Annotated in this window: 94 protein-coding genes and 1 pseudogene (1 of these 95 running past the window's edge); 41 read left to right on the forward strand and 54 right to left on the reverse strand. The window is 58.8% G+C overall.

Features of this window, described 5'->3' with window-relative positions; all coding sequences use genetic code 11:
• Together AACH73_RS18060 and AACH73_RS18065 are read right to left on the reverse strand one after the other, a co-directional pair.
• On the reverse strand, positions 1-433 hold the start of the coding sequence (locus AACH73_RS18060; protein WP_338736404.1) for a TonB-dependent receptor. 695 nt of this gene lie to the left of the window's left edge; only the first 433 of its 1128 coding nucleotides appear in the window; the start codon lies at positions 431-433; the stop codon falls past the left edge of the window.
• Positions 434-650: 217 nt separating this feature from the next.
• The gene (locus tag AACH73_RS18065; RefSeq protein ID WP_338736405.1) at positions 651-860 is read right to left on the reverse strand and encodes a hypothetical protein; all 210 of its coding nucleotides are present in this window, start codon (positions 858-860) and stop codon (positions 651-653) included.
• A gap of 460 nt (positions 861-1320) precedes the next feature.
• On the opposite strand from AACH73_RS18065, the gene AACH73_RS18070 reads away from it, so the two are divergent.
• A complete protein-coding gene (locus AACH73_RS18070) occupies positions 1321-2739 on the forward strand; it encodes an alkaline phosphatase (protein WP_338736406.1) in 1419 nt (472 codons plus the stop codon).
• A gap of 74 nt (positions 2740-2813) precedes the next feature.
• Here AACH73_RS18070 and AACH73_RS18075 read toward each other — a convergent pair whose 3' ends face one another.
• The 3 genes from AACH73_RS18075 to AACH73_RS18085 form a co-directional block, all read right to left on the reverse strand.
• Positions 2814-3140 carry a hypothetical protein gene (locus AACH73_RS18075; protein WP_338736407.1) on the reverse strand — a complete coding sequence of 109 codons (327 nt, stop codon included), beginning with the start codon at positions 3138-3140 and terminating at the stop codon, positions 2814-2816.
• Positions 3137-4837, reverse strand: a complete 1701-nt coding sequence (locus tag AACH73_RS18080; protein ID WP_338736408.1) for a methyl-accepting chemotaxis protein — start codon at positions 4835-4837, stop codon at positions 3137-3139. The genes AACH73_RS18075 and AACH73_RS18080 overlap by 4 nt, the downstream gene beginning before the upstream one ends.
• Positions 4838-5148: 311 nt before the next feature.
• A complete protein-coding gene (locus AACH73_RS18085; RefSeq protein WP_338736409.1) occupies positions 5149-6180 on the reverse strand; it encodes a hypothetical protein in 1032 nt (343 codons plus the stop codon).
• Positions 6181-6374: 194 nt separating this feature from the next.
• Here AACH73_RS18085 and AACH73_RS18090 point away from each other — a divergent pair, with 194 nt between their 5' ends.
• Genes AACH73_RS18090 through AACH73_RS18100 form a run of 3 tightly spaced genes read left to right on the forward strand, consistent with a single transcriptional unit; the run spans position 6375 to position 8950 of the window.
• On the forward strand, positions 6375-7319 hold the full coding sequence (locus tag AACH73_RS18090; RefSeq protein ID WP_338736410.1) for an FAD-dependent oxidoreductase: 945 nt from the start codon (positions 6375-6377) through the stop codon (positions 7317-7319).
• Entirely contained in the window at positions 7309-8481 is a 1173-nt protein-coding gene (locus AACH73_RS18095) for an FAD-binding domain-containing protein (RefSeq protein ID WP_338736411.1), read from the forward strand. The genes AACH73_RS18090 and AACH73_RS18095 overlap by 11 nt, the downstream gene beginning before the upstream one ends.
• 13 nt (positions 8482-8494) lie before the next feature.
• Entirely contained in the window at positions 8495-8950 is a 456-nt protein-coding gene (locus AACH73_RS18100; protein WP_338736412.1) for a DUF3429 domain-containing protein, read from the forward strand.
• 2 nt (positions 8951-8952) lie between these two features.
• On the opposite strand, the gene AACH73_RS18105 is transcribed toward AACH73_RS18100, so the two are convergent.
• Positions 8953-10005: a pyridoxine 5'-phosphate synthase gene (locus tag AACH73_RS18105; protein WP_338736413.1), complete on the reverse strand. Its 1053-nt coding sequence runs from the start codon at positions 10003-10005 to the stop codon at positions 8953-8955.
• A gap of 174 nt (positions 10006-10179) precedes the next feature.
• Between AACH73_RS18105 and AACH73_RS18110 the strand changes: the two genes are divergently transcribed.
• Together AACH73_RS18110 and AACH73_RS18115 are read left to right on the forward strand one after the other, a co-directional pair.
• Positions 10180-11502 carry an AarF/ABC1/UbiB kinase family protein gene (locus AACH73_RS18110; protein ID WP_338736414.1) on the forward strand — a complete coding sequence of 441 codons (1323 nt, stop codon included), beginning with the start codon at positions 10180-10182 and terminating at the stop codon, positions 11500-11502.
• Between the two features lie 166 nt (positions 11503-11668).
• On the forward strand, positions 11669-13321 hold the full coding sequence (locus AACH73_RS18115; RefSeq protein ID WP_338736415.1) for an alkaline phosphatase family protein: 1653 nt from the start codon (positions 11669-11671) through the stop codon (positions 13319-13321).
• A gap of 32 nt (positions 13322-13353) precedes the next feature.
• Here AACH73_RS18115 and AACH73_RS18120 read toward each other — a convergent pair whose 3' ends face one another.
• The 9 genes and pseudogenes from AACH73_RS18120 to AACH73_RS18160 form a co-directional block, all read right to left on the reverse strand.
• Positions 13354-14229 (reverse strand): sulfotransferase, encoded by an 876-nt coding sequence (locus AACH73_RS18120; RefSeq protein WP_338736578.1) that lies wholly within the window; start codon positions 14227-14229, stop codon positions 13354-13356.
• Positions 14218-15144: pseudogene (locus AACH73_RS18125) on the reverse strand (aspartyl/asparaginyl beta-hydroxylase domain-containing protein); the annotation flags it as partial. The gene AACH73_RS18120 and the pseudogene AACH73_RS18125, both read right to left, overlap by 12 nt.
• Before the next feature lie 3 nt (positions 15145-15147).
• Entirely contained in the window at positions 15148-17058 is a 1911-nt protein-coding gene (locus AACH73_RS18130; RefSeq protein ID WP_338736416.1) for a sulfotransferase, read from the reverse strand.
• Positions 17055-17669 (reverse strand): aspartyl/asparaginyl beta-hydroxylase domain-containing protein, encoded by a 615-nt coding sequence (locus tag AACH73_RS18135; RefSeq protein WP_338736417.1) that lies wholly within the window; start codon positions 17667-17669, stop codon positions 17055-17057. The genes AACH73_RS18130 and AACH73_RS18135 overlap by 4 nt, the downstream gene beginning before the upstream one ends.
• Entirely contained in the window at positions 17666-18304 is a 639-nt protein-coding gene (locus AACH73_RS18140) for a sulfotransferase family 2 domain-containing protein (RefSeq protein WP_338736418.1), read from the reverse strand. The genes AACH73_RS18135 and AACH73_RS18140 overlap by 4 nt, the downstream gene beginning before the upstream one ends.
• Before the next feature lie 128 nt (positions 18305-18432).
• Positions 18433-21222: a TonB-dependent receptor gene (locus AACH73_RS18145; RefSeq protein ID WP_338736419.1), complete on the reverse strand. Its 2790-nt coding sequence runs from the start codon at positions 21220-21222 to the stop codon at positions 18433-18435.
• Positions 21223-21466: 244 nt separating this feature from the next.
• Positions 21467-22243 carry a DeoR/GlpR family DNA-binding transcription regulator gene (locus AACH73_RS18150; RefSeq protein ID WP_338736420.1) on the reverse strand — a complete coding sequence of 259 codons (777 nt, stop codon included), beginning with the start codon at positions 22241-22243 and terminating at the stop codon, positions 21467-21469.
• 154 nt (positions 22244-22397) lie between these two features.
• A complete protein-coding gene (gene phnX, locus AACH73_RS18155; RefSeq protein WP_272741101.1) occupies positions 22398-23180 on the reverse strand; it encodes a phosphonoacetaldehyde hydrolase in 783 nt (260 codons plus the stop codon).
• Complete coding sequence (locus tag AACH73_RS18160; RefSeq protein WP_338736421.1) at positions 23170-24294, reverse strand: TIGR03364 family FAD-dependent oxidoreductase; 1125 nt, start codon at positions 24292-24294, stop codon at positions 23170-23172. Before AACH73_RS18160 ends, phnX begins: the two co-directional genes overlap by 11 nt.
• A gap of 259 nt (positions 24295-24553) precedes the next feature.
• Here AACH73_RS18160 and AACH73_RS18165 point away from each other — a divergent pair, with 259 nt between their 5' ends.
• The 4 genes from AACH73_RS18165 to AACH73_RS18180 all read left to right on the forward strand — a co-directional run bounded on the left by AACH73_RS18165 (position 24554) and on the right by AACH73_RS18180 (position 29501).
• On the forward strand, positions 24554-25135 hold the full coding sequence (locus AACH73_RS18165; RefSeq protein ID WP_338736422.1) for an HD domain-containing protein: 582 nt from the start codon (positions 24554-24556) through the stop codon (positions 25133-25135).
• A 107-nt stretch (positions 25136-25242) separates the two neighbouring features.
• On the forward strand, positions 25243-27663 hold the full coding sequence (locus AACH73_RS18170; RefSeq protein ID WP_338736423.1) for a TonB-dependent receptor: 2421 nt from the start codon (positions 25243-25245) through the stop codon (positions 27661-27663).
• A 70-nt stretch (positions 27664-27733) separates the two neighbouring features.
• Complete coding sequence (locus AACH73_RS18175; RefSeq protein ID WP_338736424.1) at positions 27734-28993, forward strand: aminotransferase class V-fold PLP-dependent enzyme; 1260 nt, start codon at positions 27734-27736, stop codon at positions 28991-28993.
• Between the two features lie 97 nt (positions 28994-29090).
• A complete protein-coding gene (locus AACH73_RS18180; protein WP_338736425.1) occupies positions 29091-29501 on the forward strand; it encodes a hypothetical protein in 411 nt (136 codons plus the stop codon).
• A gap of 3 nt (positions 29502-29504) precedes the next feature.
• Here AACH73_RS18180 and AACH73_RS18185 read toward each other — a convergent pair whose 3' ends face one another.
• The 5 genes from AACH73_RS18185 to AACH73_RS18205 form a co-directional block, all read right to left on the reverse strand.
• Positions 29505-30707 (reverse strand): glutathionylspermidine synthase family protein, encoded by a 1203-nt coding sequence (locus AACH73_RS18185; RefSeq protein WP_338736426.1) that lies wholly within the window; start codon positions 30705-30707, stop codon positions 29505-29507.
• Positions 30708-30723: 16 nt separating this feature from the next.
• Positions 30724-31440 carry a DUF1190 domain-containing protein gene (locus AACH73_RS18190; protein WP_272741109.1) on the reverse strand — a complete coding sequence of 239 codons (717 nt, stop codon included), beginning with the start codon at positions 31438-31440 and terminating at the stop codon, positions 30724-30726.
• Positions 31441-31456: 16 nt separating this feature from the next.
• On the reverse strand, positions 31457-31879 hold the full coding sequence (locus AACH73_RS18195; protein WP_338736427.1) for a DUF350 domain-containing protein: 423 nt from the start codon (positions 31877-31879) through the stop codon (positions 31457-31459).
• 207 nt (positions 31880-32086) lie between these two features.
• Complete coding sequence (locus AACH73_RS18200) at positions 32087-34315, reverse strand: DUF2309 domain-containing protein (RefSeq protein WP_338736428.1); 2229 nt, start codon at positions 34313-34315, stop codon at positions 32087-32089.
• The gene (locus AACH73_RS18205; RefSeq protein WP_338736429.1) at positions 34312-35778 is read right to left on the reverse strand and encodes a proton-conducting transporter membrane subunit; all 1467 of its coding nucleotides are present in this window, start codon (positions 35776-35778) and stop codon (positions 34312-34314) included. Before AACH73_RS18205 ends, AACH73_RS18200 begins: the two co-directional genes overlap by 4 nt.
• Positions 35779-35873: 95 nt before the next feature.
• Here AACH73_RS18205 and AACH73_RS18210 point away from each other — a divergent pair, with 95 nt between their 5' ends.
• A complete protein-coding gene (locus AACH73_RS18210) occupies positions 35874-36737 on the forward strand; it encodes a LysR family transcriptional regulator (RefSeq protein WP_338736430.1) in 864 nt (287 codons plus the stop codon).
• A gap of 218 nt (positions 36738-36955) precedes the next feature.
• On the forward strand, positions 36956-37810 hold the full coding sequence (locus tag AACH73_RS18215; RefSeq protein ID WP_338736431.1) for a hypothetical protein: 855 nt from the start codon (positions 36956-36958) through the stop codon (positions 37808-37810).
• 84 nt (positions 37811-37894) lie between these two features.
• On the opposite strand, the gene AACH73_RS18220 is transcribed toward AACH73_RS18215, so the two are convergent.
• From AACH73_RS18220 to AACH73_RS18230, 3 genes are all read right to left on the reverse strand, one after another.
• Positions 37895-38515 carry a hypothetical protein gene (locus AACH73_RS18220; RefSeq protein ID WP_338736432.1) on the reverse strand — a complete coding sequence of 207 codons (621 nt, stop codon included), beginning with the start codon at positions 38513-38515 and terminating at the stop codon, positions 37895-37897.
• An 11-nt stretch (positions 38516-38526) separates the two neighbouring features.
• Positions 38527-39201, reverse strand: coding sequence for a DUF2490 domain-containing protein (locus AACH73_RS18225; RefSeq protein WP_338736433.1), 675 nt, complete (start codon positions 39199-39201; stop codon positions 38527-38529).
• 98 nt (positions 39202-39299) lie between these two features.
• Positions 39300-39890, reverse strand: a complete 591-nt coding sequence (locus AACH73_RS18230; protein ID WP_272741117.1) for a phosphoribosyl-AMP cyclohydrolase — start codon at positions 39888-39890, stop codon at positions 39300-39302.
• 161 nt (positions 39891-40051) lie between these two features.
• Here AACH73_RS18230 and AACH73_RS18235 point away from each other — a divergent pair, with 161 nt between their 5' ends.
• From AACH73_RS18235 to AACH73_RS18250, 4 genes are read left to right on the forward strand one after another with little or no spacing between them, the layout of a single operon-like run.
• Positions 40052-41173 (forward strand): histidine kinase, encoded by a 1122-nt coding sequence (locus AACH73_RS18235; protein ID WP_338736434.1) that lies wholly within the window; start codon positions 40052-40054, stop codon positions 41171-41173.
• A gap of 8 nt (positions 41174-41181) precedes the next feature.
• Complete coding sequence (locus tag AACH73_RS18240; RefSeq protein WP_338736435.1) at positions 41182-41838, forward strand: response regulator transcription factor; 657 nt, start codon at positions 41182-41184, stop codon at positions 41836-41838.
• Positions 41835-43769 carry an ATP-binding protein gene (locus AACH73_RS18245; RefSeq protein WP_338736436.1) on the forward strand — a complete coding sequence of 645 codons (1935 nt, stop codon included), beginning with the start codon at positions 41835-41837 and terminating at the stop codon, positions 43767-43769. The genes AACH73_RS18240 and AACH73_RS18245 overlap by 4 nt, the downstream gene beginning before the upstream one ends.
• Positions 43770-43774: 5 nt before the next feature.
• Complete coding sequence (locus AACH73_RS18250; protein WP_272741121.1) at positions 43775-44218, forward strand: response regulator; 444 nt, start codon at positions 43775-43777, stop codon at positions 44216-44218.
• Positions 44219-44232: 14 nt separating this feature from the next.
• Here AACH73_RS18250 and AACH73_RS18255 read toward each other — a convergent pair whose 3' ends face one another.
• Positions 44233-45456, reverse strand: a complete 1224-nt coding sequence (locus tag AACH73_RS18255; RefSeq protein ID WP_272741122.1) for a glycoside hydrolase family 88 protein — start codon at positions 45454-45456, stop codon at positions 44233-44235.
• 209 nt (positions 45457-45665) lie between these two features.
• On the opposite strand from AACH73_RS18255, the gene AACH73_RS18260 reads away from it, so the two are divergent.
• Together AACH73_RS18260 and AACH73_RS18265 are read left to right on the forward strand one after the other, a co-directional pair.
• Entirely contained in the window at positions 45666-47573 is a 1908-nt protein-coding gene (locus AACH73_RS18260) for a glycoside hydrolase family 2 TIM barrel-domain containing protein (protein ID WP_338736437.1), read from the forward strand.
• Positions 47574-48760: 1187 nt separating this feature from the next.
• Positions 48761-49138 carry a hypothetical protein gene (locus tag AACH73_RS18265; RefSeq protein ID WP_338736438.1) on the forward strand — a complete coding sequence of 126 codons (378 nt, stop codon included), beginning with the start codon at positions 48761-48763 and terminating at the stop codon, positions 49136-49138.
• 161 nt (positions 49139-49299) lie between these two features.
• On the opposite strand, the gene AACH73_RS18270 is transcribed toward AACH73_RS18265, so the two are convergent.
• From AACH73_RS18270 to traA, 7 genes are all read right to left on the reverse strand, one after another.
• Entirely contained in the window at positions 49300-49746 is a 447-nt protein-coding gene (locus AACH73_RS18270; RefSeq protein ID WP_338736439.1) for a hypothetical protein, read from the reverse strand.
• A gap of 168 nt (positions 49747-49914) precedes the next feature.
• Positions 49915-50361 (reverse strand): Imm26 family immunity protein, encoded by a 447-nt coding sequence (locus AACH73_RS18275; RefSeq protein ID WP_338736440.1) that lies wholly within the window; start codon positions 50359-50361, stop codon positions 49915-49917.
• A 1265-nt stretch (positions 50362-51626) separates the two neighbouring features.
• Positions 51627-51929 carry a hypothetical protein gene (locus AACH73_RS18280; protein ID WP_272741126.1) on the reverse strand — a complete coding sequence of 101 codons (303 nt, stop codon included), beginning with the start codon at positions 51927-51929 and terminating at the stop codon, positions 51627-51629.
• Positions 51930-53296: 1367 nt separating this feature from the next.
• Positions 53297-53572 carry a hypothetical protein gene (locus AACH73_RS18285; RefSeq protein WP_272741128.1) on the reverse strand — a complete coding sequence of 92 codons (276 nt, stop codon included), beginning with the start codon at positions 53570-53572 and terminating at the stop codon, positions 53297-53299.
• Entirely contained in the window at positions 53565-54086 is a 522-nt protein-coding gene (locus tag AACH73_RS18290; protein ID WP_338736441.1) for a hypothetical protein, read from the reverse strand. The genes AACH73_RS18285 and AACH73_RS18290 overlap by 8 nt, the downstream gene beginning before the upstream one ends.
• A 1133-nt stretch (positions 54087-55219) precedes the next feature.
• Positions 55220-55936, reverse strand: coding sequence for a DUF6118 family protein (locus AACH73_RS18295; RefSeq protein WP_338736442.1), 717 nt, complete (start codon positions 55934-55936; stop codon positions 55220-55222).
• Positions 55937-55947: 11 nt separating this feature from the next.
• On the reverse strand, positions 55948-59235 hold the full coding sequence (gene traA / locus AACH73_RS18300; RefSeq protein ID WP_338736443.1) for a Ti-type conjugative transfer relaxase TraA: 3288 nt from the start codon (positions 59233-59235) through the stop codon (positions 55948-55950).
• Between the two features lie 504 nt (positions 59236-59739).
• On the opposite strand from traA, the gene AACH73_RS18305 reads away from it, so the two are divergent.
• The 6 genes from AACH73_RS18305 (at position 59740) to AACH73_RS18330 (ending at position 64485) form a co-directional block, all read left to right on the forward strand.
• Entirely contained in the window at positions 59740-60009 is a 270-nt protein-coding gene (locus tag AACH73_RS18305) for a mobilization protein (protein ID WP_338736444.1), read from the forward strand.
• A gap of 23 nt (positions 60010-60032) precedes the next feature.
• Positions 60033-61709, forward strand: coding sequence for a type IV secretory system conjugative DNA transfer family protein (locus tag AACH73_RS18310; RefSeq protein ID WP_338736445.1), 1677 nt, complete (start codon positions 60033-60035; stop codon positions 61707-61709).
• Positions 61669-62595, forward strand: coding sequence for a HEPN domain-containing protein (locus tag AACH73_RS18315; RefSeq protein ID WP_338736446.1), 927 nt, complete (start codon positions 61669-61671; stop codon positions 62593-62595). The genes AACH73_RS18310 and AACH73_RS18315 overlap by 41 nt, the downstream gene beginning before the upstream one ends.
• A gap of 147 nt (positions 62596-62742) precedes the next feature.
• Positions 62743-62973, forward strand: coding sequence for a hypothetical protein (locus AACH73_RS18320; RefSeq protein ID WP_338736447.1), 231 nt, complete (start codon positions 62743-62745; stop codon positions 62971-62973).
• Entirely contained in the window at positions 62974-63279 is a 306-nt protein-coding gene (locus tag AACH73_RS18325; RefSeq protein WP_338736448.1) for a hypothetical protein, read from the forward strand.
• Between the two features lie 297 nt (positions 63280-63576).
• Positions 63577-64485 carry an alpha/beta hydrolase-fold protein gene (locus tag AACH73_RS18330; protein ID WP_338736579.1) on the forward strand — a complete coding sequence of 303 codons (909 nt, stop codon included), beginning with the start codon at positions 63577-63579 and terminating at the stop codon, positions 64483-64485.
• Positions 64486-64634: 149 nt separating this feature from the next.
• Here the strand turns inward: AACH73_RS18330 and AACH73_RS18335 are convergent, their stop codons facing one another.
• The 6 genes from AACH73_RS18335 to AACH73_RS18360 all read right to left on the reverse strand — a co-directional run bounded on the left by AACH73_RS18335 (position 64635) and on the right by AACH73_RS18360 (position 73570).
• Entirely contained in the window at positions 64635-65162 is a 528-nt protein-coding gene (locus AACH73_RS18335) for a hypothetical protein (protein ID WP_338736449.1), read from the reverse strand.
• A 441-nt stretch (positions 65163-65603) separates the two neighbouring features.
• Positions 65604-66041: a hypothetical protein gene (locus AACH73_RS18340; RefSeq protein WP_338736450.1), complete on the reverse strand. Its 438-nt coding sequence runs from the start codon at positions 66039-66041 to the stop codon at positions 65604-65606.
• A gap of 97 nt (positions 66042-66138) precedes the next feature.
• The gene (locus AACH73_RS18345; protein ID WP_338736451.1) at positions 66139-69081 is read right to left on the reverse strand and encodes a DUF6493 family protein; all 2943 of its coding nucleotides are present in this window, start codon (positions 69079-69081) and stop codon (positions 66139-66141) included.
• On the reverse strand, positions 69078-70427 hold the full coding sequence (locus tag AACH73_RS18350; protein ID WP_338736452.1) for an SWIM zinc finger family protein: 1350 nt from the start codon (positions 70425-70427) through the stop codon (positions 69078-69080). Before AACH73_RS18350 ends, AACH73_RS18345 begins: the two co-directional genes overlap by 4 nt.
• Before the next feature lie 293 nt (positions 70428-70720).
• Entirely contained in the window at positions 70721-72502 is a 1782-nt protein-coding gene (locus tag AACH73_RS18355) for a ribonucleoside-diphosphate reductase subunit alpha (protein ID WP_226746271.1), read from the reverse strand.
• A 372-nt stretch (positions 72503-72874) separates the two neighbouring features.
• Positions 72875-73570: a hypothetical protein gene (locus AACH73_RS18360; protein ID WP_338736453.1), complete on the reverse strand. Its 696-nt coding sequence runs from the start codon at positions 73568-73570 to the stop codon at positions 72875-72877.
• A 167-nt stretch (positions 73571-73737) separates the two neighbouring features.
• On the opposite strand from AACH73_RS18360, the gene AACH73_RS18365 reads away from it, so the two are divergent.
• From AACH73_RS18365 to AACH73_RS18385, 5 genes are all read left to right on the forward strand, one after another.
• Positions 73738-75156, forward strand: coding sequence for a hypothetical protein (locus tag AACH73_RS18365; protein ID WP_338736454.1), 1419 nt, complete (start codon positions 73738-73740; stop codon positions 75154-75156).
• 589 nt (positions 75157-75745) lie between these two features.
• The gene (locus AACH73_RS18370) at positions 75746-76792 is read left to right on the forward strand and encodes an ATP-binding protein (protein ID WP_338736455.1); all 1047 of its coding nucleotides are present in this window, start codon (positions 75746-75748) and stop codon (positions 76790-76792) included.
• Between the two features lie 103 nt (positions 76793-76895).
• Positions 76896-79190 (forward strand): S8 family peptidase, encoded by a 2295-nt coding sequence (locus tag AACH73_RS18375; protein ID WP_338736456.1) that lies wholly within the window; start codon positions 76896-76898, stop codon positions 79188-79190.
• 316 nt (positions 79191-79506) lie between these two features.
• Positions 79507-79854 carry a hypothetical protein gene (locus AACH73_RS18380; protein WP_338736457.1) on the forward strand — a complete coding sequence of 116 codons (348 nt, stop codon included), beginning with the start codon at positions 79507-79509 and terminating at the stop codon, positions 79852-79854.
• Between the two features lie 231 nt (positions 79855-80085).
• The gene (locus tag AACH73_RS18385) at positions 80086-80724 is read left to right on the forward strand and encodes a hypothetical protein (protein ID WP_338736458.1); all 639 of its coding nucleotides are present in this window, start codon (positions 80086-80088) and stop codon (positions 80722-80724) included.
• 1225 nt (positions 80725-81949) lie between these two features.
• On the opposite strand, the gene AACH73_RS18390 is transcribed toward AACH73_RS18385, so the two are convergent.
• Complete coding sequence (locus AACH73_RS18390) at positions 81950-83431, reverse strand: serine hydrolase (RefSeq protein WP_338736459.1); 1482 nt, start codon at positions 83429-83431, stop codon at positions 81950-81952.
• A gap of 529 nt (positions 83432-83960) precedes the next feature.
• On the opposite strand from AACH73_RS18390, the gene AACH73_RS18395 reads away from it, so the two are divergent.
• The 3 genes from AACH73_RS18395 (at position 83961) to AACH73_RS18405 (ending at position 87161) form a co-directional block, all read left to right on the forward strand.
• Positions 83961-84317, forward strand: a complete 357-nt coding sequence (locus AACH73_RS18395) for a PadR family transcriptional regulator (protein ID WP_338736460.1) — start codon at positions 83961-83963, stop codon at positions 84315-84317.
• A complete protein-coding gene (locus tag AACH73_RS18400; RefSeq protein ID WP_338736461.1) occupies positions 84314-84889 on the forward strand; it encodes a hypothetical protein in 576 nt (191 codons plus the stop codon). Before AACH73_RS18395 ends, AACH73_RS18400 begins: the two co-directional genes overlap by 4 nt.
• Before the next feature lie 112 nt (positions 84890-85001).
• The gene (locus tag AACH73_RS18405; RefSeq protein WP_338736462.1) at positions 85002-87161 is read left to right on the forward strand and encodes a TonB-dependent receptor; all 2160 of its coding nucleotides are present in this window, start codon (positions 85002-85004) and stop codon (positions 87159-87161) included.
• A gap of 95 nt (positions 87162-87256) precedes the next feature.
• On the opposite strand, the gene AACH73_RS18410 is transcribed toward AACH73_RS18405, so the two are convergent.
• Genes AACH73_RS18410 through AACH73_RS18425 form a run of 4 tightly spaced genes read right to left on the reverse strand, consistent with a single transcriptional unit; the run spans position 87257 to position 92970 of the window.
• A complete protein-coding gene (locus AACH73_RS18410; RefSeq protein ID WP_338736463.1) occupies positions 87257-88066 on the reverse strand; it encodes a nucleotidyltransferase domain-containing protein in 810 nt (269 codons plus the stop codon).
• Positions 88063-89046, reverse strand: a complete 984-nt coding sequence (locus AACH73_RS18415; protein WP_338736464.1) for a nucleotidyltransferase domain-containing protein — start codon at positions 89044-89046, stop codon at positions 88063-88065. Before AACH73_RS18415 ends, AACH73_RS18410 begins: the two co-directional genes overlap by 4 nt.
• A gap of 7 nt (positions 89047-89053) precedes the next feature.
• On the reverse strand, positions 89054-91579 hold the full coding sequence (locus AACH73_RS18420) for a polynucleotide kinase-phosphatase (RefSeq protein ID WP_338736465.1): 2526 nt from the start codon (positions 91577-91579) through the stop codon (positions 89054-89056).
• Complete coding sequence (locus AACH73_RS18425) at positions 91579-92970, reverse strand: 3' terminal RNA ribose 2'-O-methyltransferase Hen1 (protein WP_338736466.1); 1392 nt, start codon at positions 92968-92970, stop codon at positions 91579-91581. The genes AACH73_RS18420 and AACH73_RS18425 overlap by 1 nt, the downstream gene beginning before the upstream one ends.
• 360 nt (positions 92971-93330) lie before the next feature.
• Here AACH73_RS18425 and AACH73_RS18430 point away from each other — a divergent pair, with 360 nt between their 5' ends.
• The 3 genes from AACH73_RS18430 to AACH73_RS18440 all read left to right on the forward strand — a co-directional run bounded on the left by AACH73_RS18430 (position 93331) and on the right by AACH73_RS18440 (position 94706).
• Entirely contained in the window at positions 93331-93954 is a 624-nt protein-coding gene (locus AACH73_RS18430) for a tyrosine-type recombinase/integrase (protein ID WP_338736467.1), read from the forward strand.
• A gap of 187 nt (positions 93955-94141) precedes the next feature.
• Positions 94142-94438 (forward strand): type II toxin-antitoxin system RelB/DinJ family antitoxin, encoded by a 297-nt coding sequence (locus tag AACH73_RS18435; protein WP_338736468.1) that lies wholly within the window; start codon positions 94142-94144, stop codon positions 94436-94438.
• Positions 94425-94706 carry a type II toxin-antitoxin system RelE/ParE family toxin gene (locus AACH73_RS18440; RefSeq protein WP_338736469.1) on the forward strand — a complete coding sequence of 94 codons (282 nt, stop codon included), beginning with the start codon at positions 94425-94427 and terminating at the stop codon, positions 94704-94706. Before AACH73_RS18435 ends, AACH73_RS18440 begins: the two co-directional genes overlap by 14 nt.
• A gap of 81 nt (positions 94707-94787) precedes the next feature.
• Here AACH73_RS18440 and AACH73_RS18445 read toward each other — a convergent pair whose 3' ends face one another.
• A complete protein-coding gene (locus AACH73_RS18445) occupies positions 94788-95351 on the reverse strand; it encodes a DUF2199 domain-containing protein (RefSeq protein ID WP_338736470.1) in 564 nt (187 codons plus the stop codon).
• Positions 95352-95533: 182 nt separating this feature from the next.
• Positions 95534-95773, reverse strand: coding sequence for a hypothetical protein (locus AACH73_RS18450; protein ID WP_338736471.1), 240 nt, complete (start codon positions 95771-95773; stop codon positions 95534-95536).
• Positions 95774-96077: 304 nt separating this feature from the next.
• On the opposite strand from AACH73_RS18450, the gene AACH73_RS18455 reads away from it, so the two are divergent.
• The gene (locus tag AACH73_RS18455; protein WP_338736472.1) at positions 96078-96752 is read left to right on the forward strand and encodes a hypothetical protein; all 675 of its coding nucleotides are present in this window, start codon (positions 96078-96080) and stop codon (positions 96750-96752) included.
• Positions 96753-96903: 151 nt separating this feature from the next.
• Here AACH73_RS18455 and AACH73_RS18460 read toward each other — a convergent pair whose 3' ends face one another.
• From AACH73_RS18460 to AACH73_RS18475, 4 genes are all read right to left on the reverse strand, one after another.
• Positions 96904-97614: a hypothetical protein gene (locus AACH73_RS18460; protein ID WP_338736473.1), complete on the reverse strand. Its 711-nt coding sequence runs from the start codon at positions 97612-97614 to the stop codon at positions 96904-96906.
• 820 nt (positions 97615-98434) lie between these two features.
• Positions 98435-98920: a hypothetical protein gene (locus tag AACH73_RS18465; protein WP_338736474.1), complete on the reverse strand. Its 486-nt coding sequence runs from the start codon at positions 98918-98920 to the stop codon at positions 98435-98437.
• A 2131-nt stretch (positions 98921-101051) separates the two neighbouring features.
• Positions 101052-102362: a site-specific integrase gene (locus AACH73_RS18470; protein ID WP_338736475.1), complete on the reverse strand. Its 1311-nt coding sequence runs from the start codon at positions 102360-102362 to the stop codon at positions 101052-101054.
• Between the two features lie 262 nt (positions 102363-102624).
• A complete protein-coding gene (locus tag AACH73_RS18475; protein WP_338736476.1) occupies positions 102625-103434 on the reverse strand; it encodes an IclR family transcriptional regulator in 810 nt (269 codons plus the stop codon).
• 318 nt (positions 103435-103752) lie between these two features.
• Between AACH73_RS18475 and AACH73_RS18480 the strand changes: the two genes are divergently transcribed.
• The 5 genes from AACH73_RS18480 to AACH73_RS18500 all read left to right on the forward strand — a co-directional run bounded on the left by AACH73_RS18480 (position 103753) and on the right by AACH73_RS18500 (position 107571).
• Positions 103753-104595, forward strand: coding sequence for a fumarylacetoacetate hydrolase family protein (locus AACH73_RS18480; RefSeq protein ID WP_338736477.1), 843 nt, complete (start codon positions 103753-103755; stop codon positions 104593-104595).
• Between the two features lie 291 nt (positions 104596-104886).
• Entirely contained in the window at positions 104887-105720 is an 834-nt protein-coding gene (locus AACH73_RS18485; protein ID WP_338736478.1) for an alpha/beta hydrolase, read from the forward strand.
• Between the two features lie 67 nt (positions 105721-105787).
• A complete protein-coding gene (locus AACH73_RS18490; protein ID WP_338736479.1) occupies positions 105788-106033 on the forward strand; it encodes a DUF4160 domain-containing protein in 246 nt (81 codons plus the stop codon).
• Positions 106026-106412, forward strand: coding sequence for a DUF2442 domain-containing protein (locus AACH73_RS18495; protein WP_338736480.1), 387 nt, complete (start codon positions 106026-106028; stop codon positions 106410-106412). Before AACH73_RS18490 ends, AACH73_RS18495 begins: the two co-directional genes overlap by 8 nt.
• Positions 106413-106512: 100 nt before the next feature.
• Positions 106513-107571, forward strand: coding sequence for a DUF3667 domain-containing protein (locus tag AACH73_RS18500; protein ID WP_338736481.1), 1059 nt, complete (start codon positions 106513-106515; stop codon positions 107569-107571).
• 8 nt (positions 107572-107579) lie between these two features.
• Here the strand turns inward: AACH73_RS18500 and AACH73_RS18505 are convergent, their stop codons facing one another.
• From AACH73_RS18505 to AACH73_RS18530, 6 genes are all read right to left on the reverse strand, one after another.
• Positions 107580-108383: a kinase gene (locus AACH73_RS18505; protein ID WP_338736482.1), complete on the reverse strand. Its 804-nt coding sequence runs from the start codon at positions 108381-108383 to the stop codon at positions 107580-107582.
• Positions 108367-109335 (reverse strand): D-glycerate dehydrogenase, encoded by a 969-nt coding sequence (locus tag AACH73_RS18510; protein ID WP_338736483.1) that lies wholly within the window; start codon positions 109333-109335, stop codon positions 108367-108369. The genes AACH73_RS18505 and AACH73_RS18510 overlap by 17 nt, the downstream gene beginning before the upstream one ends.
• A gap of 88 nt (positions 109336-109423) precedes the next feature.
• Positions 109424-110011, reverse strand: coding sequence for a hypothetical protein (locus tag AACH73_RS18515; RefSeq protein WP_338736484.1), 588 nt, complete (start codon positions 110009-110011; stop codon positions 109424-109426).
• Between the two features lie 101 nt (positions 110012-110112).
• Positions 110113-111117, reverse strand: coding sequence for a zinc-binding alcohol dehydrogenase family protein (locus AACH73_RS18520; RefSeq protein WP_338736485.1), 1005 nt, complete (start codon positions 111115-111117; stop codon positions 110113-110115).
• Positions 111118-111218: 101 nt separating this feature from the next.
• Complete coding sequence (locus tag AACH73_RS18525) at positions 111219-112085, reverse strand: LysR family transcriptional regulator (RefSeq protein ID WP_338736580.1); 867 nt, start codon at positions 112083-112085, stop codon at positions 111219-111221.
• A gap of 205 nt (positions 112086-112290) precedes the next feature.
• Positions 112291-113979: a methyl-accepting chemotaxis protein gene (locus AACH73_RS18530; RefSeq protein WP_338736486.1), complete on the reverse strand. Its 1689-nt coding sequence runs from the start codon at positions 113977-113979 to the stop codon at positions 112291-112293.
• Between the last annotated feature and the right edge of the window lie 320 nt (positions 113980-114299).

A 114299-nucleotide genomic window follows, 5' to 3' on the forward strand; every position in this document is an offset into this window, starting at 1 on the left:
AGCCCTCCGCCGCCTGTACATAGGCCATGAACTCCGCCGTAGGTTGGTAGCGCAATACGATCTTGTGCGCCAGATGTCTGTCGCTGGCCTGTCGTTCGATACCCATCTCATCCGGCGTTTGCACGGCATAGCTGCGGTTGATTTGGCTTCGCACATCGTGGCGGTAGTAGGCATAGCGGGCGCCGACGGTCAGGGTCCAACTCGGTCTCAGTGTCACGGAGACCTCGCCAAAGGCCGCGAGGTCGGCGTATTCGTCCTTCCGCCGCTCGGAATAGAGGGTACGATTATCCGCCGTCGTGGTCAGAACGGGGCGAAAAATCTCTGATCCTGAGGTGGCATAAAGGCCCGCGAGCCAGCGCAGCGGCTGGTCAGACGGAGATACCCACACCCCCTCGGCCGTGGTCAGCTCAACGGCCTGAGCCTCTCTGCACACGAGTACGCCATCCGGACGGGTCAGGCTGAGGTCCTGGGCTGTTAATTTTCGCCGAGAATTGACCCAGGATTTTCACTGAGAATTGACCCGCTAAAAGGTATAATGGTGCGGGGTTTCAGTGCGTCAAGACATAGTTTTCTCCCTCTTGGTTTTGGCGGTTGCGGAACAGAAAGAGTAAAGCGGTTTTCGGTGGCAGGTGTCTCCGTTCTTCACCGAACTATCTGACCGGCACCCGCTTCGCCGGCTCGATATGCCAGCGGCGCTGAGCCGGGGTGGCACCGTCCACACCGTTGACGCGGCGAAGCGTGTAGCTTCGCTTGAAGCGCTGATGCTCGCCGGTCTTTAGCACGGCATCGATGGTGACCGGCACGCTCTGAAACACCGACCCGGCTCCGGCATCGCCCTCGGGCAGTTCCCCAATCGTCACCCTAGTGGACTTCGTCTCTGCAAAGCCTGCGCTGAACCGCGGTAAGGACTGGTTGGGTGGACCGCCCTCGCCCCATTGCGACCAGGCGGTGCCGTAATCATTCGCATTGATGGCCGAATGATAGAAGCGGACGACCGCCGCTGCCGCTTGCGGTTGCGACTTCCCGGGTGAAGGCGAAAACGCTGTGGGTACCTTGCTGGCTCAGTCTGCCTAGGACCCGCGATCTGCAACGTCTTTGGGTCAATGATATGCGCGGACTGAAAAATCGGCGCGATCGGGTCCAAAGATAGACAGGCCCCTACATTATATTATAAATCGGCGCCTCGCGTATCGAGGTGAAGGCTTGAGCCGTAACACCACCACAAGACCGGAGAATAGTCATATCGACACAACAGCGGCGGCTGCCCTTCGCGGCGGCCATGTGCTGCGACCCTCCGTGCCTCCGTTTTCAGGATCGTCTATGAAGTCCCTGCTCGTCTGTCTGTCTCTCTCCGTTCTGTGCGTTGCCCCGGCTATGGCCGAGGCCCCGGCCCCTCTGTCGTCCGAATTGCGCGCCGCCCTGGCGCGGACGCCGAATACGAAAAAGGCGCGCAATATCATCCTCTTCATCGGGGATGGCATGGGTATCAACTCCGTCACAGCCGGGCGGATACTGGCCGGTCAGACGCGCGGCGTGGACGGGGCCTCGTATCGCCTGACCTTTGAGGGCCTGCCCTATACGGGCCTGTCGAAGACCTATTCGGCCGACAAGTTCGTCACCGACTCCGCCAACGGGATTTCGGCCATCACCACAGGGGTCAAGACGATCAATGCCGCCATCGGCGTCGATGCGACCGTCAGAAGCGATGACTGCGCCTCGTCTCTGAAGGGCCGCATCCCGACCATTGCCGAAACCCTGAAAGCGCAGGGCAAGGCCACAGGTATTGTCACCACGGCCGGCTTGACCGACGCCACACCGGCCGGAGCCTACGGCCACGTGCCGTCGCGCGGCTGGCGCTCAGATGCTGAACTGCCCGCCGCAGCGAAACAGGCCGGGTGCATCGACCTCGCCCGCCAGATGATCGAAGCGCCGAAGGCCATGCGCCTTGATGTGGCACTGGGCGGTGACCGCGCGCGGTTTGTGACAACGGCGCAGGGCGGCAAGCGTCAGGACCGTGACCTCACGGCCGACTGGCGCAGCCTGCCGGGCGCGGTACTCGTCAGCGACAAGGCGGGCCTGAACGCCGTGGATCCCAAAACGACGAAGACTTTGCTCGGCCTGTTTGCCGATGGCGACCTGCCTTCGGTCGTCGATCACAAGGATCAGGGGCCGACGCCCACTCTCGAAGAGATGACCCGTACCGCCATCTCGGTCCTGTCACAGAATAAGGACGGCTTCTTCCTGCTGGTCGAGTCCGCTTCCATCGACAAATGGCACCACGAAAACAACGCGTATCGCGCCCTGACCGACGTCGATGAACTGGACAAGGCGGTGAAGGCGGCGCTCGCCATGACCGACGCGGCTGACACCCTGATTATCGTCACCGCCGACCATAGTCACGGCCTGACGCTCAATGCCGGATCGACGCGCAACGAGCCTATTCTGGGGCTGGCGCGCAAGAATGGCGTCAATGAGCCGGACAAGACCGGCCAGCCGCGTCTGAGCCTCAGCTATGCCACCGGCCCCGGCGCGCGCCCCGCAGGCAGCCCGCCGCTGACGGAAGAGGAGGCACTATCGCCCGACTTCCATCAGACTGCCTTAACGCCAATGTCGAGCGCCCAGCACGCCGGCGAGGACGTGCCCGTCTATGCCTCCGGTCCGTTTGCGCACCTTCTGACCGGGACGGTGGAATCAACCTTCCTGTATGAAGTGATGCGCTACGCGGCCTCCCGGCGTTAGACCGGAGCCCAAACCAACAGAGCGGAATGACGATGTCATCAACCGTCATTCCGCTCTTACGCGTCACTGTGGGTTCAGATCGGACGATCCGGGTGCGCCGGGTGCGGTTCTGCGCCTTCAGCGTTCAGACTGCGCAGCAATAAACCGCGAAAGCCCTCCCGGAACTGCGCCAGGGCGTGGCTGATGGTCAGAAGTTCCGCCTCACTGCTCACCCCGTGTCGCTCCTTCATGTCGCGGCACTGATCATAAACGCCTGACAATTGCCGCGACATATCTGAAACGAGCTGTTCCAGCGTGGCCTGAGCTTCTGGCGGTAAGGAGGGCACATCATCGAGATAGACAATGCGTGACTGCGACTCATCGTTCGAAGTTTTAGACTTTTGGGTGCGCGGCTTCCTCATGACACACGCACCGTCGCCAGGAACTTGTCCATCTCGTGGTGCAGACGTTCAGCCTGAACCGCGAGTTCGGCGGAGGAGTTTTGCACCTGCACGGCGGCTTCACCGGTTTGTTCGGCGGCCTGCGCCACACCGGTGATGTTGGAAGTCACCTCCTGTGTGCCGACCGAGGCCTGATTGACCGCCTGAATAATCTCCTGCGTCGCGGCATTTTGCTGCTCGACCGCCGAGGCGATAGCCGTGCTGGAATGGTTCAGGCTCTGGATCGTGCCCGCAATATTGCGCATGGTTGTCGCCGCGCGCTCGGTGGCCTCCTGAATCTTGGCCACCTTTTCAGAGATGTCGGTCGTGGCTCTGGCGGTTTGCGAAGCCAGCGCCTTGACCTCAGCGGCGACGACGGCAAAGCCCTTACCCGCTTCACCGGCGCGTGCGGACTCGATGGTGGCGTTGAGCGCCAGAAGGTTGGTCTGGCTGGCGAGACCCGCGATCAGATCGACCACGCCACCGATGGAGGTGGCGGTTTCATTGAGTTCGCTGACCACGATCTGCGCTTCTTCGGCTTCGCGAACCGCTGTCGCGGCGACCGTTGCCGAGGTTTCGACCTGACGACCGATTTCACCGACCGAGGCCCCCAGTTCTTCGGTCGAGGCCGCCACTGAGGTGACATTGGCCCCGGCCTCTTCGGCGGCGGCGGAAACGGCGACGGACTGCGCGGAGGCCTCCTGCGCCGTGGCGCTCAGTTGCGCGGCAGCGGCCTGCATTTCAGTGGCCGCAGACGACACCAGAGTGACGATGCCGCCGACCGACTTTTCGAAATCATCCGCCAGCCCCAGCATGATCTGCTTGCGCTCCTGTTCGGTGCGCAGCTTCTGTGCGGCAGCGTCCGCTTCCAGTTCACGGGTGCGCACCGCATTGTCGCGGAAGATAACCAGACCCTTGGCAATATCACCGCATTCATCACCGCGGTTGGCACCGCTGATCTCCGTTTCAAGCTGACCATTGGCCAGTTTGCGCAACTCTTCAACCGAGCGGTTGAGCGGCACCGAAATACCGAAGTGGGACATCAGAAGACCCGCCGCGAGGCCTGAGATCACGCCCAAAGCCGCGACAATGATCATGACCATAGCGGCCTGACTGCCTTGCGCCTTTGCGGTTTCGGCCGTTTTGGAGCCGCGCGCATCAATACGATCCACATAGGCCTTGACGGCCGCTTGTAAGGTGTCGGCACGCTTTCGGTTTTCAGCGACCTGCCCGTTGATCGTGCGCTGGGCTTCGGACAGGTTCACATGGCTGCTGACAGAGCGGGCCATTTCATAGGTTTTATCAAGGCCCCGCATGTATTCGGTGTATTCCGCCTGAATATTGTCGAGTTGACGCTTTTCCTCGTCATCGGCGGTCTCATAGGCCTTTTTCAGGCGTTCCGCGAACTGCTGGCGATTGTTGTCGGCGATTTCAGACGCCGCCTGTATGGTCTGTAGGGAGGGATCGGCCGCAACGCGATACTCACCGCGGTTGAGTATTATGGCGTTCTGGTTCATGCGGGCACCCAGCGTTGCCGCAGAATTCACCTTATCTACCGTACCCAGATTTTCATTGAGGAAGTTAATTCTCGATATTCCGAACGCCGAGATAACGACGGTTATTAATCCCATCATGACGATGAGGATCAGCAATTTTGTACCGATACGCAAGTTTTGCATTTTTAGCCCCCGATAACTGGTAATACGAACAAAACGCCCCTATGACGTTTCGGGTTGGTATCGGCTTCGGAGACACCCTCCTCTGCCGGTGCGCGCTCTTTCCGTTCCTAAGCGTTCGGGACAGGGCGGGTTCGCACCGGTAAAAGGTTAAATATGTCGGTAAACAAAAATATGTGTCGGAATGCGACAGAACGGCACAGTTGCGACAGAAATTGATAGTTTTACATTCATTTCAGGCCGTTTCGGCCAAACTTTGCGCTAAATACACTCAATAGCGGCTTTTCTAAACGCTCAAAGCATCAGGGTTTACATTAAGGCTCGTTCACACAACTCACACTCAGGGTCAGACGGCCCTGGGCATCTGTGGCATAGGTCACACCCGCGGATTCCATGGCCTCCAGGATAGCCACGAGGCTGGAGAGTCGGAAGGCGTCGGTCAGGGGACCGGAGGTGGTCAGGATGCGATTGACGGTGGAAGTCGAGAGTTGCGCCCGGCTGGCCAGCTCGCCGTAGCTCCAGCCCAGAGCGGCGCAACCGGCGCGAAGCAGGCCGGCGGTGAGACGGGCGATGAATCTGTTTTTTGTGCGACCGGCCGATTGGGCCATCACGGTCAGCGGCGCGGCGCTGACATAGCCAGACCAGCCGACAAAACGACCCTCTTCGATATAGGGCGCGCCTCTGATCTGATAGGTGCGTGTCAAGCCATCGGCACCCACTATGCGCACCGGCAGGCTAAAAGGCGCCTCCGCATGGGCTATGGTCATGAATTCCTGCAAAAGGGGGGCCCGTTCCTCCCTGGGGACGAGCTCCAGATAGTTCATGCCCAGAAGGTCGCGGTCAAAGACCAGTTCGTCACGTCCGACATAATCCACCAGACGATAGGTTTTGTCGGCCCACCACAGGCCTTTGATCTGCCAGGTGCGCATCGCCTGTTCCAGACGACGGTCGTACTGTGTCAGTCGCTGGATATTGTGAACCTCCTGAGAAACGTCCTTCAGCAGGAGCAGGTTCAGCGTCTCGAAAGACGGTCCGGGGACATGACGGAATTCGATTTGAACATGTCGCTCGGACCGGCCCGCGATCAAGAGTCGCACGGTACGGGGGGGCGGGACTGTGCGCTTGGTCAGCAAATGCAGGTCAAAATGTAAATCCGCCCGGTCATCGGGGTGAACCGCTTCCAAAAATCGAGGGCGTAAAGGCCCGCTCGCCGCGTCAAAACCGATGAAGTAGTCGAGAGAGTGGGAACCGGTCCAGTCACCCCCATCAAAAGGAAATGCGATCCAGGCAATGCTGAACGTCTCTTCAATCAAGGACAGGATATGACTTGAGGACAGAATTGGCATTTGAGCGGCCCGACGTTTTTTGGCATTTCCTCAAGGTCATCTCTTTCGTGGACATTTCCTTGAAATCGGAATCTTGGAATATACGGGCGGCATGGGCTGAGGCAAGCGTATAAAATATAACGTCGTCCCGCAAGGCTTCCCTAGCGTCATTTGCATTTTCTGATCCGTCGCTGCTGCCTGAGCGTAAGCGATCCATGTCACATCGTATCGCAATCATCGGGGCGGGAATCAGCGGTCTGTCGGCGGCGCAGCGGCTTCGGCAGGCGGGCCGTGAGGTGGAGCTGTTCGACAAAGGGCGCGGCCCCGGCGGGCGTATGTCCACCCGCCGCGAAACCCTGAACGGAGAGGACCGCCACTTCGACCACGGCGCACAGTATTTCACCGTCCGCGATCCCCGCTTCGTCTCTGAGGTTAATCGGTGGGCGCAGCAGGGGCTGGCCGCCCGCTGGCCGGCGGCAGGTGCTGAGGCGTGGGTGGGGACGCCCATGATGTGTTCGCCTCTGGCGCATCTGTGTGAGGCCTTCGGTGTGCGCTTTGGCGTGCGTATCGACGCCATCACCGGCGCGCCCGGCGACTGGCACCTCAGCGCCGAAACCGGTACCTTCGGCCCCTTTGCTCAGGTCCTTATCGCCATCCCTGCCGAACAGGCGGCCCACCTGCTGACACCCTGGGTGCCCGGCTTTGCGCAGACGGCCCGCCAGCATCTCTCCCAGCCCTGCTGGACGACGATGGTCTCTTTCGCCTCAGACCCGCCCGGTCTGCCGCCGGTGACGCGCGCCGCCGGGCCGGTACTGGCATGGATCGCCAGCAATGCCGCCAAACCGGGACGTTCGGCTGCAAGCGCCTGGGTCTTGCAGGCGACGCCCGACTGGACCGCCGCCTATATCGACCTCAGCCGCGAAGACGCGGCCGCGCCCATGTTTGCCGCGTGGCAGGCGCTTCTGAACCACCCCCTGCCCGAACCGCTCCTGCTTAAGGCACATCTATGGCGCTATGCGCGGACGGGCGACGGTGTAGAGGGCAGGCTTTACGACGCGGCAATGGGATTGGGCGTCTGCGGCGACTGGCTGAAAGGCCCGCGCGTTGAGGCGGCGTGGCTCTCCGGTCTGGAACTGGCGGAGGCCGTCCTTGCCGCCTGAAACCCTGACCCGCGCTGAGGGGCTTGCGCGGCTGAGCGCCTTCTTGCCGCGCGCCGGAAGCGCCTATGCCCGCGACCGCAATATCGACCCCGGGCCACAGGAAGCGGGGCACGTGTCGCGCCTGTCGCCCTTTGTGCGCCACCGCCTGATCGGAGAGTGGGAACTGGCGCGCGCCGCAGAGCAGGCCCACGGCGCGGCGGCGACCAAATTTATCGACGAAGTGTGCTGGCGGGCCTATTGGCGCGGCTATCTGGAGATGCGTCCGGCTCTGTGGACGCGCTATGTCGCCTATCTGATCAGCGATGAGGCCGAAAACGTGCGCGCCACAGGCGACTATCAGGCCGCCGTCGAAGGGCGCACCGGCATTGACGCCTTCGACGTCTGGGCCTCTGAGCTGATTACGACCGGCTATCTGCACAATCACGCACGCATGTCGTTCGCCAGCATCTGGGTGCATACCCTGCGCCTGCCGTGGCAGTTGGGCGCGGCCTTTTTCCTTGAGCATCTCCTCGATGGTGACGAAGCGGCCAATACCCTGTCGTGGCGCTGGGTGGCCGGACTGCACACACCTGGCAAAGTCTATCTCGCCTCAACCGAGGCCATAGCCACCTGTTCCGCCGGGCGTTTTCGCCCGACCGGACTGGCGCGATACGCGGCCCCGGTCGCCCCGGAGCCGCCCGCGCCTGTGGCGGCCCTCCCCGTCCCCGTGCCCTCCCCGCGCGGGCCGTGCGTCCTGATGGTGACGCCCGAAGACCTGGGCGCCGACGGATTTCGTCTGGCTGACCTGTCCATCGTCGGGGTGGCCGCCTTCGTGACGGGCAAGGCTTCGGTCGCCGCCGCCATCGCTGCGGCCGCACAGACCGTCGCCCGTCAAATCGGGACTGCGGTCCGCCCGTTTACCTCGCGCACCGAACTGGAAGACGCCCTGACGGCGTTTGGAACCCGCAGCCTGCTCACCAGCCGCCTGCCGCTCGGCCGGACGCGGACCGAATTAGACGCCCTTCTGCGCGACAACGAAGGGCCGATCCCCCTTTATGAACGCACCCGTCAATGGGACGCGGTGGCGTGGCCCGCCGCCGCTAAAGGCTTTTTCGCCTTCCGTCCCGTCATCGCCCACCTTATGGCGCTGACGGACCCCGGCGGGTTTTGGGACAGACCCTAGGTCGGAGGTCAGGATGGACGACATTCTATCGAAAAAAGAGTCGGGCTGGATCATGGCCCTGACCCTGTCGGGCGGCCTGCCCTTTATCGCCGCCGCGCTGATGGCGGTGCTTCAAAGGCATGTGCTGGGCCTCGACGGCACCGGGATAGCCGTCACCTATGGGGCGGTCATAGCGTCCTTTCTGTGCGGCCTGCACTGGGGGCTTGTGCTGGGCGGACGCGCTCAGGCGCTCTGGCTTCTGATCCTAAGCAATCTCCTGTGCCTCCTTGCCTGGTGCGGTCCCCTTCTGGCCCTGACCGGTCACGCAAGGGCCGCGCTCGGCATAGAGGTGGCCGTTTTCCTGAGCCTTCTGGCCGTCGATACGGCACTCAGCCGTCGGGGCTGGCTGTCGGGTAAATTCTTACGCCTGCGGGTGGTCATCACCAGCCTCGTCGTTGCCTGCCTCATCGTGGTCGCGCTGTTGGCCTGACTTTAGCCCGCCCGGCGTACGGGCGTAGCCGACCGGTTTGCCAACCACGACGCGCGCAGATGTTTGAGGAGTGCGATACCGGCAAAGCTGGCCGGCAGGGCGGCGTCGAACACCAGATGGTCCAGATCGGCGGGCGGCAGGGTCAAAAGGCGTTCGGCGGCGTAGAGCTGCGGGTCCTCCAGACGCGACACCTCCGTGTCGCAAAAAGCGCGCAGTAATGGCCTCAGCCGTGTCTCCCCTAAAGCGTCCACCTGCGCACGAACGCGCCTGCGCCGCTCGACCAGCGCATCCGGCCCCGTACCCGCCTGCACCATATGCTGATGCAGACGGTTTACCGCGGGCGAAAGCCCGTCGCACAGGGCTTCGGGCAGGAACCGCCGCCCGATATTGATCTGACGAAAGCCGCGTGCCCGCGCCAGAACAGGCAGGTCGGCCGGGCGCAAACCGCCCCCCAGATGCACCTCCACGCCGTGACGGTTGAGATAGCGGCCAAGGCTCAGCACCTGAGACAGGGCATCGAAGGCGCGGTCGATGTCACCGCTGTGCAGACAGGCCGAGAGGTGCGTCATATCCAGTTCGATGGCAAACAGACCATACTTCAATGCCTGCTCGGCGGCTTCGAGCGTCGGGTCCAGCGTGACAAAGAGGGCGATCTCGGTGTCTTTGAGCGCCCTCTGCACCTTCTGGATATGGCCGATGTGCGATTTGAGGAGCAGGCTGGTGCCGGTCCATTGGGCAACACGCGCTTCGCGCCCCAGATAAACGCGGTCAGCCTTCAGGCGGCGGGCGCGCTCCACGTGGTCCTGGGCCGTCGTTATGCGCAGATTGAACGCGCTTTGATGCGCCCGACACACCGCCGCCACCCGTTCGAGGTCGGCGTCTTCTATCAGACCATGATCAGAGGTCAGGTGGATCACCACCCCTTCGGCCCCGCCTTCGACCACGCGTTCGGCCAGTCGCGACAGGTCCACGCTTTCGCCGATGCCGAGCCCCGGCAGGAGCGCCGCACTTTCAAGACTGACGGCCAGTCGGGGGCCGGGCCTGTGTCCCAACATCGTAACCTCCTCGCATCATACCGGCGGCACGCCTGTGATGGCTCGTGTGGTTTACGTCCGGGTACGGACGCCCGATGACGGCCAAAATGTCGCAGGGCCGGACAGGTCTTCTCAGGTGCCTTACGCATCCATACCCGTGTCTGTAACGTACCAAGTCTGAACCCGGTGCCCCAGATGTCCCCAAAACCGCCGATCCTGAAACCCTCCGCCATGCCGGCCGGGCCTGCCTCGCGCCTGTTTGCGCTGGGCGGCCTTGCGGCCTCCGGGCTGGGTCACATGGTCAAGGAGAGCGCCAGGCAGATGTCGCGGGGCCAGACACCCGATCTCACCCGCCTGTTGTTCGATGAAACCAACGGCCTGCGTATGGCCGAGCAACTCGCGCGGATGCGCGGCGCGGCCATGAAGGTAGGACAGATCCTGTCGATGGACAGCGGCGACATCCTGCCTGCGGCCTTCACCCAGGCCTTGAGCCGTCTGCAACAAGAGGCTCACATCATGCCGCGTGACCACCTCGAGCGCGTCCTGCGGGGTGCCTGGGGCGACGACTGGCGCCAGCACTTTGTGCGCTTTGAGCTGACCCCCTTTGCCGCCGCCTCCATCGGGCAGGTGCATCGGGCGCAACTGAAAACCGGTGAGGTTCTGGCCATCAAGGTGCAGTTCCCGAACGTGACGAAGACCATAGATTCCGATGTCGCCAACATCGCCGGGCTCCTGAAGCTGCTGGGTGTGGCGCAGAAGGTGAAGGACCTGCCCGACCTGATCGAGACGGCGCGTGTGCAGCTTCATGAGGAAGCTGATTACTTACGCGAAGCCGCCCAAATGGAACGCTATGCCGAGGCGCTCTCTGACAACCCGACCTTTGTCGTGCCGCGCGCCCATGCGGCCCTTCTGCGCCCCAACATCCTGCCGATGGATTTCGTCGAGGGCGAGCCGATTGAGACGCTGACGCACGCCCCTGCCGCCACGCGCAATCAGGTGATGGAGACGCTGTTTGGTCTGGCGCTGCGCGAGCTGTTTGACCTGCGGCTGATGCAGACCGACCCCAACTTCGCCAATTTCAAATGGCGGCCGCAAACGGGGCAGGTCGTGCTGCTCGATTTCGGGGCGACGCGCACCGTTCCTGAGGCCACGGTTGAGGCCTATCGCGCCCTGATGCAGGCCGGACTGGACGAAGATCGCGAAGGGCTGATCGTGGCACTCAGCGATATCGGGGCGGTCAATGACGCCGTACTGACCACGCACCGCGTGCGGCTGAACGCCATGCTGGATATCATGATCCGTCATCTGCGCCAGCCCAGGCTCGATTTCGCCGACCGTCACTTCGTGCCGCTGATCCGCGAAAAGGCGCACGAAATCGCCATGGATCAGACGACCTGGCAAAGCCCGCCCGCCGACACCCTGTTCGTGCAGCGAAAGATCAGCGGCATGGCGCTTTTGGGGGTGCGAACCCGCGCCGTCGTCCCGCTGCGCAGCCTCGTGGCGCAAGCGATAGTTTGAAGGCGTGCCCGCCTTCTTTTTTGCAAATTCGGTCATATTAAAGAAATTATCTCACATTTTCTCACATTTTTTGACCGTTTCGTATGACTGTCACACATCGGCTCTAGGATTGGACTCATGAGCGCGCCGGAAGGGCGCGCGGTTTGTCTCAGGACCGGAGTCCCCGATGTTACGCAATCTGCGATCTCTTACCCTTGCCGCCACAGCTCTGGTGGCTCTGGCGACGCCTGCCTTCGCCGAACCATCCCGCCACGTCATCATCATCGGCGTCGATGGCATGAGCACGGACGGCGTACGCACCGCCAAAACACCGGTCATGCACGAGATGATGAAGACGGGCAGCTCCAGCCTGCACGCGCGCGGCGTCCTGCCGACGACCAGCGCCGCCAACTGGGCCTCTATCCTCAATGGCGCCGGCCCGGAGCAGCACGGTGTGACCAAGAACGACTGGCAGGTCGGGGATTTCAACTTCCCGACCTCGGTCACCGGTTCGGGCGGCTTCTTCCCGTCGCTGTTTCAGATCGTCAGCGATCAGCACCCGGAGTGGGAGGTCGGCTCGATCTATCAGTGGGACGGCTTTGGCAATCTCTATGACCATCGCTTCGTCGATTACGACGTGAACCCGAAAACCGAAGACGAAACGGCCAGTCTGGCGGCTGACTATATCCGCCGCAAGAAGCCCAACCTCCTGTTCATCCACCTCGATCACGTCGATCATGTCGGACACGCCGACGGGCACGGCACGCCGCAATATTATCAGGCCGTCGAAAAGGCCGACCGCCTGATCGGCCTCATCCGTCAGGCGACCGTTGACGCCGGGATCGACAAGGACACGACCATCCTCGTCACCTCAGACCATGGTGGCGTCGGCAAAGGGCATGGCGGCGAGAGTCTGGCGGAGCTGGAAATCCCGTGGATTGCCTATGGCCACGGCATCCGCGCCGGCCGCGATGTGGATCAGCCGATCAACACCTTCGACACGCCCGCCACTGTGGCCAGGCTGCTGGACGTGAAAATCCCCTATGCGTGGCTGGGGCGTCCGGTGGCTCTGGCGCTGGAAGGCGAACCCGCGCCGGATCAGGTCTATCGCACCAGCAGCTTCTACGCCATGCCGGTTATCGAGCCGGTCAATGCGGGCAATTCGCCCTCCGGCGGCCTGTTCGTCAACAAGGGCGCGACCCTGACTATCCGCAATCCGAACCCGGCGGGCGAGGTGCGCTACACGCTCGACAACAGCACGCCGACGGCCACCTCGACACTCTATTCGAAACCGGTGGCCATTACCCGATCGACCATCGTGCGCGCCGCCCTGTTCGTGGACGGCAAACCGGCCAGCGTGCCGACGACCGGCTATTTCCGTCTTGTGCAGGACACACCCGCCGCCCCCAAGGGCGTCACCTGGCACGCCTACGCCCTGCCGGAAGGGACGGGGCGTCTGCCGGACTTCAGCCGCCTGAGTCCCATCGCCAGCGGCCATGCCTATGAGTTCAGTCTCGACGGCCTCACCCTGCCGCAGACGGACAATGTCGCCGTGGTATTCGAAGGCGATCTCGACATCGTAACGGCGGGCAGCTATGGCTTCATTCTGGCGTCTGACGACGGCAGCAAGCTCTATATCGACGGGCGCACGGTCGTCGATAATGACGGCGACCATGGCGTCGTCAGCGCCAATGGCTCGGCCGACCTAACGCCCGGCAAGCACCGCGTGCGCGTCGAATACTTCAATGGCGGCGGCGGGTCGTGGCTCGGGGCCTATTATCAGGGACCGGGCGTCGCGCGTCAGTTCATCGACGCCAACCGCCTGACGCCTGTGAAATAGCCTGATGGAGAGGGCTCAGGGTCGCCTGAGCCCTACAGGTTCGCCAGCCGATACCACAGGGCTTCAAGGCCCGGCAGCACGCGCTCTATGGATTCGCGATTACGCAGCCATTTGTCGGCCGCAGGCGCGGTATGGGTATGGCGCGACAGCGGCAGGGCGGCAGCGGTGCGGGCCTGAAGCGCCGCATCAAATGCCACGCCCGCAAAGTCGCACAGGCGGCGCGTGACGCCCCCCGGATCGGCCAGAAAATCGTGGTAGGCCACGGCCGTCCAGTCGTCATCCGGCAGGGACTGAAGATCATCGAGCGCGATCTGGTTGGCGCTGCGCCACTGCCAGGCGGCGACCGTCTCCAGCGGGGCCCCGCTCATCATCTGCCAGCCGGGGGGCAGAAGCAGCGACCACGGCCCCTCCCAGCCCGGAAGGGTGCGATAGGTGACCCAGCCCCCGGCCTTCCACGCCTCCATGATCGAGCTGACGTTCTCGCGCGGATCACGCCACAGGAAGATGAAGCGCGCATCGGGGAAGACCCGCTTCAGAAAGGGGATGCGCAAAGCGTTCTTGGGCGTCTTTTCCAGCAGCGGGGCGCCCTCTGAAGGGGGGGCGCCCTGCGGACCCTGCCGCCGGTTAGAGGCTATTTCCCGGATGGCCGCGATCAGGTCAGGCGTCGCCTCGGCCGCCCCCAGCCGGTTGGAATCAACCCCCGGCGCGCCGGGACGTAAGTCCGCGTGATCCTCGATCAGCCAGTGGGCTTCGCCGCCAAAGCTGTTGAAGCCGGGCGTCGCGGCCAGGGTCTCATAGAGCAGGGTGCTGCCCGATCGCGGCGCGGCAATGATAAAGACGGGGCGGTCCAGCGGCCCCTTAGCCTTTGACCGCACCACAGCCGGGGCGCGTGGCTGCGGTTCGGCCACCAGGTGTTGCAGGACGCGCTTTTCGAGCACCAGCCGGGCGCTGGCCCCATTGGTGCGCATGACCAGTCCCTCGGACAACTCACCCGCCCTGACCTGAACAGCCGTCGCCAGATGCCGGAAGGCGTCGAGCCCCTCGCCCGACGTGCCGTGCAGGGCGCACAGTTGCCGCCAGTCGAATACAAAATTTTCCAGCAGGGTATGGAACGCCTCGCCTTGCGTCTGCGTCGTCGTGGTCACCAGCTCGCCGCGTAAATCCTCAACCAGCCCCTGCACCTCGGCGGCGGGCATGACGGCCGGGCGCTCATTGGTTTCGGTCAGCAACGGCATCTGCGCCTGCGGGTCGAAGGCAACGCGCGGCCACTGATCGCGCGGCGGTGTCGCGGCCGTGGCAAATTGCCAGAAGGCCGCCGTTCCGGTCGTGTCGGCCACCAGATGGATGCGCGGATGGTCCGCACGGTTTTCCACATGGTGCCGCCGCCAGTTGTCGAAAATCCACGCCTCGCCTGCGCCCATATGCGCGGCCTCGCCGTCGCAGTGAAAGCGCACTTCGGGGCGGGTAAAAACCGGTATGTGCAGCCGCACGCGGGTGTGCCAGTGATAGTTGATGTCGGCGTGTTCGGGCACGCCGGTACCGGGATCGAGACGCATCAGGCGCGAGCGGCTCCACACGACACCAAACCCGGCAAGGACCTGCTTCAGATAGGGCATGGCCTCCAGCCACGGCGTCGGGCGCATCGTGCCGTGCACGGCATCGGTCTCCTGCCCCTCGGCACTGATCAGGCGCACGGCGCTGTTGCCCGGCACCCGGTCCGGATGCGGCACAAAGGCCTGCGGCGGCAGGGCGGCGACCTCAGCTTGCAAACGCGCCACATCGAACAGGACGGGCAACTGATAGAAGGGACGCGACAGACGCATCGGCTACTCCCGATATCGGTTTACGGCATCGCCCAGCGCGGCGCGCAGATCACCCAGCCACGGCGCATAGGCCTGCCATTGGGTAAGGCCGGCACGGCTTAAGGGCTGGCGCACCTGTTCGGAGCTGGGGGTGCGGATGCTGCGTTGCGTCTCGTGAAAACGCAGGCAGGCGGCATCGAACGGCAGGCCGCAATAGTCGAGCAGACGCCGCACCCCGCCCTCCAGATCTTCGACCAGATCCTCGTAAGACACGCGCAGGACGCGACCCGGCAGCACCGTGTCCCAGTGGCGCATCAGCTCCAGACAGGTGCGATAGTAGCGGCCAATGTCCTGTGCGGCGTAGGCAAATTCCTGATTGGTGGTGCCGAACAACTGCTTGAGATTACTGAAACCGCAAGCCATCGGTTCGCGCCGCACTTCAATGATCTTCGCCCTGGGCAGGATGAGCTGGATCAGGCCGATATGCCAGATATTGTTGGGCATCTTGTCAAGAAACACCGGTCGCCCCAGCCGCCGGTAGGTGCGGGTCTCTGACAGATACCGCGCCCCAAGCGCCTGCGCCTCGGTCTTGCTGAGCCGTAACAGGGCTTCGGGCTCAAGTGGAAGGCCGCATTCCGGATCACGCCCGCAGCGTTCGGCCACGTAACGGCTGATCTCGGTCAGCTCCTGCGTCCCCTCGACCTGCGGGTGCGAGGCCAGTATCTGCTCAATCAGGGTCGAGCCCGAACGCGGCAGGCCGATAATGAAGATGGGGTCGGCGTCGTCAACGCCGAAGCCCGCCCGGGCACCGAACACCTCTGCCGTGAAGACCGTGCGCAGACGCTGCGCACACGCCTCGGCCACCTCCGGCCGCCAGCGGCTCAGCGTCCGCCGCAGGGCATTGCCGCGTTCATAGTGCGCCCAGGAGGCGGCATAGTCGCCGCGATCCTCATACGCCTTGCCCAGAGCGAAGTTGAGATAGATGCGGTCCATCGCTTGCGTATCCGGCCGCGCTTCGGCGGCGCGCAGGCGAGCCATATCGGCCTCGGAGAACCGGTAGGTCTTGAGATTGGCCAGACTGAACCACGCCACGCCATTGTCGGGCCGCGCGACAAGCGAGGCCTGATAGTCGGCAATCGCCTCGGCCTGACGCCCCGTGACCTTCAGCGCATTGGCCCGCCACAGGCGCAGGTCGGCGGCCTCTGCTCCCACAGCGGGCGTCGTGGCCAGCAACCGTGCATAGAGGTCGATGACCGGCTCATGATCGCCCAGCGCCACCGAGGCCGCGGCATAGTGTTTGAGATAGTCGCGATTATCCGGCTCAATACGCAGCAGGTGCAGGGCCTCCTGCCGCGCAGCCATGGGCTTCTGAAGGTGCAGCAGCACCATGCCGTAGTCGAAGCGCGCCGCGTGATAGTCGGGCGCCAGTTCCAACACCTGCGCCAGCAGCGCCTCGGCCTCTGCGGACGCGCCGCGCTCAAAGCAGATACGCGCCAGAAGACGCAAGGCCCCGACATTACCGTCCGCCTGTTCGAGATAGGCCCGCAGCACCTCTTCGGCCGGCTCCAGATCGCCGTCGGCATAGAGACTGTTGGCCACGACGATTTCCGGCGGCAGTTGGCGCAGCGTCTCCAGATGCCGCTCGGCGGCCTCCGCCTGTGTCTTGTCGCCCCTCAGGCGGTAAAGCTGCGCCAGCATATCCCAACTGGCCGGCAGGGTCGCATTGAGCGCCACGGCCTGACGCAGGGCGTCGATGGCCGCCGGGGCATTGCCCAATTGAATCTGGCAGTGACCGCGTTCCTGATAAAGGCGGCTGAAACGCGGATAGAGGGCTTCCAGCTGTGACAGGGCGTGCAGGGCGTCGGGCAGCCGCTGTTGCGCACGCAGGGTCTGCGCGTCGCGCAGGCGACGGTCACGCTCGGCCATTGTGCTCATCGCGCGCCACCGCGCAAAAAGGGCTCAAGCCACGCCGGGTCCGGCTGGTCGGCGTCGTAATATTCAAAGATCAGATGGATGCGGTCGCAGTCGCCCGTATTGCGCACCCAGTGCGGCCCCAGATTATCGACCTCGACGGCTTCGCCCACCCCAAAATGGCGCTCCGCCCCACCGAAAAAGGAGATGACGCCGGGATTTGTGGTCAGGGGCACATGGATCTTGTGCGGCCATTTGGCGGCGGGATTGGCGTCGATATGCGGCTGGATGACACCGCCCACCGGCATACGCGCTAGCATGACGCGCGGAAAGACGCCGCGCGCATAGCCATAGTCGCGCACCGCCGCTGCAAGCACCGGCTCAAGCTGGGCACGCCAACCCGCCCATAGCGGCCGGTCGTGCGACCCGCGCCAGTCGCGCGGACTATCGACAAAGCGAAAGACGATGTGACGGGTGTCTTCCAACACGCCGAACTTGTTGGGCTTGGCCGCATTTTCCGCTGTCCACACGGCTTCGGGGATGCCCAGAACGGCCTCGGTCAGGGCCGCCACATCGACCTTCCCGAGCGCGCGCACACCCGTCGTCTTGCGCGGATTGGCAGCGGGTTCGCTCATCTCAGGCCTTCGAACGTGTAGCCAAACAGGTCAATATCCAAAGCGTAGCGCGCCGCCACGGCGTCTTGCAAGCTCTGGTCATAATAGTGGCGATAATCCCCGTGACGACTGCCGTTGACGCGGTCGAGCGGGCGGGTGGCCAGACCGATCTGCGCACAGATGGCGTCATAGGAACCCTGCATGTCTTCGACGCGTCCGACGCGGTCGGTCAGAAGGGTGCGTCCGTCCGCATCGACCAGCAGGGCCGATTGCGGCTGAAACAGGATATGCCCCTCCGGCGGCGCGACAAACAGGAAGTGGTGCATCACGTCGCGGGGTCGTTGCGCAAAGACGTCGCTGTCGCGCGTCATGAAGGCGCAGTAGGAGACGAAACGGTCGAACGGATTGCGCACAAAAGCGAATTTGAAATAGGCGGCAAAAGCCTCTTCGCCCAGATAGGGGCGGACCTGTTGCAGGGACAGATGGCCGTGACGAATGGCGGCCAGATCGTCCCACGGAAAGCGCTTGTTGACGAACAGGCCCACCTGTTCGACATCCTCATCCCCCATCTGCTCGCGCAGGGCCTGCCGCACGGAATGGGTGCCGGTCTTCGGGACGGCGGCGAAGATGAAGCGGTGACGGTGAGAGACGATCATGAACGCTCTGAACAGAAGGCGGAAGACGCCCCCTTCCTGAGAAGAGGGCGTCCGCCGGATTACCGGAAGGGGCGGCAGGGCACACGGCCATCTTGTGAACGACCGCGCACCCGTGTCCCGTCCTTGATTTAGAACTTGTAGCTGAGGCCGACCATATAGGTGGCACCGCTCTGGTTCTGGTTATAGAGGTAGCGGTTCTGACCCCAGAACTGCGTGTCCTTCTGATTGGTCAGGTTGATGCCGTTCAGCGTGAGCTGAACCTTCTTGCTGACATTCCAGAAGGCCGACGCATCGACATAGGTACCGGCTTCGAAGCCACGGGTGCTGGCGCTCATCACAGAGTCGTTGCGACCGCTGTACCACAGGTCACGATGGCTGAGCGAGGCGCGCGCCCCCCAAAGATCGGTTTCGTAAAACACCGTGGCGTTATAGCTGGTCTTGGAAATGCCGGTGATCTTTTCCGGGATATCCAGCGACGTATAGTTGGCCTGCATACCGAACTTATCGAAGGGCGCGGGCAGGAAGGTGAACTGCGCCTGACCGGCCAGTTCGATCCCCTTGATGCGCTGCGTGCCCTCGATATTGATCGGCATGGAGAAGTCGTTGATGATCGTATTCGCCGTCGCACCGGGGATCGAAGAGATCGGGATACCCGCCTGAGCAAAGGTCAGCGCGTTATTGTCCTTGGTGCTGTAATCGGCAGACCCGATGAAGTTCTTGACGTCCTTCTGGAACACACCGGCCGACACCAGGCCGACATTGCCGAAATAGTATTCGACGGCCAGATCGAGCGTGGTGTCCTTATAGGGCTTCAGGTTCGGATTGCCGCGCGAGGCGCTGATTTCGCCGCTCGTGTCATCCTTGAAGGCGCTGCCCTTGGCGGCCATCGACCCCATGCCCGGACGGTTCAGGTTCTGCGTGGCCGAGAAGCGCACCAGAACTTCCGGCGTCATTTCAAGCACGGTGTTCAGCGTCGGGAGGACGCCGCTATAGTTGCCGTCCACGTCGGTCGTGCCGAGATAGGCGTAGGAGTCGCCCTGAATCCAACCCGTCGAATTGGTGTCGGTCTGATAGCCGCGCAGGCCGACATTACCACGGAAACGCTTGCCCGCGATATCGCTGTCCCAATCGGCCTGCACATAGACCGAGGTGGTCTTTTCGCTGGTCGTATAGACGTTTTCGATGTCCTGAAGCGCGCCGCCGGTGCCGTCGGTGTTCGGGCCGAAGCGGTGATATTCGTTATACTTGGCAAAGGTCTTGGCGTAGTCGCCGATCAGCCACGAACCGAAGTTGTTGGTGAAGACCGTCGTGACGTCGGCCACCGGCTTGCCACGCATCTTGCTGCGGGTGCCGTTGACGTTGTCGTCATAGAACTTGTCGATGCCGTCCTGGGTGAACTCGTGATAGGCCACGCCCGCACGCAGGGTCCACACGTCCGACAGGGAGTAACGGCCATTAAAGACGGCTTCCTTCAGCTCCGAAGAGTTGTTGAAACCGCGGTAGTAGAAGGAATCGAGCGCATAGTTGGCCGGATTGGTCGTGTCCCAGCCCGGATACTGGAACGACGCCGAACGGCCGTCCGAACCGTAGTTGGCGATCAGGTTGCCCTTGGCGCGCATATAGAGCTTGTCGTCGTAAGGCGTCTTGTAGGTGGACTTCTCATAACCGATATGGCCGTCGAACGACAGGCGCTCGGAGACATCCCACTTGCCCGTCAGCACCAGCTGGTCAAAGCGGTTTTCGTTGCGCGAGCGGCGGTTTTCGCTGCCGAAGGTCATGTTCGTCACGTCGGTCATCGTGACGTAGTTGGTGCTGTCCCAGGCGATATTGTTGATCACCGAATTCGTCTGGAAGGCGGCGGGCCAGACGGTGCTGGCGGCGGTATCAAAAGCCACAGAGCCGGTCGAAGCCAGCGGGCGCGTCGCCAGGTGCAGTTCGCTGCGCTCCGTGGTGAATTGACCATGCAGGGCGTCAAGCGTCAGAAGCACGTTTTCAGCGGGCTTCCATTGCACGGCGGCCGTCAGGCCCAGACGCTCCATCTTGGCGTTCCACGAGGAGATGCGGTTGCCGTCGGCGAAATAGAGATCCCCCGACAGGAACTTGGCCTGCTGCGCGCTGCTCAGCTTGGAAATGTTGAGACCCTTGGTCACCAGACCCGCCAGGGTCGAGGCGCTGGGCTTAGAATAGTTATAGGTGTTGTGGCCCTGCTCGGTCGTTTCGCGCTTGCCGTAGGCGATCGACAGGGCGACGCCGAACTTGTCGTCCCAGTTGCGGCTGTAGAGCGCGGCGATGCGCGGCTGGGTGTCCTTGGTGTACTCGTTGGTGCCGAGCTTCACCGAAACGGCGCCCTTGGTGCCCGACGGGTAATCAAACGGCTTGCCCGTGAACAGACCGACCGTACCGGCCATGCCGCCTTCGTGCTGCGCGGCCTGATAGGTCTTTTCGACCTCGACGCGCGAGAAGAGTTCGGACGCGAAGATGTTGAAGTCAAAGGCGCGGTCGCGCGAACGCTGACCCCGGCTGTCCTGCGCCGAGTCCACATTGCCCAGCACTTCCATGCCGTTGAGCTGCACGCGGGCAAAGTCAGGCCCCAGACCGCGCAGAGAGATGCGGCGACCTTCACCGGCTTCGCGGTTGATCTGCACGCCCGGCAGGCGTTGCAGCGATTCCGCGAGGTTCAGTTCCGGGAACTTGGCCATGTCTTCGGCGACGATCACATCCTTGATGACGTTCGATTCACGCTTCAGCTTGCGCGCCTTGGTCAGCGAGCCGCGATAGCCGGTGACGACAACCGTATCAATCGTGTCGCTTTCGGCCTGACCCGCCTTCGGAGCGGTCGGGGTGGTGGTCTGCGCATAGGTCGGCGCAGCGATGAAGAACAGCGCGCCGGCGGCGGCCCCTGTCATAAGCATCTTCATAGGAATGTCTCCGTGGATGAGCGCGCCGAGCGATCGCGATGCACGGAAGATGCCCCCCGCGGCCGGCTGCGGAGGACACATTTAGCCGCGGTTTGTGACAGATGTGTATTTCGGCAGTGAAAATGTGAGTTTTTGTGAGGTTTTTGTGCAACGGTGTTGGCAAAACACGAAAAAAGCCGCGTTTTCAGGGCTTTTCCACACACGCTCGCGGCTAAATCCGCACACATGCGCCCTAGGGTAGGGCCTAGGCGATCAGGACCTCAACCTCGTTCAGCGCCGTCAGCAATTGCGGCGGCGGTGTCTGATCGGTGACGAAAATGTCGATCTGCCTGAAATCGAGCGCCTTGATGATGCCCTGCCGCTCAAACTTTGTGGAATCGACCAGAGCCACGACGCGCGAGGCCTGCGCACAGATGGCCGCCTTCAGCGAGGCTTCGGGATAGTGGAAGTCGAGCAGCCCGCGCCGCGAGTCCACCGCCCCGATGGCAAAGAAGGCGATTTCCGGCGTAAAACGATTCATAAAGGCTTCGGTGTCCGGGCCAAAGCACGACTGATAGTCATAGTCGATTTCGCCCCCGGCAAAGAACACCTTGCAGCCATTGCGGCCGGTCATTTCCCGCGCCACATCGAGCGCATTGGTAATGACGGTCAGATTGCGCGGCTTGGTCAGGGCCCGGCTCAGCCAGTAGGAGGTCGAGCCCGAGTCGATCAGAATGGTCATGCCGTCTTCGACCAGGGCCGCCGCCTTCAGCGCAATAGCCTGTTTCTTCTCGGCATTCTGGTTGCGACGCACAAGATAGGGGGCTTCGGCCGCCGTTTCCTTGAGCGTCACCCCGCCGCGCACCCGGAAGGCGAAGCCTTCCTCCTCAAGCTGACGGATGTCGCGGCGGATGGTCTCGTCGCTGACGTCGAAACGTTGCGCCAGATCGGTGATCGTGCAGGTCCGATGCACCTGAAGCAGATTGTAGATTTCGGATTGGCGGGTATCCTGAAGCATACGGCCCCGGGGGAGAATAAACATACGACGCTTCTGTTGTGTTTTGTTTTGCCGCAACCTGTCAATGGCGATGCGCGGTGCAAACAGCTTCGGGGCAAGCCTGTCCGTCGATAGAGGGCGGGCGTGACAGGCGTGTGATACGATGTGGGATTTTGTGACCTTTGTGGAAATCGGCCCGTCACAGCCCCAGCCAGTGCGGCAGATCGGCCACCGTGTCCAGCACCGCATCGGCACCGGCCGCATAAAGCGTGGTCCGGGCAGCCTCCAGCCGTCGGGTCCGTTCGGCCGCATCGAGGGCGGCGAAGGCGTCTTCGGTCAGGCCTACCTCATTGCCGCTGGCGGCGATGCCGATGGTATAGGCGCCGGCGGCCTTGCCTGCCGCGATACCGACGGGAGCATCATCGACCACCACCACCTCAGCGGCCGGCCACACGCCCAGCTCGACGAGGTTTTTCCAGATCATCAGCGGCGCGGGGCGGCCCTGCGGCGTTTCCCCGGCGCAGACGACCAGTTCGGGATCATAGCCCTGCGCCGCCGCGGCCGCCAGTATCGGGGTCATCATAGCCCGCGTATAGCCGGTGGAGGAGCCGACCCGGATACCGGCGGCGCGGAGCTGTTCAAAGGTCGCGCGCGCCCCCGGAATAAGGGTAGCCCGTGCGGTTCCCGCCGCCCGCATCAGCTGATCCAGATTGGCATAGATGCGCTCAATATCCGTATCGGTCGGCTGACGCCGCCACTTGTCCTGCCAGCGTTGCGCCACCTCAGGCTGCGCCATCAGGGCCGCGACGTGATCGCGCTTGGCCTGCCCCATAGGCAGGCGCACCTCCGCTTCGCTCACCTCTACGCCCGCAGCGGCAAAGCCCTGCTGCATGGCGATAACCGGAGCGAGAGAGCCAAAATCGACCATGGTGCCTGCCCAGTCAAAGATAACGGCCTTGGGATTTGCGGGCTTAGTGGTCATGCGAAGGGTCCTTGCCATAGAGGTCATTGAAGGTTTCTTCGGCAATGCCGAAGGATGTGGAGGCACCGGTGCCGCTGGTCACCACGACCAGCCGCACCCGTTCAGAGGGAGACAGGCGCATCAGGTCTTCCGACGCGCTGGCATAGGTGCCAAGCCAGCGCTCGGTCACCGGCGGCGGTTCGATACCCAGCACGCGCTGGAACTCTTCGAGGATCAGCGCCTCGACCGTCACGTCGTAAAAAGGTTCGGGGGCACGGCCATAGTGGTGGCTGTCGCCGACGATCAGCGAGCCATCCGCGCTCTGGGTGACGATCAGGTGCACACCCGCGTCCAGATGCGCCTTCTGCTCACGCTCAAGCACCGCGCTGAGCGCCGCGCTTTCCGGGCGCTCGGCATAGCCGCGATAGCGCACCAGCGACAGGTCGGACATGCGCGGGCAGACCAGATCAAAGCCCGGAGCCGCCAGACGCATCATATGCAACTGACTGCGCGTCACGCCCTGGCGGGCATAGAGGTCTGGATAGAGCTGAGTCAGGTCATCGCCCGGACAAACGATGACGGCGTCACTGCGCACCCGCCCCTGCGGCGTGACGACATCGGTACCGTCCACCGCAAGCGCCGCCGTCTCAAACCGGAAGGTGACGCCGTTTTGCGCCAGCCACTGCACCAGACGCGGTATGGCCGTGCGCGATTCCACCCGCAGTTCATGCGGGCTGTAGAGCGCCCCTTCAAGGGCCGGGCCAATGCCGGTATAGGTCTCACGCACCGCTTGGGGTGTCAGAAGGTGGCAGGCAGCCCCCATCTCATGCGCCGCAAAGGCTTCGAGCACCTGCATCGCTTCGGGACGCTGCGCGGTGACGAGCAGCCCGCGCTGCACGATCTCAATTCCCGCCTGCGGGGCAATGTCGGCCCAGATGTCGCGACTGCGCCGGGCCCGGCGCCAGGTGTCGGTTTCGCCCTGCCCTGTCACGGTAACAAAGCCAAAATTGCGGATGGAAGCCCCTATGGGTGCGGCCTGACGCTCGATCACCACAGGGCGCAGGCCCCGCCGCACCGCCATAAGCGCGTGCGCCAATCCGACAATCCCCGAACCGATAATGGCTATATCGTACACCCGATACTCCCCTCTGCACGCATAATTCAGATACATATAAAATCAGATTGAATAATTATATCTGATTTTGAAAGGACCACAGGCGGTCCCGACACCTTTACGATCACCGCGCTTTCAGGCTGTGCGCAAAGCGAAAGCCGCGCGCTGCCGCGTGATTTCTCTGCCCCTGCCTGCCGCGCCGCCGCCATGGCTTGCGAACCGCAGGGGCCATCTATATAATATTTTCAAATGTCGCATCCCTTTTGAACATGAATTTATTATGACAAATTCCGGGGCGCTGAGCGCCGAGATTCGCCACATCTATCTGGGCGAAGGCCACCACGCCTACGGTCTCCACCATCTGAACCAGCTTCAGCACGCTCTGCAATCGGCGACACGGGCCGAGGCGCAGGGGCTTTCGCCCGCTCTGGTTCTCGCGGCCTTACTGCACGATGTCGGGCATATGGTCCACGACCTTGGCCACGCGCCGGCCGAAGAGGGCGTCGATGACCGGCACGAAGCCTTGGGCGCGGCCTGGGCGGCCGAGCGCTTTCCCCCCGCGGTCAGCGAGCCGATCCGCTTGCACGTAGCGGCCAAGCGCTATCTCTGCGCAACCGAAGCGGGCTATCAGGCCGCGCTGTCGAAAGACTCTGTCCTTTCGCTGGCCTTACAGGGCGGGCCGATGAGCCCCGAAGAGCAGCGGGCCTTTCTGGCCCTGCCCTATGCGCAGGACGCCCTTACCCTGCGACGCATCGACGAAAAGGCGAAGGACCCTCATGCCGTGACGCCGACCCTCGATCAGTTTCTGACCAAATGCCTTGCGGCCGTCTTGGGCACGCAGGCCTCTGCGGCTCAGGCGTGAGCCAGTCTGCGCCGCACCATAATTAAAAATTCATTTTCCTATCACTCAAGCGTCGCAGAGCGCCCCTAGCAAGCCCCCATCATTCATCATGTTTTGGGGACAAAGACATGTTCAGCGCCTTTCCTCGCGCCCTGCGCGCCACGACCTCCCTGTGGCCGCTCCTCCCGGCCGCCCTGTTGCTGGCACCGGTCGCTCAGGCCCATGCGGAGGTTCAGCCCGCAACTCAGGCTCAGCCGGCCTCCGATACGACGCAGGAAATCATCGTCACCGGCACCCGTGAAAAGGGCCGCACCAAGTATGAAAGCCTGACCCCCGTCGACGTCATCTCGGCCAAGGCGGTTCAGGACGGCGCGTCGGCGGAACTGGCCGACAATCTGGCGCAGGTGATCCCGTCGCTTCAGGTGCTGAAGCTGCCGTCGTCGGATGGTTTGCAGTTCATCCGCCCGGCGCGTCTGCGCGGCCTGTCGTCGGATCAGACGCTGGTTCTCGTCAATGGCAAGCGCTTCCACCGTTCCGCCTTTCTGGGCCAGCGCGGCGCGCAAGGGGCCGATCTCAACAAGATTTCGTCCTTAAGCGTCGGTCGCGTCGAAGTGCTGCGCGACGGGGCCTCGGCTCAGTACGGCTCAGACGCCATTGCCGGTGTGATCAATATCCAGCTCGATGAGCGTCCGGGTGTCAGCGCCTATGTGCAAGGCTCGCAGTATTATGAAGGCGACGGCGAAACCGTGCGCGCCGGTCTGAAGGCTGGGACGCGCTTTGACAAGGGCTTCCTCACCGCTTCTGTGGAGTGGGCCGACGCGAAAATGACCTCGCGCAGCCATCAGCGCGCCGATGCCCTGGCCTATCAGGCGGCCAATCCGGGCGTTGTCCTGCCGAACCCGGTCCAGCACTGGGGCGCGCCGGATACCAAGAGCTACAATCTGGCACTCAACGGCGCCTATAATCTCGGCTTTGCCGAAGCCTATGGTTTTGCCACGGCGGCCAAGGGCGAAGGCATCAACGACATCAACTGGCGTATCCCGGTCGGCGGGGCCTTCACCATCACCCCCGCCTTCCCCGGCTGGGATCTGAAGTCGGTCTATCCGCTGGGCTTCACGCCGCGCGAACAGGCCAAGTATCAGGACTATCAGGCCGTGGGCGGCGTGCGCCACACCGGCGAGGTCTTCACCTGGGACCTGTCGGCCTCGCTTGGTGAAAACGAAACCAAGTTCTACCTCTATAACTCGATCAACGCCTCTCTGGGCCCGTCCTCGCCGTTCAACTTTTTCCTCGGCACCCAGACCCAGCGCGAAGTCACCCTCAATGCCGATGGCGTCTATCGCCTCGATCTGGGCCTGAGCGAGCCGGTCAATATCGCCTTCGGGGCCGAGCACCGTAAGGAAACCTATAAGGTGGGCGCCGGCGACAAGGCTTCCTACGCCGTCGGGCCGGGTGCCAAGAACGGTCTGGCCGTCGGGGCCAATGGCTTCCCCGGCTTCTCCGACCTTCAGGCCGGGGAGTGGTCGCAGGACAGCAACGCCGCCTATGTCGATGTCGAAGCCAGACTGACGCCGGAATGGACGCTGGGCGGTGCGGTGCGCTACGAAGACTTCGACAGCTTCGGCAGCACCACCAATGGCAAGGTCTCGACCCGTTACGAGTTTACGCCCTATTTCGCCGCGCGGGGCTCATGGTCCACGGGATTCCGTGCGCCGACACCGGGTCAGATCAACTCGCTGGCCGTGTCGCAGGGCCTCGACACGGTGACCCTGCAACTCTTCACCACGGGCCGCCTGTCGCCGCTCAACCCGATCGCCGTCAGCAAGGGTGCCAAGCCCCTGCAACCGGAAGAGTCGACCAACAAGAGCGCGGGCTTCGTCTGGCGCACCGATTTCGGCCTGTCGGGCTCGTTCGACATGTATCAGATCGAGGTGAGCAACCGTCTGGGTCAATCCTCTCAGATCACCCTGACCCAGGCCGAAAAGGACGCGCTGGTGGCGCAGGGCTATCCGTCGGCCGCCAGCTTCACCTCGGTCTACTGGTACACCAACGACTACAATACCCGCACCAAGGGCATCGACGTGGTGACCACCTATGTGCGTTCGCTGTGGGATGGCCGTCTGAACCTGACGCTCGCCTATAACAACAACAAGACCCTGATCACCGGCGGGACGCTCAACGCCAACCCGACCACCAAGCGCGTTTTCGAAGAAGGCCTGCCGCAGAACAACGCCACCTTCACCGGTACCTTCCGCAAGGGGGCGTTCGAATATCAGGTGCGCGCACGTCACTACGGCGGCTGGACCGACTCGACCGGCAATTCGACCGGCGACATCTTCCAGCGCTTCGGCGCGATGAACTTCGTCGATGCCTCGGTGCAGTGGGATATGACGGACAAGCTGTCACTGAAGGTTTCGGCGGAAAACCTGTTCGATGCGTACCCGGAAAAGGCCATCTTCCAGGCGTCGCGCGGTATCGAATATTCGCGTAACGCGCCTTACGATACCTACGGCGGCCAGTACTATGTGCGCCTGAACGCCAGGTTCTAGTTTTAAGATACACTATCCTTCAAGGGACGGGTTTCGCGCCCGTCCCTTTTCTGTTTTTCAGGAGCACGCCATGCATCGCCGCCACCTTCTGAGCGCCGTCGGGGCGCTGCTGCCCGCCACTGCGGCCGCGCAATCGGCACCCGCTGCGCTGACGCCACCCACAGGGGCACAGGACGAGGCGGGCTGGGCGCGGGTGGCTGAGGCCTTTCCGGCGCGACCGGAGGGGCTGATCAATCTCGAATACGGGGCCTTCGGTCAGATGCCGCGCGCCGTCGAAGCGGCCTTTGCCCGCTATACGGCGCAGGTCAATCAGGAAGGGGCGGCCTTCACGCGGCGGGGCTTTGTTCCCTACTATCTCAAACTGCGTCAGACGATCGCCACGGCCCTGAACGCCGACGCGTCCGAAATCGCGCTCACGCGCAACGCCACCGAGGCGCTCCACGCCCTGATCAGCGGTTACAACCGCCTGAAACCCGGTGATGCGGTGCTGATGGCCGACCATGATTACGATAGTATGCAGACGGCCATGCAGTGGCTGAAAACGCGGCGCGGGGTTGAGGTCGTGCGCCTCGCCCTACCCCATCCGGCCACGTATCAAAACCTGATCGACGCCTACGAACAGGCGCTGAAGACCCATCCCGCGATCCGAATGATGCTGCTCACCCATGTCGGCCACCGCAGCGGCCTGCGCCTGCCTGTGCGTGAGATCATCGCCATGGCGAAAGCGCGCGGCGTCGATGCGATTGTCGATAGCGCCCATGCCTGGGGCCAGAGCCCGGTCGATGTCCGCGCCGAAGGCTTTGAATTTGCAGGCTTCAACCTGCACAAATGGATCGGCGCACCCGTCGGCGTCGGCGCCCTGTTCATCCGCAAGGACCGGGTCGAGGCCATTGACCCCTATATGGGCGAAAACGTCAATCCGCGCGATCCGGTTTCCGCCCGCGTCCATACGGGCACGGCCAATTTCTCCGCGCAAATGGCGGCCATCGACGCCCTGGAGCTACACACGAAGCTCGGCTCCGCGACGGTCGAAGCGCGCCTGCGCAATCTGCGCGATCTGTGGGCCGAACCGGCGCGCGCCCTGAAGACGATTGACATTCTGACGCCCGCCGATCCGCGCCTGCACATCGGCATTACGTCCCTGCGCCTGAAGGCCGATCCCTCTCCCGAAGCGCATACGGCTCTGGCGAGGCGTCTGATGGAGGCGCACGGCCTCTTCACTGTGACACGCACCGGTCTTGACGGCGGGGCCTGCGTGCGCGTCACGCCGGGCTATAGCTCGACCCCTGCCGATATGGCGAAGCTGCTGAGCGCGCTGCGCGCCCTCTGATACGGCGGCCACGCGCCGCAACGTCAAGTTTTAGTGGACAGACGGATGGGCTTGAGGCCTAATCGTGCAATCGTTGGCAAGAGTGAGGGGATGACAGATGGGGCCCGATCCGCACAGTGCCGCTGCCGCTTGGCAGCACGCGCACCCGCTGACCATGGTGTTGATCTCCACCGTGATCTCACTGATCGTGGTCAGCCTGATCGTGCTGATCCGCTGGGGCGTCAGCTATAAGGCGTGGGGCTTTCATCCGGAAGGCGCAGGCGGTTTTCTGAAGGACGAATGCGTGCGCTGGGGTGCCATCCTGCTGCCCTATCTGGCGCTGTCGATCGGCTTCAAATTCTTTATCTACGACCTGCATCCGGAATGGAACCGTCCGGAAGTGTGGGCCGGATTTGTCGTAGTGGCTGTTGTGGGCCGTCGCCTGCTGGCGCGTCACCCTTTTATCAAGGCGATGGGCCGCCACATTGATCTGGCCAAACAGCAGGCCAGGGCAGCCGCAAAGGGATAAGACTCACCTGAACAGGTGCGGCACAAACCGCGACCGGTCATCGGTGATCAGATGATCGCTCTCGCGAATGCCCATGCCCACAGCCTCGCCATTGATGACCCAGCTTCCGATCAGCGCATAGCTTCCGGAGGCGGGGTCACGAAACAGATCGGCAAAGGCCTGATAGACAAAGTCATTGTCCGCATAGTGGCCGTCCGTGCGCGCCGTCGCGTTCCCGCCGTCCGGCGCGAAAACCGATACATTCTGCCCCTCACGCCCCAGTGCCGGCTTGCACACAAAGGCCCGTCCGGCCGCGCGAAACGCCGCATCACTCACGCGCGTCTCCAGAAGATAGGGGCTGTCGGGATACATTTCCCACATCCTGGCCATCAGCAGCTTGTTGGCCAGAAGCATCTTCCACGCCGGCTCAAACAGACGGATGCTGTTTTTAAGGACCGCCTGAGTCAGGGGCGCGCCGTAGTCATCGGCCAGCAGCCAGTCCCACGGGTAGAGCTTGAACAATAGACGGATGGGCCCATCGTTCTGATCGAGGAAGGTGCCGCCTTCGACCTCGCTGAAGCCGATCTGATCCATAGGAACAAAGCAGACCTCCAGTCCCGCTTCACGCGCCACACTTTCGATATAGGCCACGGTCCCCGTGTCTTCATCGTGCGGAAAGACGCAGGCCACGTGCAGCGGGGCCCCGCGTTGACGCACCCCCAGCAAGCCCGCATCACGCTCCGCCTTCAGCGTCTGCATGCGGTCAACCAGCGCGCGGTGGATGTCATTATACTGGTTCGTCGCGTCGGCCCCGGCGGTATCAGTGAGCCAGGTCCACTGCACGACCGCTCCCTCCAGCAGGCTGGTCGGCGTGTCGGCATTATATTCCAGCATCTTTGGCGGGTGTACGCCGTCATAGGCGAGGTCGATGCGGCCATAGATATCGCGCTCACGGGTCTGCCAGCTTCGCTCAATCAGCGAGATGGCCTCAGCCCCGTAGCCATATTGGGCCAGCTCACCGCTGTCGATAATGGCCCCGACCGCAGACAGGGCCATGTCGTGACAGGCCTGCGTCGCCTCATGGAGCTGCTCGATCTCCGCTTCGGTGAAGCGATAGGCTGCGCCCTCATGCCAGTAAGGCAGGCCATTGGCGGTATGCCACAGCATCCCTTCGGCTTCGACGCACGCCTGCCAGTTGGCGCGCGGCGGGACCAGACAGCGTTCCATGCGTGTTCCCGTTCGCTTAGCCGCAGCAACCGCCCCGGAAGCCCGAGGACTTGCCAAAGCCCCCGCGCGAGGACGCGCGATAGCCGGTTTGCGTCTTCGCGGAGGTGCCGCGCGCCGCATAGCCGCGCCCGGACGGGTCGCGTTCGACCTCGATAGATGAAGGCAATGCGCTGGGCGACGACACCCGATAGCCCATCGGGCGCAGGCCCCCGCCCCCATAGCTGGAGACATAGCCCTGTCTGTTGACATAGACCGGATAGCCCCCGCCGCCGCCGTCGCGCTCACGCTCGCGGTCTCTGGCATAGGGGTCCGGTGACAGACGATTCATCGCATTGGACATCATGAAACCGGCCATCAGCGGCACGAACCAGTTGCCGCCGGACGGATTGGCGCGGCTTTCGCAGTGACCCACCCCGTATTCGGCTTCGCACTGCTGTTTGGCGGTGTAGCCCGGCTGCTGCCCCTGCCATTGCCACGCCTCGGCGAACGCGGTTTCGCAGCGCTTGTCATCAGCCTCCGCCGCCTTGCACGCATCGAGCGTCTTATAGACCTTCATCTGCTCGGTCACGGGTGCCGCGTCAGAGGTCTGCGTCGCCTCCGGTGCCTCACAGCCGCTCAGCATGGCCACAGCCGAAACGGTCGTCGCCAGTGTCGCCAGCCAGCGCGCCCTGCGACGGGTGAGGCGGGCCACATAGGCGGCCCTGTAGGCTTTGGTGGAATTATACCGGGTCATGGTCCTGTCCCCTGCCTCAGTACGACAAGGCGGCGGCATTCAGCATCCCGACCACCAGACTGAGGGCCGACAGCGCCAGAGCTGCCGCGATGCCGCCCTTCTCGTTACCCGCCTCGGTCAGGCGGGCATATAAGGTCTTGCCGAAGAAACGAACCAGCAGGTGCAGGACGATCTGCGACACGATGCCGATGCCGCCCCACAGGATCATGTCGCCGGCCTCGAAGGTCGAATGGCCGACGGACTGAATCGGCAGGGCCAGAGCCAGGCTGACCGCCATGAAGTGGATGGCGACCGCGATATTGCCCTTGCGGATTTCTTCCAGCTCACGAATGGGCGTCACCCACAGATAAACCGTAATGCCCACCAGCCAGACAAGGCTCCCCGTCCCCAGGAACAGGAGATAGGCCGGCAGATTGGCCAGTGACTCGACGTTTATCACTTGCGTTCCCCCTTTTGAGCGCCTTCCGAACCGTGTGCAACGGTTTCGGAATTAAAAGCGCGACAAAACAAAAGGTTAGAGCGGAGTTTCGGTTCAATCTGAACGAAATCCGCTCTAATCCCTGCGCCGATCATAGAGGGCATTGCGCCAACTGTGAAACCCTCTTTGAGGGTGTTGCCGATTCTCCGGGGGAAACGGCCCTCCGCTTCAGGCCGCGACCTCCGTCTCCGGCGACAGGCTGTGCCAGCCCTGCGCCGTGCGGCGCATGACCGTTTCGCCCGTCTCATCCGTGGCAAACAGGTGAATCCAGCGGTTTTCAACCAGATCGCGCAGCGACGCATGGCGGCTCAGGACGCCGTCAATCGCCTCGGTGGGCGCAGAGATGACGACCGACAGTCGCAGGGCCTCGTGGCGGAAGGTCTGACCGTCGAAGACCGATTGCAGCGGCAGGCCCAGTCTCAGATCACCGCCATTGCCTTCCAGCACGCCCAGATTGCCGCCGACGACATTGTGCAGCACCTTATTGCCCGCCCCGAATACCTCCGGGGCCACGGTTGAGGCAAAATATTGCAGGTTGATCCAGCTTGCGACGATCACCGGCGCGGTCAGTATCTGCTCTAGAACGGCAAAGCCGTCATCGTTTCGCCAGTCGTAGGAATGCAGGAAGACCCGCCCGCCCAGATCCTTGCCGCGCGTCAGGTGACGCGGCGCGGCGATAAAGCCCGCACAACCCGCCAGCGCCCATTCCGGCCGCACCTGCGACGGATCGGACGCCCGACGGCGGAAGGCCTTTAAGGTCGGGGCCTCGTTCAGGGTCGGCGCGCGCAACCGCCGCATCCTCTCGCCCGCCCGCACCGTGGCGGCCTTGAAGGCCTCTGCCTCGGCGTGCAGATGCGCCGGGATCAGGGCCTCATCGAGCAGGCTAAGCTCGTCGGTCGTCGTGTTGTGGATCGCCCCGGCAAACCAGACCTCAGGGCTGAGGTCGATGCCCTTTTCGGCCCTGAGCAGACGCCGCACCTCCGGGTGATTGACCATCAGGGCCGCGGCCCGCGCATTGACCGCGCCGCTGCGCCCGCCACAGGCCCCGCAGTGCAGGCCTGCCGCGTGCGGATTGTTCAGCGACTCGCCTTCGTGGCCGACCAGCACGACCAGCTTCGCCGTCGGCTGGGTCAGTCCCGCCCCCTTCAGCAGGCCCGCCGCCATGTCGGCCTGCTGGGCAAAGGGCAGAGACAGGGTGATCTCGGTGGCCGCCCGCCGGGCCTGCGGTCCCTTGGCAAACAGGGTCGCGGCCAGAGACTGCGCCGAGGCCAGCCCGAAACTTTCGACATAGCCAAAGGCCGACGCCCCGGTGCGTTTCAGACCCTCGACGGCGCGGCTCAGCGCGGACTTTGACGAGGCCTTGCCGGGGACGGCCTCGCAAACCAGCGCGCCGGGCCGCAGCAGCGGCGGGCAGGCCGGCTGACGGCGACCGTCGGTCAGTTCCACCGCTATCGGCAGGCCGAAAAAGCCCGCAAAGCCCAGGGTTTCAATGCTCGGCCCGGCCTGTTCCAGCGCATGACGGTAGAGTTCCGAACGCACGTCGATGCAGAAGACGGCCTGCGCCACCGGGGCCGGTGCGGGCGCGGCGGGGCGGCGCAGGCTGTTGAACAGGCCCTCGCGCCAGTGGGTTTCGCGCGCTTCCAGCGGCGACACGTCGGGCAGCACCGCCTGACGCGGGGCGCAGAGCGCGCGCCGCCAGTTCAAAAGCGTTCCCTCATCCGACAGCGCGCGCGCTGACAGCACATCCCACGCCAGCCGGATGACCAGCAGGTCGCGCAGCCCCTCATCCGTGCGCCCGTCGAGCTGGGCCTCCCAGTCCCGGTGACGCATCCAGGCAGCCCAGCCGCCAACCGTGCAGATCAGCCGCTCCAGATAGGCGGTCTGCGCCTCCGCAGGCAGGTTCAGGGACGTCAGCAGAGCCTCTGCGGCCGCCACGGCGTCAGTGGGCAGGGCCGCAACCTGCGCGCGGAACCCCTTGAGGCCAAAGATTTCGGGGGCGCGGTCGTGCAGGGCTTCGGCACGCCAAGCGGCAAAGGGCGTTTCGCCCTGCCACGGATTGCCCCAGACGGCCTGCCCCTGATCGTAGAAGCCCGCCGCCCACTGCGAAATCCGCCCCGTCACGAAATCGCTCAGCGGCTTATTCAGCGCCTTGCCGAAGGCATCGCTCAGGGTTTCGACCGGCGACGGCAGGGCCGGATCGGGGAGCAGGTGTGCACCGTGGCTGCGGGCGACATCGAGCGCGGCTTGCGCAAAATCGACGCCGCTGCGGGCCATGAAGGGGTTGACGGCAACAAAGCTTCTGAGCGGCCATTGCGGCGACACGCGGCGCACAATCGCCTTTAACCGCGTGTCCAGTTCCTGTTCCGTCGTAGGAAAGAGCGACGTAAAAGCGTTCATGGCTGGGCACTCCGGTTAAGCCAGGTATTGATGTAGAAGCCGCTTTTCAGATGGACATAGAGGGCCGTGACCGGCGGCCAGCGCGGCGCGCTCAAGGCCAGCCACTGCCCAAGGCACAGGATCACCATGCCCGCGACGGTCACGCTGGCCAGAAGCGGCGAGACGTTTACAGAGGTCTCACCCAGAAGCCGCTCGATCACCCCGTGACCCAGAAGGGCCAGCGTCACCATGCCCGCCGTGACGACGGTCAGGATCAGCGGGCGGCGCGCCTCAAGCACGGTGACAACCCCCATGGCGGCCAGAAGCGTAACGAGCAGGCTGGCCGACAGGGTGCCGGTAGCCAGAAGCGTCAGGCTAAGACCGGCAAGGGCAGCCAGCGGCAGGAGGGCGGCAACCGAGCGCTCCTGAACTGGCCGCTTGTCGCTCAGGGTGCCGGCGCTGAGGAAGGCATTGGCCTTGTAGGCGGCGTGGGCAAGGATGTGGAACAGGGCGGCCCCGAAAGCCCCCAGCGCGCATTGCAGCAGCATGAAGCCCATCTGCGCTACGGTGGACCAGGCCAGTGCCGCCTTGACGCTGTTTTGCGCCATCATGGCCAGCGAGCCCACGATGATCGAGCCCAGAGCCAGCAGAACCAGAAGCCCTTGCGCGAGGGGGCTCTGCATCAGCACGTCCGAAAAGCGCAGGAGGAGGACGCCGCCGGCATTGACCACACCGGCGTGCAGAAGCGCCGAGACCGGCGTCGGCGTCTCCATCACCTCGATCAGCCAGCCGTGCACCGGGAACTGCGCCGATTTTAGAACGGCCGCGACGACCAGCAGAAGGGCGGCCACAGTGACATCAAAGGGGGTCGCGCCCGGCAGGCGCGCGGCGATGTCGGCCATGTCGAGGCTGCCGCTTATGCGGTAGAGGCAGAAAAAGGCCAGCGCCAGAGCCGCGTCGCTGAGGCGCGCCAGAAGGAACTTCTTGTGGGCCGCCAGCCTGGCCGCCGGGCGGTCCGGATAGAAGACCAGCAGCTTGTGCAGGGTGAGCGACATAGCCACCCAGCCGAGCGCAAAGGTCAGAAGGTTTGCCGACAGCACAAAGAGGATCACGGTGGCGAGCGTCAGGTGCAGCCCGCCCAGAAAGGCGTCCTGCCGCGCATCGCCATCGAGATAGTTCTGCGAAAAGCGCAATACCGCCCCGCCGACCAGCGTCACCATGGCCACCAGTGCAGCGCCCGTGGCATCGAACCGCAGGCCGAACCATTGGGGGGCCGGATGGGCGTTCCCGCTGATCAATACGACAGCGAGATAAATAAGTGCGATCAGCCCGACGACAAACCCGATCAGGGACAGGCCGGTGGACAGACGGCGCAGGGTCGGCAGGCCGACGGCCCGCACACCGAGCGCCCCCAAAGCCATATGCAGCACGGCGAGGATAAGGCAGAGACCGAGACAAACCCCGGCAAGTAGCGCAACAGACATGGTGAAAACTCCCGTTCGCTTGCTGATACGGGGTGACAACCAATATAAAAAATTCAAAGATTGAATTGTTTTGTTCTATAATTTAGAACAAAGCCATGGCCAGCCTGAATTTCAAACACCTGCGCTATTTCTGGGCCGTGGCCCACGAAGGGCATCTGACGCGCGCCGCCGAAGCCTGTAATGTATCGCAATCGGCCCTGTCTGTGCAGATTCAGGCGCTTGAGGCGCAGTTGGGTCACGCCCTGTTTGAACGACGCGGGCGGCAGATGGTCCTGACCGAAGCCGGGCGAGTGGCGCTCGGCTATGCCGATACGATTTTTGCGGCTGGCGATGAGCTGATCGGCACGCTGGAAAACCGCGGGCGCGCCCGGCAGGTTCTGCGCATTGGCGCCCTGGCCACGCTGTCGCGCAATTTTCAGATGCAGTTCCTGACGCCTCTGATGGCGCGCACGGATGTCGATATCGTCCTTCGCTCAGGGGCTCTGAGCGAGCTTCTGGAGGGGCTTCAGGCCCTTGAGCTGGATGTGGTTCTGGCCAATATGGCACCGGTGCGCGACCGGCTTAATCCCCTGATTTCACATCGCATTGCTGACCAGACGGTGAGCCTGATCGGGCCACCGCAGCGGATGCGCGACGGGGCGAGCCTGAGCGATTATTTAAGCGAGGCCCCCCTCATCCTGCCCGGCCATTCGAGCAGTATTCGCGCCGGTTTCGACGCCATGATCAACCGGCTGAATATCCGTCCGGTCATTGCGGCAGAAATCGACGACATGGCCATGATGCGCCTTCTGGCCCGCGAAGGGTTTGGTCTGGCCATCGTGCCGCCCATCGTGGTGCGCGACGAATTACAAAGCGGTCTTCTGGCGGAATTTGCCGCCCTGCCGGACCTGCGCGAAACCTTTTATGCGGTAACGGTTGAGCGGCGTTTTCCGAACCCGTTACTGGCCGCGCTTATCTAACATCGCGCCCACATAACAACCTTTCCGTTAAATCCGAAATCGGCATCGCGACGTATCTCTGGCACATCGCAAGATGGAACGTGCGTTTTAGACAGATCCCCCGCCGCCTTCGCCGGTTCCGTTGAGCCGTCGCCAGGCGCTCGTCTTTTGCCACGCCTCATCGCTATCCGCAGAGGGGCTTCCCTTTGCGGCATGAGGCCCTAACCAACGGAAATCACATGAAAACGATTCAACTCAGCCTTATGGCCACCTCTGCCCTCGCCGCCCTGTCGCTGGCCTCTGTGGCGCAGGCCGGACCCGTCGAGGCCGGTCGCTGGGCCGTCAGCGGTTCTATCGGCACCGAAGTGCCTGTCTCCGGCGACGTCCATGGCGGCACCACAACCGGAGAGATTCCTCTGGCTGCCCTCGCTTCTCTGCGCGACGCCGGGGCACCGGCCCTGCCCTCGGCCCTGACCGCCACAGGCAATGCCGGACAGTTGCGCATTCAGTCGCGCGGCTTCGACGATATTTACGACAACGCCACCGCGCTGAATCTCGAAGCCACCTACGGCATCGGCGGCGGCCGTGAGGTCTTCGGCAACTTCGACTATGTGAAGGCCGATGAGGGCACGACGCAGGTCGGCACCGCCGCCGTCGTCAACGGCACGAACACCGTGGCCGAAGTGGCGGTCTATGGCCGTTTTGGCGAGTACAAGGGTATGGGCGTCTCGGTCGGTGTGCGCCAGTGGTTCAACGAAGGCGGCACCTTCGAGCCCTATATCGCCGGGCGCATCGGGGCCAGCAAGATCGACGAAATCCGCGCCACCTTCACCGTCCCCGACCTGACCATCAATCAGTCCCTGCGCGACGTCCCCTTTTATGACGACACGACGGTCCTGACCGCCGGGTTCGAAGCGGGTGTCAGCTACAAAATGTCGGAAAACGTGTCACTGATCGCGGAGACGGGCCTGCGCTACTACGGCAAGCTTGACGGTAACGACAGCGCCATCGGCGGTCTGGGCCTCGCCTCGATCAACGAAGAGGGTAGCCGTCTCGTCGTGCCCGTGACGCTGAAACTACGCGCCGTGTTCTAAGCCCGGCGTCCGCTCAAAGTCAGAGGGGGTCGGGACGAAGCCCGACCCCCTTCCCTCAGTCTCATCCGGGTTAAACCGTCACCTTCAGTTCGTCAGAGCCAGTTGCTGGCGCGCCTGCCACACGCCCGCCACTTCCGCAGGTGCGACCCCAATGGTGACATCCTGACCGCTCGCTTCCTTTAACCGGATCAGCCAGGGTTTGCGCGATCCGGGCTGATAGGCCTCTGCCAGAGCGCGCACGTCGTCTTCAGGTATTTCAAAAATGACGCGGGTGAACTGACTGCACTCACCGGGCATCTCAAACAGCGGACAATAGTCGGTCCAGTGCGAAACCGTCGTGGGTTCAATCTTCACGATACGACCGGCGATCTCGTATCGGACTTCCGTAATTTCCCGCCGCGCCCCCGTATAGGTCAACTGATGCGAGACTTCCCAGCGCGTCTGGCCGGAAGCCCGCTGAACAGAGGCCTGAACGTGCCCATCCCAGATGAAGACCCCTCGAGCCGGGCCGGGCTTAAGGGTCGCCTTTTCCGTGGACACCACGATGGCGTCGTCGAGGTGATCACCCCTTATCACGGCTCGACGCGCAAAATGAGACGGTTCGATCTTGGCCAGTCCCCTGGACAGACGCAGGCTTTCGGCCGGGGCCATGTCCGAAGGGGTGAACAGGAAGGCGGCCATTACGGCCAGAGGGAGGGCACTCATACAAAAGTCCTTTAAAACTGCGCCGTCAGGCTGAGGCTCAGAATATGATCAACGGTGTCTTCGCGGGGACGGCGCACCCACTGATGGATATAGCCGGACTCAAGGGTCAGTTTGGAGGTAAGCGGCACCGACACGCCGACACTGTTTCGCCACCGGTCAAGGCCTTCGCGTTGCCCCCATGGCGTGCGGTTCGCCGCCCAGAAAGCCTCGCTCCACACGACGCCGCTGACTTTCGGTGTGAGCGGCTTGCTGAAGCGAAGCTGCTGACGTAGCCGCCAGCCGGTCTCGTCGCGACCCTCTATCCATCTTTGCTCCAGCCGCGTGCGTCCGTTCAGCACCGCGCCGCCCTCTAAGGCGGCCACGCGGTACGACACCTGCTGCCACAGACGGTGTTCATCCGTCTTGGCCGGCCCCGGCGGGTTGGTCTGCACGAAGGCATAGCCGAGGGCCCCGCGCGTGGTCGGGCTGAAACCATAGCTGACACTCGGACGGATCAGATACTGCCCCAGACGCGAGGCGTCGTTGTTAAAACGCTTCTGCACCTCGAGGGTCGCGGAGACGCGGTCATTCAGCTTGAAATGAGAATGCAGGCCCCCCCACACGGCTGTATCCTCGCTCGCCGCCTGAGCGGCAAAAGGTAGAAGACAACCAAAAACGAGCGGCACCAGCCGGGTTATGCGAAACATCAAACAGGCCCTGCAAAATGAGAAAAAGACGCAGGCGGGTCAGTAGACGGGGGGTGTCAGCGTCTGACCCGCCTGCACACGGCGTCAGTAAGGGGGGGTTACTTCGCCGAATAGGGCAGGGAGGAGTGGTGCAGAACGATGCGCAGCTTGCCTTCGCCATCACGGACATAGCCCCAGGTCTTGTCCACCACGGTGACATTGCCCTTGGCGTCGGTCAGGGTCACATTGCCCATGGAAATAGCGCTGTCGCCGGTGATGACGATGCCGGCATTGTCGATCTTGAAGCTGCGCCAGCTCTTGAGCGCAAAGCCTTTGTCGTTGGGGAATTTCGTATCACCGCCCACAAAATAGGCCAGCGCGCCGTCGCGGGTCGTGCGGAAGGTTTGCGGGGCCACCGTCAGGGTCGGCTTGAACAGCACCGGGCCGTAATTGTAGCCATAGGCGCTGTCCAGCACCTTTTCCGCCAGACGCTTGGCGGCCGCGTAGCCGTTCTTGTCATTCTCGGTCGAAATGGCGACCAGCGCTTCGCCCCAGGCCTTCTGGGCGGCTTCGACCTCGGCCACGGTGATCGGGGCATAGACGGCCGGGCTGATCTGAGCCGCATTACCGGCTGCCAGCGCCGGAGCGCCCGCAAAGGCCAGCGGCAAAGCCAGAGCCAGACAGGCAGCCTTCAAAGTCATCTTTTTCATGGTGTCGCACCTTTCCAATTCAAACGCCGTCATCATCGTTGCGGCTTGTGAGGAGAAGGTAGGGGCAGACGGGCCGGCGGCGCATCCGCCGACTGGCGCGCCTTGCGGCCTAGGCCGGATGGCCTATGCACAACAGGGCTTCCCCGGTATAGAGACGAACAATGGAAAGTGCCTCCCCTTTGCTGACGACGCAGATCGAAACCGTCGCCGAACTGCGCGAGCTTTATCGCGCGGCGGAGGCGCGGGCGGCGCGTCTGCGGCTGTTGTCACAAGCCGGGGGTGAGCTGGCGCTGGCCGAAATGACCAATGTCGAGAACGTGCTTCAGACGTGCGCCGGGCGACTGGCGCATTTTCTGGGCCGGGGCCGGGCGTCTATCGCGCCACAGGGTCCGGGGCTGGGACTGCGCGCGCCGGGTCAGAGCGAGGGAGCACCCCCTGCCCCCTTTGCCTATGTCAGTATCGACGGCTTCACCGATCTGAGCGACATTCCAGATGGCGAGGACCGCGAGGCCGTGCGGCTCGTTCTGGAACTGATGGGGGCCACGGCCAGTCGTATCGAACGCGAAGCTGAACGCGGTCGCCTCACCGCCACCCTGCGTGAGCGTGAGCAGAGGCTGGAATATGTCCTTGGGCGGTTGTTCACGGCGCAGGAAGACGAGCGCCGCCGCCTGTCGCACGAACTGCACGATGGCGTGGCTCAGACCGCTACGGCATTGGTCCGCCTGCTCGAAGGCGGGACAGATCGCGCGCATGAGCCCGTCGCCGGGCCGCAGCGGGTGCGTCTGGCGCAGATTGCACGCGAACTGGTGCAGGAGATCCGCGCCATTATCGGCGGTCTGCGCCCCACCCTGCTCGATGATCTGGGACTAAGCGCGGCTCTACGTCATCTGGCGGAGGAGATGGAAAAGGCAGGGTACAGCGTCACCCTTATCTTGCCGGAGGAAGCCCCGATTCTGCCCTGCGCCGTCGAAACCGCCCTGTTTCGCGTGGCGCAGGAGGCCGTCACCAATATCCGCAAACACGCGGGCGGTCCCTGCCCGGTCACGATGTCCCTGACCATGGATGCGCCATCGGGGATCACCTTACGTATAAGTGATCGCGGACGCGGCATAACGCCCGCTGAGACCGCGCTCAGGTCGGACAGGCAGGGGACGCAGGTAGGTCGTGAAGTGATGCATGAACGGATGTTGGCCATCGGCGGGGACCTCCTGTGGGAGGCAAAGGCTGAAGGTGTGTGCGTCACCGCGCATCTGCCCCATCTGCCCCTGCCGCCTTCCTCGTGAGTTTCGTTTTGGCTTTAGACTCGTTTCGCATACTGATTGTCGATGACCACGCCCTGGCGCGTGAAGGGCTGAAGGCCGTGCTGAGCAACAGCGGTTTCAGCGTCGTGGGCGAGGCCGCCGACGGACCGGCCGCCATTGCCCTGACCCAGACCTTGCGCCCGGATGTGGTGCTTATGGATGTGCGTCTGAAAGGGGAGATGGACGGGCTTGAGGCGACACGGCGTATTGCCGCTCTGGGGTTGCCGACACGGGTTCTGATGCTCACCCTGCACGACCTGCCCGCCTATGTGCGTGAAGCGCTGACGGCAGGGGCTGCGGGCTATGTGCTGAAAGACACGGCCATTGACGACCTGCAAGCGGCCATTGTGCGCGTGGCACAGGGGCAGACCGCCCTGCCGCTCGATCTGGTCAGTGCCGCCCTGCGCGCGCCCGAACCGGCCGAGCGCGACCCGGTCGCCCTGTCAAGCCTGACCGCGCGTGAGCGCGAAATCGTCAGTCTGATTGCCGAAGGCATGACCAATAAGGAAATCGGACGACACCTCGGCATCAGCCCGGCGACGGTAAAGGCACATGTCGAGCGCCTGATCGCCAAGCTGGGGGTCACAGACCGCACGCAGGCGGCGGTGCTGGCGTCGCGGCATCTGACGGCGGGGCGCGAGGCATGAGGCTGGCGCGTTTCCTCACCCGCTTCTGGGCCGACCGGCCGCTGGCGCTCAAAGGGCTGGTGGTCGTCGCTTTGCCGCTGGCCATCCTGCTGGTGTCGCTGAGCCTGTTGTTTCAGGCCAGTCATGCCGAAGAGGAGGCCGAAGACGATGTGCGTCGCGCCTTCGCCGTTCAGCGCGACACCTATCAGGTGCACGCCCTTCTGGCCGAAGCCGCCGCGGGCGTGCGCGGCTATGTGCTGACACGGCAGGCGCGGTTTCTGGAACCCTATCGCAAAGCCGAGGCCGATCTGCCGCCGACCTTTGAACGACTGGACGGCATCATCCGGGATGCGGAGATCCGCAACCGGTTTGAGCGCATACGCACTTTGGCGGTGCGCAAACGCGAAGGGCTTCACGCGATTGTCGAACTGGCGGACGCGCGCACGGCCCATGCGCACAATACCTCTGAAATCGAGGCCGCACTGGTTGCCAACAAGATTGTGCTTGATGCCATGCGCCAGGAAATCGACCGTATTCAGGTGCGCGAAAACACCCTGCTGGACCAGAGGCTTCGCCGCGTAGAAGAGGTCCGCAACCGCTTCCTCTTTCTGACCGCCATCAGTGCCGTCGTGGGCCTGCTGGGCAGTCTGGCGGCGGTGTACCTGTTCTCGACCGGCATTGTGCGCCGCATCGGCAACCTTGAGGACAATGCCGAGCGACTGGCGCAGGGCGAGGCCCTGACGGAGCTGCCGCAGGACGCCGACGAGATCGGGCGGCTGGCGCAGCGCCTCGTGCGCGCCAGCGCCCTCCTGCGGGGCCGCGAACAGGCCTTGCGCGAAAGCGAGGAACGCTTCCGCCTGGTGATCGAAGAGGTGCGAGACTACGGTATTTTCGCGCTCGATCCCACCGGCGTGGTGACAAGCTGGAATCTGGGCGCTGAGCGCATCAAGGGCTGGACGGCGGCGGAAATTCTGGGGCAGCATTTCAGCCGGTTTTATCCTGACGAAACGCGCGATTTTCTGCCGGCGCGTATGCTCCAGAGGGCGCGCGAACGCGGGACGGTCGAAGACGAAGGCTGGCGACTGCGCAAGGATGGCTCGCGCTTCTGGGCCAATGTGGTGATCACCAGCCTGCATGACGATAATGGTCAGGTGCGCGGCTTTGCCAAGGTGACGCGCGACATGACCGAACGCCGACGCACCGAAGAGGCGCTGCGCATGGCGCGTGAGGACGCCATTGCCGCCAATCTGGCCAAGAGCGAATTTCTGTCGCGGACCAGCCACGAACTGCGCACGCCGATGAGCGCCATTCTGGGCTTCGGGCAGTTGCTGGAACTGGATGAGGAGACGCTGTCCCCGTCACACAGGGCCGCCGTCCAGCAGATCATGAAGGCCGGACGGCATCTTCTGGCCCTGATCAACGACCTGCTCGATATTTCCAGCATCGAGGCCGGAGCGACCGACATGTCGATCGAAGCGGTCGATCTGGACGATGTGGTGCAGGAGGTGCACGCGCTGGCCGCGCCGATCGTGGCTACGGGCGGATTGAGCTTCCAGCTTGAGGCAGCTGAGACCGGTCTGATCGCCCAGGCGGACCGGCGGCGTCTGATACAGGTTCTTCTGAACCTGATTGCCAATGCGGCCAAATATAACCGCACCGGCACCTGCGTGCGTCTGGCCTATGGGCGCAACGGTGCGGACATTCGCCTCGAGGTCGAAGACGATGGCGAAGGCATAGACCCGTCGGCCGCCTCACGGCTGTTCACTCCGTTTGATCGACTGGGGCAACAATCAAAAACGCGGGTCGAAGGCACGGGACTGGGGCTGGCCCTGTCGAAACGTCTGGTGGAATCCATGAACGGCCAGATAGGCTATGAGGCCCCGGCGAAGGGGGCGCGCTTCTGGTTCACCCTGCCGGGCGTCCAACCGGCCCAAATGCCGCAGAAGGATTGACAACCATGCCGGGACCCCTGATCACACCGGGAGAGCTCGTGTCGCGCCGTATCCTCGTCATCGACGATGAAGAGGCCAATGTGCTGCTGCTGACCACGCTTCTGAAACGTGAAGGCTACACGGACGTGCACGGCATAACCGACCCGTCGCGCGCCATGCAGGCCTTTATAGACCTGTCGCCCGATCTGGTGCTTCTCGACCTTATGATGCCGGAAGTGGACGGGTTCCAGTTGCTCGAAGCCTTTGGCCGCCATGAACGCGCCGATGAATACCGCCCGGTTCTGGTACTGACGGCAGATACAACGCTTCAGGCGCGCCGTCGCGCCCTGTCTCTGGGGGCCAAGGACTTTGTGGCCAAGCCCTTCGATGTGATCGAGGTGGCCCTGCGCATATCAAACCTTCTGGAAACCCGGCTTCTGTATGAGCGCCTGCGTCAACCGTCGCCTTGAGGCGCATCGCATATTCAACGCCGGCGTTTCGCGCCTTTGGTCGGGACCCTGGCGGGTTCAAGACCCAGATCGGCCACGGCAGTGGCGGCCAGCAGAAACGCCCCGACCCCGTAATATTGCGTGTCGTCGTATCCGACAGCGTCCGGGCGGTCGCTGATCGGCTGCACATAGCCGAACTTGCCATCCTCATGCACGGCGGAAACGAGTGCTGCCCAGCCCCTGCGGATGGTCGGTTCATAGGTGGCGCGGTCAAGCAGGCCGGCCTTCGCCCCCCACGCCAGCCCGAAGACATAGAAGGCGGTGCCGCTCGATTCCGGCAGGGCCGTCTTGGGGTCGCTCAGCAGGGAGGGCGACCAGAAGCCATCGGGTTTCTGGATGGTTTTGAGTTTGGCCGACATCTCCCGGAAGATCGTCTCCATCCGCGTGCGGTCGGCATCGCCTTTGGGCAGGTAAGGGATCATCCGCGCCAGCCCGGCCAGCACCCAGCCGTCGCCGCGGCTCCAGAAGACCTTGCGTCCATTGGGGTCTCGCCGCTCGAAGAAGCGCGAGTCGCGATAATAGAGATGCTCTTCCTTGTCATAAAGCATGTCCGTCGTTGCGAAAAACTCCTTCACGGCAAAGTCGCGGTAGCGCCGGTCACCGGTGGCCTGCGCCAGTTGCAACCAGGTCGGCGGGGCCATGAAGATCGCGTCGCACCAGCACCAGCGCTCATCGCAGCCCGCCCCACCCGGAGCCGAATATTCGTGATGGATCAGGTCGTCCTGCGACGGATGGGCGAGGATCTGATCGAAGCTCGCCTTCAAAGGCGCAATGGCCTGCGGCCCGGCCCCCTGACGGTAGGCCCACAGATAGGATTGCCCGATAACGTGATCGTCGGCGTGGTAGAGGCGACGCCCCAGCTCCCATTTGTTGGCCACCCCGCGCGACAGGATCACCTGCCTGAAGTGCGGCTTGTCCGAATGGTCAGCCAGCGCGGTAAGGCCGACAAACAGCGCCCCCTGCACCCAGCCCTTCATGTCCGAGGTGCCGAGCGCTGCGTTTTGCGGAAATTCGCCGCCGGCCATGGTGGCCAGTTGATAGTCAGCCACACGCTCGGCCAGCGTCAATATCTCCGCCCGGCTCAAGGGCATTCTGGCCGCAGGCCGCGCGGCGACCGGCGTTTCGGCCACGGCGGGCAGGCCTGGCGCCATACAGGCCAGAGACACCACGGTCGTGGCAAGGAGAAGGGCACGCTTCATCAGACGGTTCCTCTGGCAGAGTATGGACATCGGCGTTGATGCCGTTCGCGGAAGTGCATCCTGAGGGCGGCAGGCGAACAACTCAAGTTCAAATATAGGGACAATCATTCAAAAACAAATTGCGCAGATCGTCCCGACGCGTATCCTCTGATCAAGAGGCAGGACCGCTGTGCGGCGACGGCCTTACCTATAAAAGAGACAGGGACGCCATGACTGATCTGACCCGCCGCCGCGCGCTGTTTTCGGGCGCCGCCCTCCTGTCCGGAAGCTGTCTGGCGGCACTGGCCGTCCCGGCCCGCGCCAGCGCCGAGCCCGTCGTGATGGCCGATGCACCGCTTTTGCCCGCCATCCGTTTGACGGCAGCGCTCAACCGCCCCTATCAGGACCTGTCCGGGGCCTGGGCCTATTCCAAGGATCTCTACAAGACCGGCTGGTCCACCCTGATGGACTGGAAGCCCAATCGCGGCAACCAGCGATTCAGCGACGTTGATGTCGCCGCCGAAGAGGCCAGAGACCGCTATGCCCTGTTTGAATACGACATGCAGAATGCCCCGCGCATGGCTTTGCCAGGTGCGTGGAACGCGGCCCTGCCGCAACTGCGCTATTATGACGGACTGATCTGGTTTCAGCGCACCTTTCTGGTCAGCCCGAAGCCGGGTGAGCGCGTGCTTTTGCGCTTTGAGGCGGTCAACTATGTGACGCAGGTCTTCGTCAACGGCAAAACCGCCGGCGCGCATGAAGGCGGTTTCACCCCCTTCACCCTGGATGTTACGGGGCTGGTCCGCGACGGCGTCAATCAGGTGACCCTCGGCGTCGATTCCAGCCATACGGACCAGAGCGTACCGCCGCGGGTCACCGACTGGGACATCTATGGCGGGGTGACGCGCCCGGTGCGCCTGTTTGTCGTGCCCGATACCTTCATCGACGACCTTTATATCCGCTACACGCCCGAAGGCCGTATCCTCGCCGAAGCCCGTCTGATGGGGCCGGCGTCGGCGGGCAGCGACGTCACCCTGTCTCTTCCCGCGCTCAAGCTGATGGCACGCGGGCGCACCGATGAGACCGGCACGGCGCACTTTGACCTGAAGGCCCCGCGCGGCCTCAAGCTGTGGACGCCGGAAGGTCCGACCCTTTATGAGGTCACGGTGACGGCAGGCACGGATTCGCTGAGCGATCGCGTGGGGCTGCGCACCATCGCCGTCAAGGGGCATCAGATCCTGCTCAACGGCAAGCCCGTTTTTCTGCGCGGGATCTGTCTGCACGAAGAAGAGTTCGGCTCAAACCCGGCGCGCAACATGACCGAACCGGCGTCGCGGGCCCTTCTGACCGAGGTCAAGCACGGACTGAACGGCAATTTCGTGCGCCTGTCCCACTATCCGCATTCTGAGGTGACGACGCGACTGGCCGATGAGATGGGGCTTCTGGTGTGGAGCGAGATTCCGGTCTATTGGGCCGTCGCCTTTGGCGATGCGCGCGCACTGACTACCGCCCGGCGTATGATGGCCGAAAACATCCTGCGCGACCGCAACCGCGCCAGCATTATCATCTGGAGCGTCGGCAACGAGACGCCGAAAACCGAGGCGCGCAACCATTTTATGGGTACGCTGGCCGACGACGCCAAACGCCTTGATCCCTCGCGCCTGACCTCGGCTGCGCTTTTGGTCAACAAGACGAAGGTGGACGGTGTGCTGCACGCGACGATCGACGACCCTATGGTCGATAAGCTCGATATCCTGTCGGCCAACACCTATACGGCCTGGTACGGCAATGACCGGCTGGAGGACGTGCCCGCGATTAAATGGTCAGCACCGGTGGACAAGCCGCTGATTTTCTCAGAGTTCGGGGCCGATGCGCTGGCCGGGTTCCATGCTCCCGACCGTCGCAAGTTTTCCGAAGAGTTTCAGGCCGATTTCTATCGCGCGACTCTGGCCAACGCCGCCACCGTGCCCATTCTGGCCGGACTATCTCCGTGGATTCTGAAGGACTTTCAGACGCCACGGCGCGAACATCCGGTTTATCAGAATGGGTGGAACCGCAAGGGCCTTCTGTCGGAAACCGGTGCCCGCAAACAGGCCTTCGCCGTATTGGCGGAGTGGTATTCCCAAAGAGCGATTTGAGCGCGCCTGGACATTGCCCCCCCTAGGTGACGAGGTAAAATCAGTGGGGGAGACAAAGCCGACTTCGGTTGCGCAGGCATTATCCCGTCTGCGGCAGATAATGGATATTCTGAAGCCCAAACTTCAAGATAAGCTGCGGCATTTCCGACAGAGATCTGACTTGATGTCCGCTTAGACGTCGTCCAAGGGACCTCGCGTGCCGATTAAGGCCAAAAGGCGACATCGCGATAATGTCAACCTTATCGGAGGTATCAGCGCTGGTAGATATTGCACGCGAGGGCGCAAAGAACCATTTCCAAACGTGTAAGTTCTCCCGAATGACCATTTCGAACGCCACCTAATACACATTCCGCATAAGATGTAATATACAAACCGCACGTTTCAATAGATTGAACCGCACCGGATATGCCGGAGGCCTAAACTCAATAACAATATAGGGCCATTTTGAAATAGCAACCGAACTCCACATGACGGTCGTATGAACGATAAAGATCTACGACCGTCAGGTTTTAGCGGTGATTTGTGCTTAATTTCTTTAGCAATAAGATCAAAGGGTAATAGGAGATTCACCTCAAGCTAGGAAAACTTGCGCCAAGTGATTCAAACGCATAAATTTTATTATCGTGTTGATATTATTGCGTTTATCTTAAGGTGCGGGAGCCAGATTTGAACTGACGACCTTCAGGTTATGAGCCCGCCATTAATTTGCTTATCTAATTGATTTAAAATTACTATTTGCTTCTGGAAATTTTTCTGGGCTAAAAAATGAGCTAAATTGAGAGGGGCTAGCCTTGGGCTGGCTTCCTAGAAATCCATAGCAGGATCGAACTTCTCCTACAGGAATCCGCGCCGCGGTATCGGGGTCAATAGCTCGACTTGTCCAGTCCCACTCGACCCTCGGCGGACAGACACCAGACGAGGCCTACCTAGGATCAGGAACATCGAGGCAAGCGGCATAATCACACCACAGACACAAGCTTTGCTAAGCGGCAAACCTGTCCGTGAAACCGGAGCCAGCTCTCCACTCATCTTACTCGCCGCATCCCAACTCCCCTCTGGTTGACCTGGGAGACCTGCCTTTTGATATCTCGCCTATCGCGCACTCGACCGGAGGTTTGCGTTGAGTCCGGAATAGTGGATAACTGTGGCGAACCTCCCGTAACCGCCCGGGTGGACTGAGAGGCGTCATGAAGAAAAAAAACTCCTGGTACAAAAACACGGCGATGCCGGGCCTAAAATGTGCGGTGCTCGGTTATGGACTTTTGGCACTTTCTATGTTCGCCCCGCTGAGCGGCAGCTATCACGCGTGTGTAGAGAGGAATTCTCAACGCTATAGCCATGCACTGGAACGCCTGCGTGCCGGTCAGCCGATCGATGAAACAAAAGACTTTGAACATATTGCAAGTTGTCAAGCAGAGCGCGAGGACGCGAACACGTTGGAGGCAATAAGGATAGCGCTTTACTTCGTAGTCGCGGTGCTATTGGGGACCCGTTTTCATAACACTGCGGTTAAGGTCTTAGTTTTCCCATTTCAGTGGGTGAGGAAGCGGCTCAGTCAGCCCTGACTGTAAATTCGCCCGCAATTCTGGCCTCCTAGAGGTCGATCTTCGCGTCCAACTCGCCCCCTTAGGCTATGCGATCCCCTCGTAAAGTATGCGCCTCAGAAGACTATGTAGGACGCGAAAAGGGGTGTGTTTTGACTGCGATTTGACAGTTTAGGTGAATTTCAACAGTGAATAGGCAAATTAGAACGCCAAACTTCTTTAATTTTAATCAACTGAATGTACTGTATCTCTCTTAAATGCTTAATCGAAAAGCTCAATTTTAAGCAAAAAACGCGACCATGCACGACATGAAGCTTAGCATGTAGTTTTTTAGGTTCTCCTTTTATGGAAAACGTACCAGAAATCAAGGGGTAGTCTTCCAGTTTGGATCCAGACAGCAATGGAACAGAAACGGGATTGCCAATAACCTTTTTGCAAACAAAAAAAATCAAAGCTCTTCCATCCACCTCCCTCTGCATTATGTCGTATAATTCAAATTGGCGCTCAACAATATTCTTTGCATGATCAGGAAGAGAATCAACTAACATCGAAAGCACATAATGTTCAGTTACAGTTATTGAATTGCCCACACTAAGCCTTGTTAATATAGATCCAAATTGTCTTTTCAAAGTTATACCTTTACAACTGCGCTATATCATCAGTTCAAACAGTTCGTCTTTTGGAACCCACAACCTAGCAGGCGTATGTCTAAATATTAATACGAATCTGGGGCTCTCTGAATTCCCAATGCATCGCTAATGAGATCGTCAATTGATCTGTAGCTATTAAGCGCCCATTCACCACATGGGTCGACCCGCTTTGGAATTACATTTTTCGTTTACAAATGTGCGCCTTGCTACAGAATAAAAACAGTGCTGTTTAAGAACTTTATCTACAGTTAAATCAGATTTTCCTATATTCGCGAATAATCCCTTTGTCCAAGGCATTTTATTAATCCAAACCGGCGGAATTAACAGCTTGTCGGGAGAAGGAATAGGCCCGCTAAAATTAAAATCAGGTACAAATTGATTGTAAATATATATCAAGTTAGAGCCATGCATAGGTGCGTTTGGAAAATCTATGTTCGCCTTGATCACCAAGCCCAATATATAACCACAGTCCTTGATATTTAACACAAATACATCTCCGGCACAGATGGACTTGTTTGATTTTTTTATTGGCATCATGTTTGTTATCATGTTCTTAATAGCCATTATTTTAAGTGCAGCTTCACCCCATTTCACGAATAACAATCTCAAAACAGTTGGCCCGTTCGCAACAGTTACACTAAAATGGGTGATTAAGCATATCGGATTTACTTATGGTGCGATTTCGGATATCCAGAAATTGCCTTCCAAAGCATGGCAGCGTTACAAACTAATAATCCAAAAACAATTACGAGAGATCCGGGGGAGAACAAAACGTTCTCCTTCACCGCTTTAAATACTATGAGTGCCTGAATCGCGATCGTAGCACCGAAAGCGATCCCATACCGAGCAACATACCTTCGTCGCGTTTTCATATTTCTCAGCATCCGCATTTTTTTCCGTGGGAAGCCCTTCGTCCAATCGTAGTTCCCAACGCCAGCTCCCAGAATACTCGCACTAAGAAAATTCGGAGCGACCACTCTTCCGATCGCACAGAAATCATTGAGACGCGGTGATGGTTCTCGTTCAGACCTGAGCACGCGGCTTCGTCCCGGCACCATTCGCCAGGCAGGCGGATATCAACCTTGGCCGTGCCCGTTGTGAACACCTGCGCCGCCCCGAACGGCGTGACATAGGCATCCCTGACCTAGGCTTTTGTGGCAATGTTTCGCATAAGAAACCAGCATGCGAACTTTGGGATAACGACGCTTCGTGGATGGATTTGATATCGGCCAAAAAAATCCCCACAGAAATAAGAGTTACCGAAGAGGGCGCGTGCCGCCAAATTCGACAAAATCGCGGAGAGGTTACCTGCAGTAACTGCCTTTGGGTTTCAGTAGTGACGAAAATTGTCTTGGTTCAACGTAATATCGCGCATTTTCAGATTTAACATTACCGTCCGCATCAACAAAGTACACACGGCCCCTGTTGCCAATAATTTTTACTTTCACGTTTCTGGAGTCATATATTGATTTTGGCTTATATTCTCTGAGAGAGGAATGGAAATCCTTAGAATTAATGTAGTATAAACAGCCTCTTTTTTCTATATCACTTTCCGAAGTGGGAACAAAAGGATCTATAGAAAAATCGAAATAGAAAACTTCGTAAGTCGCCACCTCTGATCTAGCGACCTCTCCTAAGGGTAAAAGCAATGCGATTGTAAAGATGAAAGGCTTTATCAATTTGTGGGCCCCCAAATTATCTTGTTAACGACGTAAGCGATCCTTTCAGGCAATCCAGCTTGGCGCCTCATTGGATTTTCATTCGTATTTACATTATTCATTCCGACGTTGCCCCCTGGAATTGATCCAGTTTAGAGTTGGCTCTGGCCCCTAAAAGAGGACCAGAGAATGAAGCGCAGGCTAATCTTTCGGCACCCAGTTTCCGCTTTCCGGGCCCAATGCTGCCTCGACGTGATCACACGCAATGGGGTCGCCATATCCGCTCCACGGCGCGGACGGAGTGATGAGCCACAAGCTATCTCCCGGTCCAATCAAGGACTGCAGTTGTTCCATGACGCTCTCAGAAGATTTTTTGGTTCTCACCATTATTGTTGTCGGCGTGAGGATTGCCCAGTCACCTAAGCTTTTAACGCTGGCTGAGAATGCAGTTGCGTACCGCTCTTCGACTTCAAAAATAATGAGGAAAGTTGCAGTTTGACCCATCTTTTTTGATTTTCCTCAAAACTTGACCCTCCATGTTTGCTATGGATTGACCCACGCTTCCCCAGATCGTGTAAGGGGTTCATGGCCGAACCAGGGGTCAGCGTGAAACGAAAATTTCAATCTTCAAAGGGTCAAATTTCTGTGAAACTCAACACACAGTCACACACCCAAATATTTACATTTGAACTTCCACTCGCTGTTTGTGCTGCGCATCAAGAGGTTTTGAAGTCCACTTTGCGTGCCCGACCCATCCGTAACCTGACGCGCGCAAGAAATAATTTCTACCAAGAACGAGAGGGCGACTAGCCACGTACTCTGAAAACCCAGGCGGTACTTCTCCATATACGAGATGTTTTAGCTCAACGCACTTGGGAGAGCTGCTTATTGACCAAATTAAATCGTTTCCATCCAGAACACTTACGCTGTTAACACAAGGCTTTCTGTAATTCACACCTGATGAAAAGACATGAAAAGACGTCTGCCCATTGCCTTGATCAACCTCGATGTCCAACCCACTTGAACAAGAGGCAATACTTAGAGCACTTAAAGCGCATAAAATACTAACAATAAAATTTATTTTATTTTTCAGTCTCACCATTCTTCTTCCCTCATTACATCTGGGATCAGACCTCCGGACTTCAACACGACGGAGAACATGTCAGAGGTCGATGAGTCCCTCTATTTTGCGAATCAACATAGCCTCCGACCACTTGCGCTTGCTGTTCCTTGCCCAGATCATTAAATTTTGTATCAATGTTGACTTCGGTTATATCATATGAATTTTTGCCAGACATTTTTTTTAATTGAATCCGCTGCAATACCCAACGGCCTAGTTTTATCTGGCGCGTACTTATATTGCCAAACGTGAGTATAATCGGGCGCCAACAGCCCGGGATCGGTTTTCGACAGATCATATGAATAGTAGTTTTTGTTTACATATATGTTATTCTCGATTGTAATTGCCGGCGAGTCATTCATAAAAGCCACCATAGCTGCAATGTTTCCCGCAGATCCATTCTTGATGTCTACTTTGTCAAAGTATAAATTCCCAAATATCAGCCGAAGGACATCTTTTTCACGGTCCGTTGGGGGCCTCAGACCAGTTGGATCGGCCTTATTGACGGGGTCTCCGCCTGTGTAAGCATATAGATTGAGGTCATCTTTTGACCCGATGGGGTCGGTTTGTAAAAGCTGTCACCTCTGACGCGGCAGATCGTATCGGGATGGATTTTCCCCTGTTGCCTCCGTGGCTTACGGCGCATTTTCGCCGTCGCGATCCACGCGCTGGCTAAAAATCGCCTTGAGGCAGTTTTCTTCAGATTTCAAAGACCTTTAGGCGAACTTCAGACACGGCTGCACTCGCTCGATCAAACCAATCGCCCGATCATATGATTTACAGGCACCAACCTACTTGAGCGGGGTATTGCTATTATGATCTGGGCTTCTTTTTGGTGAAAATAGGTGAAGACCCCAGTAATCATCAGAATTACACCAAGCCAGAACATCAAGAACAATGCCGGCCCCACCCATCTACTCCAAATATAAATCAGCTGAAATAACTCAAAGGACAAATCAGTAACAACAATAGCTGATTGAATTAATCCAATAAAAAATATCACCGTCCCTTTCTGTTTATTATTCATTTTTCGCATCCTGAAGTCGGCTCTGCCATGCATCGTCTTTGTTGAGGCGAAATTGGGTCATCTGGCTAGGGTCTCTATCCTTGCCCCAGTTATCCGAGTTCCCCGCTGACCTGCCTGTAAGATCTTTATAGGCTCCGGCGGCAAAACTGTTGGAATTCGAATGAGCTGTATAGTCTATAGCCGCTTCGTTGACTGCGTTTGAATACTCTTGATCTTGATTAGCAGCCTCACGCCCGGAAATACCCTCTATTACTGTAGAGTCCAGTATGCTAACTAATTTATTTCCCTCTTTTATCACTTGAGTATCCTGACTTTTATCCGCAGTTGTGACTTCTGATGTTAGCTTTAGGGTGTCGGTTAGAGCCTTTGCGAAAAACATTATGCCCTTCGCGTCAGGTCCACCCCGAGCGATCCACTTCTCACCAGTCTCGGAGTCCTCAATTACCACATACATGTGATGAGGTTTGCCCGGAGCAGAACGCCCTTTCTCAAACACGGAATACTGCATCATCATATTTCAAAAGCCCCCCCCCCCAACGATTTAGTGGTAGATCGGCCAACGACCAATTCCACCTGAAAGTTAATGACCGTTGATTTTCCTCAAAACTTGCCCCTCCATGTTTTCTGTGGATTGACCCACGCTTCCCCAGATCGTGTAACGGGCTCATGGCTGAACCAAGTGTCAACGTGAAACGAAAATTACAAGCTTCAAAGGGTCAGATTTTGGCGAAACTCAACACCAAAGTATCACTGATTGATCATGCTCGATTTTTACCGCCCAGTATTTATAATATTCCCCACCCTTTCAACAATTATCTCAGGACTCTCCCTTGATAAGGCAATAGGAATATACTTTGTCTTGCCATTACTTAATTCAAATTGTATAGAATTTAGCTTGTATATACCGTAATTTATTTTCTTTATAGACACGATTTTAACATCAGACACCGGGACCGATTTTAAAATAGAACTTAAGTAGCATATTTTTCCCGATTTACAGTATATAATTAATCCGTTGAAAAAAAATGCCCTAATTAAAATAGCTAATAAATATGACAAAGGGTATATACTTATAATCGAGCATATAAAAAGCGCACCATACTTTGATGGCTTTATCAAATCGTAACCCAATGCAAACTCAGAGAATAACAACAAGGGAGAGGTTAATGATAAAAATGCAAAAAGCGGAAGACCAGTTAACAATTTTATATAAGAAACTTTAGATATCGGCATTCTCTATTCCCCTCCGTATCTTTACCGGCTTGCGCGGCCATTTCGCCAGCCGCATCACAAGCACCGGCCGCCCCCTTGCACTAAGCGCAACCCTAGCACAGGGTTGTGCAAATCCAAGATGCTCGCGATTTTCATTGCCAATTCAGCTGACCGGGAAGCAGGAGGTTTCTCAGAACAGAGGGAGCGCCCGCCCTACATCCCGATGTCACATTTGCGCTGCCTCACGTAACGACCTCAGGCGGTGGCAAGGTGAACTCTTTCTCCCTATTCTCCCACGCCTTGTCGCGCTCAGTGCCTTCGGTAACGGCGTATGATGATCATCGCCAAGGTTGCGATCCGCCATGGCCTAGGCCTCAGATAGGGTCTGCGTCTGATCGAAGCCACGTAAGGATGATTTCAACCTGGAGCCCGGCGCTACGGCGCTACTGTAATGCTGCATTTTTGAGCCGCCCCTCTCTTCTTTGCCAACTCTCGGCAGCGGCCTAAGGCCTGACTGTTCTTCTCTCTTAATTTCTCACCGTGGACAATTGCAGCCCAGGCCTCGGGCTTTTCCGCCTGCATCAGGACCGCACCTGCCTCCCACCGGTCGGTCCCCACCAATGCAGCGGCTACCTGGGTTCTGACTTCCAGCGGCAGCAGTCTCGGCAACACGAACAACACCAGTAGAACGCCTGCCAGCAACCCGAGACCGCCGACAGCTATCAAATGCGTCCACCGCCTCTGCCGATCCTGTAGATTCCTTGTGATCCGTTCGAGCGTAAAGGCGGCACTGTCAAAGCGTTGGGCCTTTTGCTCCAGCGTTTTGACCGCGGCCCACACCACGTTCGCGCCTGCCCGCTCGAAAGCCTGAACGCCTCCCTTAAGCATCGGCGTGGTCTCCATGGCCTTCAACCTGTCAGCGATGTTTACGCACACCTCCTTGAGCCCAGCCAGATCCTGTCCGAGGTCGGGCCTCGCCTGAAGGGCTTCGACCTGATCGAACAGGGCCTCCACGCCCTGCCGGATAAGCTTCAGCTCCGCCGCTGTCGCCGTGCCGCGCTTGTCGATCGCTTTGCGCAGCCCATCAAACGCTTTTGTGGCGGCCTCCGCCTCATCAGTGGTGCTGCCCTTAGGCCACGTGTCGTCCTCCATGATCTCCCCCTCTACAGCTCAAACCCCCGGTCTCGTTCCAGGCCGCGCTGAAGCTTCCGCTCAAGCTCCCGGCTGAGACTGTCCCGGCTCTGTTCCAGCCCAAGACCCAGCTCCTTGCGCCGGTAACGCAGGTGGGATTCCATCTGCGGATCACGAGCGATCTCCCTCGCCGTCTCCTGCATCCGCTGCTCAAGAGCCTTGCGCGCATCCGCGTGCTGCCAGCCTCTGAGACGGTCATGCTGTTCAGTAAGAGCCTTCCAGCGTTTCACCATTCGATCAGCCCGAACAGCCGGGTCAGCGAGGGCCTGACGCTCCTGCGCCATGCCCTTGATCAGGGCCTGCGTCCTCGCCTCCCCAGTCATTTCCGTTGCGGCGCGCCGCATGCCGGGTGCGTGTTCGAGGCCCGAGGCCATGACACTGGCCGCGCCGGGCTGGGTCTTTTCGAGCGCTTCCGCCGCCTGATTCAATGCCTGCTTCTGGCCTTCGAGGACGGGCAGTCCCTTTTGCTCCATTTTCTGGATGTCGCTGTAAGCCCGGGCATAGCGATCGGTGGCCTTCTCCAGCGGTGAACGACTGCCGACATAGGGCAGATCTCTCTCAGGCTTTTGTGTCCGCCAAACCTTGTGAGCGTCCCGATCCCTGTTGATTTCGGCATCGAAGTCTTTGTCTATGCCGGCCACCGGCAGCTTCAGTCCGGCGAATATGTCGCGCTTTTGAGCTGTGGGCTCCTTGCCACTGTCGGTGTCGGTCACCGGCAGTTTCAAGCCGGCAAAGATGTCGCGCCTTATGTGAGCTGCTGACGCGGCATCAATGCTTCGGCTACGCTCCTGCCTCGTCTCTGCCTGTGGCACGGACTCTGTCGCGGCCTCTGGCCCTGCCTCCGGGGCCGCCCATTGCCGCGCCGGATAGATGATGTCGCTGTCCATACCGCGGCGCTGTGCAAAGCCTGTGGTGCCTGTGGCTGGCTGTCCGGTGTCGTGGCGTCGGCCGCTTGAGTCCACATAGTCCAGAACGGTCTCCTTGGCTCCGGAGCGGCTCAGGGTCCGGGTCAGGTCCCGATGATCATCAAACTGATCCCGACCGGCATAGAGGGTGGCCTCGTCCCTGTGGCGGGTCATGGACACATAGGTCATGTGCCGGTCCATGGTCTCTGAGGCCAGAACATAGGCCCGGTCAACCGTCGTCCCCTGCGTCTTATGGATGGTGGTCGCATAGCCATGATCGAAGGCCTTGTAACTGCAGGCGTCGATTTCAACGGTCTTTTGGCTCCCATCGGGTCTGACGATCAGTTTGCTGTTCTCTATGCGCTCGACCGTTCCCAGCGTGCCGTTCTTCACACCCATCTCGCGGTCATTCTGTAGGAAGACCAGACGGTCCCCTTCGGTGAACGGACGTTGCCCATCTTCCGTGCTGAAGGTGACGTCTTCGCCCTTCAGATGCCCCCTCGCCTTCAGTTCCTCACGGATGCCGTCGTTGAGCTCGCGCACATCGACGCGCCGATGCGCCATGGCCGCGCGTGTGCCATCCGGGCGGGCTTCGACGTCGTTCACATAGTCCCGGACAAGTGCGGTTGTTGCTTCGTTTTGGTCGACTTTGAGGTGCACATGTCCGTGCGCGATATAGGCCGCCATTCCTTCGGCCGTGCGCTGGGTGGCAAAGGCTTTGGAGGCATCTTTCTGCCAGTCACTGCGCTGGCGACGGACGTCCTCTACCGAGGCATAGCCCACCTGTTCGGCAATGGCCCGGAAGGGTGCGCCGGCACCAATGGCCTGAAGCTGCTCGTGGTCGCCAACAAGCACCAGCTTGGCCCCTGTGCGCTCGGCCTCCGACACAAACCGATCCATCTGGCGTGAGCCGATCATACCGGCTTCGTCTATGACCAGAACATCGCCTGGGCCAAGCTCAGACGTGCCCATCTTCCAGCGTGTATCCCATGAGGCCAGTGTGCGTCCTTCGATCCCCGCACTCTCTTCCAGACTGGCCACCGCCTTACCCGCCAGTGCTGCACCATGCACGGTGTAGCCTTGCGCTTCCCAGGCCTCTTTGGCTGCTGCGAGCATTGTGCTTTTGCCGGCGCCGGCGAAGCCCACAACGACGGCTATCTGCGCATCACCTGTGATGTGACGGACCGCGTCCTTTTGCTCTTCGCTCATGCCGACATCTCGGAGACGGCGCGCCCTTTCTGAAGCGGATATCTCGTCCGGCAAACTGGCAGAAACGCTTCGCCTGATCGCCTCGTCCTGACGGCCTATGGCGCGCTCTACATGCCGGTCTGCGACCGTGTGATCGGTACACTCCGCCATGGCCTCGACATGGCTTGCCATGCGCGTTTCGAGCTCGACGAGTTCGCGGGTGGAATAGCGCGTACCGTCAGGGCCTTCGGCCAGACGTACAAGTTCATCTGACGCCATGACTTTCGTGAAGAGCGACTGATATTCTGAGGCGTCCTCATTGATGTAGCGATGGAGTGTGCGGGCGACGTCCTTGCGGTCGAAGACGCTCTTCTCTCCGGTGATCAGGGTGAGCACCTGATTGGGGTTCTGACGGATCAGATCGGCATTGCGCGCCCTCGCCTCCTCGGCCAGCCGTTCGCGCTCTACTGACTGACCCCGACGGTCCATCTGTGTGGCGTGCACGCCCACGTGCTGGGTGGGTTCAATTTCCAGGCCCCGTTCCTCATGCGAGCGGTGATCAATACGGATGTCATGGCCCGCATTGGCGAGGGCATGATTAGTGCGTTCTTCCCACTCCAGACGCAGGGCTTTGAGTTGTTGGTCCGTAGTCAGCCGATCATGCGCCTTCAGCCATTTGTTTTCACGTTCAAGGTCGCTCTTGTCGCCGAGGCCGTCAGGGCCAACGGTACGGGTGGTCAGGAGGATATGCGCATGGTGATTGCGCTCATCCATGGCTTCATCTGGTGCGTGGATAGCGAAGTCCACGGCCACACCGTATTTATTAGAAACTGACTGAGAAAACTCTCTGACCAGTTCTAAGCGCTGGTCTGCATTCAGCTCATGCGGCAGGGCGACTTCGATCTCGCGGGCGACGCGGGCGTCTTTGCGCTTTTCGGCCCTCTCTGCGGCATTCCACAGTTGCTCGCGATCACGTGCCCAGTTGGCATCGACACCCTCTGGCAGGACGATCTCCGTATGCTCCACGCCGCCCTTGCGGGTGTAGTCATGCGTGAGGCCATCGCGTTCGTTGGTGAGTCTGGTGCCTGAGCGATAGGCGGCCGCGGCCACGGCGGAGCGACCCGACCCGCGGGCTATGGGCTTCATGCTCAGGTGGTAGATGGCCATGATCCGCTCTCAGGCTAAATCCAGACGACACGCCAGAACACTCAGAAACAAACGCCGACGCTACGGTACGGTTCGGAACGCTGCACAACGTCGTGGCAGTCCATGCACCACAAGGAGAGGCTCCACAGGCGACACGGTACGCCACGCCACATAAGGGGTGCGGGGGCGGCGCCCCCGCGTCTTGCCTTCTCTTCGCATCGCTTCTGGCGATGCCGCGCCTGAGTTGCGAAGCAACTCGTAAGTGCGCCCTTCAAACCCCTCGCTTCGCCGGGTTTCTCAGGTGTGCTGCGCGGTTTGCGCGCGTCCGGACGGGCCGGATTATCGGGACGATACCACAATAGACATTGCGCGCAATGGTGGTATTTGTTATCGTCTCACCTATCGCGTTGGTGGGTCTGGCCGGTCCCTGCTGGGACTGGTGCCTGGTCGGTCTGACTTTGCGTTAGCCGCCGGCAAGGTGTGTGGGCGTGTCTAGGCGGTTGGTGTCTCGCAAAGGGGGTTTCCATGGCGCGTAAATCCATTGAGGAACGGCTGGCCCAGCTTGAGGCGCAGCGCAAGTCACTGCAGGCACGCTTGTCGAAGGATGAGCGGGCCAGAGACACGCGCCGCAAGGTGCTGCTGGGGGCGCTGGTTCTGCATCGTCTCGAAGAGGGCCGCGAGAGCAGCGCGGACTATCTGCGCGACTTCATTCTGCGCGAGCTGCCGGGGTTCCTTACACGCGACATTGACCGGCGTCTGTTCGAGGATCTGATCGGTCCGGGCAAGACCGGCTAGGGACTCTATTGGGGGGCACGGGGATGATCAGTTCTGTCCTTCTGGTGCTACGCGCACTTCGCAAGGGTCTGGTTCGGGCTTTGCGTGATCCGGTCTGGGCCTTTGTCTGGATTCTCGCGGCGCCGTTTCGGGTGTGGAAGCACGTTGTTGTCGCCCTTGTTTTGTCCTTCGTGATTTTGATTTTGCTGGCGCTTCTGTCTGAGTGGGTTGAGGGGCGTCTGGCTTTAGTTGGGATCGGCGGAAAGCCTCTGCGGCGGGTGCTGGATCTGATCGTGGTGGGCATCCTCCTTGCCGTACTCTGGCGTCTTCTCATTAAGCCCCTTCTCGATCATCTGGATGAGGGGGATGGATCAGACACCCATGGCTCGGCGCGCTTTGCTGAGAAGCGGGAGATTGCGGCCTTTTCTAAGGTCCGTGAGGGGCTTCTGATCGGCCGGGATATGCATAGCGGCAAGCTCATCCGCTATGCTGGCCCGGCCCATCTTCTGACACTGGCACCGACGCGGTCGGGCAAGGGCGTGGGGACCGTTATCCCGAACCTTCTTGTGCAGTATCGTTCCGTCGTCTGTGTCGATCCCAAGGGGGAGAATGCCCGCATCACCGCCCGCGCCCGCTCAGCCTTCGGGCCGGTCTATATTCTGGATCCCTTCGGGGTGACGGGAATACCCTCGGCTTCGTTCAATCCGCTGGCGGCACTTGACCCCAACAGTCCCGACATTGCGGAGGATGCGGCGCTGCTTGCCGATGCGCTGGTGTGCGATGCCCCAGGCACCGCCGGGGAAGCGCACTGGAACGAAGAAGCCAGGGCCCTGATCACGGGGATTATTCTCTATATCGCCACCGAGGAGTTTGGGCACCGGCGCAGTCTGGCGACCTTGCGGGAGTATCTGACACTGGATGTACCGGAGTTCATGGCGCTTCTATCACAGATGCAGGACAGTGACGCCTGTCATGGGCTGATCAGGCGGGCCGCGAACCGCCACCGGTCCAAGGCCGATCGGGAGGCCGCAGGCGTCTTATCCTCTGCCCAGCGGCACACGCATTTTCTGGATAGTCCGCGTATGACGGAGGTGATGAGCGGGTCGGATTTTGCTTTTGGCGATCTGAAGCACTCTGTGGCCACCGTGTATCTCGCTCTGCCGCCGGATCGGCTCGACACCTATGCGCGCTGGCTCAGGCTCCTTGTGACGCAAAGTCTGACGGAACTGGTGCGGGCAAGGCACCGTCTCCCCTCGCCCGTTTTGTACCTGCTGGATGAGTTTGCGAGTCTCGGCTATCTGTCCTTCGTAGAGCGCGCCATGGGCCTGATGGCAGGCTATGGCGTACAGCTGTGGCCTATCCTTCAGGACATCCATCAGTTACGCGCCCTCTATGGTCAGAGGGCCGGCACGTTTCTGTCGAACGCCGGAGTGCTTCAGGTCTTTGGCGTCAACGACTATGAGACCTCACGGCTGGTGTCGGATCTGCTGGGACAGGAGACCGTTAGCTTTGAAGCGAGAAACCGCAATCTCGATTCCGATAAGAGCGGCATCTCCTACAGTGGGCATCACACCGGCAGGCCCCTTCTGACGCCTGATGAGGTGCGTCGGATGCATCCGGATACACAGCTCCTGTTCCTCAATGGACAACGCCCCATTGTGGCAACCCGGCTCCGGTACTATGCTGATCGCGAACTGCGGGGCCTTTTTGATGCTGGCTGATAAGCTCGAACACCTTCCGGATGTGAAACGTCGCGAACTGACCCGTGTCGTGCAGATCCTGTTTGACGAGTTCGAGGATGCGACAAAGACCGCGCTCTCTGACAAGCGCAAGGCCGGGCGGATTCTCAAGATCATCCTCTTCGGGTCCTATGCCCGCGGAGACTGGGTTGAAGACCGCTCTTCCGGTTATCGCTCAGACTATGATCTCCTGATCGTCGTCAACGGTCAGGCCTTTACCGATCTGCAGGACTACTGGGCCAGGGCCGACGAGCATCTGATCCGCGAATACACCGTAACTGAGCATATCCGCACCCCGGTCAACTTCATCGTGCACAGCCTGGCCGAAGTGAACGATAACCTCGCCAGAGGCCGGCCCTTCTTCGTCGATATCGCCCGCGACGGCATCATGCTGTATGAGGCCCCGGGGCATCCGCTGGTGGCACCTAAGCCGCTGACAGAGGCAGAGCGGCTGGCGGAGGCCAGGGGGCATTATGAGCAGTGGTTCCAATCGGGGAGCCAGTTCATCGAAGCTGTCGAATTCCATAAAAGCCGCGGCCATTCGAACAAAGCAGCGTTCAACTTACATCAAGCCGCTGAAGCATTTTACCATTGCGTACTGCTAACGTTATCACTGTACAGCCCCAAGAGCCATCGCATCACTATGCTTAGCTCCCAGGCAGAGGCATTGGATGACCGTCTGAGGGGCATTTGGCTGAACGATACAAAACTGCACCGCCAAGCCTTCGATCGGCTGAGGCGCGCGTACGTCGAGGCCCGTTACTCAGCAAGCTACAGCATAGGTGAAGACGAGCTGGAGTGGCTTAGTGAGCGGGTCGAATTGTTGCAAAAAACGGTAGCGGCCGCGTGCCAGGAACGTCTGGTATAGGGCCCTGCTTTGTTTTCAAGGGACTGGAGCCAAAAAATGCATAACCCGCTTGATTACGGATGCGGGACGCACGCTTTCCCCTTTGCCTGCTTCACTTGCAGGAAGTCGTTCAAGCGGCCATTGGTCAGCCTTGCAAAACCACGATCTATGGGAAAGTCGACCCGCACAGAGTTTGAGCGTTCTGCGAGGCAGTTTGAACGTCAATTTAGTCACAAGTGCCCGCACTGCGGCGGCGTGGCCCACTTCATGGGCCGCGATTTCAAGGCCCCGAAAACACCGGACAAAAAGGCATGGGCTATGGTTGAAAAGTTCATCAATTCCGGCAGGACCTACCATCACAGAACGGCGGTCGAGGACCTGGACCTGCAGGAGCGGTAAATGGAACTGCAGAATAGTGCCATGTTTTGGTCCATGACGGAACAGCGTCTAGGGGCAAACACGAAGAGCATTTTCAAGGATCAGACTCTGGAGGTTAGATTAGTCAATGATGCACGCAGTTTGAAATTAATCCTGCTTGCGCAACGCAACGACGAAGTCGCCGCTGGTGGAATGGACTTCGAATGGTACACTCAAGTGGCTGGCGGTGCCATAATGACAGCCGCGGCGTCCGTCCTACATCGACCAGTCAACCGACCTGATGGAAGATATCTCGGACCGAATATGGGGAGCTGGTCGCCATTTTAACCGATCCTTATCCCGAGCCGGTAACCAAAAGCATGGCCTACGACCCGGCAACACTAGACCTGCTAGTTAACAGACTTATGGGAACGCTGAACCGCGCTGTAGGTTAAACCGAGGTCATCCCAGTTTCTCGGACGGAGGAACGGCGCAACGGCGCGCCGAATGGATTTTGATGGGAAAAAGCTGGCTTTGATGCCCAACCTTGCCCGCAGCTTCTCGACTTCCCAAGGGCACTTGCAATGATTATCATCCAACAAGCTACCGCATGAGTGCGGTCAAAGGGGGTACGTTTTGGACGAGATGGACAGCTTTAGCTCCGGCGCCCTCGGTGCCGGTACACCGGCCTCCGTCTTGTCGCGGCGGGTGTTTCTTCTAAGCACTGCTATGAGCGCTACGGCGGCTGTCGCCTTTGCCACGCCTCAGGAAACGGGCTTCATCGGTGCGGGGATTCCCGTAGAAATAGGCAAGGGCTATCGCATCACGTCCCATATTCTCGGCGACACGCGTAGGGTTAACATATCCCTGCCCACCGAATATCCCGATCCGGCAACCGCTCACAAACGCTATCCGGTCATTTATCTCCTCGACGGCGGAGACGGCTGGCAAGATTTCGCGCACATTGCAAGCCTGGTTCAACAGGGTGGGACATGGGGGGCCAACGCGCCCGTGATCGTTGTGGGCATCGAAAGCAAGGACCGCAAGGCCGAGCTCACCACGCCCTCGACCGATCCAGAGGAAAAAAAGGATCTGCCGACCAGCGGAAAGGCCGATCTTTTCCGCCGCTTCATGGTCGAAGAATTGAGGCCTCTGGTCGATGCAGCCTACCGCACAGACGGAGTGAACGCGATCATGGGTGAGTCGCTAGCGGGCCTGTTTGTGGTCGATACCTTTCTGCGCTTTGGCGGACAGTTTCAGAAGTACATCGCCGTCAGCCCCAGCTTATGGTGGGACTATGGCAATCTGTCCAAAATGTCCGATTCATTATTGAAGACGAAGGCGAAAACGCCGCGAACTCTGTGGCTTTCCATAGGCAATGAAGGCGGCGCCATGCAGGCGGGTGTAGATCGTCTGGTCACGGCGCTGCAAGGCAACCCGGCCGATAATCTTATCTGGGCCTATCATCCGCTCAAGGCGGAAAGCCACGCGACCATCTATCACCCGGCGGCAACGCAAGGGGTCCGTTTCCTTTTTCCTGGTGACGCCGGATAACCAGAAAGCAGCAGAGGGAAGCCATATCTTGAACTGACCAAGCCCCTTGTTAGGAGGGTCCACCTCGCGCCCATACCGGTCAGCCATCCATGCCAACGCCGCTACATACTCCCGATAGCGGAAGAGAAGAGATAGTCGGTTAGTTCCGATTAGGAAACCGTAAGCGGCGTACTGATCTTCCTAACCCTAGCCGCATCCCTGTCGGGCCTACGCACGAGCCATGCGATTGAGCCAAAATAAAAACCAAGCACGGCACCGATACCCAATTCGTTCCACCTCACCTCGAGCGGCCTATTCCAAGCGCCGTTGTAGCCTTCGAACGGTCTTAAAGTTTCGCTGGCTAGCAAAAACAGAGCAGAGCCCATCAAAGCCGCCAGGACTGCATTTGGTAGAAAGCTTGTCTGCCGTAAAGCTTGAAGTGCCGCCTGGAGCGGCATTCCTAGAAATACCATGATTAAAAATACAACACCGCCCCCCATCAACATCATCGGCGCGCCGCTTATCACTCCCTCCACGGCTAACGCCATGCCGTGCTGGAGGCTCACGCTCTGCGAGAGTTGGAGAACGACAGATGCCGAAAAAAAGACGAGCCAAAGTGCGGCACCGGACAACGCGCTTATCAGGCAGGCGTACGTTGAGCGTAAGGCCAGAACAAACATATCTTCAAAATTGATCATGTAGCCACCCATGGATGCAACGTTGTAACGCGTACGAGGGCTTGCGTCACCTATCGACATCAGGGGCATAAACTTGCCATGTAGGCGTGCGGGAATGTGCTCGCCTCCGGCTGCCTGTACGTGGGCAATACCTGCGGCTATGAGCGATGGAACCGCTTCGGCCTAGGAACTCCGATAGGTCTGCAAGGAGTTTAGAGATAGGTGGACCGGATGCTGCACCGGGATGCACAAGTCGCGCTTGCGCCCACTGCGGTCATATGTCGAGTTAATGACCTGACCGCCCGTAAGCGGTCATCACCGTCCCAGTTTTCTCCTACCAACCGGACCAAGACATGGGGCAACGTCGCTGCCCTCATCGCCTAAACGGCGCGCGTCAAATAGCATGCGACGAAAATGCGCGCGATCACTCATCTCTTGGAATTAGAATAGTCAGAATTCTGGTCATTTAACAGCGCGTTTTCGCGCAAAACATTTCGCTTTTATTTCAGTGTACCGGTTGAGCTCGACCTCAACAGCATCCGAGTTTGAGGTAGAGTTAAGCTTGAGATCCGCCAAGCGGACAGCGACAGGACTTAAATTCCTGTGGCAGTCTTCGTTGATCTTTCGAAACTGCCGATAAATATCAATAGCCTGCCCAACATTTACCGTGCGCTGTTTTACAAGCGGCTCGCCCCGGAACACCGGTAAGACCTCAAATCGGTAAACCAATACATACTGAACGAGAAGCTCGCGGTCTTCCGGTTGCAAACGTCGTAAGATTGGCTTGAGTTTGCTATCGCTTTCAAGGACGGATGGGGTGAGCGTTCGCTCGCGGACATCCCCGCATCCCGCAAGAAGCAATGAGCATAATAGACCGATGGAGCTCGCTTTAATATACATTCTTTACCCTGTCGCGCTCGCTACGATTGCATCAGCACAAGCGACGGTCAACCGCCTTGCGCCCGAAGCGGAAGTCGGCCCAATGGCCACAGCTGCATTAATCTCGGGCTGCCACATCTCGCTTCAATAGCAGCTTCGCGGCCTTCGCTGTCTTTCCACCCCCCTTTATCATACTAAGGGATGCTCGCGCGTCTGGGCTCAACGGCGCCGCAGTCAGGGCTTGCACTTCGAGGAGAACCTCAAGAATTACGAAGCTATTGGTTTGATGGTGATCGAGTGTCGGAAGCCATTTTTGCACCACGGAACCGATCACTGCAGCATGAAGGGGCGAGACCTGTATGACCGTCGCTAAGCTCTGACCCATTCGGTTAAGTTTAAGCCACTCTCCCTCAGCTACCCGGGAGACGGTCGCTACAAAAAGATCAGGATCGAAGAGCCGGCTATCTATACCTTCGATCAGCGCATCCACGGCTAGACCTTTAACGTCGGCGTCGCGCGCTGCCAGGCCGAGACATAGTAAGAGATGTCCAGCTTCGCGCCAGGGCCGGTTTTTCTGGAACAGCGCGTAAAAGAACCCAAACCGGGGGCCCCAGGTGCCGCCGGCCTCATCGATATTTGTCGCCAATCCCTTTACCGCTTTCATGTGCACGGCTGAAGGGTTTTGTGGCCAAATGTAAGCCAACCATCGGGTCAGCCACACGGCATAGAGTTCATACTGTGTGTACCAGTGGCGCTCTTGTTCGATTCCTCGAACCAATGCGGCGGACGGCATCGCTTCCCACGACGTGGCGAGCGGATTGCTCACCGCCTGGGCTAAGCCGGCAAGAAAGCCACCCGGCTTCTCCGGCTGCACAGCACTCGTAGCGCCCGTGGAAATGTCGAACTGCGGAAATCTGAACGTTTGATTTTGGAAGGTTTGCTTCCTATGGGTCGATTGCCAGTGGTATTGCGCCGGCACAAGGCTGTCCATCCATCGGTCAGAAAGCTTCAGTGCTTCGAACTCGGCGCGCCAGTCCTTGTACGGCGCCCGGCATCTTGCCGCGGATATCCAGGCGGCGTAGCCGCTGCGGTCTGCTTTTTCGGGCATCTCCTTCCCGCCCAGAGCAAAAGCCGCGACCCTGCGTAAACCGTCGGGCAGACCATCCAAAGCCGGCAACGCATCTCTGCGGTTATCGGGAGCCAGCCTCAGCAATGACAGGCGTAAATCCATGCTGCCGATTGCGTCTTCGCTTGAAACCTGATGCAGACGCTCCACCCAAACCAGCGGATCGATCCAGCCGCCATTGTGTGTCGGGGCGGACAAGACCACGAATGGGTGTCCTCGAGCGACGCGCTGTGCCAGCTCTCCCAGATGGGCGCGCAAAGGTACGAAAGCTTCATAAGCGGTCTCGTGACTCTCCGGCTTTCGTGCCGTGTCGACCAATTGTCCGCTGATCCACGTACCCAGGAGATCCAATAAGGCTCCGCCAATACCGAAGGGCACCACAACAAGGCCCTTATTACTTTGGGCTTGAGTGCGTTGGCGATGAAGCAGGGGCGCAATACGATCGGGGAAATCGGCAGGCTTATCGCCCGCGAAACGGCCTATGGCATCTATTATTCGTTCCACCTCGTCTGGGGACTCGACGACCTCGACCGCGTGAAACAGCGCGTCAATCAACTCATCGACTGAGCCAATGGGCGTTAGGCGGTCTTCGGGGAAAAGGACATTATGATCGTTGATATCCGCGGAGATCACGAAATATGGAGACGCGTCGACGACAGAAGTGCGCGCGGCCGGTATCGTCGGTTCGGTGTTTGACTGCCGCGCCGATAGAAGCGCCGACAGCCTTTGGCGGTGACTGGCTGCCAAGAAGGCTTCCATATCGCCGAGCGCATCTAGCTGCAAGTTATTCAAGCGAGAAGCACTTTTTTCCAGAAGGGACAAGGCTTGTCCCTGAACGTCTGCAGCGGCATGGCGCAGCGCCTCGCTTGCAGTCGCCAGGGCCAGGGGCTCAAACTCGTCTTTGCGGGCAAGAATGCGTCCGATAAGCTTGAGTGCTGCAGACGCGTTGCCTTTGCTGTCGCCAATAAGCACCAGTTGTAATTCGCCAAGGAGAGCGCCGGTGTCCAGCACTCCGTCCTTTTCAATTTCGTTTAACATGTCCAGCGCGAATTTCGCGACATGGCCTACGCGGTGACACAGCAGAGCGATATAGTCCGGTTGATGCTGAAGCCGCTCGTCGCGACTAGGTGCGAGCCGGCGGTAGAGGCTATGGAAGCCGGACAACTGGTTCTGTTTGAGATCGAGCCTTAGGCCTTCCAGAATGCTGGTTAGCAAATGCCCACGGTCAACGTGGCCTTCAGCCGACAATTTCACCAGCGCATCTGGCCAGGTCTCGTAGTTCGAAGGGGCTCCATTAGTCAGCCAGCTATTCGTATTGAACGCTATGCTTTCGACGCGAAAGAGGGCGCCGATATCCTTGAGCATGTCCGGGTCGGCCAGCAACTGTTGGCTGATCGGAGGAACGATTTCACCGCTATTGTGCCGGGGCAGACGCATCAGGTGAGACGCGAACAATTGGTAATAGCCGTCAACCTGCGGCTTGTTGCATAGGCCGTTATTGATCCACCGGCGGACCGTATCGAAATTCAATCGGTGGAAGGGTTCATCCAGCGAATACGCAAGCCAATCATCGAGCCATTCAGGCCTTCGATCCTCGATAATGCGTTCAAGGACCTGTTGGTCTTCATAATGGATGGTTACGCCTCGTTTTTTCAGCACGGAGCCGGGGCACAGACCAAATAGAGCAAGCGTCGCACCGCGATTGTGAGGGGTGTACCAAAAGTCTCCTCCTCTACCGGAACGTGGCGCGAGAAAGGTTTTCAGCCGGTCAGACGCATCCGGCGCGACTTTGCTTCGGGTAAGCTGGGAATGGAGCTTTTGCGCAAACCCTGACAACTTAGCGCGGTCTTTTTCGGAAAGCGGAGCCAACGCCTTTTGCAATAGCGAATGGTCTTTCGGGTCCAGGATAAGCTGTTCAAGGTCGTCAGGTGTCATTGAACGTCCATGCTCATGTCGTCGTCGTTGATCAAAGATGCGGCAAGAACGTGTTTGCACGGCCCGCGTTGGCCTTGATATTTGCTGAACCAAGGACAGGTGCAGTTTGACAGACCTTCCGAAAGACGAACGCGGTGCGTTGTCCCAGTGCCCTGGACGGCATAAAGACCATCGCCGTCCAGCCGCATTACCTTGCCGTCGGCAATAAGCTTCCGGGCATTCAGCAGACGCGGTTGCATGTCTTCAACCGTGGCAAGGTCGAAGGGCAACTCGCGATGAAAATAGTGTTGGGAACTGGCGTCGAAACCTGCAAGTCCTCGGCTGCCCAAAACGGCCAGTGCTGCCTCGATGTCGGCCGCGTCGAGGCCCAAATTCTGCGCCAGTTGGTTTGCGTCGAGTTGCGACTGCCACTTCAGGCTGGCCCGCACCTTTGCGATGATCAAGTCTGACGGTGGAGCCGCCAACGCTGAAAGGAGCTGACCTTCTCCGGAAAAGCCGCGAAACACGTCTGGGCTGATCAAAAGGAAAAAAGAGCCGGTTTCAAAGCAAACCTCCCAGGCACTGGCACCGCTACTATCATCAGCCCAAACTTTAAGACTGCGCGCGCGAACCAAAAGCGGCTCGATCACTTTGACGCGGTGCGTACCAAGCAAGGGCACCGCACCGGCTTGCGGTCGCTGGCTCAGGCGGATCGACCGGGCGGCGGAGACGGCGTAGCTCGGCATCTTGGGCTTTGACGCCTTCGGTAAGGACCGAACGAAAGCAAGCGCGTCAGCAGCTCCCACCTCCATCTTCAATTCAAGGCGTGTCTGGTAAGCCTGAACCTCGCTGAACCCCTTTAGCCAACGTAGAGGCAGTTTGACCTTTTTCTCAACGATGCGGTCTTCATCCTTGCCGAGAACGACTTCGTCAGTACCAACTGAGAACTGGACCTCATCCTGGTCGCGCACGCGTAACAGAGCGTTGCGCATAGGGGCATTAAAATCGACGTTTGTGGTGCCTCGGCCGTGGCATTCGCCGTCGAACAACGACTCCGGTAGGTCGACGCGTGCGTAGACACCGCAACACCCGCTAAACCCCTCGAGCCGCAACAGATGTTCATTGCTAGTCAGCACGGGATCGAGCAGGGCCGGGCGAGGGAGAAAAAAATGGGTCCGGACGATATCGCTAAGGACATAGAGCATCTCGCCCATCAGTCTGGGCTTACGCACCCTGCCATCAAAGAAATGGGGTCGTGAATGGTCCGCGCCGCATGTGGCCAGCGAAAGTAGAGGTTTTCCGCCTGCCGTCAGTTCTACCCCGGATTGGAACCCGTACTGATAGGTAAAATCAATTGCCGTCGACACGTTTGCCCCCTCGCCGCAGTGACACTTAAGTACAGTCAGGTAAGTATGACAACACCTAAGCTATCGGGATGCTATTGCCGTAGGTCGTCGGAATGCCTCCTCCTGGAACGGGCCGCTATCGGCGCCGGGTCCCGAGAGTCGGGTGAGCGCCCGAAGCGGTCATTGCGAGGTCTAGCCCATAGGCAACCCGTAAGCAGACATCGCGACGGCCCCGACCAATCTACTCCCGAGTAGAGCCCCCGGCAAACTCGGAGCAGTTCACTCTGACCTCGGGACATGCCTCAAAGCAACATCTATTGACAGGTCAAGCACTCCTGATAATCGGTCTTGCCTACCCCCAACGTCGATATCCTGCCCCTGCCTTCCGAGCCAGCAAACGCGGCGCGCTGCACCGATTTGGAACGCAGATAGTAGAGCGACTTGACGCCCTGTTCCCACGCCGTCCAGTGCAGCATGTGCAGGTCCCACTTATCGACATCACCCGGCAGGAAGATGTTGAGCGATTGCGACTGGCAGATTTCCGGCGCACGGTCGGCGGCCAGTTCCACCACCCAGCGCTGGTCGATTTCGAAGGCGGTCTTGAAGATGGCCTTTTCGTCTTCGCTGAGAGCGTCGATGTGCTGCACCGAGCCTTCGTGTTCGACGATGGAGTCCCAGGTTTCCGGCGTATCGAGACCCTTTTCGGCCAGCAGGTTTTGCAGGAAGGGGTTTTTCACCGCAAACGAGCCCGACAGGGTCTTGTGCGTATAGATGTTGGCCGGGATCGGCTCGATGCCCGCCGAGGTGCCGCCGCAGATGATCGAGATCGAGGCGGTCGGCGCGATGGCCAGCTTGTGCGAGAAGCGTTCCATCACGCCGCGTTCTTCGGCGTCGAGGCAGGGCCCGCGCTCCTGAGCCAGCTTGACCGAGGCCTTGTCGGCTTCGCGGCGCAGGTGCTTGAACAGGCGCATGTTCCACGACTTGGCCATGGCCGATTCGAAGGCCACGCCCTGCGATTGCAGGAAGGAGTGGAAGCCCATCAGGCCGAGGCCGACCGAGCGTTCGCGCTGCGCCGAATAGACGGCCGCCGACATGGCGTCCGGGGCCGACTGGATGAAGTCTTCCAGCACGTTGTCGAGGAAGCGCATGATGTCTTCGATGAAGCGCGGTTCGTCGCGCCATTCGAGGAAGGTTTCGGCATTGACAGAGGACAGGCAGCACACGGCGGTGCGCTCATGCCCCAGATGGTCCTTACCCGTGTGCAGCATGATTTCGGCGCACAGGTTCGATTGCTTGACCTTAAGGCCCAACTCACGCTGGTGCGGGGCCATGGACCGGTTCACCGTGTCGGCGAAGATCAGATAGGGTTCACCCGTCTGCATGCGGATTTCGAGGATCTTCTGCCACAGGGCGCGCGCGTCGATCAGCCGCATGATCTCGCCGGATTTGGGCGAGCGTAGTCCGAACGGGCTACCATCTCGCACTGCCAACATGAACTCGTCAGTAATCGAGATACCGTGATGGAGATTGAGAGACTTGCGGTTGAAGTCGCCCGACGGCTTGCGGATTTCGAGGAATTCTTCGATTTCCGGGTGATGGATGTCGATATAGACGGCAGCCGAACCACGCCGCAGATTACCTTGGGAGATGGCCAGCGTCAGCGAGTCCATTACCCGAACAAATGGAATAATACCTGCCGTCTGCCCCCCGGCCCTAACCCGCTCCCCGATGGAGCGCACGCCGCCCCAATAGGTGCCGATGCCACCGCCGTTCGAGGCCAGCGCCACGTTCTCATTCCACACGCTGACGATGCCTTCGAGCGAGTCGGGCACCGAGTTGAGGAAGCAGGAGATGGGCAGGCCGCGCTTGGCGCCTCCGTTCGACAGGATAGGCGTAGCCGGCATGAACCACAGATTGGCCATGTAGGTGTATATTCGCTGGGCGTGCTCGGAGTCATCGGAATAGGCCGTCGCAACGCGGGCGAACATGTCCTGATAAGTCTCACCCGGCAGAAGATAGCGGTCATCGAGCGTCTTTTTGCCAAAATTGGTCAGTTTGGCGTCAAGACGCGGATCCGTAACCACAGATTTGACCAATCTGAATTCCGGAGCCTCCTTCTTTCTCACAGTAAGGGGCTTATTCGGCGGCGGCTTGGACGTCCCGTTGTCGGTCCCTGTATGACTGTTCAGGACAGGCTTCGCTTTACGTGCAGGCCCCGCAGACGGTTCCGCATCCTCAGGTTTTCGCAGCGACCTATTGAACAGCCTGACCGCTCTCTCAGGGTCAGGACAGGCGTCACGCAAGGCCTGAAGTTTGTCGACCAAGGATTCAAAGGCGAACGTCGTGACCGGCTCTTCCAGGTCCTCCCAAGGCATGGATTCTTCAAGTACCGAAACGCGTACGACATCTTCCTCTGAGGAGGAGACCAATAGGTCGCTATTGTGAGTTAGAGTGGACATGATCACACCTTAGTTACTTATGTTTCGTGCTACTGAAGCAATACGGAGCCAGGTTCTCTGAACCTGTTTTGGATCCCATTGCAGTTCGCGCGCTATTGCGGTGCAGCTATAATGGACGTCTCTTATAACGATCCGAAGGACCGCCATAACTTGTTGATTTTTACTAAATGCATTGAGCAAATCTATTCTCAGGTCACTGATGACGATATACTCGTCCAAATATTGACCTTTAAATCTATTGGAGGTGTCCTGATAGGTTTCGACTTCATCTGTATGCGTGGTGGTCGTAGCTCTGGCAGAATGCACCAGCATATTTATACGACTTCGGATGTGGCCTCTAGCGAAGGTTTCCAAATCAATAAGCTCGATGTTCCATATCCGCTTCACCTTGCCTCCGGAAACGTTGGCAAAGGCATCGAGAATGGCGTCTTGAACGAAATCGTCCGGGTCAGGCTGCGGACAGTACTTCCATGGATAAAGTTTGATCTGATAGCGGGCGTACGCGCCAAGTTTTCCCATCAATCGAAGGAGAAGCTTGTCATCAAATAGGGGGAGTGCCCTATCCGGCGGTCGCGACTTACGCGGCTCATCGGGAGGGACCGTCTTCGCCAGTGCGGCCGACGTGTCAAACCCTACAGGCAAGGATGACTCAGCCGAATGAAGTGGCCCTGTCGGCACCGTATCGGCGGATGGAAGTTTTGTCATGGCACAACCCTCCTACATATACCTATGCAGTCGAACGCCAACTTTTTCACGCCCGGAACGAGAAAAAATTAAAAAAATATTTACCGTAAAAACACCCAGCCCGAACTGCATAGGGATTCAGGAGGATCGCCCCTCCGCACGTATTTATAAGATCGGCAGGTGTCATCATGCTGAGCAACAGAGACGTTAAGACTCTATATCAAAGATGCCTGACAGATGGCATCTACAGACATATTGATGAGGTCGTTTCAAATGATTTGTTAACTTCTCAGTATACACAGTCCGCGCTAAATGCCGATTTGGAATGTAATTCTCTCCTCAGTGCAGATGTTTATTTAAACCTCCTGTCAGACACGGAAGCCGCAACCGCCTTCGAGGAATCATTCCTACAGCCACTAACACCTTTGCCCGCGGACGAAGTGCCCAGCGAACCGCTTCCCTCACTCGATGGGTGTGAGGATACGTGTCCGGCCGTGTGGTTTCGCAAGCGCCTGCAAGCGTATGATCGCCGCTTTCCGGGTGATCGCCTCGATCCACGAAACGACAAAGACCTGCGCGATACCGTCTGGCGCTTTACGACCCACGTCAACGCACAACTTTCAACCTATTACGTCACCGTACGTCGTCGAAAAAGCAGCCTGAAGCTGTGGCACTTTTCGCAACCCGTTTTGTGGTTTGCCATGGCCTGGACGACGCCTCTGGTCGAGACCTTAATCGCGCGACTAATCGCAACAAAGCAGGCCACCTACCAGTTTCTGAGCGTCATCTCACCCACCCTGCCCTGCCTCCTTGCCATTATACTCTTTCTGATAGGCCTACTCATTGAGCAACGCGTTCGCTTGAAGCATCATTCCTATCGCGAAGGTTTTGCCGCCGAGATGGTGGCTATGGCGACGGCATTGGGCGCGCAGATCGCCCTGCGCCAAGAACGCATCCTGTCCGTCCTCGGCCGGTTGCTGGAAACGATGGCGCGCCTGCGGGCGACTCACTCGGCGCGTGAAAATACAGACCAAATCCGTTGCAAGTTAACCCGTCTGTCTAGCTACTGCCTGCACCTGCGCGCACGGGCTCATGCCAATAACGCAGTCGTCAAGGATCAGATTTTCAATATAAAAATCGCTGTCCGCGGCCAACGAGCCGAAGCCCTATTCAGAGGGCGTTATTTCAGATGGGGACAACCCGGCGATCTTTTATTCGGACTCTCTAAACGCACTTTTGTGTTGATCGGGCTAGCCATATACGTCGCTTTGTCTGTCGCTACGGCCATATTCATGACCGAACGCTTTTACGCTCACAAGCTGCCGATTGAAACATTGCCTGCTGCTTACTGGTTACTGGCCATTACCGGCATGGGCCTCATCTCATTTGCCTCTGCGATCATGAAGGCTATGGCGCTTGACGATCACTTCGATGACGACCTGGACACGGGCGTTTCTGCAGGCATCGAAGCCAGCCTAAGCGCCTATCTCAAGGACAGGCAATACCAAGCCACCCAAGCTGATATCTTCCGTCGCATGACCGAGCTACTAGCCGAACGTGCCACTGAAAGAGCCATCAGCTTCACGATCGCTCACTCAGACCTTTGACCTCGCCGCAGGAATCCCTTGGTTCCGTTGTATAAATCATGGCTTCGATTGGCCACTCAATGCGCGCCTAGACCTGTCACTTTGGATCCTTGAGACCTTGCGGCTCAGTATCGTTCCATCTCCTCTTCTCACGTCGATTGTTTTGCCGACTTGTGAGGATTGGATACAGGAAGAGCCGGAAAACGCTGAAGCCCACCTTCGGCTTGGAAAGGTAAATCCCTCAATTGCCAGGCAGGAGTTCACTTTAGCTCTCGCGCTAGCGCCTGAAAATGAGGAGGCGCGTGGGCGACTATCCCCGGCGACCCGGCATGGCAATCCATCCGATCGGTTAGGCATCTTCGCGCCCTTACCGGACATTGCGAAGTCGAGCCGATAGGCCGTCCGTTAGCCGACATTGCGACGGTCGAGAAGCCCACTCACGATTAATCGCTCAGGCAAATCCGGTGCGGTTCAGCCGCAATCTATCTACCATGGTGCCAAATTTGCGCACAATCTCGTGCTAGGGTACGGGAACCGTAATTCTTGTTAACCATATGACCTTAAAAGCTGTACCTTTAAGGTCTTTCGACTCAGGCGAAACTGGACAAAAATGGCTTCGGCGCAACAGCTCATCGGACTGATTAAAAGTCATGCTGAAGGCGACGCGGATCGGTTCTTCGATCTGGCGATGCAATTGGCTGCGTCCGAGGATCAGAAGGGGCACCGGCGCTTGGCAGAACAACTTCGCGGTTGGGCCGAAGCCGGCAAAGCGCCGCCGACGGTTACCGCCTCGGTGCCTACGCCCTTGGTGACTCCTCGCGGTGATCTCGCGGGGCTTCTGTCCGCCAGCTATCCGGAAGTTCGTCTGAGGGACGTCATTACGTCCGAACATATTGATGATGAGCTGTCGCAAATCGTCTCCGAGACCAAAATGACAGAAGCGTTGGAGCGCAAAGGCCTGCGGCCTCGCCGTCGTCTTCTGCTGTCGGGGGCGCCAGGCACCGGAAAGACGCTCAGTGCATCGGCGCTTGCCGGTGAACTGAAGTTTCCCATGTTCACCGTGCTGCTACACGGCCTAATCACAAAATATATGGGCGAGACCGCGCAAAAACTGCGCACAATTTTCGATGCCGTAAGATCATCTCGGGGCGTCTACCTGTTCGATGAAATCGATGCCCTGGCCGCCACCCGCGGCGGCGGTAACGATGCGGGTGAGGCACGCCGCATCCTCAACTCCTTCCTGCAATTCCTCGACGAAGACACAGGCCCCTCATTGATCGTGGCGACAACCAACCTGCCCGATATATTGGATCGCGCCATTTTACGACGCTTTGATCTGGTGTTGAGCTATGAACTTCCGACCACAGATGAGATTTACACGGCTATGGAGCGTCGCCTGACGGGTTTTGACATCGGTCCTATCAATTGGAGTCAGGTCACCGAGGTCGCGACCGGGCTGTCTACGGCTGACGTTATAGCTGCAAGCGAGGACGCAGCACGCCGAGCGGTATTGAATCATTCGGAGCGAATCGAAACATCCGCTATAATTGCCTCTTTGGAGCGTCGTCGACGGCTCCACGGAATTGGGGGCAAGCTAAATGCCGAGAAACCTACGGCACTTCGTACTAAGCGGACTAAGCGTAAATCAGACCTTTAAAGGGCCGCGAGGCGGGGGCTCGAAGTCGGGCTCAGACGTCACCGACCGCGCACTGCACGCACAGTCTCTTCTGGCCTTACTCGACAAACTACCGAACCCCGTCTTGGAAGGCAGGCCAGGGGTATATCTCGACATTCAAGGCCGCGCCGGCGAGGAATTGGTAAAGGCCAGTCTCGACAAAAGCGGGTTAAAATTGCTCACCTACCGTGAAGCTGATCCCCTTCACGAGCAGGAAGCCCAAGCAGCCGTCTTCGCGACACCGAAAGGCCTGGAAAACCTTAAAAAGAAGATTACCGATTTCGAATCCAAGGACAGGTCGAAGACGAAGGAGGACGGCACCACCACCACGAAACCAGCCAATGCTGCCCTCGTCCAGAGCATTGGATCGATCGTCGAAGCGGGCTTAAGGGTTCTTTGGCGGAGCCCGCAGGCGATCTTTCCAGACGAGAATGGTATCAAAGCCTGGGAGATCTGGCTGGACCGGGAGACAGCGGAAAACTTTATTGCACGTGCGCCAGCCGCCGGCATCACAATCTCTACCGACCGACTGACCTTTCCTGAAGATACCGTCATTTTGGCTCATGCCTCACGTGATGTTCTCGCCGCCGCCATCAAAATCTCTTCCGAGGTCAAAGCTCTGGCCGCACCGGTAATAACTGCTGCGTTCTTTGACGAAATGCCAGCGCAGGATCAGCACGACTGGTCCGCGGACCTCCTACGGTTGGCAACGTTTAATCGTGCCCCTGACGCGGGTCGACTAACCCTCCTCGACACAGGCGTAAGCCTCGCCCACCCGCTCATAGCCCCAGCCCTGCCCTCGGCACATCGCCATTCCGCCGATCCAGCCTGGAGTCTAGAAGACAATCAGGGGCACGGGACGCAGATGGCAGGGTTATGTCTCTACGGAGACCTGACTTTCCGCTTACAGGCCGTCCAGCCGTTCACGATCAACTACCAATTAGAATCGATCAAAATCATTCCAGATGCCGGGCACAATCCACACCACCTACTCGGAACCGTCACATCTAACGCCATTGACTTTGCCGAAGCGACCGGCGCACGGCGTCGAACCTACGTGATGGCTAGCACGACCAAAGATGACACACCGCATGATGGCGCCCCCACCTCCTGGTCCAGTGCACTCGACCAGTTGACCAGCGGCGTCCTTGGCCAGATGCCCGTTCAGCGCCTCATGATCGTCTCTGCCGGAAATTCCGATCAAAGACAGTTTTCCCGAGCCCCGTACTTGCGTACCTGCGACCACGAAGACAACGAAATCGAGTCGCCCGCCCATGCCTGGAATGTCATCGCAGTTGGCGCCTACACCACTAAGACCGTAGTGCCTAACAAATCTGCGCTCGCGCCGGCCGGTGACCTGTCGCCCTCATCCAGAACCGCCTCGTGGTCCAGCCACTGGCCGATCAAACCCGATGTTGTTATGGAGGGAGGCAACTGGGTCATCATGAATCCGCCACCACACTTGCAGCATGAAGACCTGTCCTTGCTCACCACCAGCCGCGGCTATCCGCAGACCGTGTTTTCGTTAAGCCACGACACAAGTGCCGCCACCGCGCTTGCGGGGAAAGCGATCACCGAACTTTGGGCAGATTATCCCTCGCTTTGGCCAGAAACCATCCGCGCCCTCTTTGTGTCGTCAGCCAGATGGACGCCTCAAATGCGATCCCATCTTTCGCAGAATCCGCAGAAGGGATCATACAATCTTCTCTTCCAGCGTTATGGCTATGGTGTGCCAGACTTGGATCGCGCGCGTCGTAGTGCCTCCAATGCACTGACCCTGATCATTCAGGACCAAATCACGCCCTACAAACAAGGCGGACCAAAATCAGCAAATCATGCGCATAATGAAATGCGAGCCATTACCCTCCCCTGGCCAACGCAAGCACTGCGGCGGCTCGGCTTACATCCAGTAAAACTTCGCGTTGCCCTCAGCACCTTCGTCATCCCTAACCCGTCAGAAGCCGCACGTGGCACGAAATACGGTTACGCTTCACACAATCTCCGCTTCCGTCTTCGACGTCCTGGTGAAAAGGATGCTGCCTTCTTCGCGCGCGTCAGCAGGGAAGCCTTGGCGGATGAAGAATTCCCTGTCGCGAATGATGACTCCGACAATTGGACATTCGGCTCTAAGCGACGCGACGTCGGCTCTCTTCACGTAGATGAGCTTGAAATCCCAGCTTCCGACCTCGCACGGCGTGACCTGCTGGTGGTTCATCCCGTAACTGGGTGGTGGAAATTTAAGTCGACCCCGTTTCCGGAAACAAAAACGGCACGCTTTGCGCTGATTGTAGAGATCGATGCTGGCGATGTGGACATCGATCTCTACACGGAGATTGCGCAAGCCATTGCCACACGCAATCTGACTGTAGTTACCGCCTGATGGCCTAGGCACTTCGCGCCCAAAGGCGACATTTCGGAGTAGCAGCAAAATCCCATTACCGGACATTTGGCGGGTGTCATCAGATCCCGTTATCGGACCTACAGCGGCTAACGAAAGCTCGCGTTTTCGACCTTCACTTGAGCTTGTCTCTCTGATGCTACGCCTTGGTCGATGCGCATAAATTTCCAGCAACTTTCCGATGATCGGGAGTATCGTTTGGAGGCGACCTGAATTATGATATGAGGAACTATTGTTTCCCATATTCATTCTTAAGTGGGAACACTACCGATGAGGCTTCACTCGGTCACAGGCTGGCATGACTCCAGTTCCGAAACTGTCTTTTTCTACAGTTGCCGCTTGGCTGCTCCCTTTAATGTTCACGTTGCACCTCGTGGCACACACGATCTTCATGCAGGTCGCGCCAACGCAACTATGTACCTATCACAACGAACTCGAACGGGAATGCGGAGATGGTCACTGGAGTTTGGCCATGGAAACATTGCTATTTATAGAGGCATGGATTTCTATCGCCGGAATGGCAGCAGCGATATTCGTATTATTGAAGGGGAACCTCAAACTCTGGGGCAAAATGGGTCTACTTTTCTCGTCGATACTCGCCTTGATGATCTTCGCGGACGCGGCCTACTACTCCGGTGATCATTAGGCTCAGAGGGACATCACGACCCCATAACCGCTAGACGGTCGCCTCAGTGCCCTTACCGGACATTCGGCGGCTGCCGAAAGATCCCATAACCGGACGTTTCCGAGACGAATAAATGCTCCTAGCTTCAAGCTATCGTTGATATCAAAGGGGGTCGTGTTATCAGTAGGTATGGGATTTGGGATATCAAAGAAATCATAAATAAGAGTTTCAGAAAATATTGGACAAAATTAAATGAATAAGGAGTGGTCTCCATATCGTGTAATGAAACTATTAGAAATTGACATGCCAAATGGGGAGGATCGTATTGATGAGGTGTTAAATCACTTTTATAAATCGGAAGATTGCCTTGTTTTAAAAATGTCTATTTTATCGAAAAACGAAATAATTTCTCGGCGCGCTCTTTATATAACGTCAGAATTGGGAATAAAGTGTTGCTCCTGTTTGTCCGCCATATTGAGAAATGTAAATCACCCTCATGAAAAAGCTAGATTATTTGTTTTAAGTTCTATTTTTGACTGTATAAATTATTTAAATTCCTCCGACATTTGTGTTCTTTTTTCCATGTTTGACGATGTTTCAGATCTCGTCAAGGGGAGTCTGATTTCTCTATTATCTAAAATCGACGCGAATTTGATTTGCGAGGGGGCAAAATTGTTTTTGGCCTCTAATAAATTGGATTTAGATGCAGAATTATTATTTACCCCGGCAATTGTAGATGAAATTATTCAAATGCTAAATAAATCCAATCGTTTTATTTTGTTCTTGGGGTATGTGTTTTTATTGAAGTTTCATCTATCTGGGGAAGATATCTCAAGCGTCCTTGAGCTATGCGATGTTCCCAAAATTGTACGCGAGTTGCTCTTCGCGTAAAGTGAAACCGTAAATTTGTGCAATTCTGGCCCTCTTGAGGTCGATTTTCGCGTCCAGCTCGCCCCCTAACCGCCTGCAATGCAAGATTGCCACTTCCGCTCTTCGCGGATGTTTTGGTGCTGCCGATGTCGCCTTCGAGCCATTAGGCACCTGCGCGCCCACTGCGGACGTTCCATGAACGCTAGAAGTCTGGTCCGATAGCGGACCTCCAACCGCACCCTTGGGACAATCACCTGTACGGTAGCTAAATCTTCTCAGAAGTTGGAGCCTCCGGCAAATCTGGAGAGGTTCAAACCCCTTAAAGGAAAACTGAAAAACACACTCGGAATTCGGCCTGGCTTGGCCGCCGCCACGGTGATAGCCTCGACTTATTGACATGGGAGGCCGCCTTGCCCGCAAGTTCAACAAAAATATCGAGAGTGGACGGAGACGACTTCGTCGAACTTATTTTGTGTATCGAGAAAGATTTCGGAGTCCGTTTCGCTAATGACGCGTTCGGAGACTGCTTGACCGTTGGCGACGCATTCGATGTCGTCTCGGCGAAGTTGCCTCGCTCGTTGACATCTGGTGGCATGTGCCCAAGCCAGATGGCATTCTATCGGCTGCGCTCTGCCGTGGGCGACAGAACCGTGCGGCCTGACACACCACTCTGCAACATTGCGGGATTGTCCTACGCAAAGTTACGGCAAGTTTTAGAGGCGGACGGATGGGCCATGCCTCCGCGGAACCCCACCGCCGCAACTCTAGGATTTTCGCTGCTGGCGGCGATTGCTACGGCGGCGGGGCTCTGGTCCTCCGTCGGCCCATGGGCGCTTATGATGGCCCTTGTTGTACTGTTCATGATGGTTCAATTGCTACATTCCCGCGTTTTCACGGTCGGTTGGCCGTCAGCGCGCACCCTTGGGGACGTGGCGCGCGAGGTGGCATATCTCAATACCAATAGGCTGCTCTTGCGCGGCGCAAGCTATAGCCACCGGATGTTGTGGGACCGGTTTGCGACTGCGCTGGGCAACGACGCCCGCAGGCCAGTCGTACGCGCGTCGGCTTTTTATTAGTCCTGATGTGGCATGAGCTTTAATCAAGGCTACACGCCATCGTCGGCACATTTGCGTATGTGGGAACCATTTGTCTTGGGCCGCCTCGCGCCCAAACCGGCCCTTTGGGACGACCTGCAAATTCTCGAAACCGGACATGGTTGAGAAATGTTTCGGGGCCCAGGTTGGCGTTAGCGGACAGGGGCGCCGACATTCCCTTTTATCCCGCGCGCCTTTAGCAATGCGGGCAGGACGACACCTGCCATGATCTTGTTGGGAGGGGCTGCGCCCGTGTTGTAACGCGATCCGGTGAAGACGGCGATCAGGTCGAGTTCCGGGACGATGTAAATCTTCTGGCCGCCGTTGCCTTGCGCAGCACTCATATAGACGCGACGCGGACCATCTGGCGTTTCAACGCGTAACCACATGCGCCACCAAAGATAGCCGTAAGCCGTGTTCTCGACGGTGCTGAGAGACGACAACGACTCCTTCACCCACGCGGCGGGCAGGACCTGCGCCTTACCCCAGCGCCCCTCATTCGCATAAAGCATACCGAACTTCAGCATGTCGCGCGGGCGCATGGACATCATGCCAAAGGTTTTATCGGCGTTGGTCAGGTCGTGATTCCAGACCCAGTCGGTCCGGCGGATACCCAATGGCCCAAACAAGTGTTCCTGGGCATAATCAGGCAGAGTGCGACCCGTCACCTTCTCTACAATTCGACCTGCGAGGAAAGTAGCGCCCGTACAGTAGTGACCCACCGTACCGGGCGCTTCGACCATTTTCAGGTCAACCATGACACGGATCCAGTCCGCAGTGGGGTAGAGTTTACTCTCGCTCCCCGCAGAACTCGCCGAATAGTCGTTGCAGTCGAGACCCGACTGTAAGGTGAGCAGGTGGCGCAGGGTGATCGCAGACTTACGCGGATCGGGATTAGCAATGTCGGCGTAGCCGAGCCTGGGCAGGACGGGCTCGTCCAAAGAGATTGCACCATTAGCGACGGCCGCGCCCACAACGGCCCCGACAACCGACTTGGTCGCAGAACGCATCTGGTGCGGCGTGTTGCGGTCATAGCCGTAGAAATACTCTTCCAGCACGAGCTTGCCGCCCTGAAAGATGAGAACCCCGTCAACGTCAGGCCATGTCTTGTCGAGCACGCCGGCCACAATGCGATTTGCAGCCTCCGTGCCAAGAGCGGATTTGGCGACATCGCCCACGGAGATGCCGTCCCTCAAGTTGCGTGGCACCTTATAGCGGTAGGGCGGCGAACCCGCCGGGCGGGGCCGGAAGCCGGCTTCAGTCAGGGCGGTGATGCGCGGGGACAAACGCGGATAGCGGCCAGAATTGTCCTCGACAGAGTTGACCACCCCATCAGCGCCACGGTGGAAGATAACATCCGCCCCGCCTCCGTTGATAAAAACATCGGCTGACTTGCGACGCAGAGGATACTTGCCGCCGTCGATCACTGCGTACAATCCGTCGGGAGGGGCAGCGATCTCCATGATGCCGCCCTGGTAGGTATAGGTCCCAACGAACTCGGTCAGCGGCGGAAGTTTAGACGCCGGGGGCTGTGCCGCTACCGTCGTTGGTTGAGCCTGAGCAACAACAGCCGTGTTACAAGACGCCAAAACAAGGGCGAGGATGATCGCCTTGGCGAGTGTTGAATGGCGCATGCGTTCTATTTCGGCTGGAGAGGCGTCGGCGAACCGTCGTCAGGTTTAAAGGAATTTTCGACAACGCCACATCAAACCGTACCTATTGATTTGCTCAATACGCAACTATCTGAAAACCTGGCTCAGGGTCAAATTACATGAGAGTAAGTGTCTGCCGAAACTAGATTTTCAGGCGGTCCAACGCAATCCGGGCAAATCGCGAGAGAGTCCATTGAGAACGCTTTCTTAGATGCAAGTGATGCCGAGTTCGTACCGCCGGAAGGTGCTCAATCCGGACATCTGAACACCTGTTAAAGCACAACCCTGAAAGCTGACATCGATGAGAGAGTTCTTGCCGCCCTGCCCCCAATGTGAGGTGTGAAGACCCCATCGCTCACTTTTTCCGCGCGCTCGCCATCTAAGAACGCATTCGGACTACCTTCGACAAACGCCTGATTAACTGGCTAAGGTCATCTCCCTAAAAAATAGTGCTTGCAATTAATCATGCACGACCACATACCTTGCATCACAAAGCAACATGTGACGCACTATGATTTCATCCGACAAAACCTCCGACACGCGACGAACCCAGCTTTACAAGGGTGTTCTGGATCTGGCGCTCCTCAGTTTGCTGGATGAAGGGCCGCAATACGGCCTGCGAATTCTCGACCAGTTGCGCGAAGGTGCGGGATTGGACCTCTCTGAAGGCACGTTGTATCCGTTGCTTCACCGCCTGAATAAGGCCGGGCTGATCCTGTCGGAGTGGCGGCACGAGGCCGATGCTTCACACCCGCGCAAATACTATGCGCTGACGGCGCAAGGTCAGGCGGAACTCCTTGCTCAACGCCATGACTGGCTGACCCTTACTCAAAACCTGAACGCTTTTCTCTTGCGGAGATCGTCATGAACGACGCTGGCACCATCCACACTTGGCTGAACGATCTTGAACGGGCGCTGGCGGATCTGCCAGAAGCCAGCCGCCGCGATATCGTCAGTGAAGCGCGCGCGCATCTCGAGGACCGGGTGGCCGCGGGCCTATCAGCCAGCTCTGCACTGCATGGGTTCGGCACCGTCAAGGCCTATGCCAGTCCCTTCATTGAGGACTATCTGTTGTCGCGGGCCATCTCGTCAAACCGCAGCTTGCACATGATCAGAGCCCTGATCACCTATTGCGCCAAAAGCGCCATTGCCTTTGTCGGCCTGACCTTCACGGCGGCCTTTGCGGGTTTGACGCTGGTCAATCTGCTGTGGCTAATCGACAAGATTACCAACCCCGACGAGGTAGGTTACTTCACCACGACCGGCGACCACAACTACATAGGGCGCCTGCCCGCCAGTGCCGTCGATGTCACAGAGCACCTTGGGGCCTGGTGGTATGTTCTGACAATCTTTGGAATTATTCTTTCGCTGTTCCTGGCTAGGCTTTGTCTGCGCCTGTCGGGCTTTGCCATTGTGCGGGCCCGCTCAAAATCGGCTTAAGACGAGAGCCCCTCAAGTCTGACCTAATCCCTTAAACCGCCGGACACCGGAAACTCTGCGCATCGCGTGAGAGCCCGCGGTTGTGCGCGCAAAATTCCACAGGACACCTGACATGAAATGGCACCACCCGCCCTATGCGGCGCTTCTGGCCACAACCGCTCTGGCTCTGAGTTTAGCTGGCCCGGTTGCCGCGCAGGACACGACTGAAAAACCGAAGTCAAAGCCGGAGAAAGCCAAGTCAGACAGCGATCTTGAAACCGTGACAGTGACGGCTGCCAAACCGGCTCGCAAGATCGACCGCGATGTCTATGATCCCAAAACCGATCCAGCCACTGCGACATCGAGTGCCGCTGAGGCCCTGAATAAAGCGCCAGGCGTCAATGTCGATCCGGAAGGGAATGTGACCCTGCGTGGCAATTCCTCCGTGCAAATTCTGGTAGATGGTAAGCCATCGGCAATGATGCAGGGCAATTTTCGCGCCATTACCCTGCAATCCCTGCCCGCCGATGCTATCGCCTCTATTGAGGTTATGACCACGCCGTCCGCTCAATTCAGCGCAGATGGTGGCGGTGGCATCATCAATATCGTCATGAAGAAAAACCGGAGCCTTCGCCCAATCCTGGGGGTACGGCTAGGGGCCGGTAATGAGGGCCGTTATAATGCAAGCGTCAATGCAGGTGTCGCCAAAGGCCGGTTCACCTTCAATGGTAGCCTGAACCTAAATCGGGATACCCGCCAACCCGAGTTTTACGTCAACCGTGAACGCTATTCACAAGCAGGCACAATGCGCTTCAGCGGCCTCAGTGACATGCCTCAGTCAACCGACAGCTATGGCTTTATCGGTGCCGTCGGCTTTAATGCCACCAATACCGATGCATTGGGATTAGAGGTGACGCTAAACCAATCCGACTATAGATCCAGAGGCGATAGCCGCTTCGAAGACCACGATTCTATGGGGCAATTGACCACCCGATACCAGAGCCGTGACGACCGCCGCAATGATAGCCAGCAAGGATCGGTACGTTTTAGCTATAGTCATGACGGAGACACAGAAGGGGAAAGCTTCAAGGCAGACCTGCGGCAAAACCGCAGCACGCAATCGAGCGAAAACCTGTCGGATTATAACTTTTCAACCGCGTCCCAAAACCGGCGAACCTTGCGATCCGGTGACAACACCCAGAACACGCTGGCCATGAGCATTGATTATAATCGTCAACTCTGGGGCGGGGTTTTCACCTCCGGCCTGGAACTGAGCGCCAATGCGGCGAAAACCAACAATGCCGAGCACGATATCAGCCTGACCACGGGTGCGCGCACACTGGATACCCGCCGCAGCAACGTCTATGAGGTCGATCAGGACCAGATCGAGGGCTACGTCACCTATCAAAAAGCCATCGGTGTTCGTTGGACGGTACTCAGCGGCTTGCGGCTTGAAACCACGAACCTGACCCTTAATCAGGTGACCACCCGAGCTTCTGTAGCGCAGCGCTATAGCCACCTCCACCCCAGCTTTGCCGTGCAATACCTGCTAAGCGAATCCTCAAAACTAAGATACAATTACGGACACCGCATTACCCGCCCGAATGCCGGCGACCTCAATCCCTTCGTCATCTATTGGGACGACCGCAATGCTCGTTCAGGTAATCCTGATCTGAAACCCTCAGAAACGCACCTCAATGAGTTGCGCTACGAATACAGTAACCGCGCCAAGAATCTCAACTTCACAGCCACCTGGTTTTACAAAAAGAACGAAAATGTCTTTGTCGAACGCAGTACCTATATTGACGATAATGTCTATCTAAGCCGGCGGGAAAATGGCGGTGACGGCATGGAAAACGGCCTTGACCTGATGTATAACCGCCGTTTTGGGTCGAAGTGGGATGTCAACTTACAAACCACGTTCAAGCATGAGCAGCGACCGCCGCGATCATCTAGCTTCACGACAATCACTGAGGCGGATTCGCTCACAGGCAGCGTGCGCATCGGCTATCGGACGTCAACTAAGGGGCAAGTGCAGGTTTCGCTCAATGCCGCTGGCAAGCAACTTACAGGTCAGGGCTATTCCGAACCGACCCATCGCTGGAGCGTAAGCTACAGTCGGCGGATAAACGGTAAGTTGACCGCCACAGCCAATCTTCAGGACCACTCAATGTCGCGCAGCATTATCGAAAACGAGGCCGGGCGCACGGTCACTGAATTGAACCTGGGCGGCCTCAACGTCATGTTCGGCTTGCTCATCAATCCGTTCGGCCTCAGCGGGAACCGGCGGTAGCCAAGACTGAACGCCTCCAACTTCAACAATGCGCCCATTGCGGACATTTCTGGTACGATAGGCGTTACCGCCCGAAAGCGGACAAAAGCCTCCGGCTATGGCCGAAGTAGTCCCGACAAAATCTCATCTGCGTGGGGCAAGCATCGGTGAGTTGAAACGTCGATTTTATCCGGCCGCATCACTACGGTCTCCAGTTGCGTCCTGATGAATTCGTCTAAAACATCGAGCGACGTGGTGCGTTCGCGTTCAGCGCGTGAGCTCTTTGACTCGATCAATGTAGAGAGTACCTCGAGAAATCCTTCATCCAGCGCCAATCCCGCACAGAGATTGTGTATGTCCATCGGTGGGAGGTCCGTCCGCGTGTTCAACCACCTGAGCATCAGACTAGGCCGCAGAGCGTAACAGTATCGCTTGATGGTTGCGCCATCCGGCGTCTGCATCTGATTCAATGAAGTGCGGCAGAGCCGATCATAGTGATAGCGGAATTGATCCCGTACGGAGACTTGCACCGCAATGCTATGGATGGCTGAGGTCGCCTCCTCGTCCCGAGCGTAAATGATTGGCGATGTGAGCCACTCATGCAGAACGGGGTTAGACGACAAAGCCAGCCTCAGCGCCTTACGAAGATCCCATCCATTGAGGTCAAGTGGGACACCCAAGACCGGGTCGTCGAGCGTCGGTGTCTCGATGACGTCGCGCCATTCCCGTATCGACAAATAATCAGATTGCGGGCGCACATAAACGAAACGAACATCGTAATCGCTATCTGCTGAAGGAAATCCCCACGCTCGGCTACCCGATTCGATCGCAAATAGAATACGCACACCCTCGCGGGCCGCGAGCGATTCCAGACGTGAGCGGATATAGGCGTGGGCGTCGGCTGATATTTTTGAGGGCAAGATCATAGGAACGCTCCTCTCACGATCCTGCCGTGCAGATCGGCAATAAAATCGTCGACCAGACCCTCGGGTGCCCTCTCGGGAAGGTCGCACCTAGCGGCTGCGGCCTCAACAGCTTCGAGTAGCCGTTCGATCTCCTCGCCGACGACCTTATAAGGCACCTCGGCCTGTTTGATAGCAAGCAGGTGCTCTGCTTCCGGTCGGGGAAAGGCGATGCGCTGGGTGTCGAGAAACTCGACCGCCTGACGGGCAATGCGCACAGCGTGAGACATAGCTTTCCAGTCAACGCCCTGATTGGCTTCAGCTGCGCGGGTGCGCTCGCCGAATTCGTTGTACAGGTTTTCAGCCATCGCCCGCGCGGCTTTAATCGAGGCCGCGAAGATTGCCTTCTTCCCCGCCACATCGAAATACGTAGCCAGGTAGCCATCTGCTTCGGGCAGTTGAACGATCCGCAACAACGGATGCTGCGCGGTCAGGGTCTGCAACTCCGCCGCCGCAACCGCCAGCTTTGCGTTTGCGCCGTAGCGAGCTTCGAGAGTGCGTAGGCCTTCAAGCGCAAGGCGCACTGCTCCTAGACGCTCACCCTTGACACCGTATTTGCGGGCCTGCTGACGGCAGTAACCCACAAAGGCCGTCGTCTGGCGGCTGAATAGGCGCGGCGCGAGCGCCCTGATCTCCAACCACACTGGATGCGGCGGATCGAGGTGCACGGCATCGGGCGCGAACAGCATGTCAAGAGCGACCGTCTGGCCGTCGGCCAGAAGTTCAAGGAACTTCGCCGGCGAATAGGCCTCGAAATCGACATCATTCGCCGTGTTCTTCTCGCCTGGCGCTTTATCGCGTCCACCGGTCACAGCCGGGCGAACCCGTTGCAGCAGAATATCGCGGGCGCTGGGCCAATAAATGGCCTTGACGTCAAGATCAGATTCTGGCGTCGCCGTGCCGTAGAGGTGCGAGCCGAAGGTGATGCGCATGATTGTCTTCATCGATACCTCACAGGCGCGGGTCCACAGGTTCACTCTCCAGCGCCAACACGCCGAACACCGCCTCGTGCACACGATAAAGCGGCTCGCCGGCGACAAAGCGTTTCAGGGCCTCGTAACCGAGCGCGTATTCGCGCTGCGCAAGGGCGCGCTTACCGCCGACATTTCGGGCTTTGAGCCGGGTTAAGTTTTCTGGGGCTGTATACTCAGCGCCATAGATGATGCGCAGATATTCGCGCCCCCGACATTTGATACCGGGCTGGATTAGTCCCTTGGCCCCCTTCTGTGTAAAGGCTAGCGGTTTGACGACCATGCCTTCCATACCTGCGGTGGTTTCCGTCTCCCACCATGCGGTCGCAGCGGCCACCTGCGTGTCACTGGAAAGGTCTATGACCCGCCGCTCGGTACGCTTCACAAACGACGGATCGGCGGCGCACAAGGCATCAATCACCTCCAGATGCCAAAGGTGGTCGCGGTCCATGTTGAACGATCCTTCGTGCGCCAATACGTGGAATGGCGCGATGCGATAGTCATCTAGCGACGAAACGTCCCAGCAATAACGGCGATAGGCGTCGCGATAGCCCACAGCCATATCAGCGCGCGCCGTCATCTTGTCAGCCAACTCTGTCTGCCCGGCCTTAGCCAGCAGGGTCGCCGCAATAGGCAGGATGTGCGTCGATGCCGCACCAACCGGCGCATATTGCTGCTCCAGCAGGGCCAGCGCCTTGGCCGACCACGGCAGCAATTCGGCGTCTATGCACAACCAGTCGGTAGAAAGGCTGTTCCACAGTCCAGCCTTTTCCACTGCATCGGCGAGCTTTTGCAGAAAAGCCTGTTCAAGAGGCTTTTCGCTGAAGAAGGCGCGTCCGGTGCGGGTATAGATCGTCCCCAGTCCCGCCGCTTCGGCACCGAAGCGGCGCCGCACGGCCTCGGCATCGCGGCCGACCACGGCGATAGCGCGCGAGCCCATGTGCTTTTCCTGAGCTATAACGCGATCGACTCCCTGTTTGTGGTAATAGGCGAAGGCCTCTGTCGGATGTTCCAGCCACTCGGCTAACGCGGAGGTCTCCGACGGTGACATGGTCGGGGGCAAATAGATAAGCAGGCGCGGATCGACGGCGAAACGGCTCATGACCTCAAGCGCGGCCATGGCGTTTTCTTCACGGATGATGATGTTTCGAGCCAGATCGGTTTCGACGACACGTTTGCCAGTTACATCCTCCAGATCGAGCATGTCAGCAGGGCGGCTTTGGATGCGGTGACCGATAGGGCGCACCGGTTCGGCATAGATTTGCGCCGCCTCGACCTGGACGATCTCCTTTTCCGGATAGCGCAGCGCCGTCAGCTTGCCGCCGAAGACACAACCCGTATCGATATTGATCGTACGGTTGAGCCATTCGGGCTCCGGCACGGGCGTGTGACCATAGACCAGCATCGTCTCACCGCGATAATCCTTGGCCCAGTTGTGGCGCACCGGCAGGCCGAATTCGTCGGTCTCCCCCGTCGTTTCGCCGTACATGGCGAAGCTGCGGATGCGCGGCGACCCGCGTCCGATATAGTGCGCCTTGAGGCCCGCGTGTGAAACGGCCAGCTTACCGCCGTCGAAAACGTAGTGGCTAATCAGACCATCGAGGAAATCGGTGGCCCGACGACGGAATTCCGGCGTCTCGCGTGCCAATTGCTCCAGCGATTCCGCCAGACCGTGCGCGACCTTGACGTCGCGTCCTTCGAGTGCCCGCTTCAGCTTGTCGTCGTGGTTGCCGGTGACGCAGAACGCCACGCCCGAATCGACCATGTCCATGACCAGCCGTAGTACCTCCGGTGTCTTCGGTCCGCGATCCACCAGATCGCCGACGAAGATCAGGCGCCGTCCGTCCGGATGCGATGCGCGGTAAGGGTCACGCCCCTCTATGACATAGCCCAACTTCAGCATGAGGGTGTGCAGTTCGTCGAAACACCCGTGGACGTCGCCGATGATATCGAACGGCCCGGTCTCGGTCCGTTTGTCGGGCCATAGGGGTTGGCGCGCGATACGCACGGCGTCGATTTCCTCCGGAGTATGAAGGACCGTTACGTGGCTGAAACCCTCCTTGCGCAGGCCTTTGAGCGAACGGCGCAGCGAATCCGCCTGCCCCCAGACGACGCCCTTGCCGAAGTTGCGATCAGGACGCGCCTTGTTCCGCTCAAGGCACAGTTCGCGCGGCAGATCGAGGACGATGGCTACAGGGATAACGTGGTACTGGCGCGCCAGAGTTATAAGACTACGGCGGGCTTCGGGCTGGACATTGGTAGCGTCGATCACAGTTAGCCGCCCCGCCGCCAGACGTTTGGCGGCGATGAAGTTCAGCACCTCGAAGGCGTCCTTCGTTGCCGTCTGATCGTTTTCGTCGTCGGATACCAGCCCCCGGCACCAGTCGGACGAGATGATCTCGGTCGGCAGGAAATGCTTGCGCGCAAAAGACGATTTGCCCGAACCGGACGCGCCGATCAGAAGAACCAGCGACAGATTGGGTAGAGTAATCAGTTTCTCAGTCATTATAGTTTCCTGAAAATCCCGGCCTGGGTCGGTGCGCCAAGGCGCTCATCGACTTGACCGATCGTGTCGAAGGTCACGGCGTAGCCGAAGCGTACCGCGGTTGCTTGCGCCCAGGCCTCAAACTCGGCCCGCGTCCATTCGAACCGATGATCAGGGTGACGGAACTTGCCCGAAGGCAGGTTCTCGAATAGGGCATTATATTCGGCATTCGGCGTGGTCAGAATGACCACCCCAGGTTTGGCGTACTCGAAAAGAGATCGCGCGAAGGCGTCCACCCGATCAGGCTCGAGGTGTTCGATCACCTCGATTACGGTAGCCGCATCGTATCCGGTCAGGCGCTTGTCACGATAGGTCAGGGCCGATTGCATAAGCGTGATACGCTGCTGCTGAAATTCCGGCATACGGTCAAAGTTCAGCCGCTCCCTCGCAATCTCCAGCGCCCGAACCGAAACGTCGCAGCCGCTGATCCGGTCGAAATCGATGTCTTTCGCCATCAGTCCGATCAGTTTGCCTTCGCCGCATCCCATATCGACGACGGACTTGGCCCCCAGCCGCTTGAGCGTGGCGATCACCCACTCCAGACGCTGCTGATTGAGGTTGATCTTGCGCTCCAAAGTCTCTTCCTGACCGCCTTCGCGCACCGGATCGGGCTCGGACGTTCCATCGGAAAGGCGCTCCATGGCCTGCGCCGTGAGGCCTTTAAAACTCTTGAGATAACGCCGTGCGATTAGCTCCTTGTCAGGGTGGGCGTCGAGCCAGCCTTCGCCGTGGCGCAGCAGTTTCTCCACCTCGTCGTCTCCGATCCAGTAGTGCTTGTCCTGATCGAGGACGGGAATCAGCACATAGAGGTGCCTCAGAATGTCGGCCAAACGCGCCTTGATCGACAAGGTAACGTCGAAATAGGCGCTGTCGCCCCACGCTGGAAAGGCCTCATCAAGCGCCAGCCGTTCGGCGCAAACAGCGTAGCCCAGCGGCTCGAACAGGCGCCGGAGCACCGTCTCCCCGCCCCGGCACGGCAGAACCGGTAATCGAATCTCGTAAGGGATTGCAGTATCGGCCAGCTCTTGACGGTCCTTCGACCGGCCAGTCATGGCGGTACGGAAAAACTGACCCAAGGCCACGCTCAGAAACGACGACGCGACATAGGGCCGGTCATTGACATATTGCTCCAGCGCAAAGCCTTCGCCCGACGGCCCGCTCTTGCGCACCAGCCCGATCGGATCGACCTCCAGCAACAGGGCTGCCGTGCACAGGTCCTCGCGCGCTTCCGGATAAAAGACGTGCGCCTGCCCGAAACCGAAGGCCTGACTATGCAGGCGTTGCGGGTTCTTGTGCAGCAAATAGCCCAGATCGGTAGCGGGTCTGTGCGTGGTCGAAATCGTCAGCAACATGGAGATTGTCCATACGAAAAAGCCCTTTTGATCAGGTCAAAAGGGCCGCGAATATCAAGAAATGAAAGGAAGAAACCTATCGATCCTGGGGCACAGCCTTTTGCGCACGTGGCAACGGTTCGCTCTGATTTTGGCGAAAGGTCACGACAGCAAAGGGACGTGCAATCTGGGTCATGAAGGTTGTATCGGTAATTTCTATGCGACCGTCAAGTGAAACGGTATTTTGGGTTGAAATGACACACCCCAACTCAGTCCCGATTGCCGTCTATCTTCGAAGTTCGGTTTCAGCGACTTGCATTCATGATATGCTGTGTCCATGCATAAGCGAGTTGCGGTGGGAGGGCCGGCGGAGAACCCGTCATGTCTGAAGATCCCAACCACCCTCATGCTCAGCCTTGGAACAAGGGCCTACTAGTGGGCCAAAAGAAGCCACTCCAGCCCAAACACGTGTGGTCTATTCGCGTCAGACTTGAATTGAGCAAGTCGCCAAGAGACCTTGCGCTCTTCAACCTGGCCATAGACAGCAAACTGAGAGCCTGCGACCTTGTGCGTTTACGAGTGAATGATCTTTGTCAATCAGGCAAGGCCCGTGATCGGGCTACAGTCATTCAACAGAAAACGGGTAAGCCCGTTAAGTTTGAAATCACAGAACACACGAGGCTCGCGGTTGAGAAATTGCTCGCGCATTTGCCAGCGGGCGGAACCGGATATTTGTTCCCGGGGCGGTCCAAACAACGGCCTCATATTTCTACAAGGCAATACTCGCGGATTGTTCACTCGTGGGTCGAAAGTATCGGACTGGAGACAACCATGTACGGCACCCATACTCTGCGACGAACGAAGGCCGCACAGTTGTATCGGAAGACCGGCAACCTACGCGCAGTGCAACTCCTGTTGGGTCATACCAAGTTGGAGAGTACAGTTAGATATCTCGGCATAGAGGTGGATGACGCACTGGAAATGGCTGAACAGATCGACCTGTGAGACACAACAGGCGCTCGGTCGCAATTTGCCGCCGAGCGCCCGAAGCGGCCATTCGACGGACGTTCATCCGCCAGCTCCCATTGCGGACAGCGCGAAAGGCCCAATTACCTGAGCGCATACGCAAAACACAAAATGAGTTGCGCGTCTCTCAATTGAGATACATACTGGTGCGCGAGAGGAGGCTCTTATGGCCCAGACTTCAATGCTTCACGTTCGCGTTGATGACGAACTCAAAGCCGCTGCCGCTGAGAAACTAGCTGACTTCGGCCTAACTATCTCCGATGCTGTTCGCATCTTGCTTACTCGCGTCGCAAAAGACGGCGGCCTGCCAGTTGGACTCATGACTTCACAAGAGGCCTACGATGACTGGTTTAAAGCGAAGGTCTATGAAGCTCTTGAGGAAGAAGGTTCCGGCATCAATCATCAAGAGGTGATGGACGAAACCCAAGCTCTTATCGATAGGAAGCGTCGTGCTGGCGCTTGAATGGCGTTCTGCAGCGCGCAAAGACCTCTTCGCGATAATCGACTACATCTCAGATAATAATCCGGACGCCGCGCAACGGCTGAAGGAGCTCATAGAAACGAAGATCGCAAAGCTTCAGACCCGGCCCAAACTGTTTCGGCCGGGCCGAGTGCCGGGAACGCGCGAAATGATAGTCCACCCCAGCTACGTTGTCATTTACACTTTCGACGCTGAGAAGGTTTCAATTTTGAGAGTCCTACATACCGCAAGGAAATGGCCTGCGAGCTAAAATTTTGTCGCCCCAGCGCCCAAAGCCGACATTGGCGCAGATTGCGCCCAACACCCGAAAGCGGACCTCGGGCAATGCTCGTCATCGTAAGTGCACCGTCCTCATAAAGCTCTTGGCAATCTCCACCGCTCGATCACGCGTTATCCCGTCACGTTGATCAACAAACAATGGATGATCTACTTCTTGGACGAAAATTTTAGGCCGTTGTCCTTCACCCGCCCAGCTTACATCGCAACCCAGGTGCTCATGTGGCTGATCCGGGGGACATTTATTATAAATCGGCATTGTCACAGCCAGCCAACCAAAAGTTACGACGTCGGACTGATCTTCAGCGAACGTTTCAACATAACGGTAAAAATTTTCACGCGATTGCGTAACCCACACACCCCAACAAAATGGGTCTTTCATTCCAAGAATTGGGATATCCAACGTAGCGCGAATAGCAAAAATATCGTCCGAAGAATCTTCAACTCGGCCTTTAATATGGCAGAGATCGGTATCGATCGTAATTCTCTCGTCCCGATCATTTTCGGGAATGTCAAAATAATAGCTCGGCTTCAAATAGGCAAATGAAGGTGAGCCACTGTACGTTTTGCCACAGCACGCGCACTGGTAACGTAATTTCTTTTTAAAAAAGCCGAACACTTCTTCCCCTCAATCTAATCTGTTTCTTTTTTGGCCGCCACTCAAGGCCATGCAATTACGGTAAGTTTAGGCCGCGTTGCACCCCATACCGGAACTAAAAGAGTTGTGGTTAGGATAGTGGCCCTGCGGCGGGTCGACGATGTGCCGCCCCTCGGCTAATCGAGAACCATGGAATGGGTTATTCATCGGCGCTCTGTTTTCGACGAGATGAATATTATCAGCCACAAAACCCAAACGGCAAAAACTCCGAACAATGGCTTTCCAAAACTACCGTAGCCGTTGTTCAGCAACCAAACACCGGAATAAAAAATAGCAAACGCAACCGCTATGCCGCCAAACAATGTCAACACACCCATTAGGTGTATCGGTGTAGCGCTGCCAAACCAAGTCCACCTAAACCAATACTCTTTATGCTTTTCCATGATCCCCTCGTTCTCAGATCTCGCCCCAGCAAGACTTGGCGCCTGTCTTACGGAAACCTATGACTTTCAAACCGTCAAAACTGAACCGCCTGCTCTCAGGCAGGTAAGCGCCCTCTTCGGACATTGTGAGCTAGAGGACTGTCTCTCCCCTAATGCAGCCATTCGATGTACCTCACCTATCTAGCGCGAAGGCCGCATTGCAATAGTGTAGAGACACAATTTGCACTGGCCCTTTAAAATAGCGGTTTTCACATTTAGGGTTTTCCCGGCTCGTTGAGCTGTGAAACGAGTGGGGGATGGCGTGGTGGTGGATGTAATTCATATTCATGAAGACGCATGGGGAATGCGCAATTTGTATCCTGCAAGCGTCCGGGATGAAGTTGACGAAGATCTTTATAAAGCCGCAATGGCCGAAGAGAAAAACCGCGCTCCTTCAGGCATCGGCTACACGGACATTTATGTCGCCAAATCCCCGTCTGAGAACTACAGCACCCATGCGCTAAGCCTGGAGGCTGTCGGCATCGCGCTTAACCCGATTTTCCCGCGAGTTCGCGAATTCAACGCTACAACATACTCGGCAATGGTTGGCACAGAGCGCGATGCGTTCGGCTCATATGAAACCGATGCTTGGTGCTTTGGCATCGGGGCCGATTGCTTTGTAAAAATCGACGCGAATGGAGATTTCGTAAAAGATATTTGGTTTGATTTAACTACCGACGATCCGGACACGGCAATACTTTTGAGGAAAGCGATCATCGAAATCGACAAACTCGTTCCAAGCATAATTGCCGATTACTATCTGAATTTTTTAGGGTCTGCTTCTCAAGGTAGCGAGCTAGACCGATACTTCGACACGTTGGCGGAGCAACACCTTCAATCAAAACGTGCCTATTTAGAGTACCAAGAGCGTCAAATTCAGACGGCAACCGCACCCGGATTTTTTCGGAAGCTGGCCAGTCGTTTTGGCTTGCTGCGTTGATTTTCGTGATGTTCTTCAGGCACGCCTCGCAGGCGGAATGAACCTTACTCGTCAGCCTGGCGCCCAAGGCGGACATTCCAACAACTCTTACGAATCCCGAAAGCGGACCTTGAAGGACACTTCAGTTAATAATGGCGCTTAGGTTTCGGAATTAGTGCCGAACTAACAGCTCCAACGCGCGGGTTACTATCCAACGGTGTTCATCGGAGAGTCGCGACTCTGCGTCCTTGAGAGAGCGCCAAATCATGTCGCTAGCTATCCAGCTGATCACATCCTGTCGAGCTTTCTCGGAAACATCTGCCCAAAAACCAGCTTTTGAAATGTCTGGCAGAATCGAAGATGCGAGAGACGCGACCTGCGTCACGGCATGCTCGGATGAAAATGGTAACCAGTCGGAGAGCAACGTCGCCGGGTTCTCGCCGAGTCGGCAATTGGCGCAAAGAAAGGAATCCGCGTCGAATTTCTCTATGTCACCCTCCCGGGCGACAAGCCATGCTGTCCTAAGAAAATGACATATCGCGCCTCTTTCGACCAACGGCCATTCCAGCCATTGGCCATAGACTAGCGTGTTTGCAATTGCAGCTGGCTCAAGACCAACATATTCAGGCCGAAAAGATAGCTCAAAAATGCGGGGAAGGAAGTACTTGTAATCATTGAGAGTTCCTATGGTGTACAACGCTGACCCGGCGAAAGGGCCAAGCCTGTCTGCCGGCAGCTCGACGAGTGGCGCTGACTGAAGCGTCGCTAGAACCTTCATTGCGTCATGCTTAGGGGCAGCATCGAGTGACGTAGGAAGCCTGTACTCCTCAAATGCTGCATAGAGATCTGCGATTGCGACATTTAATTCGTCTTGACTAGGCATCTACCCCCTCCAAACTGGCTGTGAACGACCGGTACAAACGTCCATCGCCGACGTCACCCCCCCCTGACACCAAGCAGCAGAGCGCCCAAAGGAGAAGGTTCACGGTTAGAAAAAAATGCGCGCCCGAAACCGGACATTCCGCTTTCCAGACAACAACTGAATCAGAGTTAAAAAGTTGAACCCTACTTCCTCCCGCCAATGGGATCCGTTCTAAAATAGGCGTCATATGCGGGATGAGGAATTCCGAGGAGGGTGATTTCTATTTCACCTAAGGAATCGCTCGCATCGTCAATTCCGGCTCCCTCGCAATTGATAAGCCCAAACTCTGGCGACCGGACTGAAAGCTTCCATCTACTGCTTTCTTGGACCACACCATCTACCGTGACGGCGTGAAGTGCAGGACAATAGGCCAATGTTGGCTCGAAGACGCCCGCGGCGACACCCATGGCAGGGTCAACTTCGGTGAGGTCGGCGTGACCGATTAGCCTATCGCCATGGAAAACATCGACTTTCACAATCCATCGCCCCTATTGCCACCCTGCCGACTATCTATGGTGGAAATTTTGAACTTACTTCGGGTCAAAAAGCATTGCAAACACGGAAGGCGAAACGAATAACACCAGTGGCGGTGAATGCGAAAACGATAATTGCGCCCGCCGAAAAGCTCATCTCTAGCCAGCTTCGATTCCTCCACGCGAACCTAGCGGTCAGGAACAACCAAATGAGCATTGCGGCGAGGAGGCCTGCATAGACTGGCGCAGGGATTGGCTCCCTTCGCGTGTCAACTCATTCGCACCCACAGCCTCCGATAGAGTTAATGCTACTTGTGATGATCGGGGGCTAAACGGCACGCCATATGATGAATAGGGTTGATTTGCTCAATACCGGAAAAATGTAATGAATGAAGTCCAGCCGAGACGGCAACCAGTCTCAAATCCATCGGTAGCGTATCGATTTTTCGCGGCGTTCTTGGCCTGGCGACTAGCTCATATGTGCCGATCGATGTTTTGACGGTGCGGTGAATATCAGTCCAATCAAAAACATGAAGACCACGTCGTGCTAATCCTAAAAAGTCGTCGGGTCGGGGCACGGTTGTAAAAAGGGTTACTTCTGAGTCTTCGCGTAAATCAACAATACGATCTTCTACATCCTCGATATTGATGAGCTGGTCGACAAAAAGCTTTTCCGGTATCGGACCGCTTCCGCCGGTGATGAATGCAGCGAGTTGGTTGGCACCATCGCATGCGATCCAAACGCAATCGAAGCCTTTGGGGTAGGCTGCGCCTTTTGGGAATAGCTCAGTCATACTCGTCGTGATCGCTGGGTCTATCAGGAGATATCGCGCTCTTCGTGGGGAAATGGCAATAGGTCTTCAAGGCTAGCCTCAGCTTTGCGCCCTAACCGGACATCGCTAAGTCGGACCGATAGGCCTCCTGTTGGCGGACATTGCGATGATCGCGCTATCTAGTCACGAGTTAGGTGCTCCGGAAAACTCATAGCGGTTCAATCTGCTATTGAGGATTAGAGTGCCTATCACGGCATCGAACTAAATGGTGAGGACGAAGACACGGACGAGGCTGACCGCCCCATGCCAAGGGGGCAATAGAACAGGGTTTATCCCGCATGAGCTGCAGGCTGGATGGATAAAATCTTGAAATTTCGAATAGTTATATTAATATATCACAATAATTCATTAACGCTCTCGCTTAGACGTGGACTTAAAATAAGATACTATAAAGAATAAAAAAAATCCAAACAACCCATTCCAAATAGCAGGAATAGTTAACAGGTGTCCTATTTTTTCGGACTCGTGCACCCGAGCAATTACTACAGGAAGTCCTATATATATAACAATAAATATCTGAAAGGCATAAGCTTTCCAATAATTTTCCTTTAAGAAAATACCTCCGGTTCGGATATACCAATAGGTTTTTGATCTGGAAATAGGCATTCAAAATCTCACTTCTTCGCAAAAGTTTGCCTAAACCAATTTTTCGCAACTTCTACAAGCTTAGGCATATGGGTCGTCGTATTTTTGTACTTTGATGCACTGGCTCCCCCTTGTCTCAAGTCTACTGGTTCGTCGCGCAAGAACTTGTCGGGATTGGCTCATGCGGGCCGACGGCGTTCACGATCGTAGTGAACGGGGTGAAACCTTAACGCTGAACTTTTCTGCTATGCGGCGACGCCACGTTATCTCGGACTCCGGGTTCATCTGCTCCGCAAGGAGAACCGCTACAGCGAAGTCATCCGCTGACAAATCTTGACCATCAGCGATTAGATCAATGGCAGTGAGTTGATTGCAGAAACCCCACTCTCGACATAGCTCGCTCAGCAGAAGGTCGATCTCATTTTCAAATATCGGCATTTGGTTTGTGGTTCGCGCCATGCGATGACACTATCACCAGCGACCCAATGGCGACAAGAATCGCCTGCATTCTATACTCATGTGGGTATACGGGAGATACGGGCATTCAATCCTTCGTCTGTTCGAGCCGAACAGCATCGTCTGTGGCGCTTAAAGCTGCGACCGTGATTAAGCGCGCTGGCCCTCCAGAAAGCCGTCATCGACGGGGAACAATTTTACCAGACGGATCAAAAACCGAGGGCAGCATTAACCCGAGGTGCGCTGCAAGATTTGTTAGGAAAAGGCGGCTCTATCATCCGCCCTTCAAAGACTGTAAGGTCGTGACTGCTCATCAAGCCTTTAATTAGCTGACAAGCGCCTTTCATAGCGCAAAATTCATGATCTGGAATGTTATCGACCGGCGGACGCGACCCTATCGTTGGGAACGCGTGAACGTGGTAATTGAAGCTGTGGAGCACGATAATAGCTGCGCTGATGCCGACCAAGCCGAAGCAGCCGCCCTACCAATTGTCATCGATTATGACAGTCGTGACGGAGTGCCCCTGCGAGAAGCAATCGAGTGGGCAAGGCAGCTGAGATGCCCTGTCACTCTTTACATTTACGATGCCGACGACAACAGTAACGCGGCTCATTTCACCGCCGTCTCTGAGGACAGGTTCCCGGAGCATTAGCATCTCAATGGTCTACAAGTTCACTGCCGAATAATCTTACGTCTCGAGCCGCAATACCAACCGAGGCAAATGGACCATACCGGATCTTCAGGACGCCAGTTTAAAAAAGGTTTGCAGCCATATTTCGGTGTCGAGAAACCGGTGCGGAATGTCTGCTTTGTTGCAATTTCAGTGACGGCACCCATGTCGGCTTAGGGCCAAAACCGGTAAAACCTGCTTCCCGTGACCTGCGGTAAAAAGAGGCCGTTCGGCCTGTTTGCCTTGTCGGCGTTCGCCTTGGCAAAGCCATCCCGGCAGGCGGTCTGGCGGTTCGGCGCTGATCCGGTTCCGGATCTTGTTCGCGCCTCAATCAGTGGAGAGCTGTCGCTCACATCTACCGGGCTCTGGCGGGGCAGGATTCATTCATCACCATCGGCGTCTGGTGTCTTTACCCGCTGACGCCTCGCCTTAGGCTTGGGTTTTGACTTACGCCGGTTGATCGCGCTGGCATCGATCATGTGCTTCAGATGGATGGCATAGTTCTTCTCAATCATCTCGACCGATGTCCGGCAGTTCTTAGCCAGATTATAGATGTCTGCCCCGTCGAGCAGACGCAGACAGATATAGGTATGTCTGAGGCTGTACAGGACCCTGGGCTGGCCTTCACGGTCCTCCTTCAGGTCCTGCGCCTTGAGGATGTCATTGAACAGGTCTGTGTGATTTGAGGGGAACAGAAGGTCCGTGCGCTTGGGGTATTCAGGGATGATGGGCACGGCCTGCCCGCGCCGCTCCAGCCGCTCCCGCTCAACCTTGCGACCGAGCTTCATGGGCCTGGCCCTGGCGAGTAGCCGGCGGTAGGGCTCAACAGCGCCGGGCATGGATTTGCAGGGGCCATAGCCCATCTTGCCGCGCACTTCGATCTCGAGGATCTCCTCTCCCGTGTCGGGGTCCACTGCAATCGTCACGTCACGGTGCTGCAGCCGACTGGCCTCGTCAGGCCTCAGCCCCGTATTGCCGAGGAACAGCACCTGATCATGCAGTTGCTCGTAATTCCAGCGGTAGGCCTCAGGGGCCGCCTTGGCGGCCGCTGCCGTGGCCTTATAGAGCTGCTTGTATTCCTCGCCCGTAAACCACGGGCGGTGGATCACCTTCCTCTGCTTCTTATAGGGCGGCGACAGCATCGGTATCGCCCCGAGCTTACCGTGACGTACGGCCGTCTGCAGGACCAGAGACAAGGTGCCGATCTCGTCATGAAGCGTGCTGCGTGACGGCGGCTTGAGCGCCTTCACATAGGCCCCCTCCCCGTCCTTCGCCGGCAAGCGCCCGTGCTGCCGGGCGCGGTGCAGGCGGTAATTCTGGATATCGCCACTCGTAATCTGCGATATGCCCATCTTGCCGAAGAAGGGCCGCAGGTGCAGCCGGAGCCTCGCCTTATGGCCAGCCACCCATTTGGGGCTGCGCTCGCCTTCGGTGATGATTTCGTATTCGACCTCAAAGAGGTCGGCCATGTCGTTGAAGGTCGCCTCGCGCACCTCTTTCAGGGGAAGACCAGCGCGCGACTTGCCGCGCAAGCCGAGATACCAGTCCTCAGCCACCTGCTGGGCCAGAGACAGGCTGTCACTGCCCGTACTCTTCTTGATCTGCTGCTTGTTGACGCTCGCCCGTGCAAACCACACCTGGCCGCGCTTAAAGAGCTGAACCTTACCGCCAAGAATGGTGTGCGTTTGCATAGCCCCTCACCCCTAATCTACCTACGCGATAGCGATATACCACTATGGCGAGATCTCTTCAATCCGGGCTGATTTCTGGGCTAGGTTTGGGCTAACGCAAAAACGGCCCTTCCGAAGAAGAGCCGTTTTAGCAAACAACTGATATTGTTTAATATTTTGGGTGCGGGAGCCAGATTTGAACTGACGACCTTCAGGTTATGAGCCTGACCGTCCTGAAGCAGGCTTGAAGCCCCACTCCGGCGTCGATCGCTGCGGCAACTTGTTACCCTTTGTAACCCAACTCACGGCTGATCGTCAAGGTGACTTCCTTCACGTAGCCCTTTAGGGTTTCAAGTCTTGCATCGTCCATATACTGGGCAGCGCTCGATATAGAAACGGCAGCGATGATTTTACCCGATAAGTCCCGAATGGGCGCGGAGACGCAGCGTATGCGGTCTTCATTTTCGTCCATGTCGAGCGCGTAACCGCCTTCGCGGTAGGTCTTCATAATGTCGAGCCAGCCCTTGAGGTCATAACGATAGTTTGCAAACTCTCGAGCTTCGCGATTATAGACCTCTCGTAGCTTGTCTTCATCAGCGTCGAGCAGCAAGGCCTTACCCAGACCCGTCGGCCTCAGATATTGCCGCTCACCGATGACGCAGCGCACTTCGATGCGACGCGTACCTGGAATTTTGTCGATGTAATGGACCTGATGGCCGTCCAGCACGCCGAGATTGACCGTATCGCCTGTATCCGCAGCCAACCGCACCAGATGGTCATGCGACACGCGCGTCAGCGTGATCTGCTGCGATGCTGCGTGTCCCAGTTCGAGAAGCCGCGTCCCAAGGGCGTAGCCTTCGCGCTGGGTAAATGACAAGAACCCATAATCGACAAGAGTGGAGGCCAGACGATGGACAGTCGATTTGTTGAGGTCAAGTGCCCGGGAAATCTTCGGCAGGGTGTTGTCGCCCTTGGCAACCCGGCCGAGAACATCAAGCCCCCGCATCAGGGTCAGAGCCCCAGCTATGCCCTTTTCTTTCTCGGCGCTGACCTCGGCCATGTCTTCGACATCCACCAAGGCTTCATTTTCCACTGCTTTTACTCGCGCCAACTCAAGGCCTCCGGCCACGGACCAATCGTGTGATTAATTTAAAGCGCATTGCCGTCGCTGTGAAGCGTTTTTGAAACGGTTGCTTCACAAAACGGGACGATAACCCTTTTATACGCCGTGCGAGGTCGCGACCCTGCGCTGCCTCGCCAGTGACGGGCGGGCTTTCACAAACGGCAGGGCCAACGGTTCAATTTCATATAAAAAATAGTTTCTGCTGGCAAAAGCAATTACGTCCTTTGCGGTGGGAGGCAAACCCGCTATCCCTCGCCTGTATTGCCCCTACACGTAAGAGGACACCCCATGAAATTGCTGCGATTTGGCCCGGTTGGCCAGGAAAAGCCCGGCCTGCTCGATGCTGATGGCCGCATCCGTGACCTGTCTGGCATCGTCGCCGACATCAACGGTGCCACCCTGTCGGATGCGGCGCTGGCCAAACTCAAGGCCATCGACCCCGCCTCCCTGCCTCTGGCGCCCGAAGGCGTGCGCTACGGGCCTTGCGTGGCCGGTGTGGGTAAATTCCTGTGCATCGGTCTCAACTATGCCGACCATGCGGCCGAATCGAACCTGCCCATCCCCGAAGAACCGGTCCTCTTCACCAAGGCCACCTCGTCCATCATAGGCCCGAACGATGAGGTCAAAAAGCCGCGCGGTTCGACCAAGCTCGACTGGGAAGTAGAACTCGGCATCGTCATCGGCCAGACGGCCTCCTACGTGTCGGAAGCCGAGGCCGAGGGCTGCATCGCGGGCTATTGCACCATCAACGATGTGTCCGAGCGCGCGTTTCAGCTAGAACGCGGTGGCACCTGGGACAAGGGCAAGGGCTGCGACACCTTCGGCCCCATCGGCCCGTGGCTGGTGACCCGCGATGAAGTCGCCGACCCGGCCAATCTGAAAATGTGGCTAAGCGTTAATGGCAAGACGTATCAGAACGGTTCGACCGCCACCATGATCTTCAAGCCGGCCTTTATCGTCTCCTACCTGTCGCAGTTCATGAGCCTGCACCCGGGCGACGTGATATCGACCGGCACCCCGCCGGGCGTGGGTCTGGGGCAAAAACCGCCGGTCTATCTGGAAGTCGGTGATGTGATGGAGCTGGGGATCGAAGGCCTCGGCAGCCAGAAGCAGACGGTTATTGCCGCTTAATCTGGCGCGATATGATAAAGTGAAAAGCGTCGGTCCGCTTTGGCGGATCGGCGCTTTTGTTTTTCGCGCAAAAGTTTATTCTGCCACTAGGTCGCTATGCGACCACAGTGTTGCGTATTTAACAACACTCTATTCCAAAAGTTCCGGCTTCTGTAACGGCAGCGATCCCGTTATCTCTTGATCCGTCGAATGTAAGCGTCCCGCTCAAACCGAACTGTCTCAAATTTCTGACTTTTTTGAAAATGGCCTCTTGCCGTGACCGGCGGAGCCTTACCCGAACGGAGCCACACCATGTCCAATTTCGTCACCGCCGCCGATGGTACCCAGATCTTCTTCAAGGATTGGGGCCCCAAATCCGCCCAGCCCGTCGTCTTCCACCACGGCTGGCCCCTGTCGTCCGACGACTGGGATACGCAGATGCTCTACTTCCTCGCCAAGGGCTATCGCGTCGTGGCCCACGACCGTCGCGGCCACGGTCGCTCCGAACAGGTCAGCGAAGGGCACAACATCGACACCTACGCCGCCGACGCTCACGCGGTAGCGGAGTATCTTGACCTCAAAAACGCCATCCATATCGGCCACTCGACCGGCGGCGGCGAAGTCGCCCGCTATGTGGCGCGCTACGGCGGCAATGGCCGCGTCGCCAAGGCCATTCTGGTCAGCGCCATTACGCCCATCATGCTGAAGACCGAGGCCTTCCCCGGCGGCCTGCCGATCGAGGTCTTTGATGGACTGCGCGCCCAGACAGCCGCCAGCCGCACGCAGTTTTTCAAAGACCTGCCCATCCCCTTCTATGGCTTCAACCGTGAAGGCGTCGCCCCGATCGACGCTGTGATCGACAACTGGTGGCGTCAGGGCATGATGGGCTCGGCCAAGGCCCATTACGAAGGCATCAAGGCCTTTTCAGAAACCGACCTCAGCGAAGACCTGAAGGCCATCGACGTGCCCGTGCTGATCCTGCACGGCGACGACGACCAGATTGTCCCGTACAAGGCCGCGGCGCTCGAAGCCATCAAGCTGGTGAAGAACGGCACGCTGAAAATCTATCCGGGCCTGTCGCACGGTATGCTGACCATCAATGCCGATCTGTTGAACGCCGACATGCTGGCCTTTATCGAAGCGTAAGCGACCTGAAAGTACTAACTGAGCGCACTAACCTAGACTACGGTCTAGGTTAGTGCTATACAGAGTCATGCCGACAGTGCTCACCTTGCGGAACGTCCGCATTGCCATCTACACCAATGATCACCCGCCGCCCCATGTCCATGCCCTGAAAGGCAATGAGGCTGAGGCGAGGTTTCGGCTAAATTGCCCGCAAGGTCCTGTGGAACTTTGGGACCACGAAGGGTTCAAGCTGAGCGAACTGAACGAGATCGGCGGCCTGATTGCCCATAATCTCGAAGCGATCTGTGTGAAGTGGGGTGAAATTCATGGCTGAGTTTAAACCGGTCACGGTACGGCAATTCGAACAGACCCGGCGCAAACCGCAAACCACGTTTCGCGCTGAAAGTGCGCGTTACGATGCTCAAAGCGCCCAGCTTGTCGTGCAACTGACCAACGGGGCCTCAGTCGGCTTTCCGCTCACGGCCATTGCGGGGCTTGAGGACGCCAAGCCAGAGGACCTGAACGGGATTGAGGTGCAAGGACGCGGGTATGGGCTGCACATTCCCTCACTTGATGCCGATATTTCAGTGTCACGGTTATTTCTTGATATTCTGGGCTCTCACACCATGAGCCGAGCCGAACGTCGCGCCACGGCCAGCCGGGCCAACGGTGCCAAAGGCGGCCGACCCAAGGCCAGCACCCCGCTTATGTAAAAGCACCGCCTTTATGGCGGCCTGATCGCCCCCCTTTACTTATCCGTGTTGCCGATTAGGGTGGTGACTGCAATCGTTATCCGCGGGCAGGGGCCGTCAGATGACCACCGAAATGGAAGGCTTAACCGATATCGCTACGGGCGCGCTGGCCGCGCACGCCGTGGACCGGCGCAAGGCCGGACACACGAGCGGTGATCACGAAGCAGGCCTTTGCCTGAACTGTCAGACGGAGTTGAGCGGGCCCTATTGCCACGCCTGTGGTCAGTCGGCGCATACGCACCGCACCCTGCTGGGTTTCGGGCATGATATCCTGCACGGGGTCTTTCATTTCGAAGGTCGGGTCTGGCATACTGTTCCCATGCTCGTCATGCGGCCGGGCGAACTGACGCGGCGATATATCAATGGCGAGCGCGTCCGATTTATTTCGCCGGTGGCCCTGTTTCTGTTTATGGTTTTTCTGACCTTTGCCGTGCTGAATTTTGGACCCACGGCCGACGTCAACGCCAAGCTGGATACGGCGGCGCTCAATACCAAAATCGCCGATGCCGAGGCACAGCGGCAGACGCTGGAATCGTCCCGCAAAGCCCTGATCGCTCAGGGGCAGCCGACCGAGGCGGTTGATGCGCAACTGAGCGTCAACACAAAAACGCTGAACACGCTGCGCTCTGCCCATACGGCGGACCATGGTGCCCCGACAAAAGAGATGCTGGATCAGGTTCACACGGATATCGAACCTCTGAACAAGATTCTGCATAAGCTGGCGGAAAACCCCAGCCTGTTCTTCTATAAGCTCCAGTCGTCAGCCTATAAGTTTCTGTGGCTGCTGATCCCCATCTCTTTGCCCTTCATCTGGCTGATGTTTGCGTGGCGAAAGGATGTGGCGCTGTATGACCATGCCGTGTTCGCCACCTATTCGCTATCGGCCATGATGCTGCTGATGGTCGTGCTGCATCTCCTGTCGCTGGCCGGGGTGCCGGACGCTATCTATGGCTGGGCCATGGTGCTGGTGCCCCCCTTCCACATGTACAGGCAACTGCGTGGCACCTATGGCGTCAGCCGCTTTGGCGGCCTGTGGCGCGTCGCTTTCCTTCTGGTCTCTGCCGGCGTGTCTTCGCTGATCTTCGCCCTGCTGCTGATCGAAATGCTCATGGCGCACTGAGATAAACGTTAAGGCATAGGCTCTCGGTCCGGCCCTAGGCGGATATTCAGATTCGCATAGGCGGGCATGTCTTCAAGGATATGCCGCGTCAGCCGCTCATAATGGGCGATAAACCGCCTCAGCGCAGCTGCGTCCATCAGGCGGGACGTATCACCACCCTCTGACTGTAACCTGTGCCGCAGGGCCTCTTCCTGCTGGGTGCGCCAGCCCTGCACCACCTCGAAGCCCGGCGCGGCCAGCAGAATCAGCCGATCCAGACGCGAAAACAGATCGGCATAGGGTCCGGCCAACTGTTGATTCACATAGGTTCGCCACACGCCGTCCCGATCTTCGTCGCGTTCCAGCGCGTTGACGGGGGTGCGTAAGGCGCTCTGCCGCTGTGGTCGCGCCCCGACGCACCAGCCTTCGAACAGGATCAGGTCCGGGGCAACGATCTGCGGCCAGTCGGCACGCGGCGCAGGGTGATCCGTTGCCTTGTCAAAGCGCGGCAGGTCCACCGGTGCCCCGGCTTTCAGCGCGTCAAGCACCGAGATACCCAGACCGACATCATGCGTGCCCGGCACACCGCGCGTGGCAAACAGAGGATGGACTGAAACGGGCCGCTTGTCTGGCGGCAAATACAGGTCATCCAGCGACAGGACGGCGACGCGCAGACCCCGCTCGGCAAAGTCTTGGCGCACGGCCTCGGCAATGGTTGATTTTCCACAACCCTGCGCCCCGCACAGGCCGATCAAGCGCGCCCCTTCCCTGCGCCAGCCGTCGATAGCGTCCACGACCAGACGCGCCGCCGGAAGATCAGGCAATGGGGTCAATCAGCGGCTCCCCGGCAAAGAAGCGGTCAAGATTATAGGCCGCCCGCAGACCCATCTCGTCACGGGTTTCGCGGGTCGCCGAGCCCAGATGCGGCAACAGGACGACATTATCGAGCGCCAGCAGGTCCGGATGCACCTGCGGTTCGCGCTCATAGACATCTAGCCCGGCGGCCCAGATCGTCCCGGCTTTCAGGGCTGCCGCCAGATCGGCCTCGTGCACGACTGAGCCACGCGCCGTATTGATCACTATGGCGGTGGGCTTCATCCGCCGGAGTAGGTTCGCATCGACCAGATGCCGCGTCGCTTCGCCGCCCGGCGTATGCAGGGACAGCACATCGGCTTCGGCCGCCAGGGCCTCAAGCGAACCCACATAACGCGCCCCCAGTTGCGCCTCTATCTCCGGCGCGACGCGATGGCGGCTGTGATAGGCAATCTGCATCCCCAATGCTGTTTTGGCCTTATGGGCGGTTGCCTGCCCAATGCGCCCGAAGCCGACGAGGCCCAGCGTCTTGCCGCTCAGACCCTGCCCCAGAAATTGCGTCGGCTTCCAGCCGTTCCAGCGCCCATCGCGCAAACCGCGCTCGGCCTCGGAGGCGCGACGGCTGGTCATCAGCATCAGCAGAAGGGCAATCTCCGCCGTCGCCTCGGTCAGCACATCGGGCGTATTGGAGACGCGGATACCGGCAGCCTTGGCGGCCTCAAGGTCGATATGCTCAAATCCCGCGCCGAAGTTAGCGATCATCCGCACCCGTGTGCCGGGCTTGAGTATCTGATCGGTGAGCCTGTCCGTCACGGTCGGGCACAGGGCGTCGTAATCGTCCATAGCCGCGATTAGTTGCGCTTGCGTCAGCGGCACGCCGGTCTCATTCACCGTCACCTCATAACGGTCCCTGAGATAGGCGAAGGCCCCTTCAGGCCAGGGACGGGTCAGCAGAATCTTGGGGCGGGACATGCAGGCTCCTGAGTTGGAGCGTCTCTTGTCCCCCTCCCCTGCCCTGAAATCAACGCCGAAAAGTGAGGAAAAGCGAGACAGGCCGTACCTAGCGCATGGCGCAACCGATCAGAACACTAAAGGTGCCGCTTTGCGGGTCCGGGCGGTAGCTATCCACCCACAGGGTTTCGCCCTCACTGGCCCGGGCGCACGCCTTGTCTGTTTTGGCTTTGAGAGCGGCGTTTTCGATTTTGCCCTGCCACCCTCGCTCCTGCAGGCATCGCTGATCGGCGCAGCGCATCTCCACCTCCATCGACACAAACGGGCGCGTGTCATTCTTCACGTCCATCTGAAGCAGCATAAAGCGCGCCCGCGCCGGGAGATTGGCCGCCGGCAGCGTCATCTTGCCGTTGACGTACCAGCAGCGGTCCTGATCAGCGATCAGTTGCGGGTGATCGTCTCGCTTCAGCAGCAGGCACACCTGAAACGGCGTGGTCGTCGTCACGCTGAGGCGGGAGTGACCGGGGGTCAGCGGAAGATAGGTGTCCCAGACCCTCTGGGTGGTACATTGGCCGCTTTCATCACACCACGTTACCGGTCGCGCTTCCGATCCGCCATTTTGCGCCAGAGCGGGCACATAAGCCCCGCAGGCCAGTATCAGGGAGCCAACCCCTGCACAGGCGCTCAGAAGCCGCATATCGTCCCCCTCTTGCTTTTGACTAAGTCGTCTCAATCAAAGCATTAACCACAGCCCGATACAAGGTGATGTTTGGCCCGGATGGTAACCGCCTGCCTGTCCTAAAATCCCGTCAGGACCGTTTTACCGATACTGGAACCCGCCTCTATCTGTTCGTGCACGCGGATCAGGTTGGCAGCCGTGATCGGCCCGGCCTCCTGTGTCATTGTGGTGCGAATCTCACCGCGATCCACCATAGCCGAAACCGCGGTGAGCAGGCGGTGCTGTTCGCTCATGTCCGGCGTCTGAAAAGCCGCCCGGGTGAACATGAATTCCCAGCTTAAGGTCACGCTCTTTCGCTTGAACGGGACGATGTCGAACGTGTCGGGGTCGTCGATCAGCACAATATGGCCCTGCGGCTTGATAAGGGTTTTCAGGGCCTCATAATGGCGGTCGCTGGCCGTCAGGCTGGCGATATAATCGACCTCGGTGAGCCCTATGCGACGCAGTTCATCCGACAGCGAGAGTGTATGATTGATAACGGCGTGAGCGCCCATGTTTTCAACCCATTGGACGGTTTCAGGGCGCGACGCCGTGGCAATCACTGTCAGGTTTGTCAGCCGCCGCGCCAACTGAATCAATATTGAACCGACGCCCCCGCCCCCGCCAATAACCAGCAGGGTGTGCGGGGCCGCCGAGGCGTCGCGTGACACCTTCAAACGCTCAAACAAAATCTCCCAGGCGGTGATCGTCGTCAGCGGCAGGGCGGCGGCTTCGGCAAAGCTCAGGCTTTTGGGTTTGGCGCCCACAAGGCGTTCATCGACAGCGTGATACTGGGCATTTGTGCCCGGCCGTGTGATATCCCCGGCGTAAAACACCTCATCACCCGGCTGAAACAGGGTCACCTTGGCCCCCACAGACTCTACGACGCCCGCCGCATCGAATCCCAGCACGCGCGACTGGCCTTCCGTCGGGGCCGCAAATCGTCTTAGCTTTGTGTCCGCCGGGTTGACGGAGACCGCTTTGACCCGAACGATCAGATCGCGCGGCCCCGGCACCGGTTCGGGCAGATCCATATCCCGCAGCACAGTGGCGGGACCGGTTTGGCTATAGCCTATGGCTTTCATCAGAGCCTCCTCATCGGCAAGGAACGATGACAGCCATATAATTCATTCACAAATATGCAAAATGGCCAATTTCGCATAATTTTCATTCAAAATTGAATAAGCTAGAGATGCGAGGGGACGGTTTGTACCACATGGTCAATCAGGGCCCGCAGCCGGGCCATAGGCTTCAGATCGGCGTGATAGGCGGCAAACACCTCCCGGCCGGGGGCGTCTTCACCCAGATCGACGGGCACCAGACCCAGGGGACGCGCGATCAGGGTGGGGAGGACCGCCAGACCGCGTCCGGCGGCAGCGGCCATGGCCTGAAGATCGCGGCTGTTGGAGCGGAATGCCGGCTGCGCCAGTGGCAAAAGGCGCTGCACCCACATGACATCGCTCAGATGCCCCAAGGCTTCGTCCATAAGAATCAACTGATGATTCTCACCCTCACCCGCCTCGGGTAGTCCATGCCGGTTAAGATAGCTGGCCGAGGCATAGAGGCCATAACCGATGGTGGTCACCTTGCGCTGCACGGCATTACCGCCCGGCGATCCGCCAAAACGAAACACCAGATCGGCCTCGCGCCGGTCGAGATCAAGCGCTCGCGTATCGACAACCGCTTCAATCACGACCTGCGGATGCGCCGCCATGAAATCTTCGAACACCGGCATCAGTACATGGTTGAAAAACCATTCGGAGGAGGACACCCGTATGGGGCCGGAGAGCGCCTGCTGCGCCCCGCTGAGGCGGCGGGACAGGGCCAAAACCTCGTCCTCCATGGCCCGCGCGTGGCCCGCGACCGCCAGACCCAGCCCTGTGGCCACCAGACCGCGCGTCGTCCGCTGAAACAGGCGTTCGCCAAAGGCCGTCTCGGCGGCCTCCAGCCGCCGTCCCATGGTCGGTTGGCTGAGACCCAGGGACTTGCCCGCCGCCGACAGAGTCCCTTCGCGATGGATGGCCAGCACCAGACGCAGATCGTCCCACGACAGGTTTTGCGCCATATCCAGTCGATTTTGAATAGAATCGGCCAAGGATAACCTCAAATTCCAAATAGTGAATGGAGGTTAGTCGTATCGGCCAGAAACACAAGCCCGCCCAAAAAGGAAGAGACGACGCAGCCAGAGAGGGCCTGCTGCGTCGTCTCTCTGCAATCGCGCCCTACTCACGCAGCGCGACTGAAGCCTGTGGGGGCGGTTACGCCGCCCGGACCGTCGCCAGGAAGTGGTCCATTTCGTGACGCAGCCGCTCGGCCTGCTGGGCCAGTTCACCCGATGAGCTCAGCACCTGCGCCGCCGCATCGCCCGTCTGTTCCGAGGCTCTGGCCACACCCGTGATGTTGATCGTGACCTCCTGCGTGCCCAGCGAGGCCTGATTGACCGCCTGAATGATCTCGCGCGTGGCGGCCGATTGCTGCTCCACCGCCGCCGAAATCATGGCATTGGTGGTGTCGATATTCTGGATGGTCGAAGTGATGGTGCGAAACGCCGTCGCCGCTTTCGAGGTCGATTCCTGTATCTGGCTGATGCGTTCGGAAATATCCGTCGTCGCCTTGGCCGTCTGACCAGCCAGCGCCTTGACCTCTGAGGCCACGACCGCGAAGCCCTTACCCGCTTCGCCCGCCCGCGCCGATTCAATGGTCGCATTGAGCGCTAGGAGGTTGGTCTGCCCGGCGAGCCCTGCGATCAGATCGACAATGCCGTTGATCGAATTCGCCACTTCGCTCAGTTCATTGACCACTTCGCCAGCGGCGTCCGCCTGCGAGACGGCGGCGCGTGAGGTTTCAGCCGAAGAGGCCACCTGACGCCCGATTTCGCCGACCGACGCGCCCATTTCTTCCGCCGCCGAGGCGACAGACGTCACATTGGTCCCCGCCTCTTCGGCGGCCGAAGAGACGGCGATCGACTGGGCGGCGGTCTCCTGCGCCGTAGCGGTCAGTTGCGAGGCTGAGGCCTGCATTTCCGTGGCCGCCGCCGACACCATGGCCACAACCTGCCCGACCGAAGCTTCGAAATCATCCGCCAGTTTCAGCATAGCGCGGCGACGGTCTTCCTCAGCGCGCTTTTTAATCACTTCGGCTTCAGCGCGAAGCGTCTCGGCATCCATCAGGCCCTGACGGAAGACTTCGAGCGTCTGGGCCATGGTCCCGATTTCGTCGCCACGCGTCTGACCGTCAATTTTAAGGTCCAGCGCGCCCTTCGACACCTGCGCCATCTGATCGGTGATACGGCGGATTGAGCCGACAATGTCGGCAAAGGCGATATAGGAGGCGAGTGCCGTGACCAGCAGGACGATGGCAATGGAGATGACAAGGCCCATCAGGGTTTCCGTCTTTGTTTTCTCCCCAATCGTCTGGATAGCGGCGTCGTTTAGCTTCTGTTTGGCGTCAACGGCGCTGCGGATATCGCTCGTCAGCTTGTCCACAATCGCGGCCTGAGATGCCAACTCGACGGCTAACGCCGCCTGCTCGTTGTTTTTTGCCATGGGCAGGTAACGGTTACGAACCGTATCGGAAAGCGCGACAAAGCGATCCTTAAGCGGTTCGAAATCTGCCTTATAGTCGGGGGCCGCCTTGATCAGTTGCTCATAGCGTTGAAGGAAGCGCTCATCCGACTTTTGTATCTGGGTTTCATAAATCTCGCAGGCCGGGCTTGGGCAGCTTTGAAACGCCAGTCCGTTGATGGCCCCGTCGATGGCAAACACATTCTGGTTCATCCGAGATCCGGCCAGAAGTGCCGCGTCTGCCGAGGTGATGATATTTTGATAGGTGTCTTCAGCGTGCGCCCGATTGGCATTTTGCCACAATGTCATGCCGATGGACGACAGGCCAAAGGCCGCGATAATGGCCAGAATCTTGGTGCCGATCTTGATATCCGACAGTTTCATACGCCTCTCCTGCACTGAGGACGGCTTCCTTCTGGCCGTCACTAACACACCCTCTGCGCTTTGGCGGCAGCCAGTGATTAACAGGGCGGCAACCACACACATATCATTGATATTTGATTTTGCTCCTCAAGCCTTGCCGAGCGGTTAACGTCTGAGCCTTTTTTGAAAACGTTTAACCGGGCTTTTTTTTAGTAAAAGCCGCCTTTATCCACAGCGGTTTGAGCGATTATGCTTAACAAAATATTTACCGCTTGGCGCGATTGAAGCTTTATGGATAAATTTACTCAATATTTCATTCAATGGCCTTCGGAGGCGTCAAA

It is taken from the genome of Asticcacaulis sp. DW145 (genome assembly GCF_037101385.1).
Classification (GTDB): Bacteria; Pseudomonadota; Alphaproteobacteria; order Caulobacterales; family Caulobacteraceae; genus Asticcacaulis; species Asticcacaulis currens.

Coding starts and splice junctions, on each gene's coding strand:
- AACH73_RS18070 (WP_338736406.1), top strand. CDS start 1,321: ATGAAGTCCCTGCTCGTCTGTCTGTCTCTCTCCGTTCTGTGCGTTGCC.
- AACH73_RS18075 (WP_338736407.1), bottom strand. CDS start 3,140: ATGAGGAAGCCGCGCACCCAAAAGTCTAAAACTTCGAACGATGAGTCG.
- AACH73_RS18080 (WP_338736408.1), bottom strand. CDS start 4,837: ATGCAAAACTTGCGTATCGGTACAAAATTGCTGATCCTCATCGTCATG.
- AACH73_RS18085 (WP_338736409.1), bottom strand. CDS start 6,180: ATGCCAATTCTGTCCTCAAGTCATATCCTGTCCTTGATTGAAGAGACG.
- AACH73_RS18090 (WP_338736410.1), top strand. CDS start 6,375: ATGTCACATCGTATCGCAATCATCGGGGCGGGAATCAGCGGTCTGTCG.
- AACH73_RS18100 (WP_338736412.1), top strand. CDS start 8,495: ATGGACGACATTCTATCGAAAAAAGAGTCGGGCTGGATCATGGCCCTG.
- AACH73_RS18105 (WP_338736413.1), bottom strand. CDS start 10,005: ATGTTGGGACACAGGCCCGGCCCCCGACTGGCCGTCAGTCTTGAAAGT.
- AACH73_RS18110 (WP_338736414.1), top strand. CDS start 10,180: ATGTCCCCAAAACCGCCGATCCTGAAACCCTCCGCCATGCCGGCCGGG.
- AACH73_RS18115 (WP_338736415.1), top strand. CDS start 11,669: ATGTTACGCAATCTGCGATCTCTTACCCTTGCCGCCACAGCTCTGGTG.
- AACH73_RS18130 (WP_338736416.1), bottom strand. CDS start 17,058: ATGAGCACAATGGCCGAGCGTGACCGTCGCCTGCGCGACGCGCAGACC.
- AACH73_RS18135 (WP_338736417.1), bottom strand. CDS start 17,669: ATGAGCGAACCCGCTGCCAATCCGCGCAAGACGACGGGTGTGCGCGCG.
- AACH73_RS18140 (WP_338736418.1), bottom strand. CDS start 18,304: ATGATCGTCTCTCACCGTCACCGCTTCATCTTCGCCGCCGTCCCGAAG.
- AACH73_RS18145 (WP_338736419.1), bottom strand. CDS start 21,222: ATGAAGATGCTTATGACAGGGGCCGCCGCCGGCGCGCTGTTCTTCATC.
- AACH73_RS18150 (WP_338736420.1), bottom strand. CDS start 22,243: ATGTTTATTCTCCCCCGGGGCCGTATGCTTCAGGATACCCGCCAATCC.
- phnX (WP_272741101.1), bottom strand. CDS start 23,180: ATGACCACTAAGCCCGCAAATCCCAAGGCCGTTATCTTTGACTGGGCA.
- AACH73_RS18165 (WP_338736422.1), top strand. CDS start 24,554: ATGACAAATTCCGGGGCGCTGAGCGCCGAGATTCGCCACATCTATCTG.
- AACH73_RS18170 (WP_338736423.1), top strand. CDS start 25,243: ATGTTCAGCGCCTTTCCTCGCGCCCTGCGCGCCACGACCTCCCTGTGG.
- AACH73_RS18175 (WP_338736424.1), top strand. CDS start 27,734: ATGCATCGCCGCCACCTTCTGAGCGCCGTCGGGGCGCTGCTGCCCGCC.
- AACH73_RS18180 (WP_338736425.1), top strand. CDS start 29,091: ATGGGGCCCGATCCGCACAGTGCCGCTGCCGCTTGGCAGCACGCGCAC.
- AACH73_RS18185 (WP_338736426.1), bottom strand. CDS start 30,707: ATGGAACGCTGTCTGGTCCCGCCGCGCGCCAACTGGCAGGCGTGCGTC.
- AACH73_RS18190 (WP_272741109.1), bottom strand. CDS start 31,440: ATGACCCGGTATAATTCCACCAAAGCCTACAGGGCCGCCTATGTGGCC.
- AACH73_RS18200 (WP_338736428.1), bottom strand. CDS start 34,315: ATGAACGCTTTTACGTCGCTCTTTCCTACGACGGAACAGGAACTGGAC.
- AACH73_RS18205 (WP_338736429.1), bottom strand. CDS start 35,778: ATGTCTGTTGCGCTACTTGCCGGGGTTTGTCTCGGTCTCTGCCTTATC.
- AACH73_RS18210 (WP_338736430.1), top strand. CDS start 35,874: ATGGCCAGCCTGAATTTCAAACACCTGCGCTATTTCTGGGCCGTGGCC.
- AACH73_RS18215 (WP_338736431.1), top strand. CDS start 36,956: ATGAAAACGATTCAACTCAGCCTTATGGCCACCTCTGCCCTCGCCGCC.
- AACH73_RS18220 (WP_338736432.1), bottom strand. CDS start 38,515: ATGAGTGCCCTCCCTCTGGCCGTAATGGCCGCCTTCCTGTTCACCCCT.
- AACH73_RS18225 (WP_338736433.1), bottom strand. CDS start 39,201: ATGTTTCGCATAACCCGGCTGGTGCCGCTCGTTTTTGGTTGTCTTCTA.
- AACH73_RS18230 (WP_272741117.1), bottom strand. CDS start 39,890: ATGAAAAAGATGACTTTGAAGGCTGCCTGTCTGGCTCTGGCTTTGCCG.
- AACH73_RS18235 (WP_338736434.1), top strand. CDS start 40,052: ATGGAAAGTGCCTCCCCTTTGCTGACGACGCAGATCGAAACCGTCGCC.
- AACH73_RS18245 (WP_338736436.1), top strand. CDS start 41,835: ATGAGGCTGGCGCGTTTCCTCACCCGCTTCTGGGCCGACCGGCCGCTG.
- AACH73_RS18250 (WP_272741121.1), top strand. CDS start 43,775: ATGCCGGGACCCCTGATCACACCGGGAGAGCTCGTGTCGCGCCGTATC.
- AACH73_RS18255 (WP_272741122.1), bottom strand. CDS start 45,456: ATGAAGCGTGCCCTTCTCCTTGCCACGACCGTGGTGTCTCTGGCCTGT.
- AACH73_RS18260 (WP_338736437.1), top strand. CDS start 45,666: ATGACTGATCTGACCCGCCGCCGCGCGCTGTTTTCGGGCGCCGCCCTC.
- AACH73_RS18265 (WP_338736438.1), top strand. CDS start 48,761: ATGAAGAAAAAAAACTCCTGGTACAAAAACACGGCGATGCCGGGCCTA.
- AACH73_RS18280 (WP_272741126.1), bottom strand. CDS start 51,929: ATGGGTCAAACTGCAACTTTCCTCATTATTTTTGAAGTCGAAGAGCGG.
- AACH73_RS18285 (WP_272741128.1), bottom strand. CDS start 53,572: ATGAATAATAAACAGAAAGGGACGGTGATATTTTTTATTGGATTAATT.
- AACH73_RS18290 (WP_338736441.1), bottom strand. CDS start 54,086: ATGATGATGCAGTATTCCGTGTTTGAGAAAGGGCGTTCTGCTCCGGGC.
- AACH73_RS18295 (WP_338736442.1), bottom strand. CDS start 55,936: ATGGAGGACGACACGTGGCCTAAGGGCAGCACCACTGATGAGGCGGAG.
- traA (WP_338736443.1), bottom strand. CDS start 59,235: ATGGCCATCTACCACCTGAGCATGAAGCCCATAGCCCGCGGGTCGGGT.
- AACH73_RS18305 (WP_338736444.1), top strand. CDS start 59,740: ATGGCGCGTAAATCCATTGAGGAACGGCTGGCCCAGCTTGAGGCGCAG.
- AACH73_RS18310 (WP_338736445.1), top strand. CDS start 60,033: ATGATCAGTTCTGTCCTTCTGGTGCTACGCGCACTTCGCAAGGGTCTG.
- AACH73_RS18315 (WP_338736446.1), top strand. CDS start 61,669: ATGCTGATCGCGAACTGCGGGGCCTTTTTGATGCTGGCTGATAAGCTC.
- AACH73_RS18320 (WP_338736447.1), top strand. CDS start 62,743: ATGGGAAAGTCGACCCGCACAGAGTTTGAGCGTTCTGCGAGGCAGTTT.
- AACH73_RS18325 (WP_338736448.1), top strand. CDS start 62,974: ATGGAACTGCAGAATAGTGCCATGTTTTGGTCCATGACGGAACAGCGT.
- AACH73_RS18330 (WP_338736579.1), top strand. CDS start 63,577: ATGGACAGCTTTAGCTCCGGCGCCCTCGGTGCCGGTACACCGGCCTCC.
- AACH73_RS18335 (WP_338736449.1), bottom strand. CDS start 65,162: ATGATCAATTTTGAAGATATGTTTGTTCTGGCCTTACGCTCAACGTAC.
- AACH73_RS18340 (WP_338736450.1), bottom strand. CDS start 66,041: ATGTATATTAAAGCGAGCTCCATCGGTCTATTATGCTCATTGCTTCTT.
- AACH73_RS18345 (WP_338736451.1), bottom strand. CDS start 69,081: ATGACACCTGACGACCTTGAACAGCTTATCCTGGACCCGAAAGACCAT.
- AACH73_RS18360 (WP_338736453.1), bottom strand. CDS start 73,570: ATGACAAAACTTCCATCCGCCGATACGGTGCCGACAGGGCCACTTCAT.
- AACH73_RS18365 (WP_338736454.1), top strand. CDS start 73,738: ATGCTGAGCAACAGAGACGTTAAGACTCTATATCAAAGATGCCTGACA.
- AACH73_RS18370 (WP_338736455.1), top strand. CDS start 75,746: ATGGCTTCGGCGCAACAGCTCATCGGACTGATTAAAAGTCATGCTGAA.
- AACH73_RS18380 (WP_338736457.1), top strand. CDS start 79,507: ATGACTCCAGTTCCGAAACTGTCTTTTTCTACAGTTGCCGCTTGGCTG.
- AACH73_RS18385 (WP_338736458.1), top strand. CDS start 80,086: ATGAATAAGGAGTGGTCTCCATATCGTGTAATGAAACTATTAGAAATT.
- AACH73_RS18390 (WP_338736459.1), bottom strand. CDS start 83,431: ATGCGCCATTCAACACTCGCCAAGGCGATCATCCTCGCCCTTGTTTTG.
- AACH73_RS18395 (WP_338736460.1), top strand. CDS start 83,961: ATGATTTCATCCGACAAAACCTCCGACACGCGACGAACCCAGCTTTAC.
- AACH73_RS18400 (WP_338736461.1), top strand. CDS start 84,314: ATGAACGACGCTGGCACCATCCACACTTGGCTGAACGATCTTGAACGG.
- AACH73_RS18405 (WP_338736462.1), top strand. CDS start 85,002: ATGAAATGGCACCACCCGCCCTATGCGGCGCTTCTGGCCACAACCGCT.
- AACH73_RS18410 (WP_338736463.1), bottom strand. CDS start 88,066: ATGATCTTGCCCTCAAAAATATCAGCCGACGCCCACGCCTATATCCGC.
- AACH73_RS18415 (WP_338736464.1), bottom strand. CDS start 89,046: ATGAAGACAATCATGCGCATCACCTTCGGCTCGCACCTCTACGGCACG.
- AACH73_RS18420 (WP_338736465.1), bottom strand. CDS start 91,579: ATGACTGAGAAACTGATTACTCTACCCAATCTGTCGCTGGTTCTTCTG.
- AACH73_RS18425 (WP_338736466.1), bottom strand. CDS start 92,970: ATGTTGCTGACGATTTCGACCACGCACAGACCCGCTACCGATCTGGGC.
- AACH73_RS18430 (WP_338736467.1), top strand. CDS start 93,331: ATGTCTGAAGATCCCAACCACCCTCATGCTCAGCCTTGGAACAAGGGC.
- AACH73_RS18435 (WP_338736468.1), top strand. CDS start 94,142: ATGGCCCAGACTTCAATGCTTCACGTTCGCGTTGATGACGAACTCAAA.
- AACH73_RS18450 (WP_338736471.1), bottom strand. CDS start 95,773: ATGGAAAAGCATAAAGAGTATTGGTTTAGGTGGACTTGGTTTGGCAGC.
- AACH73_RS18460 (WP_338736473.1), bottom strand. CDS start 97,614: ATGCCTAGTCAAGACGAATTAAATGTCGCAATCGCAGATCTCTATGCA.
- AACH73_RS18465 (WP_338736474.1), bottom strand. CDS start 98,920: ATGACTGAGCTATTCCCAAAAGGCGCAGCCTACCCCAAAGGCTTCGAT.
- AACH73_RS18470 (WP_338736475.1), bottom strand. CDS start 102,362: ATGCAAACGCACACCATTCTTGGCGGTAAGGTTCAGCTCTTTAAGCGC.
- AACH73_RS18480 (WP_338736477.1), top strand. CDS start 103,753: ATGAAATTGCTGCGATTTGGCCCGGTTGGCCAGGAAAAGCCCGGCCTG.
- AACH73_RS18485 (WP_338736478.1), top strand. CDS start 104,887: ATGTCCAATTTCGTCACCGCCGCCGATGGTACCCAGATCTTCTTCAAG.
- AACH73_RS18490 (WP_338736479.1), top strand. CDS start 105,788: ATGCCGACAGTGCTCACCTTGCGGAACGTCCGCATTGCCATCTACACC.
- AACH73_RS18495 (WP_338736480.1), top strand. CDS start 106,026: ATGGCTGAGTTTAAACCGGTCACGGTACGGCAATTCGAACAGACCCGG.
- AACH73_RS18500 (WP_338736481.1), top strand. CDS start 106,513: ATGACCACCGAAATGGAAGGCTTAACCGATATCGCTACGGGCGCGCTG.
- AACH73_RS18510 (WP_338736483.1), bottom strand. CDS start 109,335: ATGTCCCGCCCCAAGATTCTGCTGACCCGTCCCTGGCCTGAAGGGGCC.
- AACH73_RS18515 (WP_338736484.1), bottom strand. CDS start 110,011: ATGCGGCTTCTGAGCGCCTGTGCAGGGGTTGGCTCCCTGATACTGGCC.
- AACH73_RS18520 (WP_338736485.1), bottom strand. CDS start 111,117: ATGAAAGCCATAGGCTATAGCCAAACCGGTCCCGCCACTGTGCTGCGG.
- AACH73_RS18530 (WP_338736486.1), bottom strand. CDS start 113,979: ATGAAACTGTCGGATATCAAGATCGGCACCAAGATTCTGGCCATTATC.